98 protein-coding genes and 2 pseudogenes (1 of these 100 running past the window's edge) are annotated in these 115,343 nt (G+C 53.4%); 44 read left to right on the forward strand and 56 right to left on the reverse strand.

What is annotated here, in order from left to right; genetic code table 11:
- Positions 1 to 70: 70 nt before the first annotated feature.
- A complete protein-coding gene (ppiA, locus tag SK38_RS20305) occupies positions 71 to 643 on the reverse strand; it encodes a peptidylprolyl isomerase A (protein ID WP_003023595.1) in 573 nt (190 codons plus the stop codon).
- Between the two features lie 264 nt (positions 644 to 907).
- Here ppiA and tsgA point away from each other — a divergent pair, with 264 nt between their 5' ends.
- The 7 genes from tsgA to SK38_RS24440 all read left to right on the forward strand — a co-directional run bounded on the left by tsgA (position 908) and on the right by SK38_RS24440 (position 14,389).
- Positions 908 to 2,089: an MFS transporter TsgA gene (tsgA, locus tag SK38_RS20310; RefSeq protein WP_032945197.1), complete on the forward strand. Its 1,182-nt coding sequence runs from the start codon at positions 908 to 910 to the stop codon at positions 2,087 to 2,089.
- 271 nt (positions 2,090 to 2,360) lie between these two features.
- The gene (gene nirB, locus SK38_RS20315) at positions 2,361 to 4,904 is read left to right on the forward strand and encodes an NADPH-nitrite reductase large subunit (RefSeq protein ID WP_048236933.1); all 2,544 of its coding nucleotides are present in this window, start codon (positions 2,361 to 2,363) and stop codon (positions 4,902 to 4,904) included.
- Positions 4,901 to 5,227 (forward strand): nitrite reductase small subunit NirD, encoded by a 327-nt coding sequence (nirD, locus tag SK38_RS20320; protein WP_048236934.1) that lies wholly within the window; start codon positions 4,901 to 4,903, stop codon positions 5,225 to 5,227. Before nirB ends, nirD begins: the two co-directional genes overlap by 4 nt.
- Before the next feature lie 186 nt (positions 5,228 to 5,413).
- Positions 5,414 to 6,220: a nitrite transporter NirC gene (nirC, locus tag SK38_RS20325; protein ID WP_048236935.1), complete on the forward strand. Its 807-nt coding sequence runs from the start codon at positions 5,414 to 5,416 to the stop codon at positions 6,218 to 6,220.
- Between the two features lie 160 nt (positions 6,221 to 6,380).
- Positions 6,381 to 7,754, forward strand: a complete 1,374-nt coding sequence (gene cysG / locus SK38_RS20330) for a siroheme synthase CysG (protein WP_008786309.1) — start codon at positions 6,381 to 6,383, stop codon at positions 7,752 to 7,754.
- Between the two features lie 319 nt (positions 7,755 to 8,073).
- Positions 8,074 to 14,022: a BigA/YdbA N-terminal beta-barrel domain-containing protein gene (locus tag SK38_RS20335; protein WP_048236936.1), complete on the forward strand. Its 5,949-nt coding sequence runs from the start codon at positions 8,074 to 8,076 to the stop codon at positions 14,020 to 14,022.
- A gap of 196 nt (positions 14,023 to 14,218) precedes the next feature.
- Positions 14,219 to 14,389: a YhfL family protein gene (locus tag SK38_RS24440; RefSeq protein WP_048236937.1), complete on the forward strand. Its 171-nt coding sequence runs from the start codon at positions 14,219 to 14,221 to the stop codon at positions 14,387 to 14,389.
- A gap of 66 nt (positions 14,390 to 14,455) precedes the next feature.
- On the opposite strand, the gene trpS is transcribed toward SK38_RS24440, so the two are convergent.
- The 12 genes from trpS to SK38_RS20400 form a co-directional block, all read right to left on the reverse strand.
- Positions 14,456 to 15,460, reverse strand: a complete 1,005-nt coding sequence (trpS, locus tag SK38_RS20345) for a tryptophan--tRNA ligase (protein ID WP_003827687.1) — start codon at positions 15,458 to 15,460, stop codon at positions 14,456 to 14,458.
- Positions 15,453 to 16,211, reverse strand: a complete 759-nt coding sequence (gene gph, locus SK38_RS20350) for a phosphoglycolate phosphatase (protein WP_003837920.1) — start codon at positions 16,209 to 16,211, stop codon at positions 15,453 to 15,455. The genes trpS and gph overlap by 8 nt, the downstream gene beginning before the upstream one ends.
- On the reverse strand, positions 16,204 to 16,881 hold the full coding sequence (gene rpe, locus SK38_RS20355) for a ribulose-phosphate 3-epimerase (RefSeq protein WP_003023561.1): 678 nt from the start codon (positions 16,879 to 16,881) through the stop codon (positions 16,204 to 16,206). Before rpe ends, gph begins: the two co-directional genes overlap by 8 nt.
- A 17-nt stretch (positions 16,882 to 16,898) precedes the next feature.
- Positions 16,899 to 17,735: an adenine-specific DNA-methyltransferase gene (gene dam, locus SK38_RS20360; protein WP_003827684.1), complete on the reverse strand. Its 837-nt coding sequence runs from the start codon at positions 17,733 to 17,735 to the stop codon at positions 16,899 to 16,901.
- 117 nt (positions 17,736 to 17,852) lie between these two features.
- On the reverse strand, positions 17,853 to 19,157 hold the full coding sequence (gene damX, locus SK38_RS20365; RefSeq protein WP_048236938.1) for a cell division protein DamX: 1,305 nt from the start codon (positions 19,155 to 19,157) through the stop codon (positions 17,853 to 17,855).
- A 96-nt stretch (positions 19,158 to 19,253) separates the two neighbouring features.
- Entirely contained in the window at positions 19,254 to 20,342 is a 1,089-nt protein-coding gene (gene aroB / locus SK38_RS20370) for a 3-dehydroquinate synthase (RefSeq protein ID WP_003827681.1), read from the reverse strand.
- A gap of 57 nt (positions 20,343 to 20,399) precedes the next feature.
- Positions 20,400 to 20,921, reverse strand: coding sequence for a shikimate kinase AroK (gene aroK, locus SK38_RS20375; protein ID WP_003023552.1), 522 nt, complete (start codon positions 20,919 to 20,921; stop codon positions 20,400 to 20,402).
- A 404-nt stretch (positions 20,922 to 21,325) separates the two neighbouring features.
- Entirely contained in the window at positions 21,326 to 22,573 is a 1,248-nt protein-coding gene (hofQ, locus tag SK38_RS20380) for a DNA uptake porin HofQ (protein WP_075553077.1), read from the reverse strand.
- Positions 22,476 to 22,889: a HofP DNA utilization family protein gene (locus tag SK38_RS20385; protein WP_048215406.1), complete on the reverse strand. Its 414-nt coding sequence runs from the start codon at positions 22,887 to 22,889 to the stop codon at positions 22,476 to 22,478. The genes hofQ and SK38_RS20385 overlap by 98 nt, the downstream gene beginning before the upstream one ends.
- Positions 22,879 to 23,334 (reverse strand): HofO family protein, encoded by a 456-nt coding sequence (locus tag SK38_RS20390; protein WP_048236939.1) that lies wholly within the window; start codon positions 23,332 to 23,334, stop codon positions 22,879 to 22,881. The genes SK38_RS20385 and SK38_RS20390 overlap by 11 nt, the downstream gene beginning before the upstream one ends.
- Positions 23,318 to 23,857 carry a PilN domain-containing protein gene (locus SK38_RS20395; RefSeq protein ID WP_048236940.1) on the reverse strand — a complete coding sequence of 180 codons (540 nt, stop codon included), beginning with the start codon at positions 23,855 to 23,857 and terminating at the stop codon, positions 23,318 to 23,320. The genes SK38_RS20390 and SK38_RS20395 overlap by 17 nt, the downstream gene beginning before the upstream one ends.
- Positions 23,854 to 24,636, reverse strand: coding sequence for a type IV pilus biogenesis protein PilM (locus SK38_RS20400; RefSeq protein ID WP_048236941.1), 783 nt, complete (start codon positions 24,634 to 24,636; stop codon positions 23,854 to 23,856). Before SK38_RS20400 ends, SK38_RS20395 begins: the two co-directional genes overlap by 4 nt.
- Before the next feature lie 120 nt (positions 24,637 to 24,756).
- Between SK38_RS20400 and mrcA the strand changes: the two genes are divergently transcribed.
- Complete coding sequence (gene mrcA / locus SK38_RS20405; RefSeq protein WP_003827669.1) at positions 24,757 to 27,309, forward strand: peptidoglycan glycosyltransferase/peptidoglycan DD-transpeptidase MrcA; 2,553 nt, start codon at positions 24,757 to 24,759, stop codon at positions 27,307 to 27,309.
- Between the two features lie 105 nt (positions 27,310 to 27,414).
- On the opposite strand, the gene nudE is transcribed toward mrcA, so the two are convergent.
- Entirely contained in the window at positions 27,415 to 27,975 is a 561-nt protein-coding gene (gene nudE, locus SK38_RS20410; protein ID WP_048236942.1) for an ADP compounds hydrolase NudE, read from the reverse strand.
- A 322-nt stretch (positions 27,976 to 28,297) separates the two neighbouring features.
- Between nudE and igaA the strand changes: the two genes are divergently transcribed.
- The 4 genes from igaA (at position 28,298) to hslO (ending at position 32,479) form a co-directional block, all read left to right on the forward strand.
- Positions 28,298 to 30,433 (forward strand): intracellular growth attenuator protein IgaA, encoded by a 2,136-nt coding sequence (gene igaA, locus SK38_RS20415; protein WP_032945218.1) that lies wholly within the window; start codon positions 28,298 to 28,300, stop codon positions 30,431 to 30,433.
- A 62-nt stretch (positions 30,434 to 30,495) separates the two neighbouring features.
- Entirely contained in the window at positions 30,496 to 31,164 is a 669-nt protein-coding gene (gene yrfG / locus SK38_RS20420; RefSeq protein WP_016157638.1) for a GMP/IMP nucleotidase, read from the forward strand.
- A 10-nt stretch (positions 31,165 to 31,174) separates the two neighbouring features.
- Positions 31,175 to 31,576: a ribosome-associated heat shock protein Hsp15 gene (gene hslR, locus SK38_RS20425; RefSeq protein WP_003837900.1), complete on the forward strand. Its 402-nt coding sequence runs from the start codon at positions 31,175 to 31,177 to the stop codon at positions 31,574 to 31,576.
- 24 nt (positions 31,577 to 31,600) lie between these two features.
- Positions 31,601 to 32,479 carry an Hsp33 family molecular chaperone HslO gene (gene hslO / locus SK38_RS20430; protein WP_003023531.1) on the forward strand — a complete coding sequence of 293 codons (879 nt, stop codon included), beginning with the start codon at positions 31,601 to 31,603 and terminating at the stop codon, positions 32,477 to 32,479.
- Positions 32,480 to 32,588: 109 nt separating this feature from the next.
- On the opposite strand, the gene SK38_RS20435 is transcribed toward hslO, so the two are convergent.
- The gene (locus SK38_RS20435; protein WP_048236943.1) at positions 32,589 to 34,307 is read right to left on the reverse strand and encodes a DUF4153 domain-containing protein; all 1,719 of its coding nucleotides are present in this window, start codon (positions 34,305 to 34,307) and stop codon (positions 32,589 to 32,591) included.
- A gap of 378 nt (positions 34,308 to 34,685) precedes the next feature.
- On the opposite strand from SK38_RS20435, the gene pckA reads away from it, so the two are divergent.
- The 3 genes from pckA to nadS all read left to right on the forward strand — a co-directional run bounded on the left by pckA (position 34,686) and on the right by nadS (position 37,097).
- Entirely contained in the window at positions 34,686 to 36,308 is a 1,623-nt protein-coding gene (gene pckA / locus SK38_RS20440) for a phosphoenolpyruvate carboxykinase (ATP) (RefSeq protein WP_048236944.1), read from the forward strand.
- Between the two features lie 122 nt (positions 36,309 to 36,430).
- On the forward strand, positions 36,431 to 36,748 hold the full coding sequence (locus SK38_RS20445; protein WP_047408175.1) for a type II toxin-antitoxin system RelE/ParE family toxin: 318 nt from the start codon (positions 36,431 to 36,433) through the stop codon (positions 36,746 to 36,748).
- A 52-nt stretch (positions 36,749 to 36,800) separates the two neighbouring features.
- On the forward strand, positions 36,801 to 37,097 hold the full coding sequence (gene nadS, locus SK38_RS20450; protein ID WP_048236945.1) for a NadS family protein: 297 nt from the start codon (positions 36,801 to 36,803) through the stop codon (positions 37,095 to 37,097).
- A 787-nt stretch (positions 37,098 to 37,884) separates the two neighbouring features.
- Here the strand turns inward: nadS and envZ are convergent.
- On the reverse strand, positions 37,885 to 39,237 hold the full coding sequence (gene envZ / locus SK38_RS20455) for a two-component system sensor histidine kinase EnvZ (protein WP_003827658.1): 1,353 nt from the start codon (positions 39,235 to 39,237) through the stop codon (positions 37,885 to 37,887).
- Positions 39,234 to 39,953 (reverse strand): osmolarity response regulator transcription factor OmpR, encoded by a 720-nt coding sequence (ompR, locus tag SK38_RS20460; RefSeq protein WP_001157751.1) that lies wholly within the window; start codon positions 39,951 to 39,953, stop codon positions 39,234 to 39,236. The genes envZ and ompR overlap by 4 nt, the downstream gene beginning before the upstream one ends.
- Positions 39,954 to 40,178: 225 nt before the next feature.
- Here ompR and greB point away from each other — a divergent pair, with 225 nt between their 5' ends.
- The 6 genes and pseudogenes from greB to SK38_RS20490 all read left to right on the forward strand — a co-directional run.
- Positions 40,179 to 40,652 (forward strand): transcription elongation factor GreB, encoded by a 474-nt coding sequence (greB, locus tag SK38_RS20465; protein ID WP_003023524.1) that lies wholly within the window; start codon positions 40,179 to 40,181, stop codon positions 40,650 to 40,652.
- Between the two features lie 98 nt (positions 40,653 to 40,750).
- Positions 40,751 to 43,084 (forward strand): Tex family protein, encoded by a 2,334-nt coding sequence (locus tag SK38_RS20470; RefSeq protein WP_048236946.1) that lies wholly within the window; start codon positions 40,751 to 40,753, stop codon positions 43,082 to 43,084.
- Positions 43,085 to 43,516: 432 nt separating this feature from the next.
- Complete coding sequence (feoA, locus tag SK38_RS20475) at positions 43,517 to 43,744, forward strand: ferrous iron transporter A (RefSeq protein WP_003023519.1); 228 nt, start codon at positions 43,517 to 43,519, stop codon at positions 43,742 to 43,744.
- Between the two features lie 18 nt (positions 43,745 to 43,762).
- The gene (gene feoB, locus SK38_RS20480; RefSeq protein ID WP_003827652.1) at positions 43,763 to 46,081 is read left to right on the forward strand and encodes a Fe(2+) transporter permease subunit FeoB; all 2,319 of its coding nucleotides are present in this window, start codon (positions 43,763 to 43,765) and stop codon (positions 46,079 to 46,081) included.
- Positions 46,082 to 46,092: 11 nt separating this feature from the next.
- Complete coding sequence (gene feoC / locus SK38_RS20485; RefSeq protein ID WP_003023516.1) at positions 46,093 to 46,329, forward strand: [Fe-S]-dependent transcriptional repressor FeoC; 237 nt, start codon at positions 46,093 to 46,095, stop codon at positions 46,327 to 46,329.
- 233 nt (positions 46,330 to 46,562) lie between these two features.
- Positions 46,563 to 47,066 (forward strand): annotated as a pseudogene (locus SK38_RS20490) (Rpn family recombination-promoting nuclease/putative transposase); the annotation flags it as partial.
- A 44-nt stretch (positions 47,067 to 47,110) separates the two neighbouring features.
- On the opposite strand, the gene bioH reads toward SK38_RS20490, so the two are convergent.
- The gene (gene bioH / locus SK38_RS20495; RefSeq protein ID WP_008786336.1) at positions 47,111 to 47,881 is read right to left on the reverse strand and encodes a pimeloyl-ACP methyl ester esterase BioH; all 771 of its coding nucleotides are present in this window, start codon (positions 47,879 to 47,881) and stop codon (positions 47,111 to 47,113) included.
- A gap of 37 nt (positions 47,882 to 47,918) precedes the next feature.
- Between bioH and gntX the strand changes: the two genes are divergently transcribed.
- From gntX to gntT, 3 genes are all read left to right on the forward strand, one after another.
- Positions 47,919 to 48,602, forward strand: coding sequence for a DNA utilization protein GntX (gene gntX / locus SK38_RS20500; protein WP_008786337.1), 684 nt, complete (start codon positions 47,919 to 47,921; stop codon positions 48,600 to 48,602).
- A 58-nt stretch (positions 48,603 to 48,660) separates the two neighbouring features.
- A complete protein-coding gene (gene nfuA, locus SK38_RS20505) occupies positions 48,661 to 49,236 on the forward strand; it encodes a Fe-S biogenesis protein NfuA (RefSeq protein WP_003023509.1) in 576 nt (191 codons plus the stop codon).
- Between the two features lie 379 nt (positions 49,237 to 49,615).
- Positions 49,616 to 50,932, forward strand: a complete 1,317-nt coding sequence (gene gntT, locus SK38_RS20510) for a gluconate transporter (RefSeq protein ID WP_003023507.1) — start codon at positions 49,616 to 49,618, stop codon at positions 50,930 to 50,932.
- An 87-nt stretch (positions 50,933 to 51,019) separates the two neighbouring features.
- Here gntT and malQ read toward each other — a convergent pair whose 3' ends face one another.
- On the reverse strand, positions 51,020 to 53,107 hold the full coding sequence (gene malQ, locus SK38_RS20515; protein ID WP_048236947.1) for a 4-alpha-glucanotransferase: 2,088 nt from the start codon (positions 53,105 to 53,107) through the stop codon (positions 51,020 to 51,022).
- A 9-nt stretch (positions 53,108 to 53,116) separates the two neighbouring features.
- Entirely contained in the window at positions 53,117 to 55,510 is a 2,394-nt protein-coding gene (malP, locus tag SK38_RS20520; RefSeq protein ID WP_048236948.1) for a maltodextrin phosphorylase, read from the reverse strand.
- 618 nt (positions 55,511 to 56,128) lie between these two features.
- Between malP and malT the strand changes: the two genes are divergently transcribed.
- On the forward strand, positions 56,129 to 58,834 hold the full coding sequence (malT, locus tag SK38_RS20525; protein ID WP_003827634.1) for an HTH-type transcriptional regulator MalT: 2,706 nt from the start codon (positions 56,129 to 56,131) through the stop codon (positions 58,832 to 58,834).
- Between the two features lie 41 nt (positions 58,835 to 58,875).
- Here malT and SK38_RS20530 read toward each other — a convergent pair whose 3' ends face one another.
- The 3 genes from SK38_RS20530 to glpE form a co-directional block, all read right to left on the reverse strand.
- Positions 58,876 to 59,634: a DeoR/GlpR family transcriptional regulator gene (locus SK38_RS20530; RefSeq protein ID WP_048236949.1), complete on the reverse strand. Its 759-nt coding sequence runs from the start codon at positions 59,632 to 59,634 to the stop codon at positions 58,876 to 58,878.
- Between the two features lie 45 nt (positions 59,635 to 59,679).
- Complete coding sequence (glpG, locus tag SK38_RS20535; protein WP_032945236.1) at positions 59,680 to 60,513, reverse strand: rhomboid family intramembrane serine protease GlpG; 834 nt, start codon at positions 60,511 to 60,513, stop codon at positions 59,680 to 59,682.
- 75 nt (positions 60,514 to 60,588) lie between these two features.
- Entirely contained in the window at positions 60,589 to 60,915 is a 327-nt protein-coding gene (glpE, locus tag SK38_RS20540) for a thiosulfate sulfurtransferase GlpE (RefSeq protein WP_003827629.1), read from the reverse strand.
- Positions 60,916 to 61,113: 198 nt separating this feature from the next.
- Between glpE and glpD the strand changes: the two genes are divergently transcribed.
- Complete coding sequence (glpD, locus tag SK38_RS20545; protein ID WP_008786343.1) at positions 61,114 to 62,622, forward strand: glycerol-3-phosphate dehydrogenase; 1,509 nt, start codon at positions 61,114 to 61,116, stop codon at positions 62,620 to 62,622.
- A 90-nt stretch (positions 62,623 to 62,712) separates the two neighbouring features.
- Here glpD and glgP read toward each other — a convergent pair whose 3' ends face one another.
- From glgP to asd, 6 genes are all read right to left on the reverse strand, one after another.
- A complete protein-coding gene (glgP, locus tag SK38_RS20550; protein WP_003827624.1) occupies positions 62,713 to 65,160 on the reverse strand; it encodes a glycogen phosphorylase in 2,448 nt (815 codons plus the stop codon).
- Between the two features lie 19 nt (positions 65,161 to 65,179).
- A complete protein-coding gene (gene glgA / locus SK38_RS20555; RefSeq protein WP_003827622.1) occupies positions 65,180 to 66,613 on the reverse strand; it encodes a glycogen synthase GlgA in 1,434 nt (477 codons plus the stop codon).
- Positions 66,613 to 67,908 (reverse strand): glucose-1-phosphate adenylyltransferase, encoded by a 1,296-nt coding sequence (glgC, locus tag SK38_RS20560; protein WP_003827621.1) that lies wholly within the window; start codon positions 67,906 to 67,908, stop codon positions 66,613 to 66,615. The genes glgA and glgC overlap by 1 nt, the downstream gene beginning before the upstream one ends.
- A gap of 14 nt (positions 67,909 to 67,922) precedes the next feature.
- Entirely contained in the window at positions 67,923 to 69,899 is a 1,977-nt protein-coding gene (gene glgX, locus SK38_RS20565) for a glycogen debranching protein GlgX (protein WP_048236950.1), read from the reverse strand.
- Complete coding sequence (glgB, locus tag SK38_RS20570) at positions 69,899 to 72,082, reverse strand: 1,4-alpha-glucan branching enzyme (RefSeq protein ID WP_048236951.1); 2,184 nt, start codon at positions 72,080 to 72,082, stop codon at positions 69,899 to 69,901. The genes glgX and glgB overlap by 1 nt, the downstream gene beginning before the upstream one ends.
- A 273-nt stretch (positions 72,083 to 72,355) precedes the next feature.
- Entirely contained in the window at positions 72,356 to 73,462 is a 1,107-nt protein-coding gene (gene asd, locus SK38_RS20575) for an aspartate-semialdehyde dehydrogenase (RefSeq protein WP_003827614.1), read from the reverse strand.
- Positions 73,463 to 73,652: 190 nt separating this feature from the next.
- Between asd and yhgN the strand changes: the two genes are divergently transcribed.
- Together yhgN and SK38_RS20585 are read left to right on the forward strand one after the other, a co-directional pair.
- Positions 73,653 to 74,246: an NAAT family transporter YhgN gene (gene yhgN, locus SK38_RS20580; protein WP_003023480.1), complete on the forward strand. Its 594-nt coding sequence runs from the start codon at positions 73,653 to 73,655 to the stop codon at positions 74,244 to 74,246.
- A 454-nt stretch (positions 74,247 to 74,700) separates the two neighbouring features.
- Positions 74,701 to 75,147, forward strand: a complete 447-nt coding sequence (locus SK38_RS20585) for a hypothetical protein (protein ID WP_003827612.1) — start codon at positions 74,701 to 74,703, stop codon at positions 75,145 to 75,147.
- A 95-nt stretch (positions 75,148 to 75,242) separates the two neighbouring features.
- Here SK38_RS20585 and gntU read toward each other — a convergent pair whose 3' ends face one another.
- From gntU to SK38_RS20610, 5 genes are all read right to left on the reverse strand, one after another.
- Complete coding sequence (gene gntU, locus SK38_RS20590; protein WP_003827609.1) at positions 75,243 to 76,583, reverse strand: gluconate transporter; 1,341 nt, start codon at positions 76,581 to 76,583, stop codon at positions 75,243 to 75,245.
- Positions 76,583 to 77,113 carry a gluconokinase gene (gene gntK, locus SK38_RS20595; RefSeq protein ID WP_048236952.1) on the reverse strand — a complete coding sequence of 177 codons (531 nt, stop codon included), beginning with the start codon at positions 77,111 to 77,113 and terminating at the stop codon, positions 76,583 to 76,585. The genes gntU and gntK overlap by 1 nt, the downstream gene beginning before the upstream one ends.
- Before the next feature lie 141 nt (positions 77,114 to 77,254).
- Positions 77,255 to 78,250 carry a gluconate operon transcriptional repressor GntR gene (gene gntR, locus SK38_RS20600; RefSeq protein ID WP_008786351.1) on the reverse strand — a complete coding sequence of 332 codons (996 nt, stop codon included), beginning with the start codon at positions 78,248 to 78,250 and terminating at the stop codon, positions 77,255 to 77,257.
- Between the two features lie 222 nt (positions 78,251 to 78,472).
- Positions 78,473 to 79,168, reverse strand: a complete 696-nt coding sequence (gene yhhW, locus SK38_RS20605; RefSeq protein ID WP_003023472.1) for a quercetin 2,3-dioxygenase — start codon at positions 79,166 to 79,168, stop codon at positions 78,473 to 78,475.
- Between the two features lie 123 nt (positions 79,169 to 79,291).
- Positions 79,292 to 80,329 carry an oxidoreductase gene (locus SK38_RS20610; protein WP_048236953.1) on the reverse strand — a complete coding sequence of 346 codons (1,038 nt, stop codon included), beginning with the start codon at positions 80,327 to 80,329 and terminating at the stop codon, positions 79,292 to 79,294.
- Positions 80,330 to 80,799: 470 nt separating this feature from the next.
- On the opposite strand from SK38_RS20610, the gene yhhY reads away from it, so the two are divergent.
- The 3 genes from yhhY (at position 80,800) to tssD (ending at position 83,627) form a co-directional block, all read left to right on the forward strand.
- A complete protein-coding gene (gene yhhY / locus SK38_RS20615) occupies positions 80,800 to 81,288 on the forward strand; it encodes an N-acetyltransferase (protein ID WP_008786353.1) in 489 nt (162 codons plus the stop codon).
- A gap of 46 nt (positions 81,289 to 81,334) precedes the next feature.
- Positions 81,335 to 82,219: a hypothetical protein gene (locus tag SK38_RS20620; protein WP_048236954.1), complete on the forward strand. Its 885-nt coding sequence runs from the start codon at positions 81,335 to 81,337 to the stop codon at positions 82,217 to 82,219.
- Positions 82,220 to 82,487: 268 nt separating this feature from the next.
- The gene (gene tssD / locus SK38_RS20625; RefSeq protein WP_048236955.1) at positions 82,488 to 83,627 is read left to right on the forward strand and encodes a type VI secretion system tube protein TssD; all 1,140 of its coding nucleotides are present in this window, start codon (positions 82,488 to 82,490) and stop codon (positions 83,625 to 83,627) included.
- 310 nt (positions 83,628 to 83,937) lie between these two features.
- Here the strand turns inward: tssD and ggt are convergent, their stop codons facing one another.
- Complete coding sequence (ggt, locus tag SK38_RS20635; RefSeq protein ID WP_032945242.1) at positions 83,938 to 85,683, reverse strand: gamma-glutamyltransferase; 1,746 nt, start codon at positions 85,681 to 85,683, stop codon at positions 83,938 to 83,940.
- A 118-nt stretch (positions 85,684 to 85,801) separates the two neighbouring features.
- Between ggt and SK38_RS20640 the strand changes: the two genes are divergently transcribed.
- On the forward strand, positions 85,802 to 86,242 hold the full coding sequence (locus SK38_RS20640; protein WP_048215386.1) for a DUF2756 family protein: 441 nt from the start codon (positions 85,802 to 85,804) through the stop codon (positions 86,240 to 86,242).
- Here the strand turns inward: SK38_RS20640 and ugpQ are convergent.
- The 11 genes from ugpQ to livK all read right to left on the reverse strand — a co-directional run bounded on the left by ugpQ (position 86,239) and on the right by livK (position 96,705).
- Complete coding sequence (ugpQ, locus tag SK38_RS20645; protein WP_003827589.1) at positions 86,239 to 86,982, reverse strand: glycerophosphodiester phosphodiesterase; 744 nt, start codon at positions 86,980 to 86,982, stop codon at positions 86,239 to 86,241. The genes SK38_RS20640 and ugpQ overlap by 4 nt on opposite strands.
- Positions 86,979 to 88,049 carry a sn-glycerol-3-phosphate import ATP-binding protein UgpC gene (locus SK38_RS20650; protein WP_008786359.1) on the reverse strand — a complete coding sequence of 357 codons (1,071 nt, stop codon included), beginning with the start codon at positions 88,047 to 88,049 and terminating at the stop codon, positions 86,979 to 86,981. Before SK38_RS20650 ends, ugpQ begins: the two co-directional genes overlap by 4 nt.
- A 2-nt stretch (positions 88,050 to 88,051) precedes the next feature.
- Positions 88,052 to 88,897, reverse strand: a complete 846-nt coding sequence (ugpE, locus tag SK38_RS20655; protein ID WP_003023450.1) for a sn-glycerol-3-phosphate ABC transporter permease UgpE — start codon at positions 88,895 to 88,897, stop codon at positions 88,052 to 88,054.
- The gene (ugpA, locus tag SK38_RS20660; RefSeq protein ID WP_048215384.1) at positions 88,894 to 89,781 is read right to left on the reverse strand and encodes a sn-glycerol-3-phosphate ABC transporter permease UgpA; all 888 of its coding nucleotides are present in this window, start codon (positions 89,779 to 89,781) and stop codon (positions 88,894 to 88,896) included. The genes ugpE and ugpA overlap by 4 nt, the downstream gene beginning before the upstream one ends.
- Before the next feature lie 110 nt (positions 89,782 to 89,891).
- On the reverse strand, positions 89,892 to 91,208 hold the full coding sequence (gene ugpB, locus SK38_RS20665) for a sn-glycerol-3-phosphate ABC transporter substrate-binding protein UgpB (protein ID WP_003827583.1): 1,317 nt from the start codon (positions 91,206 to 91,208) through the stop codon (positions 89,892 to 89,894).
- 247 nt (positions 91,209 to 91,455) lie between these two features.
- Positions 91,456 to 91,737 (reverse strand): hypothetical protein, encoded by a 282-nt coding sequence (locus SK38_RS20670; protein WP_048215382.1) that lies wholly within the window; start codon positions 91,735 to 91,737, stop codon positions 91,456 to 91,458.
- A gap of 101 nt (positions 91,738 to 91,838) precedes the next feature.
- On the reverse strand, positions 91,839 to 92,552 hold the full coding sequence (gene livF, locus SK38_RS20675; protein ID WP_003827581.1) for a high-affinity branched-chain amino acid ABC transporter ATP-binding protein LivF: 714 nt from the start codon (positions 92,550 to 92,552) through the stop codon (positions 91,839 to 91,841).
- Positions 92,553 to 92,569: 17 nt separating this feature from the next.
- Complete coding sequence (livG, locus tag SK38_RS20680; protein ID WP_003827578.1) at positions 92,570 to 93,337, reverse strand: high-affinity branched-chain amino acid ABC transporter ATP-binding protein LivG; 768 nt, start codon at positions 93,335 to 93,337, stop codon at positions 92,570 to 92,572.
- Positions 93,334 to 94,611: a branched chain amino acid ABC transporter permease LivM gene (gene livM / locus SK38_RS20685; protein ID WP_048215381.1), complete on the reverse strand. Its 1,278-nt coding sequence runs from the start codon at positions 94,609 to 94,611 to the stop codon at positions 93,334 to 93,336. Before livM ends, livG begins: the two co-directional genes overlap by 4 nt.
- The gene (livH, locus tag SK38_RS20690; protein ID WP_003827575.1) at positions 94,608 to 95,534 is read right to left on the reverse strand and encodes a high-affinity branched-chain amino acid ABC transporter permease LivH; all 927 of its coding nucleotides are present in this window, start codon (positions 95,532 to 95,534) and stop codon (positions 94,608 to 94,610) included. The genes livM and livH overlap by 4 nt, the downstream gene beginning before the upstream one ends.
- A 61-nt stretch (positions 95,535 to 95,595) precedes the next feature.
- Positions 95,596 to 96,705 (reverse strand): high-affinity branched-chain amino acid ABC transporter substrate-binding protein LivK, encoded by a 1,110-nt coding sequence (gene livK, locus SK38_RS20695; RefSeq protein WP_003023433.1) that lies wholly within the window; start codon positions 96,703 to 96,705, stop codon positions 95,596 to 95,598.
- Positions 96,706 to 97,128: 423 nt separating this feature from the next.
- On the opposite strand from livK, the gene panM reads away from it, so the two are divergent.
- Complete coding sequence (gene panM / locus SK38_RS20700) at positions 97,129 to 97,512, forward strand: aspartate 1-decarboxylase autocleavage activator PanM (protein ID WP_003827573.1); 384 nt, start codon at positions 97,129 to 97,131, stop codon at positions 97,510 to 97,512.
- Positions 97,497 to 97,624 (forward strand): annotated as a pseudogene (locus SK38_RS25435) (hypothetical protein). Before panM ends, SK38_RS25435 begins: the two are co-directional and overlap by 16 nt.
- An 83-nt stretch (positions 97,625 to 97,707) precedes the next feature.
- Here the strand turns inward: SK38_RS25435 and livJ are convergent.
- The 5 genes from livJ to ftsY form a co-directional block, all read right to left on the reverse strand.
- Positions 97,708 to 98,811 (reverse strand): branched chain amino acid ABC transporter substrate-binding protein LivJ, encoded by a 1,104-nt coding sequence (gene livJ, locus SK38_RS20705; RefSeq protein ID WP_139153507.1) that lies wholly within the window; start codon positions 98,809 to 98,811, stop codon positions 97,708 to 97,710.
- A gap of 320 nt (positions 98,812 to 99,131) precedes the next feature.
- Positions 99,132 to 99,986: an RNA polymerase sigma factor RpoH gene (gene rpoH, locus SK38_RS20710; protein ID WP_048236957.1), complete on the reverse strand. Its 855-nt coding sequence runs from the start codon at positions 99,984 to 99,986 to the stop codon at positions 99,132 to 99,134.
- A gap of 270 nt (positions 99,987 to 100,256) precedes the next feature.
- Positions 100,257 to 101,315: a permease-like cell division protein FtsX gene (gene ftsX / locus SK38_RS20715; RefSeq protein WP_048236958.1), complete on the reverse strand. Its 1,059-nt coding sequence runs from the start codon at positions 101,313 to 101,315 to the stop codon at positions 100,257 to 100,259.
- Entirely contained in the window at positions 101,308 to 101,976 is a 669-nt protein-coding gene (gene ftsE, locus SK38_RS20720; RefSeq protein WP_003023420.1) for a cell division ATP-binding protein FtsE, read from the reverse strand. Before ftsE ends, ftsX begins: the two co-directional genes overlap by 8 nt.
- Before the next feature lie 2 nt (positions 101,977 to 101,978).
- Positions 101,979 to 103,505, reverse strand: a complete 1,527-nt coding sequence (ftsY, locus tag SK38_RS20725; RefSeq protein WP_048236959.1) for a signal recognition particle-docking protein FtsY — start codon at positions 103,503 to 103,505, stop codon at positions 101,979 to 101,981.
- A 151-nt stretch (positions 103,506 to 103,656) separates the two neighbouring features.
- Between ftsY and rsmD the strand changes: the two genes are divergently transcribed.
- The gene (gene rsmD, locus SK38_RS20730) at positions 103,657 to 104,253 is read left to right on the forward strand and encodes a 16S rRNA (guanine(966)-N(2))-methyltransferase (RefSeq protein WP_048236960.1); all 597 of its coding nucleotides are present in this window, start codon (positions 103,657 to 103,659) and stop codon (positions 104,251 to 104,253) included.
- A complete protein-coding gene (locus SK38_RS20735) occupies positions 104,243 to 104,518 on the forward strand; it encodes a DUF1145 family protein (RefSeq protein ID WP_003023415.1) in 276 nt (91 codons plus the stop codon). The genes rsmD and SK38_RS20735 overlap by 11 nt, the downstream gene beginning before the upstream one ends.
- 99 nt (positions 104,519 to 104,617) lie before the next feature.
- Here SK38_RS20735 and SK38_RS20740 read toward each other — a convergent pair whose 3' ends face one another.
- Complete coding sequence (locus SK38_RS20740) at positions 104,618 to 104,977, reverse strand: DUF2500 domain-containing protein (protein WP_048236961.1); 360 nt, start codon at positions 104,975 to 104,977, stop codon at positions 104,618 to 104,620.
- Between the two features lie 141 nt (positions 104,978 to 105,118).
- On the opposite strand from SK38_RS20740, the gene SK38_RS20745 reads away from it, so the two are divergent.
- Both SK38_RS20745 and zntA read left to right on the forward strand, forming a co-directional pair.
- Positions 105,119 to 105,745 (forward strand): lysoplasmalogenase, encoded by a 627-nt coding sequence (locus tag SK38_RS20745; protein WP_003827558.1) that lies wholly within the window; start codon positions 105,119 to 105,121, stop codon positions 105,743 to 105,745.
- A 74-nt stretch (positions 105,746 to 105,819) separates the two neighbouring features.
- Entirely contained in the window at positions 105,820 to 108,018 is a 2,199-nt protein-coding gene (gene zntA, locus SK38_RS20750) for a Zn(II)/Cd(II)/Pb(II) translocating P-type ATPase ZntA (RefSeq protein ID WP_048236962.1), read from the forward strand.
- A 98-nt stretch (positions 108,019 to 108,116) separates the two neighbouring features.
- Here the strand turns inward: zntA and tusA are convergent, their stop codons facing one another.
- Positions 108,117 to 108,362: a sulfurtransferase TusA gene (tusA, locus tag SK38_RS20755; protein WP_003827551.1), complete on the reverse strand. Its 246-nt coding sequence runs from the start codon at positions 108,360 to 108,362 to the stop codon at positions 108,117 to 108,119.
- Positions 108,363 to 108,530: 168 nt separating this feature from the next.
- Here tusA and SK38_RS20760 point away from each other — a divergent pair, with 168 nt between their 5' ends.
- Positions 108,531 to 109,196, forward strand: a complete 666-nt coding sequence (locus SK38_RS20760; protein ID WP_003827549.1) for a 7-cyano-7-deazaguanine/7-aminomethyl-7-deazaguanine transporter — start codon at positions 108,531 to 108,533, stop codon at positions 109,194 to 109,196.
- A gap of 72 nt (positions 109,197 to 109,268) precedes the next feature.
- Positions 109,269 to 109,826 (forward strand): DcrB family lipoprotein, encoded by a 558-nt coding sequence (locus tag SK38_RS20765; RefSeq protein WP_003827547.1) that lies wholly within the window; start codon positions 109,269 to 109,271, stop codon positions 109,824 to 109,826.
- Between the two features lie 3 nt (positions 109,827 to 109,829).
- Here SK38_RS20765 and SK38_RS20770 read toward each other — a convergent pair whose 3' ends face one another.
- The gene (locus SK38_RS20770) at positions 109,830 to 111,047 is read right to left on the reverse strand and encodes an MFS transporter (RefSeq protein ID WP_048236963.1); all 1,218 of its coding nucleotides are present in this window, start codon (positions 111,045 to 111,047) and stop codon (positions 109,830 to 109,832) included.
- Positions 111,048 to 111,180: 133 nt separating this feature from the next.
- Here SK38_RS20770 and SK38_RS20775 point away from each other — a divergent pair, with 133 nt between their 5' ends.
- Both SK38_RS20775 and acpT read left to right on the forward strand, forming a co-directional pair.
- Positions 111,181 to 112,230 carry an AI-2E family transporter gene (locus tag SK38_RS20775; protein ID WP_048237064.1) on the forward strand — a complete coding sequence of 350 codons (1,050 nt, stop codon included), beginning with the start codon at positions 111,181 to 111,183 and terminating at the stop codon, positions 112,228 to 112,230.
- Positions 112,231 to 112,292: 62 nt separating this feature from the next.
- A complete protein-coding gene (acpT, locus tag SK38_RS20780; protein WP_003827514.1) occupies positions 112,293 to 112,883 on the forward strand; it encodes a 4'-phosphopantetheinyl transferase AcpT in 591 nt (196 codons plus the stop codon).
- Here the strand turns inward: acpT and SK38_RS20785 are convergent.
- Entirely contained in the window at positions 112,875 to 113,381 is a 507-nt protein-coding gene (locus tag SK38_RS20785; protein WP_048236964.1) for a phenolic acid decarboxylase, read from the reverse strand. The genes acpT and SK38_RS20785 overlap by 9 nt on opposite strands.
- Before the next feature lie 99 nt (positions 113,382 to 113,480).
- On the opposite strand from SK38_RS20785, the gene SK38_RS20790 reads away from it, so the two are divergent.
- Both SK38_RS20790 and nikR read left to right on the forward strand, forming a co-directional pair.
- A complete protein-coding gene (locus SK38_RS20790; protein WP_048236965.1) occupies positions 113,481 to 114,341 on the forward strand; it encodes a LysR family transcriptional regulator in 861 nt (286 codons plus the stop codon).
- Between the two features lie 91 nt (positions 114,342 to 114,432).
- Entirely contained in the window at positions 114,433 to 114,834 is a 402-nt protein-coding gene (nikR, locus tag SK38_RS20795) for a nickel-responsive transcriptional regulator NikR (RefSeq protein ID WP_003827507.1), read from the forward strand.
- A 104-nt stretch (positions 114,835 to 114,938) separates the two neighbouring features.
- Here the strand turns inward: nikR and SK38_RS20800 are convergent, their stop codons facing one another.
- A protein-coding gene (locus SK38_RS20800) for an ABC transporter permease (RefSeq protein ID WP_020996068.1) crosses the window boundary here: on the reverse strand, positions 114,939 to 115,343 show its final stretch. 720 nt of this gene lie beyond the right edge of the window; 405 of the gene's 1,125 nt are visible here — the last part of the coding sequence; the start codon falls outside the window, past its right edge; the stop codon is at positions 114,939 to 114,941.

Raw genomic sequence — 115,343 nt, forward strand, 5'->3', positions numbered from 1 at the left:
ATAAGCAGCAATTTCGGGTTACGCAGAGAGAGGGGTGAACGCGGGCAAGAACTACCCGCGCAAGATACGATTACGGCAGGACTTTAGCAGAAAGGATAACAATCGGTTTTGACGGGACATTCTGGTATGGACCGACATCATGGGTCTGTACCTGAGAGATCTTATCCGCGACATCCATACCTTTCACAACTTTACCGAAAACAGCGTAGCCAAAGTCGCGCTGGCCGTGATCGAGGAAAGCGTTATCTGCAATGTTGATAAAGAACTGGCTGGTCGCGCTGTCTTTATCCGCTGTACGCGCCATAGCAATCGTGCCGCGAGTGTTACGCAGTCCGTTATCGGCTTCATTCTTGATTGGCGGGTTAGGTTTCTTCTGCTGCATCTGCTCGGTAAAACCGCCGCCCTGCACCATGAAGCCTGGGATCACACGGTGGAACGTGGTGTTGTTATAGAAACCACTGTTGACATAATCGACAAAGTTTTGCACTGAAACCGGGGCTTTCTGACTGTTCAGCTCCAGCTCAATGTTACCAGCAGAGGTTGTCAGCAGAACATGTGGATCACCTTTTGCTGCCAGTGCTGCGGGGGAGAGTGCAGAAAGAGCGAGAACAGCTGCAACAGCCGCCAGAGTCGATTTGAGCATGAGAATTCCTTAACAAGAGCAGAAATGAAGCAAGTGAATTGATTCTAAAGAGCCTTCAAGGACAAGGCCATCCCTTTACTTAATTTTACGTACCTGAAACAAATGTAACCTCATGGCTGCAAGTATCAATGTGATCAAGATCACATAGAAAAATGTAACGCACCAAGTTATTACCGATAAATATTTAAATGCGTCACTAAAGCGCCTAAAATCTGCCCGCTCACGGCGCAGTCAATGCGCCTTACACTTCTATACAGGCCAGTCATGACTAACAGCAATCGCATCAAGCTCACATGGATTAGCTTTCTCTCCTACGCCCTGACAGGTGCGTTGGTAATTGTCACCGGGATGGTGATGGGAAACATAGCAGATTACTTCCATTTGCCCGTTTCCAGCATGAGTAACACCTTCACCTTCCTGAATGCCGGCATTCTGATCTCTATCTTTCTGAATGCATGGTTAATGGAAATCGTGCCACTGAAAACCCAGTTGCGCTTCGGCTTTATCCTGATGGTACTGGCCGTTGCCGGACTGATGTTCAGCCATAGCCTGGCCTTGTTCTCCGCCGCCATGTTTGTTTTGGGCCTGGTGAGCGGTATTACCATGTCGATTGGTACGTTCCTGGTAACTCAAATGTACGAAGGTCGCCAGCGCGGTTCCCGCCTGCTGTTTACTGACTCCTTCTTCAGCATGGCCGGCATGATTTTCCCGATGGTTGCCGCGTTCCTGTTAGCGCGCAGCATCGAATGGTATTGGGTCTATGCCTGCATCGGCCTCGTATACGTCGCCATTTTCCTGCTGACCTTCGGTTGTGAATTCCCGGCACTGGGTAAACACGCTCAGCAGTCAGACGCGCCGGTAGTAAAAGAAAAATGGGGGATTGGCGTGCTGTTTCTGGCGATCGCTGCACTGTGCTACATCCTCGGTCAGTTGGGTTTTATCTCCTGGGTCCCGGAGTACGCCAAAAGTCTGGGCATGAGCCTGAACGATGCGGGTAAACTGGTCAGCGACTTCTGGATGTCTTACATGGTTGGCATGTGGGCATTTAGCTTTATTCTGCGTTTCTTCGATTTGCAGCGCATCCTGACCGTTCTGGCGGGTCTGGCTACCGTCCTGATGTATCTGTTTATCACCGGTACGCCAGAGCATATGCCGTGGTTTATTATGACGCTGGGCTTCTTCTCCAGTGCGATTTATACCACCATCATTACCCTTGGCTCCCAGCAGACGAAGGTCGCCTCACCCAAACTGGTTAACTTCGTTCTGACCTGCGGTACCATCGGCACCATGCTCACTTTCGTCGTCACCGGCCCTATCGTGGCACACAGCGGCCCGCAGGCGGCATTGCAAACAGCTAACGGCTTGTATGCGGTTGTATTCGTGATGTGCTTTATTCTTGGGTTTGTCACGCGCCATCGCCAGCATAACGCCCCAGCAACGCATTAATCTCACTGCCGGATGGTACCCACATCATCCGGCACATTCTCGCCCTCCTCTTCTTTCACTGGTCATGTAGGCCAATTCTTACAAAAACCCCTTAATTTGTACGCTATTTATACAAACACGAAAACCCAAATAATTCCGTTACTTATAAAAATGCTGACAAATCAGCTATATACCTCTTAAGGAGTATATAAGGGCGAATTTGATTTGCATCAATAAGCGCGGTTGCTGAATCGTTAAGGTAGGCAGTAATAGAAAAGAAATCGAGGCAAAAATGAGCAAAGTCAGACTCGCTATTATCGGTAATGGTATGGTCGGCCATCGCTTTATTGAGGATCTTCTTGATAAATCCGACGCTGTCAATTTTGATATTACCGTCTTCTGTGAAGAACCCCGCAAAGCGTACGACCGCGTACACCTGTCTTCCTACTTCTCCCACCACACCGCCGAAGAGCTTTCTCTGGTGCGTGAAGGATTCTACGAGAAGCACGGCGTTAAGGTGTTAGTGGGCGAGCGCGCAATTACCATTAACCGCCAGGAGAAGGTGATCCACTCCAGCGCCGGTCGTACGGTTTACTACGATAAGCTGATCATGGCGACGGGCTCTTACCCGTGGATCCCACCGATTAAAGGTTCGGAAACCCAGGACTGCTTCGTTTACCGTACTATCGAAGACCTCAACGCCATTGAGTCTTGCGCACGCCGCAGCAAACGCGGTGCTGTCGTCGGCGGTGGTCTACTGGGCCTGGAAGCCGCCGGTGCGCTAAAAAGCCTCGGCGTTGAAACCCACGTGATTGAATTCGCCCCAATGCTGATGGCTGAACAGCTGGATCATATGGGTGGCGAGCAGTTACGTCGCAAAATTGAAAGCATGGGCGTGCGTGTGCACACCAGCAAAAACACCAAAGAGATCGTTCAGGAAGGCACCGAAGCGCGCAAAACCATGCGTTTTGCCGACGGTAGCGAACTGGAAGTCGATTTCATCGTCTTCTCTACCGGTATTCGTCCACGCGACAAACTGGCCACCCAGTGCGGTCTGGACGTCGCGCCACGCGGCGGGATCGTCATTAACGACACTTGCCAGACATCTGACCCGGACATCTATGCCATCGGCGAATGCGCCAGCTGGAACAACCGCGTGTATGGTCTGGTCGCTCCAGGCTATAAAATGGCGCAGGTTGCCGTTGACCATATTCTCGAAACTGAAAACGCCTTTGAAGGCGCGGACCTGAGCGCCAAGCTGAAGCTGCTCGGCGTTGACGTCGGTGGTATTGGTGATGCGCATGCGCGCACGCCGGGCGCCCGTAGCTACGTCTATCTCGACGAAAGCAAAGAAGTCTACAAACGCCTGATCGTTAGCGAAGATAACAAAACCCTGCTCGGCGCGGTTCTGGTAGGCGACACCAGCGATTACGGCAATCTGCTGCAACTGGTGCTGAACGCCATCGAACTGCCGGAAAACCCGGATTCACTGATTCTGCCAGCGCACGCGGGCAGCGGTAAGCCGTCTATCGGTGTCGATAAACTGCCGGACAGCGCGCAGATTTGCTCCTGTTTTGACGTCACCAAAGGCATGCTGGTTGCCGCTATTAACAAGGGCTGCCATACCGTTGCGGCGCTGAAAGCAGAAACCAAAGCCGGTACCGGCTGCGGCGGGTGTATCCCGCTGGTAACGCAGGTCCTGAACGCCGAACTGGCGAAACAGGGTATCGAAGTTAACAACAACCTGTGTGAACACTTCCCGTACTCACGTCAGGAACTGTTCCATCTCATCCGCGTAGAAGGCATCAAAACCTTCGAAGAACTGCTGGCAAAACACGGGAAAGGTTACGGCTGTGAAGTATGTAAACCTACCGTAGGCTCCCTGCTGGCTTCCTGCTGGAATGAGTACATCCTCAAACCGCAGCACACGCCGTTGCAGGACACCAACGACAACTTCCTGGCTAACATCCAGAAAGACGGTACTTATTCCGTGATCCCGCGCTCTGCGGGTGGCGAAATTACCCCTGAAGGTCTGGTAGCTGTGGGCCGTATCGCGCGTGAATTTAACCTGTACACCAAAATTACCGGTTCTCAGCGTATCGGCCTGTTCGGCGCGCAGAAAGATGACCTGCCGGAAATCTGGCGTCAGCTGATTGAAGCCGGTTTTGAAACCGGTCACGCGTATGCCAAAGCGTTGCGTATGGCGAAAACCTGCGTAGGCAGCACCTGGTGCCGTTACGGCGTCGGCGATAGCGTGGGCTTCGGCGTGGAGCTGGAAAATCGCTACAAAGGCATTCGTACCCCGCACAAAATGAAGTTCGGCGTCTCCGGCTGTACCCGTGAATGTGCGGAAGCTCAGGGTAAAGACGTGGGTATCATCGCCACTGAGAAAGGCTGGAACCTGTACGTTTGCGGTAACGGCGGGATGAAACCTCGTCATGCAGACCTGCTGGCAGCGGATATCGATCGCGAAACGCTGCTCAAGTACCTTGACCGTTTCATGATGTTCTACATCCGTACTGCCGACAAACTGACCCGTACCGCACCGTGGTTAGACAATCTGGAAGGCGGTATCGAGTATCTGAAGTCCGTCATCATCGACGACAAGTTGGGCCTGAACCAGCATCTTGAAGAAGAGATGGCCCGTCTGCGTGAAGCTGTGGTGTGTGAGTGGACAGAAACCGTTAACACCCCATCCGCGCAGGTTCGCTTCAAACACTTTATCAACAGCGAAAAACGCGATCCGAATGTCCAGGTTGTGCCTGAACGTGAACAACATCGTCCGGCCACGCCTTATGAGCGTATCCCGGTGACTCTGGTGGAGGAAAACGCATGAGCCAGTGGAAAAACATCTGCAAAATCGATGACATTCTGCCTGCAACAGGCGTCTGCGCCCTGTTAGGTAACGAGCAGGTTGCGATTTTCCGCCCGTATCACAGCGACCAGGTGTTTGCGATCAGCAACATCGACCCGTTCTTTGAGTCCAGCGTGCTTTCTCGTGGGCTGATTGCTGAACATCAGGGCGAATTGTGGGTTGCCAGCCCGCTGAAAAAACAGCGTTTTCGTTTAAGCGACGGTCTGTGCATGGAAGACGAACAGTTCTCCGTGAAACATTACGAAGCGCGAGTGAAAGACGGCACGGTGCAACTGCGCGTTTAATAAATTTTGGGAGGCGCAACGCCTCCCCTTTTTTGACGTATTTGTAGGTCTTTTATTGGTAGGCCTGATAAGCGTAGCGCCATCAGGCAATTGCACAGGCACATTGCCGGATAGCGGCATAAATGCCTTATCCGGCCTACGGTTACGATTTCTTTTTATTGTTTGTACTTCAAGGATAATCAACACATGTTCACAGACACTATTAATAAGTGTGCGGCTAACGCTGCGCGCATCGCACGCCTGTCGGCTAAAAACCCGCTTGGATTCTGGATCAGTTCGGCAATGGCGGGAGCCTATGTGGGCCTCGGCATCATTCTTATTTTCACCCTCGGTAATCTGCTCGACCCGTCCGTTCGTCCTCTGGTGATGGGTGCAACCTTTGGTATCGCCTTAACGCTGGTCATTATTGCCGGTTCGGAACTGTTTACCGGTCACACCATGTTTCTGACACTCGGCGTCAAAGCAGGCACCATCAGCCACGGTCAGATGTGGGCAATCCTGCCAAAAACATGGCTGGGTAACCTGGTCGGTTCCGTGTTTGTCGCCCTGCTTTACAGCTGGGGTGGCGGTAGCCTGCTGCCGGTCGATACCAGCATCGTCCATTCGGTTGCTCTGGCAAAAACGACCGCACCTGCGATGGTTTTGTTCTTTAAAGGCGCACTGTGTAACTGGTTGGTTTGTCTGGCAATCTGGATGGCAATCCGTACCGAAGGCGCGGCAAAATTCCTCGCTATCTGGTGGTGTCTGCTGGCGTTTATCGCTTCCGGCTACGAGCACTCCGTTGCCAACATGACGCTGTTTGCCCTCTCCTGGTTCGGCCACCACAGCGAAGCCTATACCCTGTCAGGAATTGGTCATAACCTGCTGTGGGTGACACTCGGTAATACTTTGTCCGGTGTCGTATTCATGGGATTGGGTTATTGGTATGCTACGCCAAAATCGGAGCGTCCGGCTCCGGCAAAAATCAATCAAGCTGAAAATCTTGCCCAGTAGGCGTATTCGATGCAGGCAGTTTGAACACGGACAGCGCGGAACAACCGGAACGTACATGCAGTACGTGAGGATTGCGAGCACTGCCCAGGGACAAACTGACAAATAAGATAGCCTAATGGGTAGATTCTGAGGCTGCTGCCAATAATTAAGGGGTAATGTCGTGGATCATTTGCCTATATTTTGTCAACTACGTGACCGCGACTGCTTGATCGTCGGCGGTGGTGATGTCGCAGAACGCAAAGCGCGGTTACTGCTGGAAGCGGGCGCCCGTTTAACGGTTAATGCGCTGGCGTTTATTCCGCAGTTCAAAGTATGGGCAGATGAAAACATGCTGACGCTGGTTGAGGGGCCGTTCGATGAGTCCCTGCTCGACACCTGCTGGTTGGCTATTGCCGCCACCGATGACGATGCCGTCAACCAAAGCGTCAGCACCGCCGCAGAATCACGTCGTATCTTCTGCAACGTGGTCGATGCGCCAAAAGCAGCCAGTTTTATCATGCCCTCCATTATCGACCGCTCACCGCTGATGGTGGCGGTCTCCTCCGGCGGGACATCGCCAGTGCTTGCCCGTCTGCTGCGTGAAAGGCTTGAATCCGTACTGCCTCAGCATCTGGGCCAGGTCGCGCAGTATGCCGGCAAGTTGCGCTCCCGAGTGAAGCAACAGTTTGCCAGCATGGGTGAACGTCGCCGCTTCTGGGAAAAATTATTCGTGAATGACCGCCTGGCGCAGTCGTTGGCGAACAATGACCTGAAAGCCGTCGAGGAAACCACTGAGCAAATGCTCAGCGAACCGCTGGATCACCGTGGTGAAGTGGTACTGGTTGGCGCCGGTCCTGGCGATGCCGGCCTGCTGACGCTGAAAGGGCTACAGCAGATCCAGCAAGCGGATGTCGTGGTCTATGACCGTCTGGTTTCCGACGATATCATGAACCTTGTACGCCGCGATGCAGACCGAGTGTTCGTCGGTAAACGTGCGGGCTACCACTGCGTACCGCAGGAAGAGATCAACCAGATCCTGCTGCGTGAAGCACAACAGGGCAAGCGCGTGGTTCGACTGAAAGGTGGCGACCCGTTCATCTTTGGCCGCGGTGGCGAAGAGCTGGAAACGCTGTGCCATGCCGGTATCCCATTCTCTGTAGTGCCGGGTATTACCGCAGCCTCCGGTTGTTCTGCCTATTCCGGCATTCCACTGACCCATCGTGATTACGCTCAGAGCGTGCGTCTGGTTACCGGACACCTGAAAACCGGCGGTGAGCTGGACTGGGAAAACCTGGCAGCAGAGAAACAAACGCTGGTGTTCTACATGGGGCTGAACCAGGCGGCCACGATTCAGGAAAAATTGATCGAATTTGGCATGCAGCCCGATATGCCTGTCGCCCTGGTAGAAAACGGTACCTCCGTGAAACAGCGTGTCGTCAATGGCGAGCTGACTCAGCTAGGAGAGTTGGCGCAACAGGTTGAAAGCCCAGCGTTAATTATTGTTGGTCGTGTGGTAGGCCTTCGCGATAAGCTGAACTGGTTCTCAAACCATTAATTGAATGCAAATAAATGCCCTGATTCTCAGGGCATTTATTTTCTCGTTTATTATTCATGATTTATTCTCAAACCTGAATTAAGAAAGACTAAACTCATTCACCAACAAAATGAATCTGCGCTCTAATTTATAAAAAACACGTAAAATACCCTATTTATATCCGTACAACCCATAAATCTAATTCACATCCTAAATAATACATGACCATTGAGTAATTTGACGAAGCACGGTCATTCAGTGGCAAAATAATAAATTACCTCGAAATAAATTTATGCCTTCAATGGCATATTTTGTGCGTATTTATTTAAGGATGTCGATTATGCAAAGGAAAAAACTCATTGCTGTGGGTATTGCTCTTGCGTTGCAAACTTACTATCTCCCGGCGATAGCCGCAGATAGTAGCGACGATGACAATGATTGCCCTACTGATATATCCGTATTATCAAAAGCCGAACGTAACAAACTCTCCGCACGCTGCCTGGCAGATTATACAGAACAAGACAATCACTGGGGATGGGTCGCAGGTGGTGTCGCTGCGCTAACAGCTGGTGTAGCGATAGGTATCGATAACAATGGCGGCGGCCATTCCCACCATAATGATACTCCGGCAACCCCATCAGATAATGGCGATGTAACGCCCACGCCTCCCGACGACGATAGCGGCGATGTAACACCCACGCCTCCCGACGACGATGGCGGTGATGTAACACCCACGCCTCCCGACGACGATGGCGGTGATGTAACGCCCACACCTCCCGATGACGATGGCGGTGATGTAACGCCCACGCCTCCCGACGACGATGGCGGCGATGTAACACCTACACCACCTGATGATACCTCTGTTATTACCTTCAGTAACGGCGTCACCATCGATAAAGGCCTGAACACACTGACATTTGACGGCATCAAGCTGGATAGCGGCACGGACCTCGGCGGCGCCGTATGGAATTACGTCGAACAGGATGATCGGTGGCAGATCGCATTACAAGACGGTAAAACGCTGCTGGTTTCCGACTGGAAAGTGACCGACGATAATGCCGCCGTCATTGAAGGTACGGTACAAGGAAGCGGCCTGTACTGGAAATATGACAACCAGGGATACCTGATCGTTGCCGATGACCAGACAACCGTCGTCGCTGGCGATGACGCTTCAAATACTGCCGATCGCGGGGTTGATACCCGTGGTGAAAGTAAAACTGGCGTCATCATCTCCGGCGATCGGACAAACAACGCGTTAAGCGGTGATTCCTCCGTCAGCGATGGTGCGGTCGGCATCGTCATTACCGGTGACAACACCACCAATACGATTTCAGGACAAAGCAACGTCGACGGCGCAACCGGCGCGCTGATTTCAGGTAACGGCACCACCACCCGCATTTCCGGTGGCATTGACGTCACAGGTGGCGGCACCGGCATGGTGATCGATGGCAACGAAACCACGGTGGCGAATACCGGCACCTCTAACATCAGCGGTCAAGGTTCAACCGGCTCCATCGTCAATGGCGACAACTCGCACGTTATCAACGATGGCGAACTCTATGTGGCCGACGGCGCTACCGGGGCAAAGATTACCGGTGATGATGTCCTCATCGACAACAAAGGCGATACCACCGCCAGCGGCGCAGGCTCTACCGGGCTATATATTGACGGCGACAACGCAACCATTAACAGCGAAGGGAAGCAGGATATTTCCGACGGCGCAACGGGCATCCTGATTAACGGCAACAGCGCCACCTTCGATAATATCGGCACCACCGATGTCAGCGGCGCAGGCTCTATCGGTATCAGCATCACCGGCGACAAAACGCGCATTACTAACGATGGCGAACTAAACGTTACCGACGGCGCGACCGGAGCCAAAATGACCGGTGACGGTGCGGTGATTGATAACACCGGCGACTCAACGGTCACCGGCGCGGGATCAACCGGGCTGTACATCGCGGGAAATAAGGCGCTGGTTATTGGCGAAGGAGATCAAACCATTGCGCAGGGCGCAACGGGTACCGTCATTGCGGGCGATAATTCCCGAATCGCGAATACGGGTGATATCACCGTGGATGGCGCGGGCTCTATCGCTGCAGTCATTGATGGAAATGATAATAGCCTGACTCAGGCAGGTGACATGCTGGTCACCAACGGCGCGATGGGTATCGTCACTGACGGGGCGGGTAACGAAATCAAAAACACCGGCAACGCGACCGTGCGCGATGCAAACTCCGTGGGTTTTGTGATCGATGGTGAAAAAAATGTCTTTAATAATAAAGGGAATATCGACGTCAGCCTGAATGGTACTGGCGCAAAAATGAGTGGCGACTCGTCACAGGCGACGCTGGATGGTGATATCAATGTGACCGCTGTCGAGGACAGCAACGGCCTATACCGTGGTGCACAGGGCCTCGATATGGCGGGTGATAACAATACGCTGAATATTACCGGCAACGTCACAATCAGCGGTGACTATGACGCAGATAGCCAGATGGCCAGCAACAGCGATACCCTCCAGGGAATCACCGTCAGCGGCACGAACAATCAGGTGGATCTAACCGGCTCGCTTAACATCAATGTTAGCGATGTGAGCACGGTAAGTGGACAGTGGCTGGATACATACGGCCTCACGGTCAAAGGTGATGGCAATACCGTCAATCTGATGGGCGGTATTGATATCAACTACGCCGAAAATGGCGATGGCGAAGTATCGTCTGTTACAGGCATAAATATAGACGGAGCTAGCAGTGTCACATTAAGCGGTGAGTCCACATTGAATATCACCACCCTCCCCGGCGGCTCAGTGACACTGGCCAATGTACAAAACGGCGGCAGCTTAACGTTAGACCAAAACTCTGTAATTAAAATCACAGAAACAGTTTTGCCCAGTGAGCATTACACCTACAACGCAATATTAACCGCAAAAGGCCAGGGTTCATCGATCGATAATCAGGGAGCCATCGTTGATGACGGCGCTGTCGCCCTATTATTCGCCCGCAGCGGCGCACAGGCAAAAAACAGTGGCGATATTAGCGCCTATGCCACAAGCGGTCATGACAACCGTAATGCAATCACTGCGGCTACCGATCAAGGATCGATAGTTAGCAACGCAGCGGGAGGATCAATCACGCTGGTATCGTCACTAACCCCAGGCAGCGATGGAGGAATAGGAACCTTCCCGCTGATTTGGTACAGCAATACGCTGTACGCCATGCTGGCGGAAAACTACGGCGAAGTGAGCAACGAGGCAGGCGCCACAATAAATCTCCAGGGGGCGGGGGTCTATGGCGTATCCGCCAGTAAAGGGACTGCCCTCAATGCCGGAGATATTTACCTGGACGGCTTCGTCCCGACGCTGAACGACGATAATACCGTCGCCAGCAAAAGCTACTGGTCACCATCACAACTCTATCTGACCAGCTCGGCAATGGTGGCAGGCACCACCGACGGTGGTTATGGCGATGCAACCGCCACCAATACAGGCACCATTACCGTCAATAATGCGGGCTTCGGTATGATGGCACTTAACGGCGGCACAGCCATTAACCAGGGCACTATTAACCTGACCGCCGATGCAGGCGTCACCAAAACCGATGATAACCAACTGGTGGGCATGGCGGCGCTGAATGGTGGCATCGTGATTAACGACACCACAGGCACCATCAATATTGATGCCAATTACGGCAAGCCTTTCCTGACTGACAGCAAAAGTACCGTGGTTAACTACGGTACGGTCTGTTATGACAGCAACTGCCAGGGCAGCGACGACTACAACCCAACCGACAGCAACGTTTCCCTTACTTTTGCTGATGGCGATGTCATTACCGCCGCAGGTGAAACGCTTACCGGCGAAACCATCATTACCAATCCGATCGCAACGGAAACCGTACACATTAGCAACGCTGGCACCGTCAGCGGCGGCAAGGTCATCGTTAAAAATTACGGCGATTTAACCAATGCCGACACCGGCAGCATCAGCAGCGTCAGTATTGCCACAGGCGGCACCTATACCAACGAAGGTACAACAGCGGCGGTCTCCGTTGACGGCGGTGTCTTCAACAATACAGGCACCGTGACCGGGAAAACCGGCACCACCGTCGGCGGTTCCATTATCAACAACAGCGGGTCCATGAACACGGTTGAGCAATGGTCCAGCACCATGAACAATACCGGCATCGTGACGGACTGGACCGGCGCATCGGGTGGTGCGGTACTGAACAACAACGCTGGCGGCGAAGTCGATAAACTCAAATTTACCGCTGCCGCAACCGTCAATAACGCGGGTGTCATTAATAACGGCACCGTCGATAAAAACGGTACGCTCAATAATCTTGAAGGCGGCGTGATGACGCTGGCAGATAACGCCCTGTGGTCCGGCGCCTTCAATAACTGGGGGACAGTGAACAGCGATGCCGATATCGCCACCGGCGGGAGCGGGCACACGCTGTACAACGGCAGCACTGGCGTCATTAATGGGCAGGTCACTACCTCGAAAAATAATGGCGGCAGTAAAGCCATTAACGACGGCACCATCAACATTGATAAAACCAACAATGTCGCGATGTCCGCGCACGGCAGCGCGAAGATGGTCAATAACGGCACCATCAATGTGGGAACCGAAGGTACCACACAAACCGGTATGGTCGGGATGCAGCTGGAATCAGATGCCAAATCCGATGCGGTGATCGAAAATAACGGCACCATCAATATTTACGCCAGCAACTCCTACGCCTTCAGCCAGTTGGGCAGTAACGGCCATATCGTCAACAACGGCACGGTCTACATTGATGACAACGTGACTGGCTCCGGCTTTATCAAGCAGGATGGTAAAACCATTGAAGGCAGCGGCGAAAACGGTGATGGTACGGAAGTGCATTATGTTGACTTCACGGCCCCCACGGAACCTGCTATTACCGATGGCACGACAACCGTTACCACCAGCGACAGTGCAGATTCATCGGCCACCAACAACCTGTCGGGCTACGTGGTCGGCACCAGCGCTGATGGCAGCGCCGGTAAGTTGATGGTCAGCAATGCCAGCATGAACGGCGTGGAGATTAACACCGGTTTTACCGCAGGTACTGCCGACACCACCGTAAGCTTTGACAACGTGGTCGAGGGCAGCAACCTGTCCGACGCAGGTGCCATTCAGTCCACCTCCGTGGTGTGGAATGCACAGGGCAGCACCGATGCCAGCGGCAACGTTGACGTCACCATGACCAAAAACGCCTATGCCGATGTGGCGACCGATGGTTCTGTCAGTGACGTGGCGCAGGCGCTCGACGCCGGTTACACCAACAACGAGCTGTACACCAGCCTCAACGTTGGCTCCACCGCTGAACTGAACAACGCGCTTAAGCAGGTGAGCGGCAGTCAGGCTATCACCGCGTTCCGTGAAGCCCGCGTGCTAAGCAACCGCTTTACCATGCTGGCCGATGCCGCGCCGCAAATTAAAGATGGCCTGGCGTTCAACGTCGTAGCGAAAGGCGACCCACGCGCTGAGTTGGGCAACGATACCCAGTACGACATGCTGGCATTACGTCAGTCGCTGGATCTCACCGCCAGCCAGAATCTGACGCTGGAGTACGGCATCGCGCGCCTGGACGGTGACGGTTCGAAGACCGCGGGCGACAACGGCCTGACCGGCGGCTACAGTCAGTTCTTTGGTCTGAAGCACAGCATGGCGTTTAATGAAGGTCTGGCGTGGAAGAACAGCCTGCGTTATGACGTACACAACCTCGACAGCAGTCGTTCTGTCTCTTATGGCGACACCAACAAGGTGGCGGATTCCAACGCACGTCAGCAGTATCTTGAGTTCCGCAGCGAAGGGGCGAAAACCTTCACCATGCTCAACGATACGTTGAAAGTCACGCCGTACGCCGGGGTGAAATTCCGTCATACGCTGGAAGGCAGCTATAAAGAGCGTAGTGCGGGTGATTTCAACCTGTCGATGAACGCTGGCAGCGAAACCGCTGTGGATTCCATTGTCGGAATGAAGTTCGACTATACCGGTGAAAATGGCTGGAGCGCCAGCGCCACGCTGGAAGGCGGTCCGAACCTGAGCTACAGCAAAAGCCAGCGTACTGCGTCACTGCAAGGTGCCGCAGGCCAGTCCTTTAGCGTAGACGACGACCAAAAAGGCGGAGGCATCAACGGCCTGGCGACGGTCGGTGTGAAATACAGCGCCAAAGACGCCAGCCTGAATCTGGACGCTTACCAGTGGAAAGAGGACAACATCAGCGATAAAGGCTTTATGTTGAATTTCAGAAAAACATTTCGCTAATTAATTAAACCCGCAGCCTGGTATTATTTATTAATACCAGGCTTTTTTATTTAAATTCAATTCACTAATCGTATGTTTTATATATAAAGCGACATGTCCTTTTCTGGACTACTTAAAGTTTATGTTAGTTGATATCTTATCCGGCGAAAAATGGACTTCATCCATTTAGAAATAGATATCTAACAAGGATTTTGACATGTTTAAATTTGCAAAAATCACCATCGTTGCTGGTGTTCTGGCTACGCTGACCGCGTGTACTGGTCATATCGAAAACACAAAAAATAACTGCAGCTACGATTATTTCCTGCATCCAGCAATTTCGATTTCAAAAATTATTGGTGGCTGTGGCCCGGCTGCGAATCAGTAATAGAAGCGATTGCGCAGATACAAAAAAACCGGGAACTTCCCGGTTTTTTTAACAACACAGAGCGCATTACGGCTTGGCGACAAAACCAATCGCTTCGTAAACGGCTTTCAGCGTAACAGATGCGCGGGCGCTGGCTTTTTCCGCACCTTCTTTCATCACTTTCTGCAGGAAAGCTTCATCGTTACGGAAACGGTGATAGCGTTCCTGAAGCTCGGTCAGCATACCGGAAACGGCCTCTGCGACTTCACCTTTCAGATGACCATACATTTTGCCTTCGAAGTGCTGTTCCAGCTCCGGAATGCTCTTACCGGTGACGGCGGAGAGAATATCCAGCAGGTTGGAAACACCCGCTTTATTCTGCACGTCGTAGCGTACAACTGGCGGCTCTTCAGAGTCGGTCATCGCACGTTTGATTTTCTTAACCACAGATTTCGGATCTTCCAGCAGACCGATCACGTTGTTGCGGTTGTCATCCGACTTGGACATTTTCTTCGTCGGCTCCAGCAGCGACATCACGCGCGCGCCGGATTTAGGAATGAACGGCTCAGGCACTTTGAAGATGTCGCCATACAGAGCGTTGAAGCGCTGGGCGATATCGCGGCTCAGTTCCAGATGCTGTTTCTGATCTTCGCCAACCGGTACCTGGTTGGTCTGATACAACAGGATGTCTGCCGCCATCAGTACCGGATAATCAAACAGACCGGCGTTGATGTTCTCCGCATAGCGCGCGGATTTGTCTTTGAACTGGGTCATACGGCTCAGTTCGCCGAAGTAGGTGTAGCAGTTCAGCGCCCAACCTAACTGTGCATGCTCCGGTACGTGAGACTGCACGAAAATGGTGCTTTTTTCAGGATCGATACCGCATGCCAGATACAGCGCCAGCGTATCGAGCGTTGCTTTACGCAACTGCTGAGCATCCTGACGAACGGTGATGGCATGTTGGTCAACGATGCAATAGATGCAATGGTAATCATCCTGCATGCTCACCCACTGACGCAGCGCACCCATATAGTTGCCAATGGTCAATTCACCTGAGGGCTGTGCGCCACTAAAAACGATGGGCTTAGTCATTTTTTGATTCCTGATTTTCGCTATGCGGAAGCCCGAGAGCGGGCAGTAGTTCATTAATACGGTCGTAAATAACGTCGGGCTGGCTCAGCGCGATCGACTCGCCGTAGTTGTAGCCATAGGTCAGGCCAACGGACGGACAGCCAGCAGCTTTTGCCGCCTGAATATCATTGCGTGAATCCCCTACGAAGAGCATTTGCTCAGGCTTGATGCCAAGCTTACTTGCCACCAGCAGCAGCGGATCCGGATGCGGTTTTTTATTCTGCACGTCGTCACCACCGATGACCACGCTAAAGTACTTGGCGATATCTAATGCTTCGAGCAATGGCGCGACAAACGGGGTCGGTTTGTTGGTCACCAGACCCAGCGGCAATCCTTTCGCATGCAGCGCGCCCAGCGTGTCGGCAACATCAGGGAACAGGAATGTCCCCTCTTCTGCGACATCGCCGTAGTATCTGTCGAACAGCTTACGCAAAATACGTACCTGCTCCTCGGCGGGAATATCATCATCAACGGGCGGTTTACCCATCGTTTTACGTAATGTTGCGCGCTCCTGACGGGACCACGCCAGCGCGCGCTCCATCAGTACATCTGCACCGTTACCAATCCAGGTGATAACGCGTTCTTCTCCGGCAACCGGCAGTTCCAGCGCATACAGCGCCATGTCCACCGCTGCGGCTAATCCCGGCGCGCTGTCGACCAGCGTGCCGTCGAGGTCAAATGCAGCGCCCCGAATATCCTGAAACTTATCCATGACTTACCTTCGCCAGTTCATTGCGCATTTCATCAATGACTTTTTTGTAGTCTGGTTGGTCGAAAATGGCGGAGCCTGCAACAAACATATCTGCGCCTGCCGCGGCAATTTCACCAATGTTATTCACTTTGACGCCACCGTCCACTTCGAGGCGGATATCGTAGCCAGATTCATCAATACGACGACGCACTTCACGCAGCTTATCCAGCGTTTGTGGGATGAAGGACTGTCCGCCAAAGCCTGGGTTAACGGACATCAGCAGGATCACATCGAGCTTATCCATGACGTAGTCCAGATAGCTCAGCGGTGTTGCCGGGTTGAACACCAGGCCCGCTTTACAGCCATGCTCTTTGATCAGCTGTAAAGTGCGATCGACATGCTCGGAGGCTTCCGGATGAAAAGTAATGATGCTGGCGCCAGCGGCGGCGAAGTCCGGGACAATACGATCGACCGGTTTCACCATCAGGTGAACATCAATCGGGGCGGTGATGCCATATTTACGCAGCGATTTCAGTACCATCGGTCCGATGGTCAGGTTCGGTACATAGTGATTGTCCATGACGTCGAAGTGCACGACATCGGCACCGGCAGTCAGCGCTCTCGCGGTGTCCTCACCCAGGCGGGCAAAATCAGCCGACAGAATTGAGGGGGCGATCAAATACTGTTTCATCCGCTTCTCCTTGAGATTTATTTCTTCGCAGGCGTTACGACTCCTGGTTTATACAGTGCCAGCAGTTCGTTCACCTTTTTACGCGTGCCGCCATTGCTGCTTATGCTGCGCCGCACTTTGACCTGAAAATGTTTCGCCGCTCGGTACCATTCACGGGTATCGGGCGTATCGTGGTTCGAAATTAACACCGGGATCTGCTTACTGACCAGCTTTTCTGCCATCTCGGCCAAATGCGCCTGCTCTTTCGGGCTAAAGCTGTTGGTGTGATACGCAGTGAAATTTGCCGTCGCCGAAAGCGGTGCATAAGGCGGGTCACAATAGACCACAGAGTTGCTATCCGCACGGTTCATGCACTCTTCATAGGAGAGGCAATGAAACTCCGCATTCTGCGCTTTCTCAGCAAAATGGTACAACTCAGCTTCCGGGAAGTAAGGTTTTTTATAACGCCCAAACGGGACGTTAAACTCGCCGCGCAGGTTATAACGGCACAATCCGTTGTAACCAAAGCGGTTCAGATACAAGAACAGCACTGCTCTGCGGAACGGATCCTCGCTGGCATTAAATTCTTCTCTGAACCGATAGTACACCTCAGCCTGATTGGTTTCAGGCATAAACAGCTCACGCGAAGCCTGCACATACTCATCGGTACGCGTCTTCACGATGTTATAGAGACTGATAAGGTCGCTGTTGATATCGGCAAGAATATAACGAGAAAAGTCGGTGTTGAGAAACACCGACCCGGCACCCACGAAAGGTTCAATCAGGCACTCACCCTGAGGTAAATGCCGTTTGATATCATCAAGCAGGGGGTATTTCCCCCCTGCCCATTTCAAAAAAGCGCGATTTTTTTTCATGCTGACTAACTAATTACACCTTCTCCGGCTGTGGAGAAAGCTCCGACAGCATCCTGCGCTTTAGTCTTTGTCCCGCAATTGGGCGAAACATCAAACCATTGCAGAACATATCCTATCTTACTTCAAATCGGCCTGAACCTGATGCAGCGGTTTTGCCCACGGGTTTTTCGCCTGAATATCAGCGGGTAACGTAGACACTGCACGTTTCGCGTCTTCTTTAGACGCATACACGCCTGTCACCAGAACATACCACGGTTGACCGTTACGCGTCGTCTGGTACACCACGTAGTTCTTCAGGTTTTCTTTCTTCGCCCAACCGTTCAGGTTGTCGTAGTTAGAAGAACTGCTGAGCTGCAGCGTGTAATGGCTGGACGGCGCAGATTTTAACGCTCCAACATTACCTGCACTTTTCGCTCCGCCAGCAACAGGCGTTGTCGTTGTTGCTGTCGCCGTTGGCGCAGGCGTTGCGGTCTGCGTTGGCGTCGCAGTTGCTTTCGGCTCAGCGGTCGCTTTCGGCGTAGCGGTTACCACAGGTGCTTTAGTTGTGGTGGTCGGCGCGGTAGCAGTTACGGTTGGTTTTGCCTGAGCAACAGGTTTCGGCTCTGTCGGCGTCGCTTTCACCGTAGTTTGCGGTTTGCTCTTCGGCTCAATAACGGCCTGTTTACGTTCCTGGCGCGTAGCAGCAGGACGCTCAGTCGTTTCCGTTTTCGCCGTCTGGCGCGCAGCATTACCATTACGCATCGGCGCAACGGTCGCAGGTTCGGTCGGCAGCGTAGAGTTAACCACGGCGTTGTTAACCTGCTCCTGACCCTGCGGTTGTGTCAGAGCATTGTTCAAATCGCCCTGCACTTCAACACGCTGCTGGCCTTCGGTTGCCGCAGGTGCCTGACCTTGAGTCGGGGTAGAGGAAATCGGTGGCAGGGAAACATCCTGCTGGGTATTGCCAGCGGTCTGCTCAGTGCCCGTTGCAGGAGCCGTTGCGCTCGCCTGATCCGTTGCATTGCTGCCAGAAAGATCGATGCTCTTCTCACCAGATGCTGCCTGCTCATTAGAAGAAGATGAGGGGGCTTTCAGCGCAGAACCAATGCCGATAATCAGCAGCAGCAGTACCAGAACCCCCACACCCATCATCATATATTGGCGGGAGGCAGGTTTGCTGGCGGCTTTCTTACGCTTGCGCGGACGACGTTCTACACGCTCTTCATCCACGGCATCGTCATCAGATTCATACTCTTCTTCAAGGTCCTGCTCTTCTTCACGCTCTTTGCGTGCACGTGCAGGACGGCGATCGTCAGCATCCAGATCAACATCATCAAAATTGATTTGCGGCTCATTATCGCGTTCAGACGATTGACGAGAACGACCAGTACGACGATCGCTGGGATCGGGTTTCAGCTCGTCTTCTGGTTTGAATTCATCCATTTAACACCCCACTCAAAGGTTAATGCTTACGACTTTGCACATAACCTGAAGCTAAAAGACCTACGTTTCGCAACGTAAGCCTGACCTTTCTTGTTGTTACGCCTGCTGGCAATCAGCAATAGCGTTAAGAACCACCTCGTGCGACACTCCGCCGCGCACTTCACTCTTCCCTATCGCTCGCGGAAGCACCAAACGAATCTCTCCCGCTAACACTTTTTTATCTCGCAGCATGTGCGGCAGATAAGCCTCGGTGGACATTTCACGCGGCCCATTCACCGGTAAGCCAGCTCGCTGTAACAGCGTAATGATGCGCTGCGTATCAGCGGAGGTGAACTGACCCAAACGTTCTGACGTACGGGCAGCCATTACCATACCTGCTGCGACTGCTTCACCATGTAACCAATTGCCATAACCCATTTCAGCTTCGATCGCATGGCCAAACGTGTGTCCCAAATTCAGTAAAGCACGTAAGCCCATTTCACGCTCGTCTGCTGCGACAACTTCTGCTTTCAGCTCACAACAACGACGGATACAGTAAGCCATCGCCGGACCATCCAGACGCAGTAACGCATCCAGATTGTCTTCCAGCCAGCTGAAAAATTCGCCGTCAAGAATGATGCCGTATTTGATCACTTCCGCCAGCCCCGATGCCAGCTCACGCGCAGGAAGCGTTTTCAGACAATCGAGATCCACCACCACGGAGGCCGGTTGGTAAAACGCGCCAATCATGTTTTTACCGAGGGGATGGTTTACGGCGGTTTTGCCGCCAACGGAGGAGTCGACCTGCGACAACAGAGTTGTCGGGACTTGAATAAAACGAACACCACGTTGATAGCTGGCTGCCGCAAAACCGGTCAGATCGCCAATCACGCCGCCGCCAAGGGCAACTAACGTGGTATCACGACCGTGCGGTTTTTGCAGTAACGCGGTGAAAACCGTATCCAGAACCGTCAGGCTTTTATACTGCTCGCCATCGGGAAGGATAACGCTATCAACGTTAACACCCGCCTGTTCAAGTACGCCGCGAACCTTATCGAGATAAAGGGGAGCCAGGGTTTCGTTGGTCACCAACATAACCTGATCGCCCGATTTCAGCGGTAAGAATGAAGCTGGCTCATTGAACAAACCAGCCGCGATGGTGATAGGGTAACTACGTTCCCCGAGAGTGACTGTGATCCTCTCCATTACGCGACATCCACCTTAGTTACTTGTACCCGCAGACGAGTGTGTATTCAGCCAGAATTAGTTGCTTTCCAACATATGAATAATCTGGTTTGCTACGACTTTTGCGCTCTGATCGTCGGTGCGAATGGTCACGTCAGCAATCTCTTCGTACAGAGGATTGCGTTCGTCAGCCAACGCTTCCAGAACTTCACGAGGCGGTGATTCTACCTGCAGCAGCGGGCGTTTCTTGTCACGTTGAGTACGTGCAAGTTGTTTTTCAATTGTCGTTTCAAGATAGACCACGACGCCACGCGCGGAAAGACGGTTACGTGTTTCACGTGATTTTACAGAGCCACCGCCAGTTGCCAGCACAATACCCTGTTTTTCCGTCAACTCGTTGATGACTTTTTCTTCGCGATCACGGAAGCCGTCTTCACCTTCTACATCGAAGACCCAGCCCACATCAGCTCCGGTTCGTTTCTCAATCTCTTGATCAGAATCGTAAAATTCCATATTGAGTTGTTGAGCTAACTGGCGCCCAATAGTGCTTTTTCCGGCACCCATAGGCCCAACCAGAAAGATATTGCGTTTCTCTGCCATTTTTTCGGTACTACTAAGACTATTCGTTAATGGTAAACCCGCTTCGCAGACACCCAGCGCAGCAGGACATGAACTGAAACCTCATAAGATATTGCGAGAGTCAGACTGAAAATTATCTCAATACTCAAGCGGGTTTGGCAACTGAATAAATCACCAAACCTAACGCATTTCTGGTCGTGGCAGGCATGCTACCCTGCAAACATCAGACCTGGCGACGTATCGCGCAGTCAAATGACACCCAATAAGCCTATGGCACACCACCGGAAAGGCAAAGCGTATTCACTGCCGCATAAGTAAAGAAAAGTACCGACGCTCAAATCGGTACTCCTTGTATGCTAAATACACCCTCACGTCAAATCCCTGAAACGTGTTCAGTGCAAAAACAACGGCTTTTCATGCATAAGTTATTCCGTTGAAACCAGTCTGGGCGTAATAAAGACCACTAATTCGCGCCGTTCGTCTTCTTTACCATCATGGCGAAAAAGAGAGCCAAGCCAGGGAATGTCGCCTAATAGCGGCACGCTGTCGGCTGCGGATTTATTCTTATGTGAAAAAATCCCGCCAAGCGCAATCGTCTCGCCGCTTTTTACCTCGACCTGCGTTTCAATCTCCTGCTTGTCGATAGCCAGCACTTCGCCATCTGCCTGCTGTAGAACCTGTCCGGGAACATTCTGGCTGATATGCAGTTTCAGCCTGATTCTCCCTTTCTGCAACACCGTTGGTGTTACCTCCATCCCCAGTACCGCTTCCTTGAACTCGACGGATGTCGCACCGCTTTCACCGCTGGAGACCTGATAAGGGATCTCACTGCCCTGCTTAATACTGGCAGGTTGCAGGTGAGATGCCAGTAATCGTGGGCTGGCGATGATATCCAACTGCTGTTTTTGCTCCAGCGCAGACAACTCCAGTTCCAGTAAACGACCGTTAATGCGGCCAATATTAAATCCCACACGGGATGTGGCGGTGGCTACAGAAAGGTCGCTGGCGAGCGTCGTGACATTCCCAACCGCCCCCGATTGTTGTGCGTCAGCCAGCGACCACTTCACCCCCAGCTCGCGCAAACTTTTTTCATTTATGGTGACGATATGCGCCGCCAGTTCGACCTGGGCCACCGGCAAATCCATTTCCGATACCCACTTTTCCAGGGTGTTAAGCGCAACGCTATTATCACGCAGCAGTAAGCGGTTGGTCCGTTTATCCACCGTCATGCTTCCTTTGGCACTGAGCAGCTTTTCTCCTGCTTTTGCCAGCTCGGCAGCATCGGCATAGTGCAAAATAATGCTGCGCTGCTCCAGCGGCATACTGGCCTGAATCCGCGCCTGTTCATTGTCCTGGCGGGCCGCATTTTCACTCTGCCATTGAACAGAATGTACATGCAGGATGTTTCCCTCCTGGCGTAATACCAGTCCGGCACTTTTTACCACCGTCTGCAATGCCTGCTTCCAGGGGACATCCGTCAAATGCAGCGACAGCACACCGCTGACATCTGGCGAAACCACCAGGTTTTTCTGTTCCTGTTCAGCCAGCGCCTGCAATACCTGAGTAACCGGCACATCATCGACCACCAGCGTCACGTTTTGCGGTTTCGTCGCCAGCGCGCTCGTTATCCCGACCACCAGCGCTATTACTATCCACGCTATCCATCGCTTCATTTACCGCTCCTTGTCGTTGCCACTGCCACCGCGGCGGTTCGCAGTTTTTTTCTGTGTCGAGGGTTATGTTCTGGGCCGTTATCTGCGTAATTGTCCAACCGTTTTTCAGGACGTCATTTGGCTTAACCCGCCGCCATTTTTTCTGGCTATCCTGAACGATGCCAATGGGTCGCGTGCCCTGGCTCACCATGCCCTGAAAACGCCATGTCGACAGCTCAGCAATTTGGCAACGGTCCTCCGGCGGCAGGAAGGGATTACGCATACCGGTGAGCATCAGTACGCTTACGCATATCAACAGCCAGCGTTCAACCGTCATTCAGACGCTCCAGCTGTAGCGTTAGCAGCAGCTCCGTGTCTTCTGTGCTAAGCGAAAATCGGCTGACGTTCATCCCCTGAGCCGCCAACTGGACAAACGTCTGCGGGATAGCATCCCAGGCCGATATCAGCGCCATCTCTCCGCCTTGCGCAGAGGGTTGCCAGTGGATAAGACGAGTAAGTGAAGTCTGAAACAGTAGTGGAGAGAACAGGGTCAGTTTCTCTTCCGGCTCTGCTGGTGATGCCGCTAACAGATAGACATCTCGCCATTGCATCTGAATAGCTGCCCGTTGCTGGACCAGCGTCTCGCGTTGCATCGTCCGCTCCCGCGCTACGGGATAAAGACATAACGTCACCAGTATGAGTAGCCCCAACATCCAGCCGCACCAGCAGATGAGTCGAAAGCGCGGCGACTGCGCTAACCAGACATCACAGAGCGTTATCATGCGCACCGCTCCGTGTCAGTCGATAGTGGAATTGCCAGCGTCCCTGCGCATCCTGCTGCGTTTCACCGGAGCTGCTCAACTGAAATAATGGCCGCTGGCGTAATTGCGTTTCCAGAGTCTTCAGCGCGGCAAAGTTCAGCGTGTTTCCCGTCAGTTCCAGCGTGTCCTGTTGCCAGGTCATTTTTGTTAACCACGCCTGCTCAGGCAGTAATTCCGCCAGCTCTTGCAAAACCGACTGCCAGCTTCGGGTCTGCTCACGCTGTTTGTTCCGTGCCTGCACCTGTTGCCATCGTTGCTGGCGCTGCTGCATACGCGGCTTTAGCGCCATTAAGGCCTCGACACGCGTCTTTTCGGCATCTGCCAGCAACAATTCAGCCCGATTTTCTACACTCAACACGCTGTAATTGCGCAACAACACGCCAATACTAAGCAGTAGCGAAGCGCTAAATAAGATGCCCCAGAAGCGCAGGCAAGCGTAACGCCGAGTCTGACGCCAGGGCAGAAGATTAATGGTCGCTATCATCGGTACGAGCCTCCCATAGCGAGTCCCAGCGCAATGGCGAAGTGATGGCTTTGCGTTGGAATGGGCGGCTGGCGTACAGACACGGCGCTCAAAGGATCGAAGCCGCCAGGGGAGCATTGCGCAATGGCTGTCGTGGGCAGAGATAATGTCGTGGCAAGCTCATCGATACTGCCAATATCGCCCGTTGATTTACGTCCCCATGCCGAACGGGTCGCCCATAACCACTGAGGGTCATCACGCCATACCAGACACTGCTGATGTTCTGGCAAGAAGGGAATAAATCGCTGTAACGCGCTGGCATCCGGTGTAATCGCCGTAACCTGCACCTTCAGGGTTTGGATAAGCGTCAGAAGCGCTGAAATCTCTTTGCTTTGCGCAGCAGTGACGTTAAACGCCGGGCTCAACGTGTCTTCGCTATAATCAAAATGCAGCGCATCCGGCGCCATATCCAGTTCACGCGCCATCGAACCGGACAACCATGCGGTTTGCTCTGGCTCGCGTAACGTCATTGTCGGACGAGGAAACTTTTTTTGTAACGTCCTGTTGGCGGGAAAAGAGAGATGAATATGGTGTCGGCGAGGAAGCTCCCGGCTCCACGGCAGCAGCGCGGCGACCAGCTGTTCAGGCTCGCGAATGTGGCCATCGACGATAGCCTGAGGCGTCAGCGGTATACGCCACCAGCGTTGCAGATACCAACCTGATGCTTCGCGAACGATAGCGACAGCCAGCGCTTCATGTTGCTGAATATGCAGACCAATTTTCCAGATATTGAAAGCCATTGCTGATGATCTCCTTATCACCCGTCGCTTTAACGGGTATATCAATGCGTCTGGCTTGCCTTTATACTACCGCGCGTTTGTTTATAAACTGCCCAAATGCCACTAAATGGGAAATCTCCAGTGAAGTTCGTAAAGTATTTATTAATCCTTGCAGTATGTTGCATCCTGCTGGGAGCAGGCTCGATTTATGGCCTTTATCGCTATATCGAGCCGCAATTACCTGACGTCGCGACGCTCAAAGATGTGCGTTTACAGATCCCGATGCAGGTTTACAGCGCTGACGGCGAGCTAATCGCGCAATATGGCGAGAAACGTCGAATCCCGGTCACGCTGGATCAGATGCCGCCGGTAATGGTTAAAGCCTTTATCGCCACAGAAGACAGCCGCTTTTATGAGCACCATGGGGTAGACCCGGTGGGGATCTTCCGTGCGGCCAGCGTCGCATTGTTCTCTGGTCACGCGTCGCAAGGGGCGAGTACCATTACCCAACAGTTGGCGAGAAACTTCTTCCTGAGCCCGGAACGTACGCTGATGCGTAAGATCAAAGAAGTGTTCCTGGCGATCCGCATTGAGCAACTGCTGAGTAAAGATGAGATCCTCGAACTGTATCTGAACAAGATCTATCTGGGGTATCGCGCCTATGGCGTGGGTGCTGCCGCGCAGGTCTATTTCGGTAAGACGGTGGATCAACTCAGCTTAAGTGAAATTGCGGTGATTGCCGGTCTGCCAAAAGCGCCGTCAACCTTCAACCCGCTCTATTCGATGGACCGTGCAACCGCGCGACGTAACGTTGTACTGTCGCGTATGTTGAGCGAAAACTACATCACGCAAGCCCAGTACGATCAGGCGCGCGGCGAGGCCATTGACGCTAACTACCACGCGCCGGAAATCGCTTTCTCTGCACCGTATCTGTCTGAAATGGTGCGCCAGGAGATGTATAACCGTTATGGCGAGAAAGCCTATGAAGACGGGTATCGCATCACCACCACCATTACGCGCAAAGTACAGCAGGCAGCTCAGCAGGCAGTACGTAACAACGTGATGGATTACGACATGCGCCACGGCTACCGCGGCCCGTCGAACGTGCTGTGGAAAGTGGGCGAAAGCAGTTGGGACAGCAAGAAAATTACCGATACGCTGAAAGCGCTGCCGACTTATGGCCCCCTGCTGCCGGCGGTTGTTACCAGCGCCAATCCACAGGAAGCCATTGCCGCGCTGGCGGATGGTACATCAGTGTCATTACGGATGGATGGTATGCGCTGGGCGCGTCCTTACCGTTCGGATACTCAACAAGGCCCAACGCCGCGTAAAGTGACCGACGTAGTACAGACTGGCCAGCAAATCTGGGTACGCCAGGTGGGAGATGCCTGGTGGCTGGCGCAAGTGCCGGACGTCAACTCAGCCCTGGTCTCCATCAATCCGCAAAACGGTGCGGTGCTGGCGCTGGTTGGTGGTTTTGACTTCAACCAGAGCAAGTTTAACCGTGCAACCCAGGCGTTACGCCAGGTGGGCTCCAACATCAAGCCATTCCTGTATACCGCCGCGATGGATAAAGGTCTGACGCTGGCGAGCATGCTCAACGACGTGCCGATCTCCCGCTGGGATGCCGGTGCTGGTTCCGACTGGCAGCCGAAGAACTCCCCGCCGCAGTACGCCGGTCCTATCCGCTTACGTCAGGGGCTGGGTCAGTCGAAAAACGTGGTGATGGTACGCGCCATGCGCGCTATGGGCGTGGATTACGCGGCAGAGTATCTGCAACGTTTCGGTTTCCCGGCACAGAACATTGTGCATACCGAGTCACTGGCGCTGGGTTCGGCTTCGTTCACGCCGTTGCAGGTGGCGCGCGGTTACGCGGTGATGTCTAACGGAGGCTTCCTGGTCGATCCGTATTTCATCAGTAAGATCGAAAGCGATATGGGCGGCGTTATCTTCGAAGCGAAGCCAAAAATTGCCTGCCCGGAATGCGATATTCCGGTGATTTACGGCGATACCCAGAAATCTAACGTGCTGGAAAACAGTAACGTAGAAGATGTCGCCGTCTCGCAGGAACAGCAGAATGCCGCCGTGCCTATGCCGCAGCTTGAGCAGGCGAACCAGGCTCTGGTCGCGCAAAGCGGCACACAGGAGTACGCTCCGCACGTGATCAACACGCCGCTGGCCTTCCTGATAAAAAGCGCGCTGAACACCAATATCTTTGGTGAACCAGGCTGGATGGGAACCGGTTGGCGCGCAGGTCGCGATTTACAGCGTCATGATATCGGCGGGAAAACCGGGACTACCAACAGCTCTAAAGATGCGTGGTTCTCCGGTTACGGACCAGGGGTAGTAACGTCGGTATGGATCGGCTTTGATGACCATCGCCGCAACCTTGGTCATACAACGGCTTCCGGCGCGATCAAAGACCAAATCTCCGGCTACGAAGGCGGTGCGAAGAGTGCGCAGCCTGCATGGGATGCTTACATGAAATCCGTGCTGGAAGGTGTGCCTGAACAGCCGCTGACGCCACCGCCGGGTATCGTGACGGTCAATATCGATCGCAGCACAGGACAACTGGCGAGCGGTGGCAATAGCCGCGCAGAGTACTTCATTGAAGGCACTCAGCCGACGCAACAGGCGGTGCATGAGGTGGGGACAACCATTATCGATAATGGTGAGACACACGAACTGTTCTGATCGATTGCCGGATGGCGCTTCGCTTATCCGGCCTACAATTTCGGTACAATTATTTGATCTTCCGGAATTTTGTAGGCTGGATAAGGTATCAGTTGGCAATCGTAATTAAAGCCGTCCCTGCCCTTTCAGCCATTCGCGTACGAGGAACAGCGCACTGACATTACGCGCTTCGTGAAAATCAGGGTCTTCCAGCAGGTCCATCAAATGCGCCAGCGGCCAGCGCACCTGCGGTAATGGCTCAGGTTCATCACCCTCCAGCGATTCAGGATATAAGTCCTCTGCCACCACGATGTTCATCTTGCTGGAGAAATAAGATGGCGCCATGCTGAGTTTCTTTAAAAACGTCAGATCTTTTGCGCCAAACCCCACCTCTTCTTTCAGCTCCCGATTCGCCGCCTCAAACACGCTTTCGCCAGGATCGATTAATCCCTTGGAAAAACCCAGTTCGTAGGACTCGGTCCCGACCGCGTATTCGCGAATAAGGATCAGATGGTCGTCAACAATCGGCACAATCATTACCGCTTCACGCGTGGATGGACGCATACGTTCATAAACGCGGCGTACGCCATTGCTGAACTCAAGGTCCACGCTTTCGACCTTAAACAGCCGGGATTGGGCGATGGTTTCCACTTTCAAAATCGTGGGTTTCTGTAATGATTTGCTCATTGTGAGGATCTTTGCTGTGAAATCTGGGGTTATTGTGCGATATACCGCACGGTTTCGGCAATGTGAATTGCCGTTTATTTACATTTATGTAACGTACTAAAAGTTAATCCCTATTTCAAATTAAAAGTCAATAGGTTGAAATAACTCCAGGAATTTGCTGATATTCCATTTTTGGTGATTTTGCTATGATTCGCATTTACTGGGCTGTACTTAAAGATGCTCAAGTTCGACTCCACACTTGCCGATAGCCAACCACAGAATCACGAATATTGAACAGGGTGCGACTGACCACGCCTGACAGACTAAGTAAGATGGGGAAAGCATGAGCACCATTCTGATTTTTTTAGCTGCTTTGCTGGCCTGCTCATTGCTTGCAGGATGGCTACTCAAATCAAAATCCAGGCAGAAAAATTTACCCTTGAGCAGCGTCTTCTCAGACGCCTCGAAACGTAAACTCACACCTGAAGAACGCAGCGCAGTCGAAAACTATCTCGAAAGCCTTAGTCAAATTCAGCAAGTACCCGGTCCCACAGGAGCCAGTGCTGCACCGGTCTCATTAACGTTGAATGCCCAAAGTAATAGCGTCATCGTGCTTACTCGTTCGATTACACGTTACGGCATTACCACCGACGATCCTAACAAATGGCGCTACTATCTTGATTCCGTTGAGGTACATCTTCCCCCTTTCTGGGAACAATACATCAACGACGAAAACAGCGTTGAGATAATCCACACCAATACGATACCGCTGGTTATCTCGTTGAACGGCCATACGCTGCAGGAATATATGCAGGAAGCGCGAGGTTATGCGTTACAGCACACCGCTTCTACCCAGGCGTCCATTCGTGGTGAAGAAAGTGAGCAGATTGAACTGCTGAATATTCGCCAGGAAACCCATGAAGAATATGCGCTCAGCCGCCCTTCGGGATTGCGCGAGGCGTTACTGATAACCGCCTCATTCCTGCTGTTCTTTTTCTGTTTGGTTATCCCGAATACGTTTGTTCCGTGGGCAGTTGGTGGCGCGGTGTTGCTGTTAGCTGCGGGTCTGTGGGGATTGTTCGCCCCGCCGTCCAAAAGCGCCCTGCGGGAAATTCATTGTCTGCGCGGTACGCCACGTCGCTGGGGGTTATTTGGCGAAAACGACCAGGAACAAATTAATAATATCTCGCTGGGTATTATTGATCTGATCTACCCACCTCACTGGCAACCTTACATCGCCCAAGACCTTGGCCAGCAAACGGATATCGATATTTATCTCGATCGCCACGTTGCCCGCCAGGGGCGTTTTTTATCTCTGCACGATGAAGTGAAAAACTTCCCGTTACAGCACTGGCTGCGCAACGCCGTCATCGCAGGCGGCTCGTTGCTGGTACTGCTGATGCTGCTGTTTTGGATCCCGCTGGATATGCCGATAAAGGTCACGCTCTCCTGGATGAAGGGCGCGCAAACTATCGAAGCTACCAGCGTTAAACAGCTCGAAAACGCGGGCGTTCGCGTGGGTGACACGCTGCACCTGAGTGGTACGGGTATGTGTAACATTCATACCCAAGGAAGCTGGAATGCGCAGCCTGCCACGCCGTTTATGCCTTTCGATTGCTCGCAAATTATCTGGAATGACGCGCGCGCATTGCCGCTGCCTGAGTCTGACCTGGTGAACAAGGCTACCGCGCTCACACAGGCCGTGAGCCGTCAGCTGCATCCCAAACCTGACGATGACTCTCGCGTCAGCGCATCGCTACGCTCAGCAATCCAAAAGTCCGGCATGGTATTACTGGACGATTTTGGTGAGATTGTCCTGAAAACGGCCGATCTGTGTGCTGCCAAAGATGAATGTGTGCGCTTAAAAAATGCGCTGGTTAACCTCGGTAACAGTAAAGACTGGGCCGCGCTGGTGAAACGGGCAAACGCAGGCAAACTGGATGGCGTGAACGTGCTGCTGCGTCCGGTAAGCGCAGAGTCACTGGATAATCTGGTAAATACCTCTACGGCACCGTTTATTTCACGCGAGACTGCACGAGCAGCCCAGGCGCTGAATAGCCCTGCCCCTGGCGGTTTCCTGATTATCAGCGATGAAGGCAGCGATCTGGTCGATCAGCCGTGGCCGACGACCTCGCTATATGACTATCCACCTCAGGAACAGTGGAACGCCTTCCAGCGCCTGGCACAGATGCTAATGCAGACGCCGTTTCGCGCGGAGGGGATCGTCACCAATATTTCGACTGACGCCAATGGCACCCAGCACATTGGACTGCACCGTATCCCGGACCGCTCAGGTTTATGGCGCTACCTTGGCACGACGCTGCTGATGTTCTCCATGCTCGGATGCGCTATCTACAACAGCATACAGGCATTCAGACGCTACCAGCGTCACCGCACCCGCATCGCGGAAATTCAGAGCTACTATGAAAGTTGCCTCAATCCAACACTGATTGACAACCCGGAAAGCCTGATTCGATAACACGCTCGCGCGACAGGATATGCTACCCTGTCGCGCATCATGTTTTCTTCTGGGGAGTTTCCATGCAGATCAATATTGCCTGGCAGGATGTCGACACCGTGTTGTTAGATATGGACGGCACGCTGCTCGACCTGGCATTCGATAACTATTTCTGGCAAAAACTGGTGCCGGAAACCTATGGCGCGAAGCAGGGTATCTCTCCTCAGGAAGCTCAGGACTATATTCGTCAGCAGTATCATGCCGTGCAGCATACGCTAAACTGGTATTGCCTTGATTACTGGAGCGAGTGCCTGGATCTGGATATTTGCGCCATGACCACGGAACAGGGACCGCGCGCCGTTTTGCGCGAAGATACCGTACCGTTTCTTGATGCCTTAAAAGCCAGCGGCAAGCGCCGCATTTTGCTCACCAACGCGCATCCGCATAATCTGGCGGTGAAGCTTGAGCATACCGGTCTGGCCTCACACCTTGATTTATTACTTTCCACCCACACATTTGGTTATCCCAAAGAGGATCAGCGGTTATGGCACGCTGTGGCTGAAGAAACGGGAATGAGTGCAGAGAAGACGTTGTTTATTGACGACAGCGAACCCATTCTCGACGCCGCTGCTCTGTACGGTATTCGTTACTGCCTCGGCGTGACCAATCCCGACTCCGGCATCGCCGAAAAACAGTACGCACGCCATCCGTCACTGAATGACTACCGCCGACTGATCCCCTCACTGATGTGAAGGAGACGCCATGAAAGAAAAGCCCTCTGCTGAAGTTAGGCTGGATAAATGGCTGTGGGCTGCACGCTTTTACAAAACGCGTGCGCTAGCCCGCGAAATGGTTGAAGGCGGTAAGGTGCACTACAACGGCCAGCGCAGCAAGCCAAGCAAGATTGTCGAGCTGAACGCCACCCTCACCCTTCGCCAGGGAAATGACGAACGAACAGTCATTATCAAGGCCATTACCGAGCAGCGTCGCCCGGCAACGGAAGCCGTTACGCTGTATGAAGAAACCGCGGAAAGCGTGGAAAAACGCGAAAAAATGGCGCTGGCGCGTAAACTTAACGCGTTAACCATGCCGCACCCGGACAGACGACCGGACAAGAAAGAGCGCCGCGATCTGTTACGATTTAAACACGGCGACAGCGAGTGACTGTCACCTGCAAGAGAGATGATTATGCCGCAACATGACCAATTACATCGTTATCTGTTTGAAAACTTTGCCGTGCGCGGCGAGCTGGTGACCGTATCGGAAACCCTGCAACAGATCCTCGAAAATCATACTTACCCGCAACCGGTCAAAAACGTACTGGCTGAGCTGCTGGTTGCCACCAGCCTGCTCACCGCCACGCTGAAATTTGCCGGTGATATCACTGTGCAGTTGCAGGGTGATGGTCCGCTGAGCCTGGCCGTCATCAACGGCAACAACAATCAGCAGATGCGCGGCGTGGCCCGCATGCAGGGTGATATTCCTGAAGATGCCGATCTGAAAACGCTGGTGGGCAACGGTTACCTGGTGATCACCATTACCCCGGAAGAAGGCGAGCGTTATCAAGGCGTGGTCGGTCTGGAAGGTGACACGCTGGCAGCGTGTCTGGAAGATTACTTCATGCGTTCTGAACAGCTGCCGACACGCCTGTTCATCCGCACTGGCGACGTTGATGGCAAACCCGCTGCTGGCGGAATGCTGCTGCAGGTAATGCCGGCGCAAAACGCGCAGGCAGATGATTTCGATCACCTGACAGCCCTGACCGAAACCATCAAAGCCGAAGAGCTGCTGACGCTGCCTGCCAACGAAGTGCTGTGGCGCCTGTACCACGAAGAAGAGGTTACTCTCTACGATCCGCAGGACGTTGAGTTCAAATGCACCTGTTCACGCGAACGCTGCGCGGGCGCACTGAAAACGTTGCCGGACGAAGAAGTGGACAGCATTCTGGCGGAAGAAGGCGAGATCGATATGCACTGCGATTACTGCGGTAGCCACTATCTGTTTAACGCCATGGATATTGCTGAGATCCGCAGCAATGCCTCCCCTGCCGATCCACAGGTTCATTAATCACTGTCTTGCCTGATGGCACGGCGCTTATCAGGCCTACGGAAAATCTGTCGTAGGCCTGATAAGACGTTCGCGCTGCCATCCGGCAAAAACGATGTCGGCAACACACTCACTCGGTGTAATAGGTCATCGGCAGTCTTTTGCCATCAATAGTGATATCCCGCCAGATTCTGGGGGCTGAGCCCAGTTGCTGATTCGCCACCGCCTGCAGCAATTTATCCTTAGTGAATCCTTCAGGTAGCCTGGCAACAGCTAACAAATCCCATTTGTTTTTTTGCATGCCGAAGATCAGACTCTCCCCATCGCCAAAGGCATATAACACCTGCTCAGGATGACCATCCGCATTGAGGTCCTGACTCACCAGTACGCACGCATTCTGCTCAGCACAAGAGGTGATGCGATACCCCTGTGTTTTGACAAACGCCCAGAACGCATCGTCTGGCTTCTGGCTCCCCGGAGCCATCACAACCTTCGATACTAACTGTGTTGCGGTTAGCTCTTTAACCGGATCCCGGCGCCCTTGCAGCAGAGAATTCAAGTCGCGTCTGCGTTTACTGTCTTGATTAAACGCCACATCTTTTTGTAATGCTTCCAACGCTGCGCGCCCCGGTTTTCCGCTGTGATCCAACATATACAGGCTGACTTGATCCGGTTTAATTTTCCCGCTGTGATACAGCCCCATATGGCTGTTAACGCTGATGCGCCAGGCATCAATAACCGGCGATGACAGCAGAACCAACAGCCCCAATGCCAGCAACGAAACGCCAAGAATGACCGGCCCCTGAAGCTCAAGCGGATTGCGCCCGCGGCGCAAAATGCTGGCCAGATAGCCAAACGACCATACCAGCAGTACCACGACCACCAACACGCCATACAAACGCTCAGGCGTCCAACCGTACTGCTGTATTCGCACCCACAGTGACCAACCGGCAATCAGCATATAGATGGGCGCGACAATCAGAGAGCATTTGATCAGGTAGCGTAACGCGCCAGGATAGGGTAACGCCTCTTTTTGCGGTTCACGCACGATAGCCATCAACAGCAACAGGAGCAGCGTCAGCGTTGACATCAACCCGGCCGCAGACACGCGTTGCGAAATAGCCTCCAGCCCGGTGAAGGGTAAGGTCAGTATGAACATCAGCGCCAACAGCGCGACCAGAGGTAACAGACCGGTGGCGATAAACGTCAGTAATTTTTGTACCGCCGTGACCAGACGCGACTGTGTTCGGGCCAGTACCACTGCCAGTGCGGTAATCAGACCAAAGGCCACATAGCCAAACCAGTCGGTATCAAAGAAGAGCGTGCTGAAGAAGGGAATACCGACCAGCTTAAACATCTCGCTCCATAGCAGGAGCACCAGCCAGAACAAACCGTTGGCGACAAAGACAATCAGCAACGTCAACGCATTAAGCCACAATTGCCGATAAAAATGCGGGTAACGCGCCTGCTCACGAGAGACATGAAGCGAGTACTGAATCCAGGGCAAAGCAAGCATCGCCATCAGCAGTAAGCGCCAACCGTAGAACATAAAAACTTCATGTTGCCGCCACTTATCACTGTCCTCGACTTGCCACTTTAGCCAGACGCTCATCGCCAGCACCACAACAAAGATCAGCGCCATCCAGTACCACAGCGCGCGTTGTTTGAAAGAAACAACAGTAAGCAAAAGTGCCGAGGTGATCGCAATCGTCGCAGGCATGCCATAGAACAGCCAGCCCTCATTATGGGGCGCCAGATATGTCATCAGCAGATAGCATAATGTCCCCTGCAACAGGCCGATGAATATCATGCCCCAACGCGTCGTACGTGAAATTTCAGCACTATCCATGTCAGTATCCAGAATGAAGGGAAAAGCTAATTATCGCATCAACTTCACAATTTTGAGCATTGATAGAGCGATTTCAGACCACGACGACGGGAAGTGAATCGATATTGTTTATGTATAAGCCACACTCATTTCTTACGTGAATGCGATTACACTCACAAGATTCCCGCCAAAAACACTCTCCATTAACGTTTTAAGAACATTTTCCACAACAAAAAAGGGTTTCCTGCCATAATATCTGCCTCTTTGTGACAGGAGTCGCAGCGCATTCGGTCGCCCGTGATTTTCCCGGATGCGTAAATCTATGAGCCTTGTCGCGGTTAACAATCCCTAAAAAACCTTACTATTCCAGGTAATACATATTGGCTAAGGAGCAGTGAAATGCGTGTGAACAACAGTTTAACCCCGCAAGATCTCAAGGCTTATGGTATCAATGACGTTCAGGATATCGTTTACAATCCAGACTACGACATGCTTTTCCAGGAAGAACTTGATCCAAACCTGGAAGGTTATGAACGTGGCGTATTAACGAATCTGGGCGCCGTTGCCGTTGATACCGGTATCTTTACCGGACGTTCGCCAAAGGATAAGTACATTGTCCGTGACGACACCACGCGCGACACGCTGTGGTGGTCCGACAAAGGTAAAGGTAAGAACGACAACAAACCGCTCTCCCCGGAAACCTGGCAGCATCTGAAAGGATTAGTCACCCAGCAACTTTCCGGCAAGCGCCTGTTTATCATTGATGCTTTCTGCGGCGCTAACGCCGATACCCGTCTTTCCGTGCGCTTCATTACCGAAGTTGCCTGGCAGGCGCATTTTGTCAAAAACATGTTCATCCGCCCAAGCGACGAAGAGCTGGTTGATTTCAAACCTGATTTCATCGTGATGAACGGCGCTAAATGCACCAACCCACAGTGGAAAGAGCAGGGTCTGAACTCAGAAAACTTCGTGGCTTTCAACCTGACTGAGCGTATCCAGTTGATTGGTGGCACCTGGTACGGCGGCGAAATGAAGAAAGGTATGTTCTCCGTAATGAACTACCTGCTGCCGCTGAAAGGCATTGCCTCCATGCACTGCTCGGCTAACGTCGGGGAAAAAGGTGATGTGGCAGTCTTCTTTGGCCTGTCCGGCACCGGTAAAACCACGCTGTCCACCGACCCGAAACGTCGCCTGATTGGCGATGACGAACACGGCTGGGATGACGACGGTGTGTTTAACTTCGAAGGCGGTTGCTACGCGAAGACCATCAAACTGTCTAAAGATGCCGAGCCGGAAATCTACAACGCGATCCGTCGTGACGCGCTGCTGGAAAACGTCACCGTGCGCGAAGATGGTTCCATCGATTTCGATGATGGTTCAAAAACTGAGAACACCCGCGTTTCCTACCCGATTTATCACATCGATAATATCGTTAAGCCGGTGTCAAAAGCGGGCCATGCTACCAAAGTAATCTTCCTGACTGCCGACGCATTTGGCGTGCTGCCGCCGGTTTCTCGCCTGACAGCAGACCAAACGCAGTACCACTTCCTGTCTGGCTTCACCGCCAAACTGGCCGGTACCGAACGCGGCGTCACCGAACCGACCCCAACCTTCTCTGCCTGCTTCGGCGCAGCATTCCTGTCTCTGCACCCAACGCAGTACGCAGAAGTGCTGGTGAAACGTATGCAGGCGGCAGGTGCACAGGCGTATCTGGTTAACACAGGCTGGAACGGTACCGGCAAGCGTATCTCTATCAAAGATACCCGTGCGATTATCGACGCCATCCTGAACGGTTCGCTGGATGACGCGGAAACGTTCCGTCTGCCGATGTTTGACCTGGCTATCCCGACCGAGTTGCCGGGCGTGGACACTCGCATTCTCGATCCGCGGAATACCTACGCGTCTCCGGAGCAGTGGCAGGAAAAAGCCAATGCGCTGGCGAAGCTGTTTATCGAGAACTTCGAGAAATATACCGATACCCCTGCAGGTGAAGCGCTGGTTAGCGCCGGACCGAAGCTGTAATTTTTGATTCGTTATATAGCCCCTTATCCGAGAGGATAAGGGGTTTTTTATTGTGTCTATCTTTTAAAATGTACTCCGTACACCTATAATCTGTACTATCAACCCCATGCGCAGGACGCGCTATGTTCACATTTATTGAGCTACAAGGATTTAGTAAACGCCGTCCGTTACTTTTGCCTGACGATGAGTTTCGCGCCTTTCAAGAGACGCTTATAGAGAACCCTGAGGCTGGAGATACTATCGCTGGTACAGGTGGATTCAGAAAAATTCGCTGGAGCCGCTCTGGTATGGGCAAACGCAGCGGTATTAGGGTTATTTATTACAACGTGACGCGCAAAGGTCGAATCTATCTCGCTTTGCTCTATCCTAAAAATGAACAGGATGATTTAACCGAAGAGCAAAAAAGAGTTTTAATGCACTTATCCAATATGCTGATTTAATCATGGGAATTTTAATCATCAGGACACCGCTATCCGGTGTGGTGAGGCCAAAATGAAAGACGAATTATTTGCCGATTTGCTGGCCAGTGCAGAAGAAATGGTGCGTATAGAGAAGGGTGAAGAAACACCTAAGCCTGAACATGTACATACCTTTAGCGAAATTGATGTTAAAGCCATCCGCGAAGCAACAGGGTTACGCCAACAGGATTTTGCCATCGCCGTTGGCGTGAGTTATGACCTGGTTAAAAGCTGGGAAACGAAACGACGCCAGCCCACAGGAGCACCCAGAAAACTGCTTTTATTAATTCAAAGAAATCCTTTTATAATTAATCAATTAAAAGCAATTTAAGTCCGTTATTTTACGGCCTATCCCGCAAACAAAAAGGGAGGCATTTCGCCTTAATGCCAGTCAGTTAGCGCCTCAGTTTCAGTAAACTGGCGGAGGTAAAGAACATGCTATCCCGGAGATAGAGTTCCGTTCAGCTCATGCTCATTGTTTCTCTGAAACACGGATTCCCGTGAACGTGTAAAGGGCGTTTTCCGCCACGCCCTTTACAATCCCGGCTCCCGGCGGGAAAATTGTTGCTACGCAATACCCTCCGCTTATTCCTCCAGGCTTCCGGGCCGGGCGCGAGGAAGCGTCCCTGCAAAGCGCGCCCTGAGCCAGCATCCATGCTGGCTCTCCCGGCCTTACGGAAACACGTCGGCAATTTTCAGCCGGACCAGCCGCGCCTGACCACCTGAGCTTTTACTTGAATACCTGTGAACAGCAAAACGGATGTAGCTGAAAGCCAGAGCGCTGAAGCGACACCCTGGTCCGGCTGAAAATCGATGAGGCGTTGACGGCTGACCGGGACTGCCCGCTGGGATGCGGGCAGAGGGGATGGCCTGCATGGATGCAGGCTCGGCCCCGACCCGACAGGCAGACGGCATAAGACGAATAACTCGCGCAGCGACGATTTTCCCGCCGGGAGCCTGGGTTGCAAGGGAGGCGGCGGTGAGCCTTCCTTGCACGTTCACGGGCATCAGCGCTTCAGAGAAATGACATCGCTGAGGTGAACGGAACCCTGAGCAAGAATCACATGTTCACCATACATGCTTAACTGACGAGCATTAAGGCATTTCGCCTCTCTTTGTTATGCGTCTTTCGTGTTGCCCGGCGCGCGAGTGAAGGGAACCGGAAGCCATGCACGAATCGACAACCCACCGCGTTCACTGGTACCAATCTCCAGCATACCGTTATGGTTATCAATAATACGCTGCACAATCGCCAGCCCCAGGCCCGTGCCGCTGGTACTGCGCGCGCTGTCGCCGCGGACAAACGGCTGGAACAGGTGCTTACGCTGCTCCGGCTTGATGCCCGGACCATCATCTTCTACCTGGAACCAGGCGCGATGCTGCTCCATTCCGCTACTGACCTTAATCCAGCCGTTGCCGTAGCGGGCGGCGTTAACCACCATATTGGCAACCGCACGCTTGATCGACAGCGGGTGCATCTTCACCTGAATGCTGCCCGGCAGCAGCGCAGTTTCGATTTCACGTTCGTAGCCGCTTTCTGCCGCAACCACTTCACCCAGCACCGAGTTCAGATCTGCCATCTCCATTGGCATCTCCTGACCGGTACGCAGGTAATCGATGAACTGCTCGATGATGGCGTTACACTCTTCGATGTCCTTATTGATGGACTCCGCAAGATAACCGTCCTCTTCGCCCATCATTTCCGTCGCCAGACGAATACGCGTCAGCGGGGTACGTAAATCGTGGCTCACGCCCGCCATTAACAGCGTACGGTCATCGGCCAGCTGCTTCACGCCCGCGGCCATATGGTTAAAGGCTCGGGTTACGGAGCGCACCTCTGAAGCGCCATACTCACGCAACGGCGGCGGAATGATACCTTTCCCCACCTGCAGCGCCGCATGTTCAAGATCCACCAATGGCCGGTTCTGGATACGGATAAACAGCCACGCCCCACCGATAGCCAGCAGCATAATCGCTAGCGTATAGCGGAACAGCGGCGAGAAGTCACCCTGATGAATTTCTGTAAGCGGCACGCGTACCCAGATATTGGGCGACAGCCAGGTTTTCAGCCACACGACCGGCGAGCTTTTGTTTACCTCAACGCGGACTTCCGTTGGGCCACCCAACTGCTGCGCCATCTGATGGCTTAAGAATTCATAATGTTGCGCCCAACGCAGTCCGGCCTCTTCAGCAGCCTCGTTGGAATAGAGAGAAATACCCAGCTCACGATAAATTTCCCGGCGGAATGCGGGCGGCACCACCAGTTGCGTACCGTCCTCCAGCTGCAGTTTATCGGTCATCAGCATACGAACTTCGTACGCCAGGACCTTATTAAACTGCTGGAGGCTCGGCAGAATCGCGAAGTTCAGCACTACCAGGTATGTCGTCACCAGGCTGGCAAACAGCAAGGTGACGATGAGCAATAACGTGCGGGCAAACGAACTTCGTGGTGAGAAGCGCATTCGCCTCATGCTTTAGAACCGTCCGGAACAAAGACGTAGCCCAAACCCCATACGGTCTGAATGTAGCGTGGATGAGCCGGATCTTCTTCCACCATGCGGCGCAGACGGGAGATCTGGACGTCGATAGAACGTTCCATCGCAGAATATTCTCGACCACGGGCGAGGTTCATCAGCTTGTCGCGGGACAGCGGCTCGCGCGGGTGGCTTACCAGCGCTTTCAGAACCGCAAACTCCCCACTGGTGAGCGGCATCGGCTCATCTTCGCGGAACATTTCACGCGTACCAAGGTTCAGCTTGAACTTACCAAAAGCGATAACCGCTTCTTCCTGAGAAGGTGCGCCCGGCAGTTCATTCGCCTGACGTCGCAGAACTGCACGAATACGTGCCAGCAGCTCACGCGGGTTAAACGGTTTCGGGATGTAATCGTCGGCGCCGATTTCCAGCCCTACGATACGGTCAACTTCTTCACCCTTCGCTGTGACCATAATGATCGGCATCGGGTTGCTCTGGCTGCGCAGGCGACGGCAAATAGACAGGCCGTCTTCTCCCGGCAGCATTAAATCCAGCACCATCAGGTGAAAGGACTCACGGGTCAGCAGACGATCCATCTGCTCAGCGTTTGCGACGCTTCGAACCTGGAAGCCCTGCTCGGTCAGATAACGCTCCAGAAGCGCACGCAAGCGCATGTCGTCATCGACCACCAGAATCTTATAGTTCTCTTGCATTGTTATTACTCCCAAAGGTTCGCAACAATTAAGTGTATATTCTTAAGAAAGCTAACGTGAGTCACCAGCGAATTCTGGTATGAATTCCAGGCTAAATTGTTACAAAGCATATTAAACAGCAGCTTAAGTATACAATGTTTCTCGCAATACATTATTTATTCTGTTGATATGCTCACGTAATACTAATTGTGCGCATCATCACAGAGTCGAAGGTAAAACAATAAGATGAAAACGCCCCTGATAACCCGTGAAGGGTATGAAAAACTTAAACAAGAGCTGAATTATCTCTGGCGTGAAGAGCGCCCGGAAGTCACCAAAAAAGTTACCTGGGCCGCAAGTCTGGGTGACCGCAGCGAAAATGCCGACTACCAGTATAATAAAAAGCGCCTGCGTGAGATCGACCGCCGCGTCCGTTATTTGACCAAGTGCATGGAGAATCTAAAAATCGTCGATTACTCCCCACAGCAGGAAGGCAAAGTCTTCTTTGGCGCATGGGTTGAGATTGAAAATGACGATGGCGACATCCGCAAATTCCGTATTGTTGGCTACGATGAGATCTTCGGTCGTAAGGATTACATCTCAATCGACTCACCAATGGCGCGGGCGCTATTGAAAAAAGAGGTCGGCGATCTCGCAGTAGTAAACACCCCAGGTGGCGAAGCCAGCTGGTACGTGAATGAGATTGAATACGTGAAGTGAGACCGGAACAATCCGAAGCCCCGGCAGATGGCTGGCATTTTTGCCAGTCAATCCGTATAACTATCCCCTGATTTTTTATCCTATAGACGAAGCTATCCATGATGAATGATTCTTTCTGCCGCATTATCGCAGGTGAAATTCAGGCTCGTGCTGAACAGGTAGAAGCTGCCGTTCGCCTGCTTGACGAAGGGAACACCGTGCCGTTTATCGCACGATATCGTAAGGAAATCACCGGCGGTCTGGACGATACGCAACTGCGTAATCTGGAAACCCGTCTGGGATATCTGCGTGAACTGGAAGACCGCCGTCAGGCAATCCTGAAATCTATCGGCGAGCAAGGCAAACTGACCGACGATCTGGCGAAAGCGATCAACGGCACGTTAAGTAAGACCGAACTCGAAGACCTCTATCTGCCGTACAAACCTAAGCGCCGCACCCGTGGGCAGATCGCCATTGAGGCCGGACTGGAGCCGCTGGCAGACCTGTTGTGGAACGAACCGTCTCACGACCCGGAAACGGAAGCCGCAAAATATCTCAACGCCGAAAACGGCGTGGCGGATACCAAAGCCGCCCTTGACGGCGCGCGCTACATTCTGATGGAGCGCTTCGCTGAAGACGCTGCTCTGCTGGCGAAAGTACGTGATTATCTGTGGAAAAACGCCCACCTGGTCGCCACCGTGGTAAGCGGTAAAGAAGAGGAAGGCGCTAAGTTCCGCGACTACTTCGATCACCACGAACCGATTTCTTCCGTGCCCTCCCACCGTGCGCTGGCCATGTTCCGTGGCCGTAACGAAGGCGTGTTGCAACTTTCACTGAATGCCGATCCGCAATTCGATGAGCCACCAAAAGAGAGCCACGGCGAGCAGATTATCCGGGATCACCTGGGACTACGCCTGAACAACGCCCCAGCAGACAGCTGGCGTAAAGGCGTGGTTAGCTGGACCTGGCGCATCAAAGTGCTGATGCACCTCGAAACGGAGCTGATGGGTACCGTGCGCGAACGTGCGGAAGATGAAGCTATCAACGTCTTTGCCCGTAACCTGCATGACCTGCTGATGGCCGCTCCGGCCGGGCTGCGCGCCACCATGGGCCTCGATCCAGGTCTGCGTACCGGTGTAAAAGTGGCAGTGGTTGACGGTACCGGCAAGCTGGTCGCGACCGACACCATTTATCCGCATACCGGTCAGGCCGCCAAAGCCGCCGTTGCCGTTGCGGCGCTGTGTGAAAAACACAACGTTGAACTGGTGGCGATTGGTAACGGTACGGCGTCGCGCGAAACCGAGCGTTTCTTCCTCGACGTGCAAAAGCAGTTCCCGCAAGTGACCGCGCAGAAAGTGATCGTCAGTGAAGCCGGCGCGTCGGTTTACTCCGCATCCGAACTGGCGGCGCAGGAGTTCCCGGACCTCGACGTATCTCTGCGTGGCGCGGTGTCTATCGCCCGTCGTCTGCAGGATCCGCTGGCTGAGCTGGTAAAAATCGATCCGAAATCTATCGGCGTGGGCCAGTATCAGCACGACGTAAGCCAGACTCAGTTGGCGCACAAGCTGGATGCGGTGGTGGAAGACTGCGTGAACGCCGTCGGCGTCGATCTGAATACCGCCTCCGTACCGCTGCTGACCCGTGTTGCTGGTCTGACGCGCATGATGGCGCAGAATATCGTTGCCTGGCGTGATGAGAACGGTCAATTCCAGAACCGTCAGCAACTGTTAAAAGTCAGCCGTCTTGGGCCTAAAGCCTTTGAACAGTGCGCGGGCTTCCTGCGTATCAACCACGGCGATAACCCGCTGGATGCCTCTACCGTTCACCCGGAAGCTTATCCGGTTGTGGAACGCATTCTGGCTGCCACCGAGCAATCGTTGCGTGATCTGATGGGTAACAGCAGCGAACTGCGTAATCTGAAAGCCGCTGATTTTACCGACGAACGCTTCGGGGTGCCGACCGTCACCGACATCATCAAAGAGCTGGAAAAGCCGGGCCGCGATCCGCGTCCTGAATTTAAAACCGCGCAGTTTGCCGATGGCGTAGAAACCATGAACGATCTGCTGCCGGGAATGATTCTGGAAGGGGCAGTCACCAACGTCACCAACTTCGGCGCATTTGTTGATATCGGCGTTCATCAGGATGGTCTGGTGCATATCTCTTCGCTGTCGAATAAGTTCGTCGAAGATCCGCACACCGTGGTGAAAGCAGGCGACATTGTGAAGGTGAAAGTGCTGGAAGTGGACCTGCAGCGTAAGCGTATCGCGCTGACCATGCGTCTGGACGAGCAGCCGGGTGAAACCAATGCGCGTCGCGGCGGCGGGAATAACGATCGCACTCAGGGTAATCGCCCGACGCCAAAAGCCGCGAAACCACGTGGCCGTGACGCACAGCCTGCGGGCAACAGCGCCATGATGGATGCGCTGGCGGCGGCGATGGGTAAAAAACGCTAAGTTTAAACCCTGTGCCGGATGGTGGTGTAAACGCCCTGTCCGGCCAGGTTATCGCCATTAATTTGCAGGCCGGATAAGACGCATGAGCGTCGTCATCCGGCATATTTAATCTATGTCCCGCTTTGCACCACAATATATTTATCACTTCATTAACAGATGAAACCTTAATTAAACATTAAGATCCCCAATAATTACTTCCGCGAATCACTCGTTTCCAACCAGAATAAATATTGAGGAATATCAAAATTGGCTCAAATTATTATCCAATTGTACATTCCGTCACATTTATTCTATTGATGATAGAAACCATTCTCATTATCATTGATTTGTTGATTATTTACTCTTTCCTTACGTTGGCTAATCATCTGGTCTCATGCCGCCCTGTCGCCCCATGAGGTAATCATCCAGTTAGCGAGATATAAGTAGGTCCCTATGCAATTCACTCCTGACAGTGCGTGGAAAATTACCGGTTTTGCCCGTGAAATCAGCCCGGCTTATCGTCAGAAACTGTTGTCACTTGGCATGCTACCCGGCTCATCCTTCAACGTGGTACGCGTCGCCCCGCTCGGCGATCCTATTCATATCGAAACGCGTCGCGTAAGTCTGGTATTGCGTAAGAAGGATCTGGCGTTATTAGAAGTGGAAGCGGTTTCCTGTTAATACAGTGAGTCTATAAAAATGAAAAAACTAACCATTGGTTTAATTGGTAATCCTAATTCCGGCAAGACAACCTTATTCAACCAGCTCACCGGCGCGCGCCAGCGTGTAGGCAACTGGGCTGGCGTTACCGTTGAGCGTAAAGAAGGCCATTTCGCCACGACGGACCACCAGGTCACGCTGGTCGATTTACCCGGCACCTATTCTCTGACGACAATCTCATCCCAAACCTCTCTCGATGAGCAGATTGCCTGTCACTATATTTTAAGCGGCGACGCGGATCTCTTGATCAACGTGGTCGATGCTTCAAACCTTGAACGCAACCTCTACCTGACGTTGCAACTGCTTGAGCTGGGTATTCCCTGTATCGTCGCACTGAACATGCTGGATATTGCTGAGAAACAGCAAATCCGTATCGATATCGACGCCCTCTCCGCTCGTCTTGGCTGTCCGGTGGTTCCACTGGTATCCACCCGCGCCCGCGGCATTGAAGCACTGAAGCTGGCGATCGATCGCTACAAAGAAAACGACACCGTTGAGCTGGTCCATTATGCCCAGCCGCTGCTGCAAGAAGCTGATTCCCTCGCCGACGCAATGGCCAAAGATATGCCGCTTAAACAGCGCCGCTGGCTAGGCCTGCAGATGCTCGAAGGCGATATCTACAGCCGTGCTTACGCCGGTGATGCAGCACAAAACCTTGATGCCGCTGTTGCTCGCCTGAGTGAGACAATGGACGACCCGGCGCTACATATTGCCGATGCACGTTACCAGTGCATTGCTGCTATCTGCGATACCGTCAGTAATACCCTGACGGCAGAGCCGAGCCGTTTCACCACCGCGGTAGATAAAATTATCCTCAACCGCTTCCTCGGTCTGCCGATTTTCCTGTTCGTGATGTACCTGATGTTCCTGCTTGCCATCAACATTGGCGGCGCGCTGCAGCCGTTGTTTGATGTTGGCTCCGTGGCACTCTTTATCCATGGTATTCAGTGGATTGGCTATACGCTGCATTTCCCGGACTGGCTGACCATCTTCCTGGCCCAGGGCCTTGGCGGCGGGATTAACACCGTGCTGCCGCTGGTGCCACAAATCGGCATGATGTATCTGTTCCTCTCCTTCCTTGAAGACTCCGGCTACATGGCGCGCGCTGCGTTTGTGATGGACCGTCTGATGCAGGCGCTGGGACTGCCGGGCAAATCGTTCGTCCCGCTGATCGTCGGCTTTGGCTGTAACGTACCGTCAGTGATGGGCGCACGTACGCTGGATGCCCCGCGTGAGCGTCTGATGACCATCATGATGGCGCCATTTATGTCCTGCGGCGCACGTCTGGCGATTTTCGCCGTCTTTGCCGCCGCGTTCTTTGGTCAGAACGGCGCGCTGGCGGTCTTCTCGCTGTACGTACTGGGTATCGTCATGGCGGTGTTGACCGGCCTGATGCTCAAACACACCATCATGCGTGGCGAAGCAACGCCGTTCGTGATGGAGCTGCCGGTATATCACGTACCGCACATTAAGAGTCTGATCATTCAAACCTGGCAACGTCTGAAAGGCTTCGTTCTGCGTGCAGGTAAAGTCATCATCATCGTCAGTATTTTCCTCAGCGCGTTTAACAGCTTCTCACTGAGCGGGAAAATCGTCGACAATATCAACGACTCTGCTCTGGCTTCCGTTAGCCGCGTCATTACCCCAGTCTTTAAACCGATTGGTGTTCACGAAGATAACTGGCAGGCAACCGTAGGTCTGTTCACCGGCGCGATGGCGAAAGAAGTGGTTGTCGGTACGCTGAACACGCTCTATACCGCAGAAAACATTCAGGAAGAAGAGTTCAACCCGGCAGATTTCCACCTCGGTGATGAGCTGCTCGGCGCGGTAGATGAAACCTGGCAAAGCCTGAAAGACACTTTCAGCCTGAGCGTGCTGGCTAACCCTATCGAAGCCAGCAAGGGTGACGGTGAAATGGCTACCGGTGCAATGGGCGTGATGGGCGAGAAATTTGGCAGTGCCGCCGCCGCGTACAGCTATCTGATCTTTGTTCTGCTGTATGTACCGTGCATTTCAGTGATGGGCGCTATCGCCCGTGAATCCAGCCGTGGCTGGATGAGCTTCTCGATTCTGTGGGGCCTGAATATCGCCTACTCTCTGTCGACGCTGTTTTATCAGACAGTCAGCTACAAAGAGCACCCGACCTACAGCCTGGTGTGCATTTTAGCGGTCATCCTGTTTAACATCGTGTTGCTGGGCCTGCTGCGCCGAGCTCGCAGCCGCGTGGACCTCGCACTGCTGGCAACCAACAGGACGGCGAGTTCCTGCTGTTCCAGCACGACTGGCGATTGCCACTAAGGTTATCGACAATGGCATCGCTTATTCAGGTTCGTGATTTACTGGCTTTGCGGGGGCGCATGGAGGCTACACAAATTAGCCACACGCTGCATACCCCGCAGCCCATGATTGACGCCATGTTGAATCAGTTAGAAAAGATGGGCAAAGCGGTGCGGATTCAGGAAGATGCCGACGGGTGTCTTTCCGGAAGCTGCAAAAGTTGCCCGGAAGGTAAAGCCTGCCTGCGCGAGTGGTGGGCTTTACGCTAATCAGATGCTCTTTGCCGGATGGCGCTACGCTTATCCGGCCTACAAATGATGCAAACGTCCAGGCCGGATAACGCGTTTACGCTGATATCCGGCTTTTTTGCGTAATGGATTCCACACAGATTTCATTATTTCAGCAAAAAAGATCTATCCTCCAGCCAGCCGCGCATCGTTGTTAATTCGTGGATGATTACTGGTAACCTGGGAAGTAGAGTCTCGTCATCTTTTTTCTCAGGTATAGCACCGCGTTTCCACTGATCGATATCACTGTTGTGCCCGATGACAAGATTATGCAGCATCGCCGGATGGCGCTGTTGGAGCTCATCCAAAAGCATATTCGTAAACGCGATTTGATGGGGCTGGTAGAAAAACTGGCCATCCTGCTTGTTAAAGGACACGCTAATGACAACCAGTTGAAAGCCTTGTTTAATTATTTAATGCAGGCTGGTAACACCACACACTTTGGCGAGTTTCTTCATGAAGTCGCCGAACGTTTACCCCAACATAAGGACAAGTTGATGACTATCGCCGAAAGATTACGACAGGAAGGGCACCTTAATGGTCTTCAGGAAGGCCATAGGAAAGGGTTGCAAGAAGGGTTACAAACGGGTCTGCAACAAGGCAAACGAGAGGAAGCATTACGTATTGCATCAACCATGCAGGCTGATGGTATAGACCCACTAACCATCTTCAGAATTACTGGCCTGACCGCTGAGGATCTGGCTACGCGCAGCCATTAATCTCAGGCCCGGCGAGCATGGCACCACCGGGCAACACATCAAATTTATAGTTTCTGTTTTAACGCCACAAGCGCTGCACAGAATTCGGCGGGATGCGAGATAAACGGCGCATGCGCCGCTTTGGCAAACACCAAAGACTCGCTCTGCGGCCACAGTGCATCCAGCATTGGGACGACTTTGCGCGGCACCAGCCCGTCAAGATAGCCGTACAACCGCAGGAAAGGCATTTCCACCGCGCACAGCGGTTCTCGCAGATCGACCGTTTTCAGGATCTCAAGTCCACCATTGAGCACCTCGACGTCCGGCATGGGTAAAGCCAGCACCGTTTTCTTCAGCGCTCGCGCATCCTGACGCGCAGTTTCTGTGCCCATCGTTTGCAATGCCAGAAAACGCTCCACCGTACGCTGGAAATCTTCGCTCAGCTGCTGCTGGAAGCCTGCCAGCACCTCTGGCTTGATTCCCGGCCACTCATCCCGCGCGCTAAAGCAAGGGGAAGACGCGACGGTCACCAGCGCCTGAACACGCTCAGGATGCGTTAACGCTACCTGACTCGCGACCAGCCCGCCCAGACTCCAGCCGAGCCAGATAGCTTTCTCCGGTGCCTGTTTCAATACCCGCTCAGCCATCTCTTCCAGCGACATTGCACCGAAACCCTGGCTACGACCAAATCCCGGTAAGTCGACAAGATGCAGCGTAAAATGCGAGCTCAGTTCCTCGCTTATGCAATGCCACACTTGCGCATTCAGTCCCCATCCGTGCAGCAGCACAAGATGGCAATTTCCCGAACCCTGGGTCTGCCACCAGATGTCATTCATCAGTTATTGTTCTCTTTTAGCCTGAAAGGATGCATCTATGCTAACAGTACCGGGATTGTGCTGGCTATGCCGAATGCCCCTGACGTTAGGGCATTGGGGGATCTGCTCAGTCTGTACGCGGGCAACGCGTCAACACGCCAGCCTGTGCCCTCAATGTGGACTCCCTGCCGCTCATACCGTCATTCCCTGTGGGCGCTGCCTGCAAAAACCGCCGCCGTGGCAGAGACTGGTTACCGTCAGCGACTATGTTCCGCCGTTGAGCGGGCTTATCCACCAGCTCAAGTTTTCACGACGCAGCGAAACAGCCTCAGCTCTTTCACGTTTGTTGTTGCTGGAGGTACTACAGGCCCGGCGCACCAGCGGCCTTCCTCTACCGGACAGGCTGGTCAGCGTCCCGCTCTGGCAACGCCGACACTGGCGCAGAGGGTTTAATCAGAGCGATTTACTGTGCCGTCCGCTGGCACGCTGGCTGGGTTGCGACTGGGACAGCCGGACCATCTCGCGGGTTCGGGCAACCGCCACACAGCACCATCTCAGCGCCCGATTACGTAAACGTAACCTGAAAAATGCCTTTCGCCTTGAATTGCCGGTGCAGGGACTCCATATGGTTATTGTGGATGATGTCGTCACTACCGGAAGTACCGTCGCGGAAATCGCGCAGCTGCTTTTACGCAACGGCGCGGCGACTGTCCAGGTATGGTGCCTGTGTCGAACCTTGTAGAGCCTCGATGATGGGCGTATTATAACCAAGTAAAATAGTCAACTATTAGGCCATTACTATGATCCATATTTCCGATGCTGCACAAGCGCACTTTGCCAAACTGCTGGCAAATCAGGAAGAAGGGACACAAATCCGCGTATTTGTGATTAATCCCGGCACGCCTAACGCTGAATGCGGCGTTTCTTATTGTCCGCCGGACGCCGTGGAAGCAACCGACACCGCCATTAAATTTGACCTGCTGACCGCATATGTTGATGAACTGAGCGCACCGTATCTGGAAGATGCAGAAATCGATTTCGTTACCGACCAGTTAGGCTCCCAGCTGACCCTGAAAGCACCAAACGCCAAAATGCGTAAAGTTGCCGATGATGCGCCGCTGATGGAACGCGTGGAGTACATGCTGCAATCGCAGATCAACCCACAGCTGGCTGGCCACGGTGGTCGTGTCTCTCTGATGGAAATCACCGATGAAGGCTACGCCATTCTGCAGTTTGGCGGCGGCTGTAACGGCTGTTCAATGGTAGATGTAACGCTGAAAGAAGGTATAGAGAAGCAGCTGCTGGCTGAATTCCCTGAACTGAAAGGCGTTCGCGATTTAACCGAACACCAGCGCGGCGAGCACTCTTACTACTAACGCCCGAACCTGTAGAGTATCCGTAGGCCCGATAAGACGCACCCGCGTCGCTATCGGGCATTAATGCCGGGTGGTAGCGTAATCGCGGTCTCCGGCTTACACCCCAACATTTCTTCGCATTTATCCTGCAACAATCCCCCGCATAATTTGACCAGCTTCTCATATTTTAAATTTTGCCTGTCCAGGTGATTTTCAAGCGTAGCATGTTACCCGTATCATTTGTGTCAGCACCTAACACACACATAATAGCCAGTTAAACTGATTAGTTTTGAAGGCAACCAGCATTGGTGCTGAGAATACTCTGTTCCCGGTCGGGACAATCGGAATTTGTCATCTAAACACTGACGTTACCCATAACAAAGTAAAGGCCAGGTAAATCATGCCATTAGTCATCGTTGCTATCGGTGTAATCTTGTTACTCCTCCTGATGATCCGTTTCAAAATGAACGGCTTCATCGCTCTCGTCCTGGTGGCGCTTGCTGTCGGATTGATGCAAGGGATGCCACTGGATAAAGTCATCGGTTCGATTAAAGCCGGCGTCGGCGGAACCCTTGGCAGCCTCGCCCTGATTATGGGTTTTGGCGCCATGCTGGGCAAAATGCTGGCGGACTGCGGCGGCGCACAGCGCATCGCAACCACGCTGATTGCTAAATTCGGCAAAAAACACATTCAGTGGGCGGTGGTATTAACCGGATTCACCGTCGGTTTTGCCCTGTTCTACGAAGTCGGCTTCGTGCTGATGCTGCCGCTGGTATTCACCATTGCTGCCGCTGCTAACATCCCGCTGCTGTACGTTGGTGTGCCGATGGCGGCTGCGCTGTCCGTTACTCACGGCTTCCTGCCACCGCACCCGGGTCCAACCGCTATTGCCACCATTTTCCACGCAGATATGGGTAAAACTCTGCTGTTTGGTACGATTCTGGCAATCCCGACCGTTATTCTCGCCGGTCCGGTATACGCGCGTTTCCTGAAAGGCATCGATAAGCCAATCCCGGAAGGTCTGTACAGCGCAAAAACCTTCACTGAAGAAGAGATGCCAGGCTTTGGCGTCAGCGTCTGGACCTCTCTGGTCCCGGTTATCCTGATGGCAATGCGCGCCGTGGCGGAGATGATTCTGCCGAAAGGCCATGCTTTCCTGACGGTTGCAGAATTCCTCGGTGACCCGGTCATGGCAACGCTGATTGCGGTGCTGATTGCGATGTTCACTTTTGGTCTGAACCGCGGACGTTCGATGGATCAGATTAACGACACGCTGGTGTCCTCAATCAAAATCATCGCGATGATGCTGTTGATCATCGGTGGTGGCGGTGCCTTCAAACAGGTTCTGGTTGATAGCGGCGTAGACAAATACATCGCTTCAATGATGCACGGCTCTAACGTTTCTCCGCTGCTGATGGCATGGTCTATCGCTGCAGTACTGCGTATCGCACTGGGTTCCGCAACCGTTGCAGCGATTACTGCAGGTGGGATTGTGGCACCGCTGATTGCAACGACCGGCGTAAGCCCTGAGCTGATGGTTATTGCGGTTGGTTCCGGTTCCGTCATCTTCTCCCACGTGAACGATCCTGGGTTCTGGCTGTTCAAGGAGTACTTCAACCTGACCATCGGTGAAACCATCAAGTCATGGTCAATGTTGGAAACCATTATCTCCGTCTGCGGTCTGGTAGGGTGTCTGCTGCTGGGTATGGTGGTCTGATAAAACTGAGCCTGATGGCGCTACGCTTATCAGACCTACGTGCTACGAGCCATCACCATAAAAAAGCCGGGGAAATCCCCGGCTTTCTTACTTCTTCTTCACGGCCGCTTTTCGCCGCTTATCCAAATCCTTAATCAGCTTATTCACGCCCTCATCGGCAAACATCTGCTCCAGCGTGGCGGTGAGCTTACGCCGCCAGTTTTTGTACTGGTCGCTGGTCCCCGGAATGTTGACCGGCTCAGCCATATCCAGCCAGTCTTCCGGTTGCAGGCCCAGCAACGCACTGTTGCTGTCAGCGATGTAGCGTTGCATGCCGCGATTCAGAATCGGCGTCATCGACATCAGGGACGCCTTGTGACCGGCACGTTTTGGCAGGCAGCCGTATTTATGCAGCGCGTCCAGCAGCCCCTGTTTCGCCAGTTCCCGGTCCTGATACAACCCGCGCAGCACGACTTCATCCGGGTACAGGCCCAGTGCTTTACCTAGCGTCAGATCGCCGCTATCCCAATAACCTTTAAGCGTAGGAAGGTCATGCGTCGCCGCGACTGCCATTGATTGTTCCGGGTACGCTTTCGGCGCACGGAAGTTTTTCTCATGGTCATTCTCAAAATAAAGCACTTTGTAGGAGTAGACGCCGCTGTCACGCAGCTTGCTGACGATCTCCACCGGCACGGTACCCAGATCTTCACCAATCACCATGCAGTGGTGACGTTTACTCTCCAGCGCCAGAATTGACAGCAGATCATCGACCGGATAATGCACGTAGGCACCGTGATCGGCTGTTTCACCGTAAGGGATCCACCACAGACGCAGCATCGACATAACATGGTCGATACGCAACGCGCCGCAGTTCTGCATATTGGCGCGCAGCAGTTCGATAAATGGCTCGTAAGCGCGTGCCGTGATGATGTGCGGATCCATCGGCGGCAGTCCCCAGTTTTGCCCAAGCGGACCGAGAATATCCGGCGGCGCGCCAACTGAAGCTTTCAGGCAATACAACTCGCGGTCACACCAGGTTTCCGCCCCGCCTTCGGCCACGCCAACGGCCAGGTCGCGATACAGCCCTATCGGCATTGCAAAGCCCTGGCTGGTTTTCCAGCAGTCAGCAAACTGGGTATACGCCAGCCACTGCAACCACAGGTAGAAATCTACGTCATCACGATGTTCTTCGCAGAAGCGTTTTACCTCTGGCGAGTCCACTGACTGAAAAGCTTCTGGCCACACCGGCCAGCCCCAGCGCAATGCGTCCTCTTTCACCTGATGCGCATGCAGCGCATCAAAGGCCGCCTGCCAGTAGAGGCTACCCCCTTCCTGAGCCACAAACTGGCGAAATGCCGCCATCTGCTCATCATCACGCGCAGAGAAGCTTTTCCACGCCATACGTAGCGCCGTCATCTTCAGTGCGGTAACAGCAGAATAATCAACCCACTCGGCATCGCGCGCGCGTTGCAGAGCTTGCTGAGTCGCGGGTTTCTTCCACCACGCCTGCACCTCTTTACTCAGACGGAAATCATCTACGGCGTTTACATCAATATAAATAACGTTCAACCAGCGACGTGACGACGGGCTGTACGGGCTGGCACTCTCCGGATTCGCCGGATACAGCGCGTGAATCGGATTAAGCCCGATAAACGCGCCGCCGCGTTGCGCCACATCCACCAGCATGGTGCGGAGATCGCCGAAATCGCCAATCCCCCAGTTCTTTTCCGATCGCAAGGTGTAGAGCTGAACACATGCGCCCCACAGCTTCTGCCCGGCTAACAACGCCTGCGGTTCATAGCAGCGCTTTGGTGCCACGATGATACGACAATGGGAACGCAGCTCGCCCTGGGTCAGGGTCAACGTGTGATACCCCTCCGGCAGCTTCGCCGGAAGGTTAAAAGATTTACCGCCGACGGCATGCCCTTTGTGCTGCACGCCCTCTTCGGTAGTCAGCAGCCAGTTAAACTCTCCGCTTCCCTCAACCGCCAGCGGCATTTTCTTGCCAGCGGTATAGACCATGACATTCGGCACCGGGGTTACCGCCACCTGAGTGGCAGCGGTGGTGCGATGCATGGCGTCAAGCAAACGCCGTTTGGTTTCGGCGCCAATAGACTGCGGTTTACCGTGGGCATTAATGTAATTGGGGCTGATCCCCGCCGCCAGCGCGGCATTATCCAGACGTTTGCTTTCCATCGCGATTCCTTAACGTTTCGCCTGCCAGATACGAGCCTGATAATCGCGGATGGAGCGATCCGAGCTGAACATGCCGCAACGCGCGGTATTCAGAATCGCCGCCCGGGTCCAGGCGTCCTGGTCACGATACAACACGTCAACCTGCTTCTGAGCTTCAACGTAGGCCGCGAAGTCCGCCATCACCAGATACGGGTCGCCGCCCTGCTTGCCGATACTGTGCAGCATCTGGTCAAAGGCATGCTTGTCGCCATCGCTGTATTTCCCGCTTTCCAGCTCTTTCAGGACAGCATCCAGCACTTTGTCTTTTTTACGCCATTTCACCGGGTCGTAGCCTTTGGCTTTGAGCGCCTTCACCTCTTCCACGGTATGACCAAAGATAAAGATATTCTCGTCACCCACCTTCTCGGCGATTTCGACGTTTGCGCCATCCAGCGTACCTACGGTTAACGCACCGTTCAGCGCCAGCTTCATGTTACCGGTGCCGGAAGCCTCTTTCCCTGCGGTTGAAATCTGCTCAGAGATGTCCGCCGCCGGGATCAGCATTTCCGCCGCCGAGACACAATAATCCGGCAGGAAGACGACCTTCAGCTTGTCGCCGACTGTCGGGTCGTTATTGATGGTTTGTGCAACCTGGTTGATGGCGAAGATGATATTTTTCGCCAGGTAGTAACCCGGAGCAGCTTTTGCGCCAAACAAGAATACGCGCGGCACGCGATCTGCCTGCGGGTTCTCACGGATTTCTTTGTACAACGCCAGAATATGCAGCAGATTCAGGTGCTGGCGCTTGTACTCATGAAGACGTTTAATCTGAATATCAAAGATAGCGTTAGTCGTTATTTCAATACCGGTACGCGCTTTAATAAACTTCACCAGACGCTCTTTGTTCGCCAGCTTGATGTCACGATACTGCTGACGGAACTTCGCATCGTCCGCGTATTTTTCCAGGTTAATCAGCTGGTCGAGGTCGTTAGCCCACTCTTTTTTCAGCGATTTATCCAGCAGTGCGGCAAGCGCCGGGTTACATTGCTTAATCCAGCGACGCGGAGTAATCCCGTTAGTGACGTTATGGAATTTGTTCGGCCAGAGCTGGTGATATTCCGGGAACAGATCTTTCACTACCAGATCGGAGTGCAGCGCCGCCACACCGTTGACCGCAAAACCGCTGACCACGCACATGTTGGCCATACGCACCTGTTTATTGTGCACCACTGCCAGCTTCGCCCAGACTTCAGCATCACCCGGCCAGGTTTTATCAACCAACGTCTTAAAGCGGTCGTTAATCTCTTTGATGATTTGCATGTGGCGCGGCAGGAGTGCTTTCACCAGTTTCTCATCCCAGCACTCTAACGCTTCCGGCATCAGGGTGTGGTTGGTGTAAGCGAAGGTCTTGCTGGTAATCGCCCACGCATCGTCCCAGCTCATCTGATGCTCATCAATCAGCACGCGTAGCAGTTCAGGGATCGCGATAGTCGGGTGAGTATCGTTAAGTTGAATAACTTCGTAATCAGCCAGTTCGTGCAGCTTACGCCCTGCCAGATGATGGCGGCGCAGAATGTCGGCTACGGAGCAGGCGCACTGGAAGTACTGCTGCATCAGGCGCAGCTTTTTACCCGCGGTGTGGTTATCGTTCGGGTACAGCACTTTCGTCAGTTTTTCAGCGTCGATGCCCTGCTGCTCTGCGCGCAGGAAATCGCCGTCATTAAATTTGGTCAGGTTAAACGGGTGCGCATGGCTGGCCTGCCACAGACGCAGCGGTTGCGCTACGCCGTTACGGTAACCGAGAACCGGCAGATCCCAGGCCTGGCCGGTGATAGTAAACCCTGGCTCCCAGTGCCCTTCTTTGGTGACCTTGCCGCCAATCCCAACCTGCACATCCAGCGCCTCGTTGTGACGGAACCACGGGTAGCTGCCACGATGCCAGTCATCCGGGGCTTCCATCTGTTGGCCATCGGCAAACGACTGACGGAACAGGCCGTACTGGTAGTTGAGGCCATAGCCCGTCGCCGACTGGCCGACTGTCGCCATCGAATCAAGGAAGCAGGCCGCCAGGCGTCCCAATCCACCGTTACCCAACGCCGGATCGATCTCTTCTTCCAGCAGATCAGTCAGGTTGACGTCATGCGCTTTCAGCTCATCGCTCACCGCCTGATACCAGCCGAGGTTGAGTAAATTGTTGCCGGTCAGGCGACCAATCAAAAACTCCATCGAGATGTAGTTAACGTGACGCTGATTTTTTGCCGGTTTCGCCGCAGGCTGGGCGCTGAGTAACTCAGCCAACGCCCCACTCACTGCCTGCCACCACTGGCGCGACGTCATTTCTTGAGCCGACAGTAAACCGAAGCGCTGCCACTGACGCGTCAGGGCAGCCTGAAATTGATCTTTGTTGAAAGTAGGCTGTGACATAGGGGTTCCAGATCCTTAGGTAATAAAACAACGTTATCGCTAGTTTGCCTGGCTCGTTGTTGACATTCCTCATCCTGGCACGGATTAGGGAGGGAGGAGGAGCGGGGATGAGCATAAAAGTGTGATCGCCACCACTTAAAGGGGAGGTAATTGCCCGTAAATTCGCGCAAACCCCGCATAACGCTCTTCGGATGACGCATTAGTAACAAAGGATTAATCGACAATATCAAATAGCGATATGACGATGAGAAACAATGTGTAAATAGGGAAATAGTTTCTAACCTGAAATATCTATGCCGGATAAGATAATTCACATAAAACTTTTAAGTCGGCCACAAAATTCGGTGATATTCATTAGCTATTTGAGTAACCATATAAAAAGAGAGGGATTTTTCAACACAGTTAAAATAACGACGGATCCAGTCGCCACGCCTGTTGCGACTCTTTAAAGCATTTATTGCAATAGATGTATAGATTTGTGACATAGTGCAAAATCAGACACACAAAAAGTCCGCTTAGCTTGCATAAAACACCAATCTGGCCGACCTTATATCTATTAATTACGAAGCGCAAAAAAAATCATTCTTCCCTATTTTCACACAGTGAAGTGACTAACTTATGTTGATTCCGTCTAAATTAAGTCGTCCGGTTCGACTCGACCATACGGTGGTTCGTGAGCGCCTGTTGGCTAAACTTTCCGGCGCGAACAATTTCAGGCTTGCCCTGATAACAAGTCCTGCTGGTTATGGAAAAACGACGCTGGTTTCACAATGGGCGGCAGGGAAAAATGATTTAGGCTGGTATTCTCTGGATGAGGGCGATAATCAGCAAGAGCGCTTTGCCAGTTATCTGATCGCCGCTATCCAACAGGCAACCGGTGGACACTGCACCACCAGCGAAGCGATGGTGCAAAAACGTCAGTACGCCAGCCTGACGTCACTGTTTGCCCAGCTATTTATCGAACTGGCCGAGTGGCACCGCCCGCTCTACCTGGTAGTAGATGATTATCATCTGATCTCTAATCCGGCCATTCACGAAGCGATGCGTTTCTTCCTGCGTCATCAGCCTGAGAACCTCACGCTGGTCGTGCTGTCGCGCAATCTGCCGCAGTTGGGTATTGCCAACCTGCGGGTACGCGATCAACTGCTGGAGATAGGCAGCCAACAGCTGGCCTTTAACCATCAGGAAGCCAAACAATTTTTCGACCGACGTTTGTCCTCCCCCATCGAAGCGGCTGAAAGCAGCCGGATGTGCGATGACGTTGCTGGCTGGGCCACGGCATTACAACTGATCGCCCTTTCCGCCCGCCAGAACAATCATTCCGCGCACCAGTCAGCACGACGCCTCGCGGGGATCAACGCCAGCCATTTGTCCGATTATCTGGTTGATGAAGTGCTGGACAGCGTCGACCTCGGCACCCGTCACTTCCTGCTGAAAAGCGCCATTCTTCGTTCCATGAACGATGCGCTGATCGTCCGCGTTACCGGGGAAGAAAACGGCCAGATGCGGCTGGAAGAAATTGAGCGCCAGGGGTTATTCCTGCAGCGAATGGATGACGTTGGCGAGTGGTTCAGCTATCACCCTCTGTTTGGCAGCTTTTTACGCCAGCGCTGCCAATGGGAGCTGGCGAACGAACTGCCCGAAATACACCGCGCCGCAGCTGAAAGCTGGATGGCGCAAGGCTTCCCCAGCGAAGCTATCCACCACGCGCTGGCGGCCGGCGACGCCCATATGCTGCGCGATATCCTGCTTAATCATGCATGGGGACTGTTTAACCATAGCGAGCTGACGTTACTGGAAGAGTCGCTGAAAGCCCTGCCGTGGGAAAGCCTGCTGGAAAATCCGCGTCTGGTTCTGTTGCAAGCCTGGCTGATGCAAAGCCAGCACCGCTACGGAGAGGTTAACACCTTGCTGGCGCGCGCAGAACAGGAAATGAAAGGCGACATGGAGCCGACACTGCACGCCGAATTCAACGCTTTACGGGCGCAGGTAGCGATTAACGACGGCAATCCTGACGAAGCCGAACGCCTGGCGAAACTGGCGCTGGATGAGTTACCCATCGCCTGGTTCTATAGCCGGATCGTCGCCACCTCGGTGCACGGCGAAGTCCTGCACTGTAAGGGCGATCTCACGCGCTCTCTGGCGTTGATGCAGCAAACCGAGCAAATGGCGCGTCATCATGACGTCTGGCATTACGCACTGTGGAGTCTTATCCAGCAAAGCGAAATTTTGTTTGCCCAGGGCTTTTTACAGGCCGCCTGGGAAACTCAGGAAAAAGCGTTCCAACTGATCAAAGAACAGCACCTGGAACAGCTGCCGATGCACGAATTCCTGGTACGTATTCGCGCGCAGCTACTGTGGGCATGGGCGCGTCTGGATGAATCAGAAGCTTCTGCCCGTAGCGGTATTGAACTGCTTTCCACTTTCCAGCCGCAGCAACAGCTACAGTGTCTGGCGCTGCTGGTTCAGTGTTCACTGGCACGGGGCGATCTCGATAACGCTCGCAGCCTGCTCAACCGTCTGGAAAACCTGTTGGGCAACGGTCACTATCACAGCGACTGGATCTCCAACGCCGATAAGGTGCGGGTGATTTACTGGCAAATGGTGGGCGACAAAAACTCGGCCGCCAACTGGCTGCGCCACACGCCGAAACCAGAATTCGCCAATAACCACTTCCTGCAAAGCCAGTGGCGCAACATCGCTCGTGCACAAATCCTGCTCGGCGAGTTTGAACCGGCTGAGATTGTGCTGGAAGAGTTGAATGAAAATGCGCGCAACCTGCGCCTGATGAGCGATTTGAACCGCAACCTGTTGCTGCTTAATCAGCTCTACTGGCAGGCAGGGCGCAAAAATGACGCCCAGCGTGTGTTACTCGACGCCCTACAGCTGGCGAACCGTACCGGGTTTATCAGCCACTTTGTTATCGAAGGCGAGGCCATGGCGCAACAACTGCGTCAGCTGATTCAGCTCAATACCTTACCGGAACTCGATCAGCACCGCGCCCAGCGCATTTTGCGTGAGATTAACCAGCACCACCGCCATAAATTTGCCCACTTCGATGAAGGGTTCGTTGAGCGTCTGCTTACTCACCCGGAAGTGCCGGAACTTATCCGCACCAGCCCGCTGACCCAGCGCGAATGGCAGGTTCTGGGACTGATTTATTCAGGCTACAGCAACGAGCAGATCGCCGGAGAGCTGGCCGTCGCGGCAACAACCATCAAGACGCACATCCGCAATTTGTACCAAAAGCTCGGCGTCGCACATCGCCAGGATGCGGTGCAACATGCGCAGAAGCTGCTGAAGATGATGGGGTACGGCGTTTAGTTAATGCCTGATACGCAACGCTTATCAGGCCTGGAATTACCTTAGCACAGCTCTAACTGGATATGATGGTCAGCAATCACCTGCATCACACCAGCAGGCGGCATCGTGTCGGTATACACCGCATCCACCATGCTGATGCTGCCCATATTCACCATCGCGTTACGCCCAAACTTCGAGTGGTCCACCACCAGCATCACATGCCGTGAATTCTCAATGATCGCGCGCTTGGTGCGAACCTCGTGATAATCAAACTCCAGCAGAGAACCATCGCTGTCGATGCCGCTGATCCCTAAGATGCCGAAGTCCAGACGGAACTGAGAAATAAAGTCGAGGGTCGCTTCGCCCATAATACCGCCATCGCGGCTACGCAGTTCACCACCGGCGAGGATTATGCGGAAATCCTCTTTCGCCATCAGCGTGTTCGCCACATTGAGGTTGTTGGTCACAATGCGTAAATTGCTGTGATTAAGCAGCGCGTGAGCCACCGCTTCCGGCGTGGTTCCGATATCAATAAACAGCGTAGAGCCGTTCGGGATCTGCGTGGCAACTTTGCGGGCAATGCGCTCTTTTTCCGCCGTCTGCGTCGCTTTACGGTCATGCCACGGGGTGTTGACCGAGCTGGATGGCAGCGCCGCGCCGCCGTGATGGCGCAAAATCATGTTCTGATCGGCCAGATCGTTAAGATCGCGGCGAATCGTCTGCGGGCTGACGGAGAAATGCTCCACCAGCTCTTCAGTACTGACGTATCCCTGTTTTTTTACCAGCTCGATGATCGCGTCATGTCGTTGTGTTTGCTTCATTAGTGTTCCCTGAAATTTTGCCGGATGCGCTAACGCTTATCCGGCCTACAAAGTTCGTTTCCGCACATTCATCGTATCGGCAAACGCCATTGCCAGACCCACGGCCAATCCGGCGATATGAGCGCCATTCGCCATCGACATGCCGAATAGATCAAACCAGCCGGCAACAATCCAGATCAAAGCAAAGATAATCAAACCACGCTGCAGGAAAATACCGCTTTGCGGATCGCGCTCGCCGCGCAACCACACGTAGCCCATCAGCGCATATACCACGCCAGACAGTCCACCAAACCACGGGCCGCTAAATTTCTGCTGAACATAGCCGCTCAACAGGGCGCTGATCACGGTAATTACAATCAGTTTTCCACTGCCCAGACGCTTTTCAACCGCACCGCCGAGATACCACCACCACAACAGGTTGAACAGAATATGCATCAGCGAGAAGTGCATAAAAGCGTGGGTGAAATAACGCCAGAATTCAAATTTCAGCGAAGGGTCAAACGGCCATGCCAGCCAAAGCATCACCGCCTGGTCGCCCAGCACGTTCATCGCGATAAACACCAGCACACACGCGGCCATTACCAACCAGGTTACCGGGCCTGCGCGTTCGCGCAATGTGGCCAGGAACGGATAACGCTGGTAGTGCAGACCGCTGTCGGTCTGACCCGACTGCCAGCTTGCCGCTAGGTAGCGCGGATCGCCCGGATTCTCCAGAAATCGCGCCAGTTCAGCATGCACGCGCTCGGCTTGGGACTCATCCGCCAGCCAGACATCCGTTTGCTGATGTTGTTGAATCGTCAGGATAACGCCCTGTGTCGCCATATAATCAACAAATGCCTGCGCCACGCGGGGGTTAGCAAAAGAGGTAATCATCAACATGGTTGCTGTCGCTTATTCCACACAAAAGAGGACAGTATATATATCCTGCCCGTTTCAGGCTGCATCTTTGTTAGCTTACGAACCGTATGCCACTTCTGCCGGAAAATGTCGATGCCAGGCGTCGAAGCCGCCATCAACGCTGTAAACCGCGTCATAGCCTTGCTGAAGAAGATATTGCGCCGCACCTTTACTGCTGTTGCCGTGATAACACATCACCAACACAGCGGTGTCGAAATCATGCTCGCGCATAAATGACCCCAGCGTGTCGTTCGTCAGATGAAACGCCTGCGGGGCATGACCCATGGCATAGCTTTGCGGATCACGGATATCCACTAACACCGCGCTCCCCTGATGCAGCTTCTGATGCGCTTCTTCGACATTAATACATTCAAACTGATCCATTGCTCTCTCTTCTTTATATGGCAGGTGATGCTTTTCGGACATGTTACTGCTTAGTGTACGTCCCGACGGCAGTTAAACGCCATAATGTTATATGTATCACTGTAAATTGTTTATCCGATGTTACCAATGGCGCGATTCTTTGCTATTATGCTCGATAACGAACATTAATGAGCTATAACGAAAGTGCGAGAGGCCAGCATGGAAACCAAAGATCTGATTGTGATAGGTGGAGGCATCAACGGTGCCGGTATCGCGGCAGATGCCGCTGGACGCGGTTTATCCGTGCTGATGCTGGAAGCGCAGGATTTAGCCTGCGCCACCTCTTCCGCTAGCTCCAAACTCATCCACGGTGGCCTGCGCTACCTGGAACACTACGAATTTCGTCTGGTAAGCGAAGCGCTGGCCGAACGTGAAGTGCTGTTGAAAATGGCACCGCATATCGCCTTCCCGATGCGCTTTCGTCTGCCCCACCGCCCGCATCTGCGTCCGGCGTGGATGATCCGCATTGGTTTGTTTATGTACGATCATCTGGGCAAACGCACCAGTTTGCCAAGTTCTACCGGTTTGCGTTTTGGCGCAGATTCCGTAATGAAACCTGAGATTGTGCGCGGTTTCGAATATTCTGACTGCTGGGTCGACGATGCGCGACTGGTTTTGGCAAACGCCCAAATGGTTGTACGTAAAGGCGGAGAAGTATTAACCCGCACTCGCGCCACTTCTGCTCGCCGTGAAAACGGTTTGTGGATTGTTGAAGCTGAAGATATCGATACCGGCAAAAAATACACCTGGCAGGCGCGTGGCCTGGTCAACGCCACCGGTCCGTGGGTGAAAGAGTTCTTCGACGACGGTATGCACCTGCCATCACCGTACGGCATTCGCCTGATTAAAGGCAGCCACATCGTAGTGCCGCGCGTACATACCCAGAAGCAAGCTTATATTCTGCAAAACGAAGATAAGCGTATTGTGTTTGTTATCCCATGGATGGACGAATTCTCGATCATCGGGACGACAGACGTTGAATACAAAGGCGATCCGAAAGCAGTGAAAATTGATGAAAGCGAAATCAATTATCTGCTGAAGGTCTACAACGCGCACTTTAAGAAGCAGCTGGGCCGTGATGATATCGTCTGGACTTACTCAGGCGTGCGTCCGCTGTGCGATGACGAGTCTGACTCACCGCAGGCGATCACCCGTGATTACACGCTGGATATCCACGACGAAAACGGCAAAGCGCCGCTGCTGTCGGTCTTTGGCGGTAAGCTGACCACCTATCGTAAGCTGGCTGAGCACGCGATGGAAAAACTGGCATCGTACTACCAAGGAATTGGTCCGGCATGGACGAAAGAGTGCATTCTGCCAGGCGGTGACATTGGCGGCGATCGCGAAGATTACGCGGCCAAACTGCGCCGTCGCTACCCGTTCCTGACCGAGTCGCTGGCACGCCATTATTCTCGCACCTACGGCAGCAACACCGAATGGGTTATCGGCGAAGCCACCTCGCTTGCCGAGTTAGGTGAAGACTTTGGCCATGAGTTTTATGAGGCCGAACTGAAATATCTGGTCGATCATGAATGGGTTCGTCGTGCGGAAGATGCGTTGTGGCGTCGCACGAAAGAAGGTATGTGGCTGAATGCTGAGCAGCAGTCGCGTATGACCCAGTGGCTGGCGGAGTACATTGAAAAACACCAGCTGTCGCTGGCGTCCTGATAAAAATGCCGGATGCGGCTAGCGCCTTATCCGGCCTACAAGAGTGCATAAACGTAGGCCGGGCAAGCGAAGCTCCCCCGGCATCGTGTGTTACAACCGCACCGAATCGATATGCCAGATGTTTTCGGCGTACTCTTTGATCGTCCTGTCCGACGAGAAGTACCCCATGTTGGCGATATTAATCATCGACTTGGTGGTCCACTCTTCCGGGTGACGATACAGTTCATCAACCTTATCCTGGCAATCAACGTAGCTGCGATAATCCGCCAGAACCTGATAGTGGTCGCCAAAGTTAATCAGCGAATCCACCAGGTCGCGATAGCGTCCCGGCTCCTCAGGGCTGAATACGCCGCTGCCGATCTGCGTCAGCACCTGGTGCAGCTCTTCGTCTTTCTCGTAATACTCACGCGGCTTGTAGCCCTGGCTGCGTAAAGCCTCGACCTCTTCCGCCGTATTACCAAAGATAAAGATATTTTCTGCGCCCACATGCTCCAGCATCTCAACGTTGGCACCGTCCAGCGTCCCGATGGTCAGCGCACCGTTAAGAGCAAATTTCATATTACTGGTACCGGAGGCTTCGGTCCCGGCCAGAGAAATCTGTTCAGAAAGGTCGGCAGCAGGAATAATCACCTGCGCCAGGCTGACGCTGTAGTTGGGGATAAACACCACTTTCAGCTTGTCGCCAATTTGCGGATCGTTGTTGATCACTTTGGCGACGTCGTTGATCAGGTGAATGATGTGTTTCGCCATGTAATAAGCCGAAGCCGCTTTACCGGCGAAGATATTCACACGCGGTACCCACTCAGCATCAGGATCGGCCTTAATGCGATTGTAGCGGGTGATCACATGCAGCACGTTCATCAACTGGCGTTTGTATTCGTGAATACGCTTTATCTGCACATCAAACAGCGATTTCGGGTTCACCACCACGTTCAGTTGCTGGGCGATGAGCGTGGCCAGACGCTTTTTATTCTCCAGCTTCGCGCGGCGCACAGCCTGATTTACCAGTGGGTAATCGCAGTGCTGCTCCAGCTCGCTGAGCTGGCTGAGATCGGTTCGCCAGGTGCGACCAATGTTCTCATCCAGCACTTCAGAGAGCGACGGGTTAGCCAGCGCCAGCCAGCGGCGCGGCGTCACGCCATTGGTGACGTTGCAAAAACGAGTCGGGAAAATCTTCGCAAAATCAGCAAACAGCGACTGCACCATCAGGTTGGAGTGCAGCTCGGAAACGCCGTTAACCTTGTGGCTCACCACCACCGCCAGCCATGCCATACGCACACGACGGCCGTTAGATTCATCGATAATCGACGTCCGCCCCAGCAGAGCAGTATCGTTTGGATACTGTTCCTGCAACGTCTTCAGGAAGTAGTCGTTGATTTCAAAGATGATTTGCAGATGGCGCGGCAAAATTTTTCCCAGCATATCGACAGGCCAGGTCTCCAGCGCTTCGCTCATCAAGGTGTGGTTGGTATACGAGAAGACCTGGCAGCAGACCTCAAACGCATCGTCCCAGCTAAACTTATGCTCATCGATCAGCAGTCGCATTAGCTCAGGGATCGACAGCACCGGATGGGTGTCGTTGAGGTGAATGGCGATTTTATCCGCCAGGTTGTCGTAGGTTTTGTGCAGCTGGTAATGACGGCTCAGAATGTCCTGCACCGTGGAGGAGACCAGGAAATACTCCTGGCGCAACCGCAGTTCGCGTCCTGAATAGGTGGAGTCGTCCGGGTACAGTACGCGGGAGACGTTCTCGGAGTGGTTTTTATCTTCCACCGCCGCAAAGTAGTCGCCCTGGTTAAATTTACCGAGATTAATCTCGCTACTGGCCTGGGCATTCCACAGGCGCAGCGTGTTGGTGGCGTCGGTGTCGTAGCCGGGGATAATCTGGTCGTAGGCGACCGCGAGGATCTCTTCGGTTTCTATCCAGCGCGTTTTCTTACCTTCCTGCTGAATGCGCCCGCCAAAACGCACTTTGTAGCGCGTGTTGTGCCGTTTGAATTCCCACGGGTTACCGTATTCCAGCCAGTAGTCAGGCGACTCTTTCTGGCGGCCATCAACAATGTTCTGCTTGAACATGCCGTAGTCATAACGAATACCGTAACCGCGTCCCGGCAATCCCAGCGTTGCCAGAGAGTCCAGGAAGCAGGCCGCCAGGCGCCCGAGACCGCCATTGCCAAGACCCGGGTCGTTTTCTTCGTCGATCAGATCTTCAAGATCCAACCCCATACCTTCCAGCGCATTTTTGACATCGTCATAAATGCCCAGCGATAACAGTGCATTGGAAAGCGTGCGGCCAATCAGAAACTCCATAGACAGGTAATAGACCTGACGAGTTTCCTGAGATAATTGCGCACGGTTAGAACGCAGCCAGCGCTCCACGAGACGGTCGCGCACCGCGAACAACGTGGCGTTCAGCCACTCATGTTTATTGGCAATGACCGGGTCCTTACCAATCGTGAACATCAGCTTATAGGCAATAGAATGCTTAAGTGCCTCTACGCTGAGTGTGGGCGATGCATAAGTAAATGGAGCATTCATATAGGTGATTCCTGGATATCTATTTCAAGCGATAGTAAAGCTCACGGTATGACTTCGCCGCGACTTGCCAGCTAAAATCCATGGTCATGGCCTGACGTTGTACAAACCGCCAAAGCGAAGGCCGGGACCACAATACGAAAGCACGCCGGATCGCGCGTAACAGCGACCAGGCATTACTATCTTCAAATACAAACCCACTGGCGATACCGTCCGCCAGGTTTTCCAGCGAACTGTCAGAGACTGTATCAGCCAGCCCACCGGTGCGCCGCACCAGCGGCAGCGTGCCGTACTTCAGTCCATACAACTGCGTTAAGCCACACGGCTCAAAACGGCTGGGAACCAATATCACATCGGCCCCACCCATGATGCGGTGCGAGAAGGCTTCGTGATAGCCGATCTGCACACCCACCTGTCCTGGATGTTCCGCCGCTGCGGCGAGGAATCCTTCCTGTAATACCGGATCGCCCGCGCCTAGCAATGCCAGCTGTCCACCCTGCTCTAACAACCCCGGCAGCGCTTCCAGCACCAGATCCAGCCCTTTTTGACTGGTCAGACGGCTCACCACGGCAAACAGCGGTACTTTATCGTTGACCTTAAGTCCCATCGCTATCTGAAGCTGACGTTTGTTTTCTGCCTTCTCCTCCAGCGTGTCGCGCGTATATCGCGATGCCAGCAGGAGATCGGTTTCCGGGCTCCAGATTTTTTCATCAACGCCGTTCAGCACGCCGGAAAGACGGCCTTCACGATGACGCTGCTGCAACAGACCTTCCATCCCGTAGGCAAACTGCGGCTCGGTAATTTCCCGCGCGTAGGTCGGACTGACCGCCGTAATGTGGTCGGCGTAGTACAACCCTGCCTTCAGAAACGAAATCTGCCCGTTAAACTCCAGTCCGTGCACATTAAAGAACGACCATGGCAATTGGATGTCATCCATATGCTTTGCATAAAACATGCCTTGATACGCCAGATTGTGGACGGTGAACACCGATTTCGCCGGATGGCCGCGCGCCGCCAGATACGCCGGAGCCAGACCCGCATGCCAGTCGTGTGCATGCACCACATCCGGGCGCCAGAATGGGTCAAGGCCACAGGCCATTTCACAGCCAACCCAGCCCAGCAATGCAAAACGCTGCACGTTATCGGTATACGCAAACAGGTTAGTGTCGTGATACGGGCTACCGGGGCGGTCATAGAGATGCGGCGCGTCAATCAGGTAAATACCCACGCCGTTGAAATGCCCGAACAGCAGCGTGATACGTCCGGCGAAGGTATCCCGACGCGTTACAACCTGCGCATCGGGAATGCCGCGACGAATATCAGGAAACGCCGGGAGCAGCACGCGGGCATCCACGCCGTCCGCTATTTGCGCTGCGGGTAACGCCCCAATAACATCCGCCAGTCCCCCGGTTTTTAACAGGGGGAACATCTCTGAACAAACGTGTAAAACCTGCATTATCGCTCCTGTTTGATCTGCAGTTTGCGTAGCATTTCACGCGTGACCAGCACAATACCTTCCTCTGAACGGTAGAAACGACGCGCATCTTCTTCCGCGTTTTCACCAATCACCATGCCTTCGGGAATAACGCAGGCGCGGTCGATAATGCAACGACGTAAGCGGCACGAACGTCCCACCCACACTTCAGGTAACAACACTGCCGAATCAATGTTACAGAATGAATTCACCCGCACTCGCGGGAACAGAACGGACTGCACCACCACCGAACCTGAAATTATGCATCCGCCAGAAACCAGCGAGTTCAGCGTCATTCCGTGGCTGCCGGAACGGTCCTGAACAAATTTCGCCGGTGGCAGCGATTCCATGTGCGTACGGATTGGCCAGTCCTGGTCGTACATGTCCAGTTCAGGCGTCACCGAAGCCAGATCGAGGTTCGCCTTCCAGTAGGCTTCCAGCGTACCCACGTCACGCCAGTACGGCTCAGATTCCGGGTCAGACTGCACGCAGGACAACGGGAATGGATGTGCATACGCCATGCCAGCTTCGGTGATTTTCGGGATAATGTCTTTACCGAAATCGTGACTGGAGTTTTCATCGAGGTCATCTTCCGCCAGCAATTCATATAGATAATCGGCGTTGAAAACGTAGATCCCCATACTGGCAAGAGATTTGGTCGGGTCACCTGGCATAGCTGGCGGGTTGGCGGGTTTTTCAACGAACTCGATAATTTTATCGGTGTCGTCCACGTCCATTACGCCAAACGCGCTGGCCTCTTCAATAGGCACTGGCATACAGGCCACGGTGCAACGCGCGCCTTTCTCGACGTGGTCGATCAGCATGCGTGAGTAGTCCTGCTTGTAGATATGATCGCCCGCGAGGATCACCACATATTCCGCTTTATAGCGTCGAATGATGTCCAGGTTTTGGGTCACCGCATCCGCCGTACCGCGATACCAGTTTTCACCCTGCATTCTCTGCTGGGCAGGCAGCAGATCGACAAACTCGTTCATCTCTTCGCTAAAGAACGACCAGCCGCGCTGAATATGCTGCACCAGCGTGTGGGACTGGTACTGAGTGATCACGCCAATACGGCGGATCCCGGAGTTAATACAGTTGGATAAGGCAAAATCGATAATGCGGAACTTACCGCCAAAGTGCACAGCAGGTTTGGCACGTTTGTTGGTTAAATCTTTTAAGCGGGTACCACGGCCACCGGCCAGGATCAGGGCAACAGATTTTAATGGCAGCTGGCGCGCCAACATTACACGATCGTTCTTCTCTAAACTCACCATGACTAACTCCTTTTTTATCTTCTCTGGAACACACACAGTCCGTGCGCAGGTCCCTGCCAGACAGCCGTAAGCACCGGATTATCCTCTCCGGCAAATGGGGGAACGGCGCACCATTCCCCTTCAGGTAAAACGATATCTGTCACCTCAAGCGTGGCATTTATTGCAATCAGAAAACGGTCTGATAGCAGGATTTGCATCTGCCTCGGGCCGTTTTGCCACTCATCCGCACTTAAGGGTTGTGCGTACTTATTCAGCCAACGAACATTGCCATCGCCCTCTTCCCACCAGCGATCGTCCGTTAATGCAGGAATTTGCTGACGAAGATGGATCAGGGCAGCGGTAAATGTGGTTAGCCCGCTGTTTGCCTGCTGCCAGTCTAGCCAGGTTAGAGCGTTATCCTGGCAGTAAGCGTTATTGTTGCCGTGCTGGCTATGACCATGCTCATCGCCCGCCAGCAACATCGGCGTCCCCTGGGAGAGCAACAGCGTGGATAACAGCGCATGAATGCTGTCGCGCCGCCGCTCAATCAGGTCCAGCGTGCCACCTAATCCTTCTTTACCATGATTGTCGCTGTAGTTATTGCTAGTGCCGTCGCGATTTTCCTCACCATTCGCTTCATTGTGCTTATTTGTGAAGCACACACAGTCGCGTAGCGTAAAACCGTCGTGCGCAGTCACCAGATTGACCGTCGCGCTGGGTTTGCGACCATCGCGTTTAAACACGTCGCTTGATGCGGCAAAACGCCCGGCAAACTCACCCAACGAGAGATTACGCTGGAGCCAGAAGCGTCGGGTCGCATCGCGGAAATGGTCATTCCACTCGGCAAACGGCGGGGGGAAATTCCCCACCTGATACCCGCCTTCACCAATATCCCACGGTTCCGCAATCAGCTTAACGCGTGAGAGCAGCGGACAGTTTTGGATCGCGGTAAACAGTGGCGCATCCTGACGAAACGCAGGTGTACGCCCCATGACGGAAGCCAAATCAAAACGAAAACCATCCACATGGCAGGTTTCAACCCAGTAGCGCAGGCATTCACATGCGTATTCCACAACGCCCGGATGGCTCAGATTGAGGGTGTTCCCACAACCGGTCCAGTTGTAGTAATCACCATCGTCCCTGATCCAATAATAGCTACGGTTATCAATTCCGCGCAGCGAGAAGACGGGGCCTTCGAGATCCAGTTCGGCGCTGTGGTTCAAAACGATATCGAGAATGACCTCAATCCCCGCTTTGTGCAGCGCTTTTACCGCGTCGCGAAACTCATCAAGCGCACTCTCCGGCGAACAGGCATAGGCCGGATGCAGTGCAAACATCGCTACCGGGTTGTAGCCCCAATAGTTCGACAGCCCCAGCCGCTGAAGCCGTGGTTCGCTGGCAAAATGCGCCACCGGCAGCAGCTCCAGCGCGGTAATGCCGAGGCGCTTGAAGTAATCGATCATCACTGGATGGCCCAGCGCTTTGTAGGTTCCGCGAATCTCTTCCGGCAGCTCAGGATGCAAATACGTCAACCCTTTGACATGCGCTTCGTAAATCACGGTATTGCCCCACGGCGTGCGCGGCGGGGTATCATCCTCCCAGTCATAATGATCGGACACCACCACGCCCTTCAGCGCGATGGTGGCATTATCATGATGATCCGGTTCATTTAGCCCACCGTGCAGCAGCGGGTTATCTTTTAACTCGCCATCCACCCGACGGGCGCAAGGGTCAAGCAGCAGCTTGGCCGGATTAAACCGGTGGCCCTGCTGCGGTTGCCATGGGCCATGAACACGATAGCCATAGCGCAGACCGGGCCGGGCGTTGGCCAGATAGCCGTGCCAGACATCACCGCTACGCCCCGGCAGGTCATAGCGAAGTTCGCACCCTTGCTCATCGAATACGCATAATTCAACGCGTTCAGCGTGGGCCGAGAAGAGTGTGAAATTGACACCATGGCCGTCATACGTTGCACCATGGGGGGTGGCGTTGCCGGTTGCCAGTTGCGTCATTACCCCTCCCTGACCAGCCAGATCGTTGCCAACGGCGGTAACGTGAGGCTCAGTGAGTGCTGACGACCATGGCTGGCGATTTCATCGCTGTGCACCGCACCGCCGTTGCCGGTATTGCTACCGTGGTAATGCATCGAGTCGGTATTGAGGATCTCACGCCATTTGCCTGGCTGATTGATACCGAAGCGATAGCCATGCCGGGGCACAGGCGTAAAGTTACTGACCACGATGATTTCATTGCCGACCTTGTCACGACGCACGAAAGCCAGCACCGAACGTTCGTTGTCATCCACCACCAGCCATTCAAAACCATAGGCGTCAAAGTCGACCTCGTGCAGCGCTTTGTGATGACGGTAGGTGTGGTTCAGATCGCGCACCAGACGCTGTACGCCGTGGTGCCAGTTATCGCCACCTTCCAGCAGGTGCCAGTCGAGGCTGGCGTCATGGTTCCATTCACGTCCCTGCGCAAACTCGTTGCCCATAAACAGCAGTTTTTTGCCCGGGAAGGCCCACATCCAGCCGTAGTAGGCGCGCAGGTTGGCAAACTTCTGCCATGCGTCTCCCGGCATGCGATCGAGAATGGATTTTTTACCGTGTACCACTTCATCATGCGACAGCGGCAGGACGAAGTTTTCGGTGTAGTTGTACAGCATGCCGAAGGTCAGCTTGTCGTGATGGTACTGACGATGAATCGGATCCAGCTTCATGTAGTCCAGCGTGTCGTGCATCCAGCCGAGGTTCCACTTATACCAAAACCCTAAACCGCCCATATCCTGTGGTCTTGAAACGCCGGCAAAGTCGGTCGACTCTTCCGCCATGCTCACCGCACCAGGCACCTGCTCGCCAAGAATGCGGTTGGTATTGCGCAAAAATTCAATGGCTTCGAGGTTTTCACGACCACCAAATTCGTTTGGGATCCATTCCCCTTCTTTGCGGCTGTAGTCGCGATAAATCATCGACGCCACGGCATCCACGCGCAGCGCGTCAATACCAAAGCGTTCAATCCAGTACAGAGCATTACCCACCAGGTAGTTGCTGACTTCACGGCGACCATAGTTGTAGATCAGCGTGTTCCAGTCCTGGTGATATCCTTCGCGCGGGTCGCTGTGCTCATACAGGTTGGTGCCATCAAACTCTGCCAAACCAAAGTCGTCCGACGGGAAATGACCCGGCACCCAGTCGAGAATGACGTTCAGCCCCGCCTGATGCGCGGCATTCACGAAATAGCGGAAATCATCGCGCGTCCCGAAGCGACGGGTCGGCGCATACATGCCGGTAGGCTGGTAGCCCCAGCTACCGTCGAACGGATGCTCGTTAATCGGCAACAGTTCGAGGTGGGTAAAGCCCATCCATTTGGCGTACGGCACCAACTGATCCGCCAGCTCGCGGTAGCTCAGCCAGAAGTTGTTATCGGTATGACGACGCCATGACCCCAGGTGAACTTCATAGATAGAGATCGGTGCATCAAACTGGTTGGCTTTTTTGCGCGCCTCGCTTTGCACTACTTTTTCCGGCAGACCACAGATAAGCGACGCGGTTTCCGGACGCATTTGCGCTTCGAAGGCGTAAGGGTCCGCTTTGATTCGCAGCTTACCGTTGGCATCGATCATCTCGTATTTATACAGCTGACCATGCTGCGCACCGGGGATAAACAGCTCCCAAATACCGCTTTCTTTGCGCAGGCGCATCGGGTGGCGACGACCATCCCAGTAGTTGAACTGCCCAACCACTGACACGCGTTGAGCGTTAGGTGCCCAGACTGAGAAGCGCGTACCGGTTACGCCATCCATGGTATCCGCATGCGCACCCAGCGTTTCGTAAGGTCGCAGGTGCGTACCTTCAGATAACAGCCAGGCATCCATATCCTGGATCAGCGGGCCAAAACGATAAGGGTCATCAATCAGATTCTGCTGTCCATGCCAGACAACGGCCAACTGATAGCGAAAGAAATTTTTACGGCGGGGAAGTACTGCACAGAAAAAACCGCGAGAGTCGAGGCAATCCAGCTTGCCGACTTTGCGTCCGGTTTTGGGTTCGATCACCCACACTTCGGTGGCGTCAGGTAATAGGGCGCGGACTTCAAGTCCAGCATCAGTTTGGTGCATACCGAGTACGGAAAAAGGATCCGCAAAATGGCCTGCAATTAGCGCATTAATCACGTCTCTATCGATACGAACGGACATGGTTGTCATCCTGTTTTATGGCGTCACCCCTTCCAACTGATTTTCGACATCAGGTAGTGACACTTTTTTTGACCTGAACGACGCAGCACAATTGTGCATCCTCTCTGCGTCGTCCCACCTTCAGGCAACAACTTAATACCTCCGGTACTAAGTCACCCTTAAAGAATAGCCAATGCTTTATCTTACTCCTGGTAAAAAATGAAACATCTGCGCTTACTCCTGTATTACGCAAAAAAAGGGGTGATTCCTCACCCCTTGATCGTTAACAAACTATTACGCCAATTGGCGCAGCATACGGCGCAATGGCTCCGCAGCCCCCCACAGCAACTGGTCGCCCACGGTAAAGGCTGACAGGAACTCCGGTCCCATGTTCAGCTTACGCAGACGGCCTACTGGCGTGGTCAGCGTGCCGGTAACGGCCGCCGGGGTTAACTCACGCATGGTGATATCCCGATCGTTTGGTACAACTTTGGCCCACGGATTGTGCGCCGCCAGCAGTTCTTCCACGGTCGGAATAGACACATCTTTTTTCAGTTTAATGGTGAACGCCTGGCTGTGGCAGCGCAGCGCACCGACGCGCACGCACAGGCCATCAACCGGGATCACGGAAGACGTGTTGAGAATTTTGTTGGTTTCCGCCTGTCCCTTCCACTCTTCACGGCTCTGACCGTTATCGAGCTGTTTGTCGATCCACGGAATCAGGCTACCGGCCAGCGGTACGCCAAAGTTATCAACCGGCAGTTCGCCGCTGCGGGACAGGGTCGTTACTTTACGTTCGATGTCGAGAATAGCAGAGGAAGGGGTCGCCAGTTCCTCGGCCACATGGCCATACAGATGACCCATCTGAGACAGCAGTTCACGCATATGGCGCGCGCCGCCGCCGGAAGCCGCCTGATAGGTCGCTACGGAAACCCAGTCAACCAGGTCATTGGCAAACAGGCCACCGAGGGACATCAGCATCAGGCTAACGGTACAGTTGCCGCCGACAAAGGTCTTAATGCCTTTGTTCAGGCCGTCGGTGATGACATCCTGGTTAACCGGATCGAGAATAATGATGGCATCGTCTTTCATACGCAGCGAAGAGGCTGCGTCAATCCAGTACCCCTGCCAACCGCTTTCACGAAGCTTTGGATAGATTTCGTTGGTATAATCGCCGCCCTGACAGGTCACGATGATATCGAGCGCCTTCAGCGCATCCAGATCAAAAGCGTCCTGAAGTGTGCCGGTCGCGGTGCCACCGAACGTCGGTGCCGCCTGCCCAAGCTGGGAAGTAGAAAAGAAAACAGGGCGAATGGCGTCGAAGTCACGCTCCTCAACCATGCGTTGCATGAGAACAGAGCCGACCATACCGCGCCAGCCGATAAAACCAACATTTTTCATAGCGTTTTTTCCTGCAGAGATGTGTGCTGTGTATGCTAACCAGTATCCTACTGGCCTATCCTTCACCATACAAAAAGCAGCCAAAGTCGCAAGTGAAATTAATCAATGATAGCGAAGCCATCAGTAATGCGACTTATCCCGCTGCGCAAGCAAGCAGAAAGTCCGCGGTAATTATCAGGGAATTTGAGTTATGAATGAAATCATTTCAGCGGCAGTTTTATTGATCCTGATTATGGATCCGCTCGGAAACCTGCCCATTTTCATGTCCGTATTGAAACATACCGAACCAAAACGTCGCCGCGCGATTATGATTCGCGAGCTGTTTATTGCGCTGTTGGTGATGCTGATATTCCTGTTTGCGGGCGAGAAAATTCTGGCATTTCTTAACCTGCGTGCGGAAACCGTATCGATCTCCGGGGGCATCATTCTGTTCCTGATCGCCATTAAGATGATTTTCCCCAGCGCCACCGGGAATAGCACCGGGCTTCCGGCTGGTGAAGAGCCGTTTATCGTACCGCTGGCGATTCCGCTGGTCGCCGGTCCGACAATCCTGGCCTCATTAATGCTGTTGTCGCATCAGTACCCAAACCAGATGGGGCATCTGGTGATTGCGCTGCTGATCGCCTGGGGCGGGACGTTCGTGATTTTGCTGCAGTCTTCGCTGTTTTTACGCCTGCTGGGCGAGAAAGGGGTTAACGCGCTGGAGCGCCTGATGGGGCTGATTCTGGTGATGATGGCAACCCAGATGTTCCTCGATGGCGTGCGGATGTGGATGAAGGGGTAACGCACTCACTTTACGCCGGGTGGCGGCTTCGCCTTACCCGGCCTACGGTGTTGATATATGCTCGTGTGTAGGCCCGGTAAGCGCTCGCGCCACCGGGCAATCAGCGCCGTGAATGTGTTTGTGAGAAACACCTCAATCATTTAAGTCTCTGAAAAAGCGTATTTTCATTTCTGCGAAGCGCCTTCCGGAATACGCTCTTGTCAGCATCGCAGATTAGCATTATCTTCTCGCTGCACTTGCAAAATCAGGTGCCAGGATTGGTCCCCTGATTACCTCATTCGCGATAAAATTCACTTTTGTCGTGCGACCAGCTACACCTCAATGGTGGGCTGGACGGTGGCGTCACAAGACGCACCGGTATCCAATGAGGCCGGTAGGACCAACTCCGTTCAGCCCGCCACCAAAAGGTTGGTCCCTTCGGTGGTGGTAAATTTCACTCATTGGAGGCTGCCCTATGGCGACTACCCCTCTCTTTTCACACTCTTTATTTACCCTGCCCTTTAGCCATGCAACGGATTTCACCGAGCTGGCAGATAACTGTGAGCGTTTTGTCGAAGGGCTTGTTGAATGTCATGACCCTGTTGAAAAACTGGCGATTTGTGCGCGCCTGTCGGCCTGTCTGGCACTACTACAACCAACCTTAACGGAACCTGTACCGCAGCATCTACAGGCCAGCCTGACGGTAGAAACCTTACCGACCCGCACTCCCCTCTTTGAACCCGAACCAGATCAGATGGGGCGTTACTGCCAGCTATTGACGCATTTACTGATGAGCAAAACACTGTCTGACGAGATGGAACGCGTGGCGGGCGATTTACTGCAGGATTTGGTAGGCTATTTCGCCGATACGTTAAAAGCGCCGCGTTGGTTGAAAACCGAGGATGGTGTGATGGTGCTGTAAAAAAGCCGGGTGGCGGCTTGCGCTTACCCGGCCTACGGTGTGGATATGTGCTCAATTCCAGGCCCGGTAAGCGCAAGCGCCACCGGGCAATGCCATCAGCTCAACAGCTGGAAAGCAATCATACCGACAATCGCGCCAACCGTACCGAGGATGGTTTCCATCATCGTCCAGGTCTTCAGCGTTTGCGCTTCAGTCGCGCCGGTAAATTTACCGAACAACCAGAAACCAGCGTCGTTAACATGGCTGACCACGATAGAGCCGCCCGCGATACAGATAGACAGCGCCGCCATCTGAGCACCGGAGTAGTTCAGTTGCTCAATCACCGGCATCACCAGACCGACCGCCGTTAAGCAGGCCACTGTCGCGGACCCCTGAATGATACGCACCGCCGCCGCCAGCACGAAGCAGGTGATAGCGATCGGCAAGCCCATACCGGTTAACGCTTCGCCCAGTGCAGGGCCAACGCCGGAATCTACCAGTACCTGTTTGAACACGCCGCCCGCACCAATCACCAGCAGAATAATCCCCGCTGGCTGCAGCGCATGGCCGCAGATTTCCATCACGCGGTCTTTTGGCATGCCCTGGCGCACCGCCAGACCGTAAATCGCCACCAGACAGGCGACCAGAATCGCGGTAAACGGATGACCGATAAACTCGAACCATTCGTAGGTTGAAGAACCGACCGGAACAAAGCGTGCGGCGATGGTTTTCAGACCAACCAGCACCAGCGGCAGCAGGATCAGCGATAAGCTGAAGCCAAAGGAGGGCATTTTGCCTTCGCCCAGATGCGGCTCGGTAATGTCTTCCGGTACGTGCAGCTCAACGTAACGGCTGATGAAATTACCCCACAGCGGCCCGGCGATAATCATGCCCGGGATCGCGGCGCACAGGCCAATCAGGATCATCCAGCCAAAGTCGGCGTGCATCTGAGAGGCCAGCAGCATCGGCGCAGGCCCCGGCAGCAGGAACGCGGCAGCAGCCGCCACGCCCGCAAACAGCGGAATGACCAACTTAACCAGGTTAGTACCGGTATGGCGCGCCATTGAGAACGCTACGCTAATCAGCAGCACAATCGCCACCTCAAAGAACAGCGGCAGCGCGCAAATCAGACCGGCCAGGCCAATCGCGTAATGTGCGCGGCTATGACCGAAGGATTTCAGCATTTTGACGGCAATCTGATCGACCGCGCCGGTCTCATGCAAAATCTTGCCGAACATCGCCCCCAGCGCCACCACAATCGCCAGGAAACCGAGCGTGCCTCCCATCCCTTTTTCCATGGTCGCCGCGATTTTATCGAGCGGCATACCGGAAAAGAGACCTGCACCAATGGATACCACCATCAAAGCAACGAAGGCGTGCATACGCGCCTTCATCACTAAAAACAGCAGTAATAAAACGGACCCTACTGCTGTTAAAACAAGCGTTAATGTGCTCACTACTTACTGCCTTGGTTAATAACCTCAATGGTGCTGGCGACCACACCGTCCAGTGGTTGATCGATATCGACCACCAGTACATCGTTTTCATTCGCACCCGGTTCTTCCAGCGCTTCAAACTGGGTAACCAGCATCTGCGTTTTGAAGAAGTGGCCTTTACGCGCCTTCAGACGGTTTTCGATAACGTCAAAATCCCCTTTCAGATAAATGAAAGAGAGGTTCGGGTTACCGTCGCGCAACTGGTCGCGGTAGACTTTTTTCAAGGCAGAACAGACGATCAGCGAAACCTTGTTGGTACGCTGCATCGCAAAAGCGGCGTCATTCAGCGCCTGTAGCCACGGTTTACGGTCGTCATCGTTGAGTGGCTCACCGGAAGCCATTTTCATGATGTTGCTGCGCGGATGGAGAAAATCGCCATCAAGAAACGCGGCCTGCAGTTGATGCGCCACTTCGCTGGCGACAGCAGATTTACCGCTGCCCGATACGCCCATCAGAACGTAAACGTGGTGATCATGATTAGTCGTGCTCAAAGCGTTGCCCCCACTGGTACAAGAATCAGGAAATTGTTACGGGTAACTGTTATCGGTAACATTGTCCAGCCGGATAAATAGAGAAGCAATATCCATTCGTGCTCGAAGTGTATAAGTGTGAGCTACTTCAAACTTGTTGGCTTAAATAGATCCGCCCGGTGACAAGGTGAAACCTAAATCTAACATTTTAGGCGTGACTGCTTCACCACGAATGCGCGCCAGCAGGCGTTCTGCGCCAATGCTGCCCATCCGTTCACGCGGCGTGAGTACACTCGCCAGACGCGGCTCCATCACCTGCCCGATGTCGTGACCGTGGAATCCGGCAATCGCCATATCATCCGGGATTTTCAGCCCTAAACGCTGGCATTCGAAGGCCGCCCCTACCGCCAGGTCATCGTTGGTACAGAAAACGCCGTCGAGCTGCGGGTATTCACGCCGCGCCTGACGGATGAGTTCAATACCGGAGGAGTAGGAAGAAGACTGTTCCACCATCACGCTGTACGGCACCAGGTTGGCATCGCGCATTGCCTGCTCGTAGCCTCTCTGTTTGATGATAGTACGTTCATCAAGACGAGCGCCAAGATAGGCTACATGACGGTGCCCGCGGGCGATAATAGCGGCAGTCATCTGACGCGCGGCTTCGAAGTTGTCGAAACCGACGGCGATATCCAGACACGGAGACTGGCTATCCATCAGCTCAACCACCGGGATACCGGCAACTTCAATCATTTTCAGCGTACGGGGCGTATGGCTACGTTCGGTGAGGATCAGGCCATCGATATTCCACGACAGCATCGATTCCAGGCGCTCTTGTTCCATCTCAGGCTTATAGCCATAGTGCGCGAGCATCGTTTGATAACCATGGGCGTCGGTGACAGCCTCAATGCCGCGTAGCACTTCAGCAAAAACCTGGTTAGTGAGAGACGGTAACAGCACGCCGATAGCGCGGCTGGTGGCGTTAGAAAGGATATCAGGAGCGCGATTGGGAATATAACCCAGCTCATCAAGTGCAGCGGCAATTTTGCCCCGCAGCGCCACGGAGACCTGCTCCGGGTTACGCAAAAAGCGACTGACCGTCATTTTGGTCACGCCCACGCGGTCGGCTACATCCTGAAGTACGGGTCTTTTCTTTTTCATCGTCCTGAAGCGTTAAAAAGGGATAGATTCTCCCAGTTTACCACGGACGTGCGTGAACCTTTGCAGAGAAAAAAAGGAGTTTTTATTGTGATAAATACACAAAATCATTCGAGTTGCATCAAGGCGGCGACGCAGTGAATCCCCGGGAGCGTACATTAAGTACGCGACCGGGGTGAGCGAGGAAAGCCAACACAGATGCGGCTTGAAGGATGACGTGTATTTTTATACTGGCGGCAGGTCAAACAGCAACACTTCACTGTCGCTGTCGGCATGAATAGAAATTGCCTGTTCATCCCAGATTGCCAGACCGTCGCTGGTGGTCGCTTTGGTGCCGTTAATCGTCACGTTGCCTTTTACCACCTGGATCCAGACGCGGCGCTCGGCGGCAATCTGATGCACCGACTGCTCATCTTTGACCAGTGCCCAACGGTACAGCTCCATATCCTGGTACACTTTCAGTGAACCATCACGGGCATCCGGCGACAGCACCAGTTGTTTACCCTGAGCGGCATCGAAACGACGCTGTTCATAGCGCGGTGTAATACCGTTCTCCTGCGGCATGATCCAGATCTGATACAGATGCAGCTTCTCAGTATTGCTCGGGTTGTACTCCGAGTGACGGATCCCCGTCCCGGCGCTCATAATCTGAAACTCACCGGCCGGAACCTGCTCTTTGTTGCCCATGCTGTCCTGATGCTCCACCGCGCCTTCCAGCACGTAGGTCAGGATTTCCATGTCTTTATGGGGGTGAGTACCAAATCCCTGACCTGCATCGATCACGTCATCGTTAATCACGCGCAGTGCCGAGAAGCCCATAAAGTTCGGGTCATAGTAGTTGGCAAAAGAGAAGGTATGCCATGAATCAAGCCAGCCATGATTAGCGTGGCCACGGTCGTTAGCTTTGCGTAAGTAGATCATTGTGTTCACCCCCAGATGTTTTCGATGGAGTAAGTGTGGACTCAATCCGTCTGGGATCATAGAGGGTGAAAATTGACTCCTCTGTTCAAAAAATATGAACAAGCCCAGAGGAGTCTGTGCAGGCTATTTGGCGAGGGTTATCGTGGCAGGCGTTGCCTGTTCAAAGGCGCGTTCGAGGATCTCCAGGTTGGTAAGAACTTCAGATTCCTTGACGTAATTAGGCGTACCGGTGGTCAGCGTCTGGTACAGCGCGTCATACACGCGACCGTAATCCCCCACTTCCGGCTTTACCTCTTCTTTTACCGTGATGACGTCATCGTTGACGTACTCTAGCATCCCAATGGAATCATCAGCAGCGAAATCTGGCTCACCCGGCATGATATTGGCCTTCAGGCTGGTTTCCTGCTGGTCGATGCCGTACTTCACAAACGAGCCTTTGGTGCCATGGACGATAAACTTCGGATAGTCGATTTTCACCAGATGACTGGTTTTAACAATGGCTTTCAGGTCGCCGTAAAACAGCTGCGCTTCAAAGGTATCGTCCGGGTTCGCTTTGTTGCGCAGGCTGCGGATGTCATAGGCCACATGATCGGGACGTCCGAACAGCGAGATAATCTGATCCATGGTGTGTACGCCCAGACCATAAAACGCGCCGTCCTGCGGCAGTCCCGGCTTGGTTTCTGCTTCAGGACGGTAGTAATCGAAATGGCTTTCAACCTCAACAATCTTGCCGAGCTTGCCGCTCTCAATGGCTTTTTTCGCGGTGAGGAAGCAGGAGTCAAAACGGCGATTCTGATACGGCGTAACGGTCAGTCCTTTGCTTCGCGCCAGTTCGAACAGCTCTTTTGCTTGCGCAAGCGTCGGCGTGAAGGGTTTCTCAACCAGCACATTTTTACCCGCTTCCAGCGCGCGTTTAGCATATTCAAAATGGCTGTCAGCATGGGTACAGACGATCACCAGTTTCACCTGCGGATCGTTTAAGATCTCGTCGAGGTCGCTGGTGAAGTGAATATGCGAATACTGCGGTGCCTGCTCTTCCGGCCTGGCGTTGCGGCGGAAAATGTGCGCAACGTGCCAGCTATTTTTGCGATTGAGGACGTACGGCAAATGGTAGCGAGTGGTGCTTTTACCAAAACCAATAAATGCGCAGTGTAAGGTCATGAGACGATCCTTTTGAAAGTGATTGTCTACACCATAGCGCAAAGCGGCTGGAGACTGAATCCATCCTGTCATCGTGCCGGATGCGGCGTTGCCTTATCCGGCCTACCGCATTATACAGCCAAAAGATCGGGCGTAAGTGGCGTAGGCAGATTATTCACGGCCTGCGCGCAGCAACCGGAGCGTACACAGAGTACGTGAGGATTGCGAGCACAGCCCGGGATTAAGCTGGCAAGCAAACTAGCCCGAAACCCAGCCAAAAAAAAAGCCAGCAAAAGCTGGCTAAAGTAATACTGGAAGCAATGTGAGCAATGTCGTGCTTTCAGGTTCTCCGTAGGGGTTCCCCTGAACGCAGAGCAATAATAATCATTCTCATTCGCACTTGTCTACTTCTTTTTGCAAAAAAATGCAGTTGACGGATTTTTCTTTCTCAGCGAGTGTAAATGCACAATTAACCCTGCAGGAGATAAGGAATGAGTGAGATAGTGATACGCCACGCTGAACCGAAAGATTACGACGCAATTCGTCAGATCCACGCCCAGCCGGAGGTGTACCACAACACGCTACAGGTTCCTCATCCTTCTCTCGAAATGTGGCAAGCGCGGCTAACCGAGCAAGCCGGTGTCAAACAGCTGGTTGCCTGCATTGACGATATCGTCGTGGGGCATCTCTGTATTGAGGTCGCGCAGCGCCCGCGCCGCAGCCACGTGGCCGATTTTGGTATCTGCGTGGATGGCAGGTGGCACAATCGTGGCGTTGCCAGCGCGCTGATTCGTACGATGATCGACATGTGCGACAACTGGCTGCGCGTCGAGCGCATTGAGCTGACGGTATTTGTTGATAATGAGCCTGCTGTAGCAGTCTATAAGAAGTACGGCTTTGAAATCGAAGGCACCGGTAAGAAATACGGCCTGCGCAACGGTGAGTACGTTGATGCCTACTTTATGGCGCGCGTGAAATAAATTTAAGGGCGAGCCTTATCGCCCTGCTTATTGAAAGGACGCAATAGTGAAAAAGTTTCTTCCCCTGGTTTTGCTGGCCTCGCTCTCCCCTGCTTTTGCCACTACCGTACAAAATCTCGATTCCGTAGCCAGTGCCATCCAACATCCTGAAGGTAAACAGATTTTTGCTGAGCAAATGGCAGGAGCAACCCCTGCGAAAGGATTTGGTGAGCTTCCTCAGGGCTTATCTGAAAAGCAGTGGATTGCCTGGGTTGCACCGAATGAAGATCCTGACAACCTGATCCTGACCGGTGCTAAATCTTGGGGAAAAGACGGTAAATATATTGGCATTGCTTGTTTTGCCGATAATAAGGCTGACGCCGAGCAAGCAAAAAAATACGCGGATAACACCTGCCCGGAAAACTACAGCAACGGGCGCGCTAATAAATTATATCTCGGCGTTTTTTCCTGGCAGAATCCACAGCTAACGCCGATTGCACGCTCGGAAAAACCGTTAAACCAGCTCTCAGAGTGGAATAAAGCCGCTGAAAAAGAGAGCGATGATGAGTCCGTCAGACCGCTGGCTTATTATACAAAGCTGGATCTGGCACCGTACCGGATAGCACCCGATACCCTGGCATTCGGGGTGCGGGGTGGATACTCTGATGCGTATTCCGGCGGCGGCGCATTTTATGAAGTGCTGGAACTCTACACCATCAAAGACAGCAAGATAATCAACGTGTTTTCTGACCTTGTTTATTACTATTCGGACATTGCTGGAGACTGGAATAAAGACGGCACAAGGCAGCACGACATCAGCGAAAGTAAGTACATTCTCAAAATGCGCTCGGCAAAGACGCACGGATTTTATGACTTAGAGCGCGTTAGCCTACAGGATAAAAGCAGCCAAATATTCCGCTGGTCCGAATCACTGCAGCGATATGCGCCATAACCTACCGGTCAGGCCTACATCGTTCAGAACGCTGTAGGCTGTTGATATGGGTTAATAAACATCAATGAAAACTCCATCAATAATCCTCCATTATAAAATAAATAAAAATTACGCCCTTAGCTATTTATATTCAGATTCCCCTCAAGAAAATTCATTTAAAGTGAAACGTTTTATTTCTGCTATATACGAACGCCATCAGAAAGCGTAATAAAAACAAAAATCAATTTATCGTTTTTATGACAGTAAGTAATAAAAGGATATGGATGTCATGAGTGATATCGTCTATCTGATGGTTTCAGGGCAGCAGCAGGGTGCTATTTCTGACGGATGCGGAACCATTGCATCCGTGGGTAACCGCTGGCAAATAGGGCACGAAGACGAAATTTTTACTTTTTCGCTGTCTAATAGTATAACCAGTACTGGTAGAGGTTCACATTTTCACGGACTGCAATTTTGCAAACTGATAGATAAAAGCACCCCATTGTTTGTAAATGCTATTAACAACAACGAGCAGTTGTATATGGAATTTTATTTCTACCGCATCAATAGGTTCGGTAGATGGGAAAAATATTATTATATTCAACTGCGGGGAGCATTTCTATCAGCCATTCAACACCAATTCATCGAGAATAATTTAGACACAGAAACAATAACCATCAACTATGAATATATCCTCTGCAAACATCTTATTGCCAACACTGAGTTCAGCTACCTGGCGTTGCCCGAAAACTACAACCGCCTGTTTATCCCCCGACCAAAAACCCCCGCAGACAACGGCCTCAAAACGTTAAACAGCAAAGGGGTTGGCAGATTGCTTGCTGCCGGAGGGATCTACAACGGCAATATCGACGGTTTCAGGGAAACGGCGAAAAAGCTGGGTGGCGATGCTCCTGCGGGTTATGAGCAGGTTATGGATAACAAAGGATTGCTGATTCTTGGTGCTTCAGTAGCTGCAGGCTTAACTATGGGAAGGATGAAATTTCCTGAATTAGAAGAACTGGAGCAGTTTGGAGCGAAAGGAACTTATACATCAAGGCCATTTGATCCAGATAAAGCGGGAGGCCCTGTTGAACATCTTACAACTGAAGGCGTAAATATTACCCATGAAGGAATTGCAATTGTAGAAAAACACATATCTCGCTTCGATCCAGATCCTGGTAATGAATTTATGGTAAGCCGTTTAAAAAAGATAGCGAACGGTGAATTGTTACCAGAACAAGTGGATTTAAACTACTACACTCATGAATGTCGAGAGTATCAACGTTATTGCAATTTAGGTTGGGAAACTGGCAGGCCAAGCGATAACCAAGAGGCTTATGATCTATGGAATAACACGCATACATCAACACTCGAAGATTATAGAATAACTGGTAATGACCTTTATCACCCGGATGCACCATCATGGTAAACGATACTGAACTTAACATATTGAAATTATTAGCTTCCAGAGATGACGTAAATTGGACCTGGTATAATCTTGATCGCGCAATGACCAGTAGGAGAATGGATGGAGTTGGTAACGTAGTTAGGCTCATAAATAACCTATCCAAAGCGGGTTTAGTCGATATAGTAGCAAGAACCCCCTCAGGAATGGATTATTATCGCGTATCCGCCCAAGGCCATAAGTTGCTAATCGAAATTGACCGGTATCACCAAGACCATTCACTATAGTAAAAAATATGTGTCAAGCCCTCTCCCACCGAAGAGGGCTGTTATGCTTAGTATCCCGCCGTTAAATCATCCACGGAACGCGGGTCGGACGCGCCATACAGTGCGCCATCCGGTCCAACCATAATGCTCTGCGTGCTGCCCATCGCCTCTTTCAGCGCTACTTTCTGTCCTTTTTGCTCCAGCAGCTTGATTGTATCCGGGCTGAAGCCCTTCTCGATGCGCAGTTCATCCGGCAACCATTGATGATGGAAGCGCGGTGCGTTGGTCGCTTCGGCGACGTTCATCCCAAAATCAATGCTGTTGACCACCATTTGCAGTACGGTAGTGATGATTCGGCTTCCACCTGGGCTGCCGGTAACCAGCCAGGTTTTCCCGTCTTTTACCACGATAGTCGGCGACATCGACGACAGCGGACGCTTCTTCGGTCCAACCGCGTTGGCATCACCGCCCACCAGTCCATAAACGTTCGGCACGCCCGGCTTAGCGGAGAAGTCGTCCATTTCATTATTCAGCAGAATACCGGTGTTACCCGCCACGATGCCGGTCCCGAAGGTGGTATTCAGGGTATACGTTACCGCCACGGCATTGCCGTCTTTATCCACTACCGAGAAGTGCGTAGTCTGGTTGCTTTCATACGGGGCGAGTTTGCCCGGTTTGATCTGGCTGGAAGGCTTAGCCTTGTTGATATCAATCTGATCGGCAAGCGTTTTAGCATAGGCTTTGTTGGTCAGCGCTTGCCACGGCACTTTCACAAAATCCGGGTCGCCCAGATATTCTGAACGGTCGGCGTAAGCATATTTCTCCGCTTCAGCCATAACCTGCATAGCATCGGCGCTGCCAAATCCGTACTTCTTCATATCGAAGTTTTCGAGAATATTGAGGATCTGCACGATGTGAATACCGCCAGAGGACGGCGGCGGCATGGAGAAGACCTGATACCCGCGATAGTCACCGCCGATCGGCGTGCGCTCCACGGCTTTATAGCTGGCTAAATCCTCTTTGGTCATCAGCCCGCCGTTCTTCTGCATTTCCCCGGCTATCTGATCGGCAATCGCCCCTTTATAAAACGCATCCGGGCCATTCTCGGCAATCATTTCCAGGCTTTTCGCCAGATTCTTTTGCACCAGCTTGTCGCCCTTTTTCAGCGGCTCGCCGTCCTTCCAGAAAATGGCTTTGCTGTTCTCGTGATTAGGGAGCACTTCGCTGCCATAGGTTTTCAGATCGTCGGCCAGCGCGTCATTAACCACAAAGCCCTCTTCCGCCAGCTTCATCGCCGGGCGCACCACTTTGTTCAGCGGCATCGTGCCGTATTTCTCCAGCGCCAGCGAGAAACCCGCCACGGTACCCGGCGTACCGGATGCCAGATGCGACGTCAGCGACTTTTTCGCATCGGCGTTGCCCTGCTCATCGAGGAACATGTCACGGGTCGCGCCAGCAGGCGCCATTTCACGAAAATCGATCGCGGTGGTGTTACCGTCTTTGGTACGCAGTAGCATAAAACCACCGCCGCCCAGATTGCCCGCCTGGGGATGCGTCACCGCCAGCGCATAGCCAACGGCCACGGCGGCATCGACGGCATTCCCACCCTGTTTAAGAATGTCCACACCAACCTGGGTAGCTAAAGCATCCACAGAGGCCACCATCCCATGCTTAGCACGTACGGGATGGAACACATCTTCCTCGACTCCGTAAGATACCGGCGGTGGCGCAGCCGGCGCGGCAGCAACGCTAAAACAACTTCCTGAGAGCAGAGCAGCAATGGCTACCCGGCGTAAAAACGTCGGTTTTATCATCGTTATTCTCCAGATGTATGGGGGTCTGCCCCCACTAAGCCTGGTGCATAACTCTGAAATAATCATCGTAACGGCGAGAAAGGAGTAAACTTAAGAGATCCCCGAGAGGAGAAAAGCGATGAAACGACTCTTACTTTTAGCCATGCTGTTGCCGTTTGCAGGCTTTGCACAGCCCATCAACACCATGAATAACCCGAACCAACCCGGTTATCAGATCCCGAGTCAGCAGCGTATGCAAACCCAAATGCAAACGCAGCAAATTCAGCAGAAAGGGATGCTCAACCAACAGTTGCAAACGCAGACGCGTATGCAGCAACAGCATCTGGAAAACCAAATTAACACCAACTCCCAGCGGGTCCTTCAGTCTCAGCCAGGCGAGTTGAATCCCAGCCAGCAGCAAATGCTGCCCAACAGCAACGGTGGGATGTTGAGTGGAACCCGTAACCCGGACAGCTCTCTGAATAAGCAACATATGCTGTCAGAGAAAAAGAACGGCGACATGCTGAAGCCCTCCAGCACGCCGCAGCCTAACGTTCCGTTAAAAACGATTGGGCCTTAAAAAGGTTGGAAATCCGGACCAATCGTATCAATGGCATCGGTACAGATGCAGTCCACGCCCCAGCGCAGCAGTTCCGCCGCGCGCTGGGGTCGGTTGACGGTATATACCAGAATACGTAGCCCCGCATCACGCAGCGCATCCACACGCGCTTCATCCAGCAGTTTGTGATTAAGATGAATAGAGACGCAGCCAAGCCGCGTGGTCAGCTCGCGCCAGTCCTCGCGCCATTCATCAAGCAGCAAGCCTCTCGGCAGTTCAGGTACCGCCTGCTGCGCCGCTTCAAGTGCATCAATTTCAAAGGATGACAATAGTGGCGGCGTCATTCCCGCCCACAGTTCCCGCGCGGCCAGCGCCACGACTTTGCCGGTTAACGTTCCGGTACCGGTTGTGGGTTTAATTTCAATATTCGCCATCATACCGTGCTGACGGCAGCGCTCGGCCACTTGCGAGAGCAGCGGCAGCGGTTCACCTTTAAACTCACCGCTAAACCAGCCGCCGGCGTCCACGCGCAATAAATCCTGCCAGTTCAGCTCGCCTGCCACGCCCCAGCCGTTGCTGGTTCGCTCCAGGTTGTCATCATGCAGTAAGAAGATCTCACCGTCTTTCGACAATTTAGCGTCAAACTCGATCATGGTATGCCCGTATCGCGCCCCCACGTCGATCGCCGCCAGGGTGTTTTCCGGGGCCAGCTTACCGCCGCCACGATGGGCGACAATATGGGGGTAAGGCCAGTTACTCATACGCGTTGTCCTGTTTCGCCATCAAAAAGATGCAGATGATTTTCCGGCAGATGCAGCCACAGCGTGCTGCCTGCCGTTGGGCGATGCTGATGCGCCAGTCGCACCACCAGCTTTTGCTCGCCCCAGCGTCCGTGTGCCAGGTTATCTGCGCCCAGCATTTCCAGTGTATCAACAACCAACGGCACGCCGCCTTCGGCCTGCGAGCTTAGCGCAATATGCTCTGGGCGGATACCCAACGTCATTTTACGCCCAATAGACTCTCTCGCGCTTCTGCCGATGGGTAGCGTCATGCCGCCCTCCAGTTCAAAATGGGTGCCCGAGGTACTGATGCACCCGTCCAGCAGGTTCATCGCCGGGCTGCCGATAAAACTCGCCACAAAGCGGCTGGCAGGCTTTTCATACACCTCAACCGGTGTACCTATCTGCTCGGCAATGCCTTTGTTCATCACCATCACCCGTTGGGCGAGGGTCATCGCTTCAACCTGGTCGTGCGTCACGTATAGCGAAGTGGTTTTCAGGCGGCGATGCAGATGTTGTAACTCCAGACGCATCTGCACGCGCAGCTTGGCATCGAGGTTAGAAAGCGGCTCATCGAACAGGAATACCGCTGGGTCACGCACAATCGCTCGCCCCATCGCTACGCGCTGGCGCTGACCGCCAGAAAGTTCGCGCGGACGACGTTTGAGCAGCTCACCCAGCTCGAGAATACGCGCCGCCTCATTTACCCGTTCAGCAATGTGCTCCTTGCCCATCCCGCGGATTTTCAGCCCCCAGGCCATGTTTTCTTCCACGCTCATATGCGGGTAGAGCGCGTAGTTTTGAAAGACCATCGCAATGCCGCGATCCTTCGGCTCCATCTCGGTGACGCGTTTATTATCAATCCAGATATCGCCACCGCTCACCCGCTCCAGCCCAGCCACCATCCGCAGCAGCGTAGACTTTCCGCAGCCGGATGGGCCAACCATCACGATAAATTCCCCGTCCGCGACGTCCAGCGTCAGCGGTTTAATCACCTGGGTTTTGCCGTCCCAGCTTTTGGTTACTGCCTGTAGTTTTAAACCAGCCATTTTTATTTCTCACTATCGACCAGACCGCGTACGAAGGCACGCTGCATGGCTAACACGATGATTACCGGAGGGATAAGCGTCAGCAGCATGGCAGCCATTACCTGGTTCCACTGCGTGGTGCCTTCACCGGTGGCGATCATGCCTTTGATACCCGCCACCGCAGTGCCCAAATTGACGTCGGTAATAATTAACAACGGCCACAAATACTGGTTCCAACCGTAGATAAAGGTGATAACGAACAGCGCCGCCAGATTGGTTTTTGACAGTGGTAGTACGATATCGCGGAAAAAACGCATCGGTGACGCACCGTCAATTCGCGCGGCCTCAACCAGCTCATCCGGCAGGGTCATAAAGAACTGTCGGAACAGGAAGGTCGCAGTAGCCGATGCCATCAACGGCAGCGTCAGACCCGCATAGCTGTCGAGCATTTTCAGGTTGGCGATAACCTCCACGGTGGGGAAGATTCGTACCTCAACCGGCAGCATCAGGGTGATAAAAATCATCCAGAAGAACAGGTTGCGCAGCGGAAAACGGAACCAGACGATGGCGAATGCGGAGAGCATGGAGACGGTGATTTTCCCTACCGTAATACTGAACGCCATGATGAAGCTGTTAAGCATCATCAACCAGAACGGCGCGCTGTTGACGCCCACACCGTTGACCCAGATGTATTTCATGTTCTCCAGCAACTGCGTGCCGGGAACCAGCGTCATCGGCGTTTCAAACACCGCTTTGTTGTCCAGCGTCGCCGCGACAAACGCGACGTACAGCGGAAACAGGATCACCATGATCCCCATAATCAACATGGCATGGCTGAATATTGTCAGCCCACGACGGTTCTCAATCATTGGTAACGCACCTTACTTTCCACATAGCGGAACTGCACCACCGTCAAAATAATGACCAGGAACATCAGCACCACCGATTGCGCGGCCGAGGCGGAGAGATCCAGCCCGACAAAGCCTTCGCGATAGATCTTATAAATCAACGTCGTGGTCGCCTGTACCGGTCCACCCGCCGTGGCGGCATCGATAACCGGGAAGGTATCAAAGAAGGCATAAACCAGATTCACCACCAGCAGAAAGAAGCTGACCGGGGCTATCAACGGCAGCGCCAGCTTAAAGAAGCGGCGAACCGGCCCTGCGCCATCAATCGCAGCAGCTTCGATCAGCGATCGCGGGATAGACTGCAGTGCGGCAAAGAAGAACAGGAAGTTGTAACTAATCTGCTTCCAGACCGATGCAAACACCACCAGGAACATCGCCTGACCGCTGTTTTGCGCATGGTTCCAGTCATAGCCAAACTCACCGAGAAAATGGGTAATCAGCCCACGTCCTGGGTTAAACAGGAAGATCCACAATACGGCGGCGACGGCAGGCGCGACGGCGTATGGCAACAGCATCAGCGTCTGGTAAAAACGGCTGCCGCGCACCACGTAATTCACCAGCGCCGCAAAAAATAACGACACCAGCAGACCACTTACCGTGACTAACGTACTGAACTTAATGGTGGTCCAGAATGAGTCGAGGTAGTACGGGTCATGAAACAGCGCGACAAAGTTTTCCAGTCCGACAAACTGGCTGGAAAGACCAAACGGATCAACGGATTGTAGCGAGTACCACAACGCTTCACCGGCGGGCCAGATAAAGAAAATAACGGTGATAACCAGCTGCGGAGCCACCAATAAATAGGGAAGCCAACGCGAGCGGAATACCGGACGGGATGAAGACATGTAGGTTCTTTTCCTGGAAGGTGCCGGATGGCGGTGCAAGCACCTTATCCGGCCTACAAACTACAAACTTGTAGGCCTGATAAGCACAGCGCCATCAGGCACTTATACACTTAAGACTTGGTCGATTGCTCAAAGCGGCGCAGTAACTGATTGCCACGCTCAACGGCGGCATCCAGTGCCTGCTGCGGGGTTTTCTTCCCAGTCCAGACGCTTTCCAGCTCTTCATCCACAATAGTGCGGATCTGCGGCATATTGCCCAAACGCAGCCCTTTGGTGAACGGCAACGGCGGCTTGTTCAGCATCTGGCGGGTGGCGATATCAGCCCCAGGGTTCTTCTCATAGAAGCCCTGTTCACGGGTCAGGTCGTAGGCAGCGGTGGTGATCGGTAGATAGCCGGTCTTCTGGTGCCATTCAGCAGCAATTTCAGGCTTCGCCAGGAAGTTGAGGAACTGCGCCACGCCTTCGTAGGTTGCTTTGTCTTTACCCTGCATCACCCACAGGCTGGCCCCACCGATAATCGCATTCTGCGGCGCGCCCTTCACGTCGGCATCGTACGGCATCATCCCGACGCCATAATTGAATTTAGCGTAGTGGCGGATGTCGGCCAGCGAACCGGAAGAGGCGGTGGTAATGGCACAATCCCCGTTGTAGAACTTCTCAGTGGATTCGTCCTTACGCCCGAAGTAGCTGAAATCACCTTTTTTGTTCAACTCTTCCAGCAGAGCGATGTGTTTCACCTGTTCCGGTTTATTGAACTCCAGCACCGCGTCGGTACCGTCAAAGCCATTGTTTTTGGTTGCTACCGGCAGACCGTTCCAGGCGCTGAAGTTTTCAATCTGAATCCATCCCTGCCAGCCGCTGGCGTAACCGCACTTCATGCCTGCGGCTTTCAGCTTCGCGGTGTACTCCGCCAGATCCTGCCAGGTTTTCGGCGGCTGCTCCGGGTCTAAACCGGCTTTTTTGAAGGCATCTTTGTTGTAGTACAGCACCGGAGTGGAGCTGTTAAACGGCTGGGAGAGCAAGTGTCCGCTTTTAGAGTCGGTGTAGTAACCGGAAACGGTCGGTACGAACTGAGACTCATCGAAGTTAATGCCAGCCTCTTTGAATACTTCATAGACCGGTTTAATGGCTTTTGAGGCCATCATGGTTGCCGTACCCACTTCATAAACCTGCAGCAGCGCAGGCGCGTTTCCGGTACGGAAAGCAGCAATTCCTGCACTCAGGCTCTGCTCGTAGTTGCCTTTGTACTGCGGAACAATTTTGTAGTCGGGATTGGCTGCATTAAAACGTTGCGCCAGTGAATCAACTTCTTTACCCAGTTCGCCTTCCATTGAGTGCCAGAACGGGATAGTGGTGACCGCCAGTGCCTGACCTGCAAATGCCAGGCTAAGTGCCAGTCCTAAAGCTGTATGTCGTAACGATATCATCGGTTATCTCTCTTGTTGTGCCGGATGCGCGATATCACGCGTTTTATGCTCGCGGGGGTAACATGACATGCTCGAATGACAGAAAAATAACTTTTTTATTACAAAAAAAAGATAGTAAGGCGACAAACAGATGGCAAGGCGGTGAAAGCGTAGTGACAGGAAAATGCGGGGTGGTGCACAACAAAGCCGGATATCGCTATACCTTCTCCGGCCTGGATGGCGTTATCTGCTGCTCCAGCAAGGAAGATTAATCCCGACGCCAGCGTCGCTCATATTCATTCTGTAAACGCTGCTGCTCTCGCCGCTCACGTTCACGTTGGATATCCGATTTATCATCATCCCAGCCAGGGCATACCGAGCTGGTAAATACTTCGCAGGGCGAGTCGGATTGCGCTAACGGGTTGTCCGGTTTCTCTTCCCAGATAGCGGGATCGCGCGGGTCAAACGCTGGCGGTGTTGAGGCCAGGGTAGTTAATGAAAGCGTCAAAAACAAACTGCCAATCATCATGCAGGTACCTGAACGAATCATCCTTTCTCCATGTTCATTTTTATTATTGATAACTATTCTCAATAATAACATAGAGCAATAAAAAGGGGCCACAGCGGGCCCCTTGTCTATTCAGAGAATGATTAACCGCCCAGATACGCGCTACGCACCGCTTCGTTAGCCAGTAACGCATCACCGGTGTCTTCCAGCACCACATGACCGTTTTCCAGCACGTAGCCGCGATCGGCGAGCTTCAGCGCCTGGTTGGCGTTCTGTTCGACGAGGAAGATGGTCATCCCCTGCTCGCGCAGTTGTTCGATAGTATTAAAAATCTGCTGGATGATAATCGGCGCCAGACCCAGCGACGGTTCATCAAGCAGCAGCAGCCTCGGCTGGCTCATCAGCGCGCGGCCTATCGCCAGCATCTGCTGTTCACCGCCGGACATCGTTCCCGCACGCTGAATACGACGCTCATGCAGACGGGGAAACAGGTCATACACCCATTTGATGCGTTCCTGAAACTGGTCCTTTTCGGCAAAGAAGCCGCCCATCGCCAGGTTCTCTTCCACCGTCATGCGGGAAAACACGCGACGCCCTTCCGGCACAATCGCTACCGCTTCGCGCATGATTTTCGCCGTCTGCCAGTCGGTAATGTCTTTACCATCAAAGACGATTCGCCCACTGGTCGCTCGCGGGTCGCCACACAATGTGCCGAGCAGCGTGGTTTTTCCCGCGCCGTTAGCACCAATCAGAGTAACGATTTCACCCTGGTTGATATACAAGCTGACGTCGTGCAGGGCCTGTATCTTGCCGTAGTGGGCGTTGACTTTGTCGAACGATAACATCGCCTTATCCATATTAATCCTCGCCCCCATTATGCTTCACCTAAATAGGCGCGGATAACATCCGGGTTATTACGAATCTGTTCCGGCGTCCCATTCGCCAGCGGCGTGCCCTGGTTCACCACGTAAATACGGTCAGAAATCCCCATCACCAGCTTCATGTCGTGCTCAATCAACAAAATGGTGGTGTTGTGATGGTTACGCAGTTCAGCAATCAGCTCGTCCAGCTCCTTGGTCTCTTTCGGGTTGAGTCCAGCAGCGGGTTCGTCGAGCATCAGGATTTCCGGCTGGGTCACCATGCAGCGGGCTATTTCCAGACGGCGCTGGTCGCCGTAGGCCAGGTTACTGGCCTGACGGTTGGCATGCTCCAGCAAGCCAATACGCGCAAGCCAGGTGGCAGCGCGATCCAACGCTTCACTCTGCGCGCGACGGAACGACGGGGTTTTCAACAGGCCGGAGAAGACGCCGGTTTTCAGTTGCTGATGTTGCGCCACCAGCAGGTTTTCAATCACCGTCATTTCGCGAAACAGACGCACGTGCTGGAAAGTACGTACCACGCCCATACGCGCGATTTGCTGACCCGGCAACCCTTCCAGGTGCTGGTCGCGCAGCTTAATCGTCCCGCCGGTCGGTTTATAAAAACCGGTCAGACAGTTAAAGACCGTGGTTTTCCCCGCACCGTTCGGGCCGATTAACGAGACAATCTCCTGCGGTCGCAGTTCCAGTTCAACGTTGTTTACCGCCAGCAGACCGCCGAAGCGCATCATCAGGCCGTTAACGGATAATAATGGCTGACTCATGCCTGCTCTCCTTTTGCTTCCCCGTTTTTCAGCTTCAACTGTGGACGGGTCATCGGCAACAAGCCCTGCGGACGCCAGATCATCATCAGTACCATTAAACCACCCAGCATTAACATGCTGTATTCGTTGAAATCACGCATCAGCTCGCGTGACACCACCAGCAGGATAGCTGCGAGGATCACCGCAAACTGTGAGCCCATTCCGCCCAGTACCACAATCGCCAGCACAAAGGCCGACTCGGCAAAGGTGAAGGATTCCGGGCTGACGAAGCCCTGGCGCGCGGCAAACAGCGTACCGGCAAAACCGGCAAACGCGGCGCTGATGGTAAAGGCTGTCAGCTTGATGCGCGTAGGGTTTAAGCCCAGCGAGCGACAGGCAATTTCATCTTCACGCAGCGCTTCCCACGCACGACCCAGCGGCATACGCAGCAAACGGTTAATAACAAACAGCGAGAAGACCACCAGCAGCAGCGCCACCAGATAGAGGAAAATGACGCGGTCAGACGGATCGTACTTGACGTTAAAGAAGTTGCTGAAGGTATCCCAGCCGCCTTCACGGGCGGTACGGCTGAACTCCAGACCGAAAAAGGTCGGTTTCGGGATCTGGCTAATACCGTTTGGACCGCCGGTTACTTCGGTGTTGTTGAGCAGCAGGATGCGGACGATTTCGCCGAAGCCTAAGGTCACAATCGCCAGATAATCACCGCGCAGGCGCAGTACCGGGAAGCCGAGCAGGAAGCCCGCAGCAGCGGAAACCAGTCCCGCCAGCGGCAGACAAGTCCAGAAGCCGAGTCCGTAATAGTGGTTCAGCAGCGCGAAGGTGTAAGCGCCGATGGCATAGAAGCCGCCGTAGCCCAGCACCAGCAGGCCCGAAAGCCCTACCACCACGTTTAAGCCGAGGCCGAGGATGATATAAATCATCGTCAGCGTGGCGATATCCACCGTACCGCGTGACACCATAAACGGCCACGCCACGGCAATTACCAGCAGCGCCACCAGGAACAGCTTCTGTTTAACGGTGGAGCCGTCAATCGCCGGCAGAATAAATTTCGGTCCGGAGACGCTCTTCAGGCCTTTCTGGAAGGCTGGACGCAGCAGTTGGAAAAGAAAGACCACGCCAGTGCCGATAAACACCCACTGCCAGCGGATATCCGCGGCGGTATCGACCACCAGCTTGGTACCGTCCAGCTCTAACTGAACGCCCATAAAGACGCCCGCCAGGACGAAGAACATAGCGGCAGAGAGCAGCGCCATTGCAAAATGCATCGGTTTCATACTTTCTCTACCTCCGGGCGACCCAGAATACCGGTCGGCATCACCAGCAGCACCAGAATCAGCAGCGCGAATGAAACAACGTCTTTGTATTCAGTACTCAGATAAGCAGAGGAGAGCGCTTCCGCAACGCCCAGAATCAGGCCGCCGATCATCGCCCCTGGAATGCTGCCGATGCCGCCCAGTACCGCCGCGGTAAAGGCCTTCATCCCGGCCATAAAGCCGATGTATGGGTTAATTACGCCATAGAACTGACCGAGCAGCACGCCCGCAACCGCCGCCATTGCCGCACCAATCACAAAGGTCAGCGCAATCACGCGATCGGTATTGATGCCGAGCAGGCTGGCCATCTTCAGGTCTTCTGCACAGGCACGGCAGGCGCGGCCCATACGGGAGTAACGGATAAACAGCGTCAGCGCCAGCATTGCCAGGAAGGTTACGATCCAGATAACCAACTGCATGGTGGTGATGGAAGCAGAGAAGTTATCGCTACTGCCGACAGTCCACTGGCCATTAAACAGGCTGGGCAGCGCCACGTCGCGCGAACCTTCCGTCAGGCTGACGTAGTTTTGCAGGAAGATGGACATCCCGATAGCGGAAATCAGCGCGATCAGGCGCTTGGAGCTGCGCACGGGCCGATACGCCACGCGTTCAATGCTCCAGCCGTAGGCGCTGGCAATGACAATCGCGCCGACGAAGCCCGCCGCGACCAGTAGCCAGCTGGAATCGATGCCCATCATCATTAGCGCTGCGATGATCATAAAGGAGACATAGCTGCCGATCATATATACCTCGCCGTGGGCGAAGTTGATCATGCCGATAATGCCGTACACCATCGTGTAACCGATGGCGATCAGCGCGTAGGTGCTTCCCAGCGTGACGCCGTTAAACATCTGCTGCAAGAAATAGAGGAACTGCTCGGACATAAGGTAACCTTTTTAAACCCGCCCGTTTTGCACGGGCGGTGGGATAACTCGTCTTCAGGTATTACTTCGCGACGGTCGAAGAACCGTCTGCATGCCACTGGAAGACACCAAACTCAAATCCCTTCAAATCGCCTTTTTCATCCCATTTCAGCGGCCCAATCACGGTATCAGCCCCGTGTGCTTTCAGATCTTTCACCAGGTCCAGCGGCTCTTTGCTACCGCTGCGATCCATTGCTGTCGCCAATGACTGGACGGCTGCATAAGTGATCCACACGTATGGTCCGGTTGGATCTTTCTTGTCAGCTTTGAGCGCATCGACGATAGCCTTATTCGCCGGATCCTGGTCATAGCGTTTTGGCATGGTTACCAGCATGCCTTCAGCAGCATCACCGGCGATGTTAGACAGCGACGCATTACCGACGCCCTCAGGTCCCATAAACTGGGTTTTCAGCCCGACGGAACGCGCCTGACGCAACATTTGCCCCATTTCCGGGTAGTAGCCGCCGTAATAAACAAAGTCGATATTTTCTTTTTTCAGGCGGGCGATCAGCGCAGAAAAATCTTTTTCCCCGGCGGTGATACCGTCAAAGAAAACGATGTTGGCTTTACCCGCTTTCAGGCTGTCCTGCACCGAACGCGCCAGGCCTTCACCGTATTGCTGTTTATCGTGAATGATGGCGATACGCTGTGGCTTCACCTTCTCCAGAATGTATTTCGCGGCGGTCGGCCCCTGAGAGGAGTCCAGGCCCGCTGTACGCATAATGTGAGCGTAACCGCGCTGGGTCAGTTCCGGGTTTGTGGCACCCGGAGAAATCATCAGAATGCCTTCATCTTCATAGATATCTGATGCGGGCTGCGTGGAAGATGAGCACAGATGTCCAATAACGTACTGAATGCCGTCATTGACGATTTTGTTCGCTACCGCAACGGCCTGTTTCGGATCGCAGGCATCGTCATATTCCACAGCAACCAGTTTGTCGCCTTTGACCCCGCCTTTGGCATTGATATCTTTAATGGCCTGACGTGCGCCATTAAATTCCATATCGCCCCACTGCGCGACCGGGCCTGACATCGCGCCGACAACAGCGACCTTGATATCTTCCGCCATGACCGCGTGTGACATTGCCAGTGCTATCACCCCTGCGATGATTGTTTTCGCATTCCGTTTCATTACCTGAATCCCCATTCGTGACGTAATTAATATTTTGTATTTATGTGGTTAAAAAGCAGTCTGTGCTTTTTTTGAACTGCACTATTTTTACCAGTCTCATTAATGGTTTAGCGCAGTTTTTTAAGCAAGATCAGGCTAAAATCTCTATTTTTCAGTCGATTAAGAAAAGATAATATTCTGCTTTTCACTATAGATAAACAAAAAAAAGCACGTTTGTCAGCATAAAATAACGGCACAAAGAGCCGAATAAAATGCTGCATTCCAGGGTATTATTCTGCCTGTTTTTCAATCTCTACGGTTTCAAACTGTCATTACCGTTGTTACAAAATTATTAATCTGGTTATTCACATAAAAAAGAGAAAGCATCCGGGCGAATTATTTCGGTACACTCATTCCATCTTTTGTGATTTGGACATGCTGTTAATGAAGCTGACCATCGTTCGTTTAGATAACTTTAGCGACCAGGACCAGATTGATCTGGGCAAAATCTGGCCGGAATATTCCGCCTCATCGTTAAGCGTAGATGAAACGCACCGGATCTACGCCGCACGCTTTAACGAGCGTCTGTTAGGCGCAGTTCGCGTAACCCTGAGCGGCACGCAAGGTGCATTAGATTCATTGCGCGTACGCGATATCACCCGCCGTCGCGGCGTCGGGCAGTATTTGATCGAAGAAGTCATCCGGGAAAACCCTGACGTGAGTTCATGGTGGATGGCCGACGTCGGCGTCGAAGACCGCAGCGTGATGGCCGCGTTTATGCAGGCGTTAGGGTTTACAGCCCAGGAGAATGGCTGGGAAAAAAGATAAAAAAGCCGGATGGCGCTGACGCTTATCCGGCCTACATGCTGGGAGCAAAAAATAAAAAACCATCTCGCAATTTTCCAAGAATTTCACGTTGCAGGAAGGCGGCAAGTTATGAAGTCCCCGGGAGCTTACATAAGTAAGTGACCGGGGTTGAATAACGTAGCCAACGCATCTGCAGCGCGAAAGGCGCCAGGAAAATTATTTGGCGTCGGTCGCCGTCCCGTTTGCATGCCAGTCAAACACGCCGAATTCGAAGCCTTTCAGATCGCCCTTCGCATCCCATGACAGCGGCCCCATTACGGTTTCCACTGAGTTTGCTTTCAGGTATTTGGCAATTTCAGCCGGGTCGTCAGACTGGTTCAGACCTGCCTGCAAGGATTGCAGCGCGGCGTAGGTGGTCCATACGAATGCGCCGCTCGGATCCTGTTTCTTGGCTTTGATCGCGTCCACAATCGGTTTGTTCGCCGGAACCTGATCGTAGTTCTTCGGTTTCGTTACCAGTAAGCCTTCTGCAGACTCACCCGCGATGTTAGACAGCGACACGTTCGCTACCCCTTCTGGTCCCATAAACTGGGTTTTCAGACCCGCAGCGCGTGCCTGGCGCAGAATCTGCCCCATTTCCGGGTGGTAACCACCGTAGTAAACGAAATCAATATTCTCTTTCTTCAGACGCGCCACCAGCGTAGAGAAATCTTTCTCGCCAGCGGTGATCCCGTCGAAGAACACCACGTCAGCGTTGGCTTTCTTGAGGTTGTCCTGCACGGAACGCGCCAGGCCTTCACCGTACTGTTGTTTGTCGTGAACGATCGCAATGCGCTTCGGCTTCACTTTTTCAACGATATATTTGGCAGCGGTTGGGCCCTGATCGGAATCCAGACCGGTGGTACGCATCACCAGGTTATAACCGCGCGCGGTCAGCTCAGGCGCCGTTGCCGCTGGGGTGATCATCAGAATGCCTTCGTCTTCATAGATATCTGACGCAGGCTGAGTGGAAGACGAGCACAGGTGGCCGATAACATATTTAATCCCGTCGTTGACCACTTTGTTAGCTACCGCTACCGCTTGTTTCGGGTCACAGGCATCGTCATATTTCACCATGACCAGTTTGTCGCCTTTCACGCCGCCTTTGGCGTTGATATCTGCAATCGCCTGCTCTGCGCCAGTAAATTCCTGATCGCCATACTGCGCTACCGGACCGGACATCGCGCCGACGACGGCAACTTTAATATCCTTAGCAAACGCCATATTGCTCAAAGACAGGGCGATACATCCTGCCAATAACGCTTTACCCTTCATATTCATCCTGACAATCCCCATTATTGTGGTTATTACGTGTGTTGTGATGTTGTTGTTCAGCATTTTATTTCGATTATTGGATAGCCACCCGTGCTTTAGCAGCATACTCTGCTAAAACATACCCGATTTTTATTATTTTGGAATAGCTAAATTTACATCCAGATAACAAATTCGTATCTGGGGAGGGGAGGAAAGGTCGTAGGCCCGATAAGCAAAGCGCCATCGGGCAAAGGTGTTGCCGGATGGCAGCGTAAACGCCTTATCCGGCCTACAAAAAACAAAACCCCCGAATTCACATTCGAGGGTTCATTGGCAATGCGCGAAGATTACGCTTCGATCGCCGCGCGCAGTTTTTTCATGGCGTTCTTTTCAAGCTGACGAACACGTTCAGCGGAAACGCCGTAGCGATCGGCCAGTTCCTGCAACGTCGACTTGTTGTCTTCGTCCAGCCAACGGGCACGAATGATGTCCTGGCTACGCTCGTCCAGACCTTCCATTGCGTGGGTCAGTTTGTTCGCGGCCTGATCTTCCCAGTTATCTTCTTCAATGCCGTCGGCAAAGTTAGACGATTTATCCTGCAGATACAGCACCGGGGCCATCGGCTGGCTGTCAGAGTCATCGTCTGAAGACATATCAAACGTCATGTCCTGTGCCGCCATACGGGATTCCATTTCGCGCACGTCTTTGCTGGAAACACCCAGCTCGCGAGCAACCATTTCAACTTCGTCCTGGTTAAACCAGCCCAGACGCTGCTTGGTTTTACGCAGGTTAAAGAACAGCTTACGCTGTGCTTTGGTGGTCGCAACTTTAACGATACGCCAGTTACGCAGAACGTATTCGTGGATCTCAGCTTTGATCCAATGCACGGCGAAGGAAACCAGGCGCACACCCACTTCCGGGTTGAAACGGCGCACAGCTTTCATCAGGCCGATATTACCTTCCTGAATCAGATCCGCCTGCGGCAGGCCATAGCCCGCATAATTACGAGCAACATGAACAACAAAGCGCAGGTGAGACAGGATCAGCGTTTTAGCTGCTTCCAGATCGCCCTGGTAATGCAGCTTTTCAGCCAGTGCCCGCTCCTCGTCAGCCGACAACATCGGCCACGCGTTCGCAGCCCGGATGTAAGATTCCAGGTTACCAACAGGGGCTAAAGCTAAATTTTGCATTTCTTTGGTCATTCAAATCCTCTCAATCTTTTCATCTGGCGCATTGGCTAAAAACTAATTAACAAAAACCAGTAGCAACAACCATGCCAGAGCTTATGAGCAACGAGAATATCATTCAATCTTTTATCAGACAGTGATTTTATCCACAAGTTCCATGTCGTAATGTGTATAGATTACGCACAAAATGTGACATCACAATGAATACGCCGGGAAGAGATCACAGGGACTCTTTCCCTGCAGAGCGAACTACTCAGTGCAGGGAAAGATTATACCAGAGATTTTTTAATCGGGGGTAAAGTGGCGTAAATGTTGAACCGTGGCAAGCCAGGCTGCCACCCAGCCAATCATTGAGCACACCAGCAGCAATAACAGGCACTCGTCGAATGATAAGCCATTGATATCAAACTTGGTTCCAAATACCTGTGCCACCTCAGTCACCGCTGACAACAGACGCATCACCAAAATTTCTGACAAAATCAGTGAAAGAAATGCACCGGAAAAACCGAGCAGTGCACCGCCGTAGAGGAACGGACGCAGGATAAATCCATCCGTCGCGCCAATCAGTTTTTGCACATTAATGGTATCGCGTCGCGCAAAAATACTCAGACGCACGCTGTTACCGATGACGAGGAAGACCGCCGCCACCATCAGCACGCCGATCATCGCGGAAACGCGTCCGACAAGGCCCGTCAGCGCCGCCAGGCGAGCGAACCAGCTGTCATCCATTCGCACTTCATCAATACCGTTGATTTGTGCGATGCGGTCACGCAGCGTGTTCAGCGACTCCGTACCCTGAAAGTCCAGTTTCGGGATAACAACCGCCACGGCCGGAAGCGGGTTCTCTTCCAGCATATCCAGCGCGCCGCCAAAGCCAGACCAGTTGCGGAATTCACCCAGCGCGTCGTCACGAGAAAGATAATTCACTTTCTCCACGCCCTGCTCGGCCTGCAACTGACCAACCACCCGCGCCGCCGCATCATCATCCAGCGTTTTTTGCAGGTAAACGGTGATCTGCGGAGACGGATAATACTGGCTTGCCGCATGGTTTACGTTCTTATAAACCATGTAGCACACGCTTGGCAGCGTCAGGGAGATGGCAATGACCATCACCGTCAGAAACGTCGCCAGCGGCTTGCTTTTCAGGTCCTGTAACGCGCCCTGAAACGCATAACGTACCTGCTCGTTAAAGACATTAGTTTTACGCGAGTTCGGCTTTGGCGCGGCTTTCGCACGCTTTGGCGCGTTGCGACCGCCGTCACCCGACGCACCGCCCGATTTACGAAAGCGATCCAGTCGGCCACCGAACTGTTTGATTTGGTTAATAGCGTCACGTCTATTCATGCGCCAGGCCTCCATGCAGATGTCCATCGCTCAGAACCATTTGGCGATAGGAGCGACGGGAGATCAGGCCAATATCGTGCGTGGCCATTAATACCGTGACCCCGACGCGGTTAAACTCTTCGAACAGGCGAAGGATCCCTTCTGACAGCGCGTCATCCAGGTTCCCCGTTGGTTCATCCGCCAGCAGCACCGCAGGTTTGTTTACCACCGCGCGGGCGATGCCGACGCGTTGTTGTTCACCGCCGGAGAGCTGAATCGGGAAGTTTTTCGCTTTGTCCAACAGCCCGACCTTATCCAGCGCCGCTGACACGCGACGACGAATATCGTCCCCGCTGGCGCCCGCGATGATCAGCGGGATTGCCACATTGTCAAACACGGTTCTGTCCATCAACAGGTGGTGATCCTGAAAAATCATGCCAATCTGGCGACGCAGAAACGGCACTTCACGGTTTTTCAAACGGCTGATGTCATGCCCGCTAAAGTAGATTTTCCCGGCGCTGGGCCGTTCAATTCCACAAATCAGCTTCAGCAGGGTACTTTTCCCCGCGCCGGAGTGGCCGGTCAGAAACGCCATCTCGCCAGGCTGCATATGGAAAGTCACTCCCTGCAGCGCTTGTCTCCCACCGAGATAGGCCTTGCTGACATGTTCAAAGCGAATCATTGTTAATCCTCTCGGGCAAAAAGTGCCTCTATAAAATCGTCCGCTTTAAACGGACGTAAATCCTCGATACGTTCGCCCACACCGATATAGCGGATAGGGATGCCAAATTGATCGGCAACCGAGAAGATAACCCCGCCCTTCGCCGTACCGTCCAGCTTGGTCAGGGTGATACCGGTTAAGCCCACCGCTTCATGGAACAGTTTGGCCTGGCTTATCGCATTCTGCCCGGTGCTGGCGTCGATAGTCAGCATAACTTCATGCGGCGCATCTTCGTCCAGCTTCTTCATGACGCGAACGATTTTTTTCAATTCTTCCATCAGGTGCGATTTATTCTGCAAACGCCCTGCGGTATCAGCGATCAGCACGTCTACGTTACGCGCCTTCGCCGCCTGGATGGCATCAAAGATAACGGACGCGGAATCCGCGCCAGTATGCTGAGCAATCACCGGGATGTTGTTACGCTGACCCCAAACCTGCAGCTGTTCTACCGCCGCCGCACGGAAAGTATCACCTGCCGCCAGCATTACCGATTTACCCTGCTGCTCAAACTGACGCGCCAGCTTACCAATAGTGGTGGTTTTACCCACGCCGTTGACGCCAACCATTAAGATAACAAATGGTGTTTTGCCATCAACGTTCAGCGGTTCGTCAACCTTCGCCAGAATCTCGCCCATCTCTTCTTTCAACAGACCGTACAGCGCTTCCGCATCTTTAAGCTGCTTACGGCTGGCGCCTTCCGTCAGATTCGCAATGATCTTGCGGGTCGTTTCTACACCCACATCAGCGATCAGCAGCTGCTCTTCCAGCTCTTCAAACAGATCATCGTCGATTTTTTTACCACGGAACAGACTGATAAATCCGGAACCGAGGTTTTCTTTTGTTTTCAGCAGGCTGCGTTTCAGACGCGCAAAGAAACCTTCTTTGGTTGGTTTTTCCTGCTCCTGGACCACCTCTTCTTCTACCGGTTCTTCTACAGCAGGTTCTTCTACCGGCACCACCATAACCGCTTCTTTAGCAGCCTCAGCGGCCAGCGCCTGTGCTTCCAGCTCTTCGTCGGTCAGTTGCGGTTCGTTTTCAGCTTCTTCTTCAGCCGCCTCAACGATCTCCACGGTTTCCGCTTCGGCCTGCCATTCTTCGGCAGAAACTTCTTCAGTTTTCACCTCTTCCGGCAGCGGCAATTCTTCGCGTTCGATAACCACCGCTGCTGGCGTTTCCACTACAGTTTCAGCAACGGGTTCAGCAACCGGCTCAATCTCCGGCTGCGCTTGTTCGGCGACAGGTTCTTCTTCCGGCTGCAGTTTTTCGATTTCCGCAACCTGTTCAGTTACTTCAACGACTTCAGCTGCAAAGGCTTGCGTTTCAGCCTCGCTACGGGTTTCCTCGACATGCGGCTGTTCGTCAACGACGGTAGTCTCTTCAGCAACCGGTTGTTGTTCTTCATTTTTTACTTCTGTCTCGTTTTCCGGTGCCTGCTCTTTTTGACCAAAGCCCAGCCAGGAAAAAAAGCCACGTTTTTTCTCTTTCGCCATTTGCGACTACACTCCCCCGCTGTTGCTTCATGGCACAGCGTCAACGCTATGTACATAGCAGCTAAAAAAATGATGAAATAGTCTATCACTTAACTTAACTCACATCACCGCCTGGAATGACACGTCAGCAGCGGATTGAGCAATAATTGAAATGAAAAAACCGAATCACTCTGGTAGCGGCCAGATCCGCATTATTGGCGGGCAATGGCGTGGCCGTAAACTCCCGGTTCCGGACAGCCCCGGCTTACGTCCGACCACCGACCGTGTGCGCGAAACGTTGTTTAACTGGCTGGCCCCGGTAATGGTCGATGCTCACTGTCTGGACTGCTTCGCCGGCAGCGGCGCGCTGGGGCTGGAAGCCCTCTCTCGCTATGCGGCAAATGCGACGCTTCTGGAGATGGATCGCGCGGTATCTCAGCAGCTACAAAAGAATCTCGCCACGCTGAAAGCCTCCCATGCCCGCGTCATCAATACCAATACGCTGACATTTTTGGCTCAGGCAGGTACGCCGCATAACGTGGTATTTGTTGACCCGCCGTTTCGCAAAGGATTACTGGAAGAAACATTAACTCTTCTGGAAACTCATGGCTGGCTGGCAAATGAAGCGTATATTTACGTTGAAAGCGAAGTAGAAAACGGCTTACCGCCGGTTCCGGTGAACTGGTCGCTATACCGTGAGAAAGTCGCCGGACAGGTCGCCTATCGCCTGTACCAACGTGAAGCACGAGGAGAACACGATGCTGATTAACCTGGGACGCCTGCTGATGCTGTGCGTCTGGGCATTTTTACTACTGAATATTTTCCAACCCTTTCCACGCCCGCTTAACATCTTCGTTAACGTCGCACTGATATTTATGGTGCTGATGCATGGCATGCAGCTGGCGCTGCTAAAAAGCACCATGCCTAAAGATGGCCCGCAGATGACCAACGGAGAGAAAATCCGTATTTTTCTGTTCGGCGTCTTTGAGCTACTGGTGTGGCAGAAGAAGATTAAAGATCAGTTGAAGAAGTAGCTGTGATCTTTTCGCCCGGCGGCACGTTGCGGGCCGGGGCGAAAAATCTGTAGGCCGGATAAGGCGTAAGCCGCCATCCGGCATCAGTCAGATGACACTTTAGCGTTCAAGCGTAAAATCAACAAATCGCGAACCTTTGTAACTCAGCGTGCCTTTATCCCCGACCGTTAACGCGTGGTACTGCTGGGCATCCAGACGAAACGTCTGCTCCATCCCCCCGTTTTGTGGCTTAAAGCTGGCTTCATAGCGCATGCTGGTTCCTGCCGGGCTTACTTCCTGCTGACGGGATCGTCGATCGTTTAGCGGTTTTTCCCGTTTGTTACTTACCACCACCTGCTTTTGCACCAGCGGCGCCGCATCATTATCGGCTTTTTCTCGCCGCTGCTGAACAAAGCGAAACGACGCAGCGACAACGATTAAGACAATGATAACAATGAAAAAAAGTGGTGGTTTGCTCATATTATTAACCCATCAGAAAATGCGGAAATAAGCATACATCGCCTGTTATGGTGTTGTCATCTGGCTGTGTCGACCTCTACACTGGACAGTAGAGCCGTGAGCACCCCGCTTACGAAAAAATAACGAATTCAAGGAACTAAGATGCTTTGGTCGTTTATCGCTGTCTGTCTTTCCGCATGGTTGTTCGTGGATGCTTCCTATCGTGGACCTGCCTGGCAACGCTGGGTCTTTAAGCCCCTGACGTTACTCCTGCTGGCGCTGCTGGCCTGGCAGGCGCCAATGTTTAACGCTATCAGCTATCTGGTGCTGGCTGGCCTGCTTGCCTCGCTGCTGGGCGATGCGCTGACGCTGTTACCGCGCCAACGCCTGCTGTACGCCGTGGGGGCATTCTTCCTGTCGCATCTGCTTTATACCATTTACTTCGCCAGCCAAATGACGCTGTCGTTCTTCTGGCCTTTGCCGTTGGTGCTGGTAGTGCTGGGGGCGTTGCTGATCGCCGTGATCTGGACGCGTCTGGAAGAGCTGCGTGTCGCTATCTGCACCTTTATCGGCATCACGCTGATGATGGTCTGGATGGCCGGTGAGCTGTGGTTCTTTCGACCGACCGCCCCGGCGCTGTCGGCATTTATGGGCGCATCCCTCCTGTTCATCGGCAACATTGTCTGGCTGGGTAGCCATTACCGTCGCCGCTTCCGCGCCGATAACGCCATTGCCGCCGCCTGCTACTTCGCCGGACATTTCCTGATTGTTCGTTCGTTGTATCTTTAAAACGCTTGACTCTGGAGTCGACTCCAGAGTGTATCCTCCGGTTAATACGAAATGATTATCAACCGGAGGATGCCATGTCGACACCCGATACCCGTGGCAAAAAAGTCCCACAATTCTCTTCTTTCAAGCCTGCGCCTGCACCACAAAAGGCGGATGACTGCTGCTGCGAAGGAAGCTGCTCCACTACACCAACCGTATCCGATACCGTAATAGGCACCCGCTATTCCTGGAAAGTGGCAGGCATGGACTGCGCAGCTTGCGCCCGCAAAGTAGAGAATGCGGTCCGCCAGGTCAGCGGTGTCAACCAGGTCCAGGTTCTATTCGCCACTGAAAAACTGGTGGTCGATGCCGGTTCCGATATCCGCCAGCAAGTTGAAAACGCGGTGCAAAAAGCAGGCTATACCCTGCGCGATGAGCACGCGACGGACTCCGCCCCCGAGTCACGTTTTAAAGAAAACCTGCCGCTGATTTCGCTGATTATCATGATGGCGATTAGCTGGGGGCTGGAGCAGTTCAATCATCCTTTCGGTCAGATAGCGTTTATCGCCACCACGCTGGTAGGTCTGTATCCCATTGCCCGTCAGGCCCTGCGTCTGATGAAAACCGGCAGCTACTTTGCCATTGAAACGCTGATGAGCGTCGCCGCCATTGGTGCACTGTTTATCGGCGCGACGGCGGAAGCCGCTATGGTGCTGCTACTGTTTTTAATTGGCGAGCGTCTGGAAGGATGGGCCGCCAGCCGCGCCCGTAAAGGGGTCAGCGCTCTGATGGCGCTCAAACCGGAAACCGCCACACGCTTGCGTAACGGCGAACGCGAAGAGGTGGCTATCAATACCCTCCGGCCTGGCGATGTTATTGAAGTTGCCGCGGGTGGGCGTTTACCTGCCGACGGCAAACTGGTCTCCGGCTTTGCCAGCTTTGATGAGAGCGCCCTGACCGGCGAATCGATCCCGGTTGAACGCGCCACCGGCGAGAAAGTCCCGGCGGGTGCCACCAGCGTGGATCGTCTGGTAACGCTGGAAGTGCTCTCAGAACCGGGTGCCAGCGCGATTGACCGTATTCTGAAGCTGATTGAAGAAGCGGAAGAACGCCGCGCTCCCATTGAGCGCTTCATTGACCGTTTCAGCCGAATTTATACCCCAGCTATTATGGCGGTTGCGCTGCTGGTCACCCTCGTGCCGCCACTGCTGTTTGCTGCATCCTGGCAGGAGTGGATTTACAAAGGGCTGACGCTGTTGCTGATTGGCTGTCCTTGCGCTCTGGTGATTTCAACGCCCGCAGCCATTACCTCTGGTCTGGCCGCTGCGGCGCGTCGTGGGGCGTTAATCAAAGGCGGAGCCGCGCTGGAACAGTTGGGTAGAGTCACTCAGGTGGCGTTTGATAAAACCGGCACCCTGACCGTCGGTAAACCACGCGTCACGGCGATTCATCCGGCAAGCGGCATTGGTGAGGCTGAACTGCTGGCACTGGCGGCAGCGGTAGAGCAAGGCGCGACGCACCCGCTGGGACAAGCGATTATCCGGGAAGCACAAACGCGCGAACTGACTATTCCTGTCGCAAAAGAGCAACGGGCGCTGGTTGGCTCTGGAATTGAAGCGCTGGTCAACGGCGAATGCGTACTGATTTGCGCCGCTGGTAAGCAGCCTGCCGACGCCTTTGCCGGGCAGATTAGCGAGCTGGAAAGCGCGGGCCAAACGGTGGTGTTGGTGCTGCGTAACGATACTGTACTCGGCGTACTGGCCCTACAGGACACGCTGCGCGATGACGCTCGCAGCGCCATCAGCGAGCTTAATCAGATTGGCGTGAAAGGCGTGATCCTGACCGGTGATAACCCGCGTGCGGCCGCCGCCATTGCCGGTGAACTGGGCCTCGAATTCAAAGCGGGACTCTTGCCGGAAGATAAGGTGCAGGCCGTTACCCATCTTAACCAACAGTCGCCGCTGGCGATGGTCGGCGACGGCATCAACGACGCTCCGGCAATGAAAGCGGCCACAATTGGTATTGCGATGGGAAGCGGGACCGACGTCGCGCTGGAGACCGCCGATGCCGCTCTGACCCACAACCGTCTGCGTGGTCTGGTACAAATGATTCAGCTGGCGCGGGCCACCCACGCCAATATTCGCCAGAACATTGCGATTGCGCTGGGTCTGAAGGGGATTTTCCTCGTCACCACGCTGCTCGGGATAACCGGACTGTGGCTGGCGGTGCTGGCGGATACGGGGGCGACGGTGCTGGTGACCGCGAACGCGCTGCGGTTGTTGCGTAAAGGGTAGTGCCTGTTTCTCGCCTGATGGCGCTTCGCTTATCAGGCCTACAGATTACTCAGTCTTTATAGGCCGGAGAAGCGTTAGCGCCATCCGGCATAACAAGATTACTGGCCTTTGCGCACCAGATAGCGGTACGGCAGCGAGTCGGTCTCTTTGGCCACCAGCTCATGTTCCATAAAGGTACAGAAGCCAGGAATATCGCGGGTTGTTGCCGGATCGTCGGCGACAATCAGCAGCGTTTCACCGGCCTGCATGCCGCGTACGGTTTTACGTACCATCATTACCGGTTCCGGGCAGCGCAGCCCCTGGGCATCAAGAGTATGGTCGGGGGAAGTAAACAGGTCGCTCATCGTCGTCTCATTCATACAAAAACGGCGTTATTTTACGCTCTGTTGTGGCGTAAGCCAATCAGGTTAACGATTGCGTGAAAAACAACCATTGCAATGTGCTCTTAAAGCAGTATCATGCGACGGTTTTTTATTGGGTTCCCTCACCCCATCCAACAAAAAGGTCACAATATGACTCCGTTTACACAAACTCAGCGCGTAAAAGCGTTGTTCTGGCTATCGCTATTTCATCTGCTGGTGATCACCTCCAGCAACTATCTGGTGCAGCTTCCAATCTCCATTTTTGGTTTCCATACCACATGGGGCGCGTTTAGCTTTCCGTTTATTTTCCTCGCGACCGACCTGACCGTGCGTATTTTTGGCGCGCCGCTGGCTCGACGTATCATCTTTGCGGTTATGATCCCCGCACTGCTGATCTCCTATGTCGTTTCATCACTGTTCTATATGGGATCGTGGCAAGGATTCGGCGCACTGCTGCACTTTAACCTGTTTGTCGCCCGTATCGCCGCCGCCAGCTTTATGGCCTACGCGCTGGGACAAATTCTGGATGTGCATGTCTTTAACCGCCTGCGTCAAAACCGTCGCTGGTGGCTGGCACCGACGGCGTCCACGCTGTTTGGCAATATCAGCGATACGTTGGCCTTCTTCTTTATCGCTTTCTGGCGTAGCCCGGATGCCTTTATGGCCGAGCACTGGATGGAAATCGCACTGGTCGATTACTGCTTCAAAGTGCTGATCAGCATCATTTTCTTCCTGCCAATGTATGGCGTGCTGCTGAATATGTTACTGAAAAGGCTGGCAGATAAATCTGAAATCTCTGCATTGCAGACGAGTTAAAGGTTCATTTTCCGAGTTGTGATAAGATGGACGAATGAGCCGTTATGGCCGTTTATCGAAAGGAAGAAGTCAATGCGCAATCTGGTTAAATATGTCGGTATTGGCCTGCTGGTTATGGGGCTTGCGGCCTGTGATAATAGCGATACAAAAGCGCCAGCCGAGGGTGCTGCCGCAGAAAGTAACGCCACCGGACAACCGGTCAGCCTGCTGGACGGCAAACTCAGTTTTTCCCTGCCAGCGGATATGACCGATCAGAGCGGCAAGCTGGGCACCCAGGCGAACAATATGCACGTATATTCTGACGCAACCGGCCAGAAAGCGGTGATTGTGATTGTTGGCGACAACACCAACGAAGATCTGGCCGTGCTGGCAAAACGTCTGGAAGATCAGCAGCGTAGCCGTGACCCGCAGTTGCAGGTCGTCACCAATAAATCTATTGAGCTGAAAGGCCACACGCTGCAGCAGTTAGACAGCATCATCTCGGCCAAAGGCCAGACCGCATACTCTTCCGTGGTGTTGGGGAAAGTGGACAACCAACTGCTGACGCTGCAAATCACGCTGCCTGCTGACGATCAGCAAAAAGCGCAGACTACCGCAGAAAACATCATTAACACGCTGGTTATCCAGTAACGGTTAAGACGATGACGCGGCCTCCGGTGACACCACCTGAGGCCGTTTTTTTAACCGCCAGGTCAGCAATAACGCCACCGCTACCAGCCCTGCCGCTGCCAGATAGATAACCGGCACACCCGCCCACGTCATGACCAGCCCGGCCAGCGGCCCGGTAACCCCCAGCGATAAATCCATAAACACCGTGTAGGTCGCCAGCGCAGCACCCTGATTTTGCTGAGGAACGGCTTTTACCGCCACCACGCCCAGCGCCGGGAAAACCAGTGAGAACCCAGCCCCGGCCAGCAGAACGCCGATCTTCGCCATCCACGGCATCGAAGCCATCCCGACCAGTAACAGCCCGACAATCTCGACGCTAAAGCAGATCATCGCCACATTCAGCCCGCCTAAACGGTTGATACCATTTGGGAACAACAAACGAGTACCGACAAACGTGCAGCTAAAAAGCGTCAGCGCGAATGCGGCGCCATCCCAGCCTTTGGCATCATAGAACAAGGTAATGAAGGTAGCGATTACCCCAAATCCGGCGGAGGCCAGGGCCAGCGCCATACCATACAACCAGACGCGCCCAAGCACCGCGCGAAATGGCAACGGTTTGCCTTTGCTGGTCTTCACCGCCGGACGAGGGAGCGCCAGCAGGATTGCCAACAGTGCCACGCCCATCACGGTCAGCGCCAGCCCCTGTAAGCCACCCCAGGCATAAAACAGAACACCCAGCGGCGCGCCTATCGCCATCGCGCCATAGGTCACGATACCATTCCAGGAAATCACCCGTCCGATGTGCATTGAGCCAACCACCCCCACGCCCCACAGCGTAGAGCCGGTCCCGGCAAAGCTTTGCCCGATCCCTAGAATCACGCGCCCCAGACAAAGCAGCAGCAGACTGGCCAACGGCCAGCCGTTCGTTGATCCCGCCAGTAAATAGCCCAGGCCACTTAAAAAGCAGCCGCACAGCCCAAATACCACAATCTTCTTTGGCCCCAGCAGATCGGCATAGCGACCGGCATGCGGACGGCTCAGCAGCGTAGCGAAATATTGCAGGCTGATGACCAGCCCAGCCCAGAAAGCGCTAAATCCCATTACATCATGGACGTAGCCAGGCAACACCGCGAGCGGCAGGCCGATGGTCAGGTAGCTGGCGAAGTTAAACATCACCACAGAAACAATACGCAGGTTCAGGCGTAAACCGCTAAGCGTCGGTTCAGCGACGGGTTCGGGCATGGAGGGTCACCACGTTTTCACAACAGTGTTTCATTTCTACCATGTTGCAGAGCAGAAATCAGTAGCCAGTTTAAGAATATCAGTCGCAAGCCAGCCGCTACACTTAATGCAAAAACGCAAACAGGAAGAAGACATGATAACCACCCAGCCCGATAAAACGGGTTTGCACATTTTGCTCAAACTGGCCGCTCTGGTGGTGATCCTCGCAGGTATCCATGCTGCGGCGGATATCATTGTGCAGCTGCTGCTGGCCCTCTTTTTTGCCATTGTATTGAATCCACTGGTCACCTGGTTTATCCGCCGGGGAGTCGGTCGCCCAATCGCTATTACCTTAGTCGTGGTGGTGATGCTGATCGTTCTTACGGCGTTGGTTGGCGTGCTGGCGTCGTCAATCACTGAATTCATGGACCTGCTGCCAAAATACAATAAGGAGCTAACGCGCAAGGTTCTGTATTTGCAAGAGATGGTGCCTTTTCTGAATCTGCATATGTCCCCGGAACGTATACTGCAACGCATGGACTCTGACAAGCTGATGACCTTCACAACCACGCTGATGACGAGTCTTTCTGGTGCCATGGCCAGCGTCTTTCTGCTGGTGATGACGGTAGTTTTTATGCTGTTTGAGGTGCGTCATGTCCCCTATAAGATGCGTTTTGCGTTGAATAATCCGCAAATCCACATTGCGGGGCTACATCGAGCGCTGAAGGGTGTGTCACACTATCTGGCGCTGAAAACGCTGCTCAGCTTATGGACCGGTGCCATAATCTGGCTGGGACTGGCACTGATGGGGATTCAGTTTGCTCTGATGTGGGGCGTACTGGCATTCCTGTTAAACTACGTGCCCAACATTGGCTCGGTCATTTCCGCCGTCCCGCCCATGATCCAGGCACTGCTTTTTAATGGCATTTACGAATGTCTGTTGGTTGGCGCACTGTTTCTGGTGGTGCATATGGTGATTGGCAATATTCTCGAACCCCGAATGATGGGGCATCGGCTGGGATTATCGACGCTAATCGTCTTCCTCTCTCTGTTGGTATGGGGATGGCTGCTCGGTCCGGTCGGCATGTTGCTCTCCGTGCCGTTAACCAGCGTATGTAAAATCTGGATGGAAACCACCACAGGCGGCAGCAAACTGGCGATTTTGCTGGGGCCCGGCAGGCCCAAAAGCCGATTACCGGGATAAACTTGCAAACAGCATGTGAAGAATGATACACAACCCCATTATTACTAAAGGTTAGCCCTAATATGTACCGGATCGTTCTTGGGAAAGTTTCTGTTTTAAGCGCTGGTGCACTGCCTGCCGCACTGAGTGAGCAAGCGCCGCAAGGTGCTCGCCGTGCGCGCTGGCTGGCCGGTCGCGTGCTGCTTTCCCATGCCCTTTCGCCATTACCAGACATCGTCTATGGCGAGCAAGGAAAACCGGCCTTTTCTGCTGACACGCCGCTGTGGTTCAATCTCAGCCACAGCGGTGATGATATCGCCCTGCTGCTCAGCGACGAAGGGGAAGTCGGCTGCGATATAGAAGTCGTTCGCCCGCGCGATAACTGGCAAACGCTGGCAAATACGGTATTCAGTCTTGGTGAACATGCCGAAGTCGAGGCCGAACGCCCGGAACAACAGCTGGCGGCGTTCTGGCGCATCTGGACGCGTAAAGAAGCTATCGTGAAGCAGCGCGGCGGCAGTGCCTGGCAAATCGTCAGCGTCGACAGTACCGCGTTAACTTCCTCACTCTCCGTCAGCCAGTGCCAGCTCGATACCCTGAGCCTGGCGGTGTGCACCCCCACGCCGTTTACCCTGACCGCAGACGCCGTGCAGCGACTGGAAGCCTTAGCGTAAATTTTCCGGGAAGTTTTTCGGCAGCTCGCTCGCCGCACAGACAATAACGTCATCATTGTTCGCGCCGCAGTCACGTACGAAAGTGATGGTCGCGAACTCATCAATCACCTCGGTGGGATACGCCGGGCCGGCATCGCGGTACGACATCATCAGCGGAATATGGTCATTCTGGAAGCAGACCGTTTTTTCCGGATTATTGATCACCCAGCGAGGGAAAAAGATGGTGCCGTGAAAGAGTTTGTCACCCAGATTTACGATCAGGCTGACGTCGGTCCCGGTCGGTTCGGTCCACGAAATTTTATAAACGCTCTCCCCGACCCGCACAATATAGGCCCGCTGATCTTTCACCCAACGATTCCCCACAATGCCGCTGTGAATGCGGTAATCCAGCGTAGTGTCGTTTTTCACGTAGATCTCGTAATTCCAGCCATTATCGTAGGTATAGACCAGATGTTTGCCGACAAATCCGCTTAAATCATGTTTATCAAACGCGCTCATATTCGTTCTCCTCTTACTTGATGCGAGGATCTTAACGCTTCAAAAATTGGATGAATAACGCTATGTTTGCATCAAATTCATTCAATTATTAGATGAGTTATGCACAAAACAACCCTCGAGCAGTGGGCCCTATTGGAGAAAGTGGTGGAGCTGGGCAGCTTCGCTAAAGCGGCGGAAGAGACCAACCGTAGCCAGTCTTCGGTAAGCTACAATCTGGCACTGTTACAGGAGCGACTTGGCGTAACGCTGCTGACCCCGGAAGGGCGCAGGGCTGTCCTGACACCGGCCGGAGAGCTATTGCTCAATCAGGTCAAACCGCTACTGAAGGCCTTTTTATGGGTGGAAACCCGGGCCGCAACGTTACAAAACGGTACGCGAACGCGGCTGGATTTGATGGTAGATAGCATCTTCCCACGCAAACGCCTGTTTGCCATTCTCAAACAGTTTCAGCAGGCCTGGCCGCAAACGCAGGTGCGTCTGACCGAAGTCCTGGAGAATGGTGATGCTCGACTGGCAGCACATGCCGATGCGGACGTAATGGTCCTGACCCGGCGTCAGGATGTCACCGGACGCGGCGAATGGCTGATGAATATTGACTTCGTGGCCGTGGCCCACCGCGATCACCCACTCTTCATGCTGGATGCGCCGCTGAATGAAGACGCATTACGCGCCTGGCCGCTAATTCGCATTGCCGATCGCGATAACCCACAACAACCGGCGCGTGATGCCTGGACCTTCTCGACCATTGATGCCGCGATTGATGCAGTGATGTATCAGGTCGGTTACGGCTGGCTGCCTGAGGAACGTATTCAGACGCAGCTTGATCAGGGGCTTTTACGCCCACTGCCGTTAAGCCATGGTGCTCGCCGCGCCACGCCTTTGCATCTGATCGTTAAAGATACGCTCGCTCCGCTGGATGAACAGGTCAGTACCCTGCTGCTTTTATTACGAGAGCATTAACCTTTTCCCCGGATGCCGGACGTGTGTTACAAAATACGCTATTCCCCTTACTCCCTGTGCGCCAACGCGCCACATGAAAGGTTAACTGCAGATGCAACGAGTCACCATTACCCTCGATGACGATTTACTGGAAACGCTCGACGGCCTGAGTCAGCGCCGTGGCTACAACAACCGTTCCGAAGCGATCCGCGATATTCTGCGTGGCGCACTGGCGCAGGAAACTACCCTTGAACACGGCACTCAGGGCTTCGCGGTGCTCTCGTATGTTTATGAGCATGAGAAGCGTGATCTGGCCAGCCGTATTGTTTCTACCCAACACCACCACCACGATTTATCGGTCGCCACGCTGCACGTGCACATCAACCATGACGACTGTCTGGAAATCGCCGTGCTAAAAGGCGACATGGGCGATGTACAGCATTTTGCCGATGACGTGATTTCCCAGCGCGGCGTGCGCCACGGCCATCTACAGTGCCTGCCGAAAGAAGAGTAATTGCCTGTTTCGTTGCGGGATGCCGGATGGCGGCTACGCCTTATCCGGCCTACGTCCGTTACCGTTTGTAGGCCAGGCAAGCGAAGCGCCCCCGGCAATAATGATTACGCCATCGTACCAATCGTCTTTCTGAAACGCAGCAGTGCTATCAGGAAGAACGCGCTGCCAATCGCCAGCAGCGTCAGAAACTGCGGCCAGACAATGCTAAACCCGGCTCCGCGATAAAGTATCGCCTGCGCGAGACTGACGAAATGGGTAGTCGGCATGGTCAGCATAATGTCCTGCACCGCCTGCGGCATGCTTTCACGCGGTGTGGAGCCACCTGAGAGCATCTGTAACGGCAGCAGCACCAGAATCATCAGCAGCCCCAGCTGCGGCATAGAGCGCGCAAGCGTCCCCATAAAAATGCCGATCGAGGTGGTGGCGAACAGGCTCAGCGCCACGCCCAGCATAAACAACGGTATCGAACCTTCAATCGGCACCCCGAGCACGCCTTTTACCATCAGCAT

The organism is Citrobacter sp. MGH110, from assembly GCF_001037515.1.
Classification (GTDB): Bacteria; Pseudomonadota; Gammaproteobacteria; order Enterobacterales; family Enterobacteriaceae; genus Citrobacter; species Citrobacter portucalensis.

Coding starts and splice junctions, on each gene's coding strand:
- ppiA (WP_003023595.1), bottom strand. CDS start 643: ATGCTCAAATCGACTCTGGCGGCTGTTGCAGCTGTTCTCGCTCTTTCT.
- tsgA (WP_032945197.1), top strand. CDS start 908: ATGACTAACAGCAATCGCATCAAGCTCACATGGATTAGCTTTCTCTCC.
- nirB (WP_048236933.1), top strand. CDS start 2,361: ATGAGCAAAGTCAGACTCGCTATTATCGGTAATGGTATGGTCGGCCAT.
- nirD (WP_048236934.1), top strand. CDS start 4,901: ATGAGCCAGTGGAAAAACATCTGCAAAATCGATGACATTCTGCCTGCA.
- nirC (WP_048236935.1), top strand. CDS start 5,414: ATGTTCACAGACACTATTAATAAGTGTGCGGCTAACGCTGCGCGCATC.
- SK38_RS20335 (WP_048236936.1), top strand. CDS start 8,074: ATGCAAAGGAAAAAACTCATTGCTGTGGGTATTGCTCTTGCGTTGCAA.
- SK38_RS24440 (WP_048236937.1), top strand. CDS start 14,219: ATGTTTAAATTTGCAAAAATCACCATCGTTGCTGGTGTTCTGGCTACG.
- trpS (WP_003827687.1), bottom strand. CDS start 15,460: ATGACTAAGCCCATCGTTTTTAGTGGCGCACAGCCCTCAGGTGAATTG.
- gph (WP_003837920.1), bottom strand. CDS start 16,211: ATGGATAAGTTTCAGGATATTCGGGGCGCTGCATTTGACCTCGACGGC.
- rpe (WP_003023561.1), bottom strand. CDS start 16,881: ATGAAACAGTATTTGATCGCCCCCTCAATTCTGTCGGCTGATTTTGCC.
- dam (WP_003827684.1), bottom strand. CDS start 17,735: ATGAAAAAAAATCGCGCTTTTTTGAAATGGGCAGGGGGGAAATACCCC.
- damX (WP_048236938.1), bottom strand. CDS start 19,157: ATGGATGAATTCAAACCAGAAGACGAGCTGAAACCCGATCCCAGCGAT.
- aroB (WP_003827681.1), bottom strand. CDS start 20,342: ATGGAGAGGATCACAGTCACTCTCGGGGAACGTAGTTACCCTATCACC.
- aroK (WP_003023552.1), bottom strand. CDS start 20,921: ATGGCAGAGAAACGCAATATCTTTCTGGTTGGGCCTATGGGTGCCGGA.
- hofQ (WP_075553077.1), bottom strand. CDS start 22,573: ATGAAGCGATGGATAGCGTGGATAGTAATAGCGCTGGTGGTCGGGATA.
- SK38_RS20385 (WP_048215406.1), bottom strand. CDS start 22,889: ATGACGGTTGAACGCTGGCTGTTGATATGCGTAAGCGTACTGATGCTC.
- SK38_RS20390 (WP_048236939.1), bottom strand. CDS start 23,334: ATGATAACGCTCTGTGATGTCTGGTTAGCGCAGTCGCCGCGCTTTCGA.
- SK38_RS20395 (WP_048236940.1), bottom strand. CDS start 23,857: ATGATAGCGACCATTAATCTTCTGCCCTGGCGTCAGACTCGGCGTTAC.
- SK38_RS20400 (WP_048236941.1), bottom strand. CDS start 24,636: ATGGCTTTCAATATCTGGAAAATTGGTCTGCATATTCAGCAACATGAA.
- nudE (WP_048236942.1), bottom strand. CDS start 27,975: ATGAGCAAATCATTACAGAAACCCACGATTTTGAAAGTGGAAACCATC.
- igaA (WP_032945218.1), top strand. CDS start 28,298: ATGAGCACCATTCTGATTTTTTTAGCTGCTTTGCTGGCCTGCTCATTG.
- yrfG (WP_016157638.1), top strand. CDS start 30,496: ATGCAGATCAATATTGCCTGGCAGGATGTCGACACCGTGTTGTTAGAT.
- hslR (WP_003837900.1), top strand. CDS start 31,175: ATGAAAGAAAAGCCCTCTGCTGAAGTTAGGCTGGATAAATGGCTGTGG.
- hslO (WP_003023531.1), top strand. CDS start 31,601: ATGCCGCAACATGACCAATTACATCGTTATCTGTTTGAAAACTTTGCC.
- SK38_RS20435 (WP_048236943.1), bottom strand. CDS start 34,307: ATGGATAGTGCTGAAATTTCACGTACGACGCGTTGGGGCATGATATTC.
- pckA (WP_048236944.1), top strand. CDS start 34,686: ATGCGTGTGAACAACAGTTTAACCCCGCAAGATCTCAAGGCTTATGGT.
- SK38_RS20445 (WP_047408175.1), top strand. CDS start 36,431: ATGTTCACATTTATTGAGCTACAAGGATTTAGTAAACGCCGTCCGTTA.
- nadS (WP_048236945.1), top strand. CDS start 36,801: ATGAAAGACGAATTATTTGCCGATTTGCTGGCCAGTGCAGAAGAAATG.
- envZ (WP_003827658.1), bottom strand. CDS start 39,237: ATGAGGCGAATGCGCTTCTCACCACGAAGTTCGTTTGCCCGCACGTTA.
- ompR (WP_001157751.1), bottom strand. CDS start 39,953: ATGCAAGAGAACTATAAGATTCTGGTGGTCGATGACGACATGCGCTTG.
- greB (WP_003023524.1), top strand. CDS start 40,179: ATGAAAACGCCCCTGATAACCCGTGAAGGGTATGAAAAACTTAAACAA.
- SK38_RS20470 (WP_048236946.1), top strand. CDS start 40,751: ATGATGAATGATTCTTTCTGCCGCATTATCGCAGGTGAAATTCAGGCT.
- feoA (WP_003023519.1), top strand. CDS start 43,517: ATGCAATTCACTCCTGACAGTGCGTGGAAAATTACCGGTTTTGCCCGT.
- feoB (WP_003827652.1), top strand. CDS start 43,763: ATGAAAAAACTAACCATTGGTTTAATTGGTAATCCTAATTCCGGCAAG.
- feoC (WP_003023516.1), top strand. CDS start 46,093: ATGGCATCGCTTATTCAGGTTCGTGATTTACTGGCTTTGCGGGGGCGC.
- bioH (WP_008786336.1), bottom strand. CDS start 47,881: ATGAATGACATCTGGTGGCAGACCCAGGGTTCGGGAAATTGCCATCTT.
- gntX (WP_008786337.1), top strand. CDS start 47,919: ATGCTAACAGTACCGGGATTGTGCTGGCTATGCCGAATGCCCCTGACG.
- nfuA (WP_003023509.1), top strand. CDS start 48,661: ATGATCCATATTTCCGATGCTGCACAAGCGCACTTTGCCAAACTGCTG.
- gntT (WP_003023507.1), top strand. CDS start 49,616: ATGCCATTAGTCATCGTTGCTATCGGTGTAATCTTGTTACTCCTCCTG.
- malQ (WP_048236947.1), bottom strand. CDS start 53,107: ATGGAAAGCAAACGTCTGGATAATGCCGCGCTGGCGGCGGGGATCAGC.
- malP (WP_048236948.1), bottom strand. CDS start 55,510: ATGTCACAGCCTACTTTCAACAAAGATCAATTTCAGGCTGCCCTGACG.
- malT (WP_003827634.1), top strand. CDS start 56,129: ATGTTGATTCCGTCTAAATTAAGTCGTCCGGTTCGACTCGACCATACG.
- SK38_RS20530 (WP_048236949.1), bottom strand. CDS start 59,634: ATGAAGCAAACACAACGACATGACGCGATCATCGAGCTGGTAAAAAAA.
- glpG (WP_032945236.1), bottom strand. CDS start 60,513: ATGTTGATGATTACCTCTTTTGCTAACCCCCGCGTGGCGCAGGCATTT.
- glpE (WP_003827629.1), bottom strand. CDS start 60,915: ATGGATCAGTTTGAATGTATTAATGTCGAAGAAGCGCATCAGAAGCTG.
- glpD (WP_008786343.1), top strand. CDS start 61,114: ATGGAAACCAAAGATCTGATTGTGATAGGTGGAGGCATCAACGGTGCC.
- glgP (WP_003827624.1), bottom strand. CDS start 65,160: ATGAATGCTCCATTTACTTATGCATCGCCCACACTCAGCGTAGAGGCA.
- glgA (WP_003827622.1), bottom strand. CDS start 66,613: ATGCAGGTTTTACACGTTTGTTCAGAGATGTTCCCCCTGTTAAAAACC.
- glgC (WP_003827621.1), bottom strand. CDS start 67,908: ATGGTGAGTTTAGAGAAGAACGATCGTGTAATGTTGGCGCGCCAGCTG.
- glgX (WP_048236950.1), bottom strand. CDS start 69,899: ATGACGCAACTGGCAACCGGCAACGCCACCCCCCATGGTGCAACGTAT.
- glgB (WP_048236951.1), bottom strand. CDS start 72,082: ATGTCCGTTCGTATCGATAGAGACGTGATTAATGCGCTAATTGCAGGC.
- asd (WP_003827614.1), bottom strand. CDS start 73,462: ATGAAAAATGTTGGTTTTATCGGCTGGCGCGGTATGGTCGGCTCTGTT.
- yhgN (WP_003023480.1), top strand. CDS start 73,653: ATGAATGAAATCATTTCAGCGGCAGTTTTATTGATCCTGATTATGGAT.
- SK38_RS20585 (WP_003827612.1), top strand. CDS start 74,701: ATGGCGACTACCCCTCTCTTTTCACACTCTTTATTTACCCTGCCCTTT.
- gntR (WP_008786351.1), bottom strand. CDS start 78,250: ATGAAAAAGAAAAGACCCGTACTTCAGGATGTAGCCGACCGCGTGGGC.
- yhhW (WP_003023472.1), bottom strand. CDS start 79,168: ATGATCTACTTACGCAAAGCTAACGACCGTGGCCACGCTAATCATGGC.
- SK38_RS20610 (WP_048236953.1), bottom strand. CDS start 80,329: ATGACCTTACACTGCGCATTTATTGGTTTTGGTAAAAGCACCACTCGC.
- yhhY (WP_008786353.1), top strand. CDS start 80,800: ATGAGTGAGATAGTGATACGCCACGCTGAACCGAAAGATTACGACGCA.
- tssD (WP_048236955.1), top strand. CDS start 82,488: ATGAGTGATATCGTCTATCTGATGGTTTCAGGGCAGCAGCAGGGTGCT.
- ggt (WP_032945242.1), bottom strand. CDS start 85,683: ATGATAAAACCGACGTTTTTACGCCGGGTAGCCATTGCTGCTCTGCTC.
- SK38_RS20640 (WP_048215386.1), top strand. CDS start 85,802: ATGAAACGACTCTTACTTTTAGCCATGCTGTTGCCGTTTGCAGGCTTT.
- ugpQ (WP_003827589.1), bottom strand. CDS start 86,982: ATGAGTAACTGGCCTTACCCCCATATTGTCGCCCATCGTGGCGGCGGT.
- SK38_RS20650 (WP_008786359.1), bottom strand. CDS start 88,049: ATGGCTGGTTTAAAACTACAGGCAGTAACCAAAAGCTGGGACGGCAAA.
- ugpE (WP_003023450.1), bottom strand. CDS start 88,897: ATGATTGAGAACCGTCGTGGGCTGACAATATTCAGCCATGCCATGTTG.
- ugpA (WP_048215384.1), bottom strand. CDS start 89,781: ATGTCTTCATCCCGTCCGGTATTCCGCTCGCGTTGGCTTCCCTATTTA.
- ugpB (WP_003827583.1), bottom strand. CDS start 91,208: ATGATATCGTTACGACATACAGCTTTAGGACTGGCACTTAGCCTGGCA.
- SK38_RS20670 (WP_048215382.1), bottom strand. CDS start 91,737: ATGATTCGTTCAGGTACCTGCATGATGATTGGCAGTTTGTTTTTGACG.
- livF (WP_003827581.1), bottom strand. CDS start 92,552: ATGGATAAGGCGATGTTATCGTTCGACAAAGTCAACGCCCACTACGGC.
- livG (WP_003827578.1), bottom strand. CDS start 93,337: ATGAGTCAGCCATTATTATCCGTTAACGGCCTGATGATGCGCTTCGGC.
- livM (WP_048215381.1), bottom strand. CDS start 94,611: ATGAAACCGATGCATTTTGCAATGGCGCTGCTCTCTGCCGCTATGTTC.
- livH (WP_003827575.1), bottom strand. CDS start 95,534: ATGTCCGAGCAGTTCCTCTATTTCTTGCAGCAGATGTTTAACGGCGTC.
- livK (WP_003023433.1), bottom strand. CDS start 96,705: ATGAAACGGAATGCGAAAACAATCATCGCAGGGGTGATAGCACTGGCA.
- panM (WP_003827573.1), top strand. CDS start 97,129: ATGAAGCTGACCATCGTTCGTTTAGATAACTTTAGCGACCAGGACCAG.
- livJ (WP_139153507.1), bottom strand. CDS start 98,811: ATGAATATGAAGGGTAAAGCGTTATTGGCAGGATGTATCGCCCTGTCT.
- rpoH (WP_048236957.1), bottom strand. CDS start 99,986: ATGACCAAAGAAATGCAAAATTTAGCTTTAGCCCCTGTTGGTAACCTG.
- ftsX (WP_048236958.1), bottom strand. CDS start 101,315: ATGAATAGACGTGACGCTATTAACCAAATCAAACAGTTCGGTGGCCGA.
- ftsE (WP_003023420.1), bottom strand. CDS start 101,976: ATGATTCGCTTTGAACATGTCAGCAAGGCCTATCTCGGTGGGAGACAA.
- ftsY (WP_048236959.1), bottom strand. CDS start 103,505: ATGGCGAAAGAGAAAAAACGTGGCTTTTTTTCCTGGCTGGGCTTTGGT.
- rsmD (WP_048236960.1), top strand. CDS start 103,657: ATGAAAAAACCGAATCACTCTGGTAGCGGCCAGATCCGCATTATTGGC.
- SK38_RS20735 (WP_003023415.1), top strand. CDS start 104,243: ATGCTGATTAACCTGGGACGCCTGCTGATGCTGTGCGTCTGGGCATTT.
- SK38_RS20740 (WP_048236961.1), bottom strand. CDS start 104,977: ATGAGCAAACCACCACTTTTTTTCATTGTTATCATTGTCTTAATCGTT.
- SK38_RS20745 (WP_003827558.1), top strand. CDS start 105,119: ATGCTTTGGTCGTTTATCGCTGTCTGTCTTTCCGCATGGTTGTTCGTG.
- zntA (WP_048236962.1), top strand. CDS start 105,820: ATGTCGACACCCGATACCCGTGGCAAAAAAGTCCCACAATTCTCTTCT.
- tusA (WP_003827551.1), bottom strand. CDS start 108,362: ATGAGCGACCTGTTTACTTCCCCCGACCATACTCTTGATGCCCAGGGG.
- SK38_RS20760 (WP_003827549.1), top strand. CDS start 108,531: ATGACTCCGTTTACACAAACTCAGCGCGTAAAAGCGTTGTTCTGGCTA.
- SK38_RS20765 (WP_003827547.1), top strand. CDS start 109,269: ATGCGCAATCTGGTTAAATATGTCGGTATTGGCCTGCTGGTTATGGGG.
- SK38_RS20770 (WP_048236963.1), bottom strand. CDS start 111,047: ATGCCCGAACCCGTCGCTGAACCGACGCTTAGCGGTTTACGCCTGAAC.
- SK38_RS20775 (WP_048237064.1), top strand. CDS start 111,181: ATGATAACCACCCAGCCCGATAAAACGGGTTTGCACATTTTGCTCAAA.
- acpT (WP_003827514.1), top strand. CDS start 112,293: ATGTACCGGATCGTTCTTGGGAAAGTTTCTGTTTTAAGCGCTGGTGCA.
- SK38_RS20785 (WP_048236964.1), bottom strand. CDS start 113,381: ATGAGCGCGTTTGATAAACATGATTTAAGCGGATTTGTCGGCAAACAT.
- SK38_RS20790 (WP_048236965.1), top strand. CDS start 113,481: ATGCACAAAACAACCCTCGAGCAGTGGGCCCTATTGGAGAAAGTGGTG.
- nikR (WP_003827507.1), top strand. CDS start 114,433: ATGCAACGAGTCACCATTACCCTCGATGACGATTTACTGGAAACGCTC.